At 64.5% G+C, this 110944-nt stretch carries 109 protein-coding genes, 1 tRNA gene and 1 pseudogene (1 of these 111 cut by a window edge); 45 read left to right on the forward strand and 66 right to left on the reverse strand.

Annotated elements, in window-relative coordinates:
• Positions 1-207, forward strand: the 3' end of a protein-coding gene (locus RB2654_RS22225) for a DUF5681 domain-containing protein (protein ID WP_008328456.1). Its footprint begins 498 nt before the window's first position; 207 of the gene's 705 nt are visible here — the last part of the coding sequence; its start codon lies beyond the left edge, outside the window; it ends in the stop codon at positions 205-207.
• Positions 208-225: 18 nt separating this feature from the next.
• On the opposite strand, the gene RB2654_RS02960 is transcribed toward RB2654_RS22225, so the two are convergent.
• The gene (locus tag RB2654_RS02960; RefSeq protein ID WP_008328458.1) at positions 226-531 is read right to left on the reverse strand and encodes a hypothetical protein; all 306 of its coding nucleotides are present in this window, start codon (positions 529-531) and stop codon (positions 226-228) included.
• A gap of 615 nt (positions 532-1146) precedes the next feature.
• On the opposite strand from RB2654_RS02960, the gene RB2654_RS22230 reads away from it, so the two are divergent.
• Positions 1147-1782 carry a hypothetical protein gene (locus RB2654_RS22230; RefSeq protein ID WP_154653303.1) on the forward strand — a complete coding sequence of 212 codons (636 nt, stop codon included), beginning with the start codon at positions 1147-1149 and terminating at the stop codon, positions 1780-1782.
• Positions 1783-2548: 766 nt separating this feature from the next.
• On the forward strand, positions 2549-3019 hold the full coding sequence (locus RB2654_RS22235) for a helix-turn-helix transcriptional regulator (RefSeq protein ID WP_161600677.1): 471 nt from the start codon (positions 2549-2551) through the stop codon (positions 3017-3019).
• A 19-nt stretch (positions 3020-3038) separates the two neighbouring features.
• Here RB2654_RS22235 and RB2654_RS02975 read toward each other — a convergent pair whose 3' ends face one another.
• Positions 3039-3635 (reverse strand): response regulator transcription factor, encoded by a 597-nt coding sequence (locus RB2654_RS02975; RefSeq protein ID WP_008328467.1) that lies wholly within the window; start codon positions 3633-3635, stop codon positions 3039-3041.
• A gap of 4 nt (positions 3636-3639) precedes the next feature.
• Complete coding sequence (locus tag RB2654_RS23820; RefSeq protein ID WP_217515939.1) at positions 3640-3954, reverse strand: hypothetical protein; 315 nt, start codon at positions 3952-3954, stop codon at positions 3640-3642.
• Positions 3955-4365: 411 nt separating this feature from the next.
• On the opposite strand from RB2654_RS23820, the gene RB2654_RS23290 reads away from it, so the two are divergent.
• From RB2654_RS23290 to RB2654_RS02990, 3 genes are all read left to right on the forward strand, one after another.
• Positions 4366-5154 (forward strand): hypothetical protein, encoded by a 789-nt coding sequence (locus RB2654_RS23290; protein WP_148912541.1) that lies wholly within the window; start codon positions 4366-4368, stop codon positions 5152-5154.
• Positions 5155-5459: 305 nt separating this feature from the next.
• Positions 5460-6266 carry a hypothetical protein gene (locus tag RB2654_RS02985; RefSeq protein ID WP_148912542.1) on the forward strand — a complete coding sequence of 269 codons (807 nt, stop codon included), beginning with the start codon at positions 5460-5462 and terminating at the stop codon, positions 6264-6266.
• Positions 6267-6486: 220 nt separating this feature from the next.
• Positions 6487-7518: a hypothetical protein gene (locus RB2654_RS02990; RefSeq protein ID WP_008328471.1), complete on the forward strand. Its 1032-nt coding sequence runs from the start codon at positions 6487-6489 to the stop codon at positions 7516-7518.
• 84 nt (positions 7519-7602) lie between these two features.
• On the opposite strand, the gene RB2654_RS02995 is transcribed toward RB2654_RS02990, so the two are convergent.
• The 6 genes from RB2654_RS02995 to RB2654_RS03020 form a co-directional block, all read right to left on the reverse strand.
• Positions 7603-9282: a recombinase family protein gene (locus RB2654_RS02995; protein WP_008328472.1), complete on the reverse strand. Its 1680-nt coding sequence runs from the start codon at positions 9280-9282 to the stop codon at positions 7603-7605.
• Entirely contained in the window at positions 9279-9689 is a 411-nt protein-coding gene (locus RB2654_RS03000) for a DUF2924 domain-containing protein (protein WP_008328474.1), read from the reverse strand. The genes RB2654_RS02995 and RB2654_RS03000 overlap by 4 nt, the downstream gene beginning before the upstream one ends.
• Positions 9686-9919, reverse strand: coding sequence for a DUF3489 domain-containing protein (locus tag RB2654_RS03005; RefSeq protein ID WP_008328475.1), 234 nt, complete (start codon positions 9917-9919; stop codon positions 9686-9688). Before RB2654_RS03005 ends, RB2654_RS03000 begins: the two co-directional genes overlap by 4 nt.
• 347 nt (positions 9920-10266) lie before the next feature.
• A complete protein-coding gene (locus RB2654_RS03010; protein WP_008328476.1) occupies positions 10267-11445 on the reverse strand; it encodes a hypothetical protein in 1179 nt (392 codons plus the stop codon).
• A complete protein-coding gene (locus tag RB2654_RS03015) occupies positions 11417-12664 on the reverse strand; it encodes an AAA family ATPase (protein ID WP_008328477.1) in 1248 nt (415 codons plus the stop codon). Before RB2654_RS03015 ends, RB2654_RS03010 begins: the two co-directional genes overlap by 29 nt.
• Positions 12661-12876, reverse strand: coding sequence for a hypothetical protein (locus RB2654_RS03020; RefSeq protein ID WP_008328478.1), 216 nt, complete (start codon positions 12874-12876; stop codon positions 12661-12663). The genes RB2654_RS03015 and RB2654_RS03020 overlap by 4 nt, the downstream gene beginning before the upstream one ends.
• Before the next feature lie 92 nt (positions 12877-12968).
• Between RB2654_RS03020 and RB2654_RS03025 the strand changes: the two genes are divergently transcribed.
• Positions 12969-13349 carry a GIY-YIG nuclease family protein gene (locus RB2654_RS03025; RefSeq protein WP_254655612.1) on the forward strand — a complete coding sequence of 127 codons (381 nt, stop codon included), beginning with the start codon at positions 12969-12971 and terminating at the stop codon, positions 13347-13349.
• An 841-nt stretch (positions 13350-14190) separates the two neighbouring features.
• Here RB2654_RS03025 and RB2654_RS23665 read toward each other — a convergent pair.
• The 4 genes from RB2654_RS23665 to RB2654_RS03045 all read right to left on the reverse strand — a co-directional run bounded on the left by RB2654_RS23665 (position 14191) and on the right by RB2654_RS03045 (position 17348).
• The gene (locus tag RB2654_RS23665) at positions 14191-14514 is read right to left on the reverse strand and encodes a phospholipase D-like domain-containing protein (protein ID WP_008328481.1); all 324 of its coding nucleotides are present in this window, start codon (positions 14512-14514) and stop codon (positions 14191-14193) included.
• A 35-nt stretch (positions 14515-14549) separates the two neighbouring features.
• Positions 14550-15323 (reverse strand): SDR family NAD(P)-dependent oxidoreductase, encoded by a 774-nt coding sequence (locus RB2654_RS03035; RefSeq protein WP_008328482.1) that lies wholly within the window; start codon positions 15321-15323, stop codon positions 14550-14552.
• A 56-nt stretch (positions 15324-15379) separates the two neighbouring features.
• On the reverse strand, positions 15380-16366 hold the full coding sequence (locus RB2654_RS03040) for a TRAP transporter substrate-binding protein (protein WP_008328483.1): 987 nt from the start codon (positions 16364-16366) through the stop codon (positions 15380-15382).
• Between the two features lie 139 nt (positions 16367-16505).
• Positions 16506-17348, reverse strand: coding sequence for a beta-keto acid cleavage family enzyme (locus RB2654_RS03045; protein WP_040884325.1), 843 nt, complete (start codon positions 17346-17348; stop codon positions 16506-16508).
• 107 nt (positions 17349-17455) lie between these two features.
• On the opposite strand from RB2654_RS03045, the gene RB2654_RS03050 reads away from it, so the two are divergent.
• Positions 17456-18424 (forward strand): helix-turn-helix domain-containing protein, encoded by a 969-nt coding sequence (locus RB2654_RS03050; RefSeq protein ID WP_008328485.1) that lies wholly within the window; start codon positions 17456-17458, stop codon positions 18422-18424.
• 19 nt (positions 18425-18443) lie between these two features.
• Here RB2654_RS03050 and RB2654_RS03055 read toward each other — a convergent pair whose 3' ends face one another.
• The 13 genes from RB2654_RS03055 to RB2654_RS22240 all read right to left on the reverse strand — a co-directional run bounded on the left by RB2654_RS03055 (position 18444) and on the right by RB2654_RS22240 (position 31121).
• Positions 18444-19241, reverse strand: coding sequence for an FAD binding domain-containing protein (locus RB2654_RS03055; RefSeq protein WP_008328486.1), 798 nt, complete (start codon positions 19239-19241; stop codon positions 18444-18446).
• Positions 19241-19738, reverse strand: a complete 498-nt coding sequence (locus tag RB2654_RS03060; protein WP_008328487.1) for a (2Fe-2S)-binding protein — start codon at positions 19736-19738, stop codon at positions 19241-19243. Before RB2654_RS03060 ends, RB2654_RS03055 begins: the two co-directional genes overlap by 1 nt.
• Positions 19738-20196 carry an SRPBCC family protein gene (locus tag RB2654_RS03065; RefSeq protein ID WP_008328488.1) on the reverse strand — a complete coding sequence of 153 codons (459 nt, stop codon included), beginning with the start codon at positions 20194-20196 and terminating at the stop codon, positions 19738-19740. Before RB2654_RS03065 ends, RB2654_RS03060 begins: the two co-directional genes overlap by 1 nt.
• Complete coding sequence (locus RB2654_RS03070; protein WP_008328489.1) at positions 20193-22529, reverse strand: xanthine dehydrogenase family protein molybdopterin-binding subunit; 2337 nt, start codon at positions 22527-22529, stop codon at positions 20193-20195. Before RB2654_RS03070 ends, RB2654_RS03065 begins: the two co-directional genes overlap by 4 nt.
• Before the next feature lie 23 nt (positions 22530-22552).
• Positions 22553-24472 carry a TRAP transporter large permease gene (locus RB2654_RS03075; RefSeq protein WP_008328490.1) on the reverse strand — a complete coding sequence of 640 codons (1920 nt, stop codon included), beginning with the start codon at positions 24470-24472 and terminating at the stop codon, positions 22553-22555.
• 103 nt (positions 24473-24575) lie between these two features.
• Positions 24576-25343, reverse strand: coding sequence for an alpha/beta fold hydrolase (locus RB2654_RS03080; RefSeq protein WP_008328491.1), 768 nt, complete (start codon positions 25341-25343; stop codon positions 24576-24578).
• A 7-nt stretch (positions 25344-25350) separates the two neighbouring features.
• Positions 25351-26475 (reverse strand): FAD-dependent oxidoreductase, encoded by a 1125-nt coding sequence (locus tag RB2654_RS03085; RefSeq protein WP_008328492.1) that lies wholly within the window; start codon positions 26473-26475, stop codon positions 25351-25353.
• On the reverse strand, positions 26475-27299 hold the full coding sequence (locus tag RB2654_RS03090) for a DODA-type extradiol aromatic ring-opening family dioxygenase (protein WP_008328493.1): 825 nt from the start codon (positions 27297-27299) through the stop codon (positions 26475-26477). The genes RB2654_RS03085 and RB2654_RS03090 overlap by 1 nt, the downstream gene beginning before the upstream one ends.
• A complete protein-coding gene (locus tag RB2654_RS03095) occupies positions 27292-27600 on the reverse strand; it encodes a hypothetical protein (RefSeq protein WP_008328494.1) in 309 nt (102 codons plus the stop codon). The genes RB2654_RS03090 and RB2654_RS03095 overlap by 8 nt, the downstream gene beginning before the upstream one ends.
• Positions 27601-27625: 25 nt before the next feature.
• Positions 27626-28765 (reverse strand): alpha/beta hydrolase family protein, encoded by a 1140-nt coding sequence (locus RB2654_RS03100; protein WP_008328495.1) that lies wholly within the window; start codon positions 28763-28765, stop codon positions 27626-27628.
• A gap of 152 nt (positions 28766-28917) precedes the next feature.
• On the reverse strand, positions 28918-29235 hold the full coding sequence (locus RB2654_RS03105) for a 2Fe-2S iron-sulfur cluster-binding protein (RefSeq protein WP_008328496.1): 318 nt from the start codon (positions 29233-29235) through the stop codon (positions 28918-28920).
• On the reverse strand, positions 29232-30515 hold the full coding sequence (locus RB2654_RS03110; protein WP_008328503.1) for a cytochrome P450: 1284 nt from the start codon (positions 30513-30515) through the stop codon (positions 29232-29234). The genes RB2654_RS03105 and RB2654_RS03110 overlap by 4 nt, the downstream gene beginning before the upstream one ends.
• A 78-nt stretch (positions 30516-30593) precedes the next feature.
• Positions 30594-31121, reverse strand: a complete 528-nt coding sequence (locus RB2654_RS22240) for a helix-turn-helix transcriptional regulator (RefSeq protein ID WP_008328504.1) — start codon at positions 31119-31121, stop codon at positions 30594-30596.
• A gap of 98 nt (positions 31122-31219) precedes the next feature.
• Between RB2654_RS22240 and RB2654_RS03120 the strand changes: the two genes are divergently transcribed.
• The 8 genes from RB2654_RS03120 (at position 31220) to RB2654_RS03155 (ending at position 38088) form a co-directional block, all read left to right on the forward strand.
• The gene (locus RB2654_RS03120) at positions 31220-31801 is read left to right on the forward strand and encodes an IclR family transcriptional regulator domain-containing protein (RefSeq protein ID WP_008328505.1); all 582 of its coding nucleotides are present in this window, start codon (positions 31220-31222) and stop codon (positions 31799-31801) included.
• A 22-nt stretch (positions 31802-31823) separates the two neighbouring features.
• Positions 31824-32840 carry an amidohydrolase family protein gene (locus RB2654_RS03125; RefSeq protein WP_008328506.1) on the forward strand — a complete coding sequence of 339 codons (1017 nt, stop codon included), beginning with the start codon at positions 31824-31826 and terminating at the stop codon, positions 32838-32840.
• Between the two features lie 8 nt (positions 32841-32848).
• Positions 32849-34288 (forward strand): aldehyde dehydrogenase family protein, encoded by a 1440-nt coding sequence (locus tag RB2654_RS03130; protein WP_008328507.1) that lies wholly within the window; start codon positions 32849-32851, stop codon positions 34286-34288.
• Complete coding sequence (locus RB2654_RS03135) at positions 34285-35853, forward strand: FAD-dependent monooxygenase (protein ID WP_008328508.1); 1569 nt, start codon at positions 34285-34287, stop codon at positions 35851-35853. The genes RB2654_RS03130 and RB2654_RS03135 overlap by 4 nt, the downstream gene beginning before the upstream one ends.
• 243 nt (positions 35854-36096) lie before the next feature.
• On the forward strand, positions 36097-36549 hold the full coding sequence (locus tag RB2654_RS03140; RefSeq protein ID WP_008328509.1) for a MarR family winged helix-turn-helix transcriptional regulator: 453 nt from the start codon (positions 36097-36099) through the stop codon (positions 36547-36549).
• Between the two features lie 132 nt (positions 36550-36681).
• On the forward strand, positions 36682-37359 hold the full coding sequence (locus RB2654_RS22245; RefSeq protein ID WP_148912544.1) for a hypothetical protein: 678 nt from the start codon (positions 36682-36684) through the stop codon (positions 37357-37359).
• Between the two features lie 54 nt (positions 37360-37413).
• Positions 37414-37490: transfer RNA gene (locus tag RB2654_RS03150), tRNA-Arg, on the forward strand.
• 148 nt (positions 37491-37638) lie between these two features.
• The gene (locus RB2654_RS03155; protein WP_008328511.1) at positions 37639-38088 is read left to right on the forward strand and encodes a GFA family protein; all 450 of its coding nucleotides are present in this window, start codon (positions 37639-37641) and stop codon (positions 38086-38088) included.
• Here the strand turns inward: RB2654_RS03155 and RB2654_RS22250 are convergent.
• From RB2654_RS22250 to RB2654_RS03175, 4 genes and pseudogenes are all read right to left on the reverse strand, one after another.
• Positions 38072-39283, reverse strand: coding sequence for a glycosyltransferase family 4 protein (locus RB2654_RS22250; protein ID WP_008328513.1), 1212 nt, complete (start codon positions 39281-39283; stop codon positions 38072-38074). The genes RB2654_RS03155 and RB2654_RS22250 overlap by 17 nt on opposite strands.
• Positions 39284-39350: 67 nt before the next feature.
• Positions 39351-40232, reverse strand: a complete 882-nt coding sequence (locus RB2654_RS03165; protein WP_008328514.1) for a transglutaminase family protein — start codon at positions 40230-40232, stop codon at positions 39351-39353.
• A 4-nt stretch (positions 40233-40236) separates the two neighbouring features.
• Positions 40237-42653 (reverse strand): annotated as a pseudogene (locus RB2654_RS03170) (circularly permuted type 2 ATP-grasp protein).
• Between the two features lie 27 nt (positions 42654-42680).
• Complete coding sequence (locus tag RB2654_RS03175) at positions 42681-46037, reverse strand: transglutaminase family protein (RefSeq protein WP_008328517.1); 3357 nt, start codon at positions 46035-46037, stop codon at positions 42681-42683.
• Positions 46038-46219: 182 nt separating this feature from the next.
• Here RB2654_RS03175 and RB2654_RS03180 point away from each other — a divergent pair, with 182 nt between their 5' ends.
• Complete coding sequence (locus tag RB2654_RS03180) at positions 46220-46960, forward strand: sulfite exporter TauE/SafE family protein (RefSeq protein WP_008328518.1); 741 nt, start codon at positions 46220-46222, stop codon at positions 46958-46960.
• A 50-nt stretch (positions 46961-47010) separates the two neighbouring features.
• Here RB2654_RS03180 and RB2654_RS03185 read toward each other — a convergent pair whose 3' ends face one another.
• Positions 47011-47751, reverse strand: coding sequence for a glutamine amidotransferase (locus RB2654_RS03185; protein WP_008328519.1), 741 nt, complete (start codon positions 47749-47751; stop codon positions 47011-47013).
• Between the two features lie 115 nt (positions 47752-47866).
• Positions 47867-48412 (reverse strand): peptidoglycan L,D-endopeptidase MepK, encoded by a 546-nt coding sequence (gene mepK / locus RB2654_RS03190; protein ID WP_407943655.1) that lies wholly within the window; start codon positions 48410-48412, stop codon positions 47867-47869.
• Positions 48413-48757: 345 nt separating this feature from the next.
• Here mepK and RB2654_RS03195 point away from each other — a divergent pair, with 345 nt between their 5' ends.
• From RB2654_RS03195 to RB2654_RS03205, 3 genes are all read left to right on the forward strand, one after another.
• Positions 48758-50377: a L,D-transpeptidase family protein gene (locus RB2654_RS03195; protein WP_008328523.1), complete on the forward strand. Its 1620-nt coding sequence runs from the start codon at positions 48758-48760 to the stop codon at positions 50375-50377.
• A gap of 131 nt (positions 50378-50508) precedes the next feature.
• The gene (locus tag RB2654_RS03200) at positions 50509-50775 is read left to right on the forward strand and encodes an acyl carrier protein (RefSeq protein ID WP_040885417.1); all 267 of its coding nucleotides are present in this window, start codon (positions 50509-50511) and stop codon (positions 50773-50775) included.
• Between the two features lie 8 nt (positions 50776-50783).
• A complete protein-coding gene (locus tag RB2654_RS03205; protein ID WP_008328527.1) occupies positions 50784-51992 on the forward strand; it encodes a beta-ketoacyl-[acyl-carrier-protein] synthase family protein in 1209 nt (402 codons plus the stop codon).
• Positions 51993-52064: 72 nt separating this feature from the next.
• Here the strand turns inward: RB2654_RS03205 and RB2654_RS03210 are convergent, their stop codons facing one another.
• The gene (locus RB2654_RS03210; protein ID WP_008328529.1) at positions 52065-52781 is read right to left on the reverse strand and encodes an invasion associated locus B family protein; all 717 of its coding nucleotides are present in this window, start codon (positions 52779-52781) and stop codon (positions 52065-52067) included.
• Between the two features lie 528 nt (positions 52782-53309).
• On the opposite strand from RB2654_RS03210, the gene RB2654_RS03220 reads away from it, so the two are divergent.
• Positions 53310-54887, forward strand: a complete 1578-nt coding sequence (locus RB2654_RS03220) for a helicase HerA-like domain-containing protein (RefSeq protein WP_008328531.1) — start codon at positions 53310-53312, stop codon at positions 54885-54887.
• On the opposite strand, the gene RB2654_RS03225 is transcribed toward RB2654_RS03220, so the two are convergent.
• From RB2654_RS03225 to RB2654_RS03235, 3 genes are all read right to left on the reverse strand, one after another.
• The gene (locus RB2654_RS03225) at positions 54874-55500 is read right to left on the reverse strand and encodes a M23 family metallopeptidase (RefSeq protein ID WP_008328532.1); all 627 of its coding nucleotides are present in this window, start codon (positions 55498-55500) and stop codon (positions 54874-54876) included. The two genes, RB2654_RS03220 and RB2654_RS03225, sit on opposite strands and share 14 nt — an antisense overlap.
• Positions 55501-55590: 90 nt before the next feature.
• Entirely contained in the window at positions 55591-56361 is a 771-nt protein-coding gene (locus RB2654_RS03230; RefSeq protein ID WP_008328533.1) for a hypothetical protein, read from the reverse strand.
• A 61-nt stretch (positions 56362-56422) separates the two neighbouring features.
• Entirely contained in the window at positions 56423-57748 is a 1326-nt protein-coding gene (locus RB2654_RS03235; protein ID WP_008328534.1) for an HlyC/CorC family transporter, read from the reverse strand.
• A gap of 80 nt (positions 57749-57828) precedes the next feature.
• On the opposite strand from RB2654_RS03235, the gene RB2654_RS03240 reads away from it, so the two are divergent.
• The 3 genes from RB2654_RS03240 (at position 57829) to RB2654_RS03250 (ending at position 61486) form a co-directional block, all read left to right on the forward strand.
• Positions 57829-58644 (forward strand): metallophosphoesterase family protein, encoded by an 816-nt coding sequence (locus RB2654_RS03240; protein WP_040884334.1) that lies wholly within the window; start codon positions 57829-57831, stop codon positions 58642-58644.
• 116 nt (positions 58645-58760) lie between these two features.
• Positions 58761-59528 carry an SDR family NAD(P)-dependent oxidoreductase gene (locus tag RB2654_RS03245; RefSeq protein ID WP_008328537.1) on the forward strand — a complete coding sequence of 256 codons (768 nt, stop codon included), beginning with the start codon at positions 58761-58763 and terminating at the stop codon, positions 59526-59528.
• A gap of 176 nt (positions 59529-59704) precedes the next feature.
• The gene (locus tag RB2654_RS03250) at positions 59705-61486 is read left to right on the forward strand and encodes an SLC13 family permease (protein WP_008328538.1); all 1782 of its coding nucleotides are present in this window, start codon (positions 59705-59707) and stop codon (positions 61484-61486) included.
• 4 nt (positions 61487-61490) lie between these two features.
• On the opposite strand, the gene RB2654_RS03255 is transcribed toward RB2654_RS03250, so the two are convergent.
• From RB2654_RS03255 to RB2654_RS03265, 3 genes are read right to left on the reverse strand one after another with little or no spacing between them, the layout of a single operon-like run.
• Positions 61491-62069: a retropepsin-like aspartic protease family protein gene (locus RB2654_RS03255; protein WP_008328540.1), complete on the reverse strand. Its 579-nt coding sequence runs from the start codon at positions 62067-62069 to the stop codon at positions 61491-61493.
• A 45-nt stretch (positions 62070-62114) separates the two neighbouring features.
• Positions 62115-62741, reverse strand: a complete 627-nt coding sequence (locus tag RB2654_RS03260) for a MarC family protein (RefSeq protein WP_008328542.1) — start codon at positions 62739-62741, stop codon at positions 62115-62117.
• Positions 62742-62757: 16 nt separating this feature from the next.
• A complete protein-coding gene (locus RB2654_RS03265) occupies positions 62758-64599 on the reverse strand; it encodes an ABC-F family ATP-binding cassette domain-containing protein (protein ID WP_008328544.1) in 1842 nt (613 codons plus the stop codon).
• Positions 64600-64804: 205 nt separating this feature from the next.
• Between RB2654_RS03265 and ndk the strand changes: the two genes are divergently transcribed.
• Both ndk and RB2654_RS03275 read left to right on the forward strand, forming a co-directional pair.
• Entirely contained in the window at positions 64805-65227 is a 423-nt protein-coding gene (gene ndk, locus RB2654_RS03270; RefSeq protein ID WP_008328547.1) for a nucleoside-diphosphate kinase, read from the forward strand.
• A 133-nt stretch (positions 65228-65360) separates the two neighbouring features.
• A complete protein-coding gene (locus RB2654_RS03275) occupies positions 65361-65612 on the forward strand; it encodes a hypothetical protein (protein ID WP_008328550.1) in 252 nt (83 codons plus the stop codon).
• A gap of 3 nt (positions 65613-65615) precedes the next feature.
• Here the strand turns inward: RB2654_RS03275 and RB2654_RS03280 are convergent, their stop codons facing one another.
• Genes RB2654_RS03280 through RB2654_RS23295 form a run of 3 tightly spaced genes read right to left on the reverse strand, consistent with a single transcriptional unit; the run spans position 65616 to position 67021 of the window.
• On the reverse strand, positions 65616-66503 hold the full coding sequence (locus tag RB2654_RS03280) for a CE1 family esterase (RefSeq protein WP_008328556.1): 888 nt from the start codon (positions 66501-66503) through the stop codon (positions 65616-65618).
• Entirely contained in the window at positions 66500-66826 is a 327-nt protein-coding gene (locus RB2654_RS03285) for a TfoX/Sxy family DNA transformation protein (RefSeq protein WP_008328557.1), read from the reverse strand. The genes RB2654_RS03280 and RB2654_RS03285 overlap by 4 nt, the downstream gene beginning before the upstream one ends.
• 54 nt (positions 66827-66880) lie before the next feature.
• Positions 66881-67021, reverse strand: coding sequence for a hypothetical protein (locus RB2654_RS23295; protein WP_008328563.1), 141 nt, complete (start codon positions 67019-67021; stop codon positions 66881-66883).
• Between the two features lie 311 nt (positions 67022-67332).
• Here RB2654_RS23295 and RB2654_RS03290 point away from each other — a divergent pair, with 311 nt between their 5' ends.
• Entirely contained in the window at positions 67333-68202 is an 870-nt protein-coding gene (locus RB2654_RS03290; RefSeq protein ID WP_008328565.1) for an MBL fold metallo-hydrolase, read from the forward strand.
• A gap of 73 nt (positions 68203-68275) precedes the next feature.
• Here the strand turns inward: RB2654_RS03290 and rplI are convergent, their stop codons facing one another.
• Genes rplI through rpsF form a run of 3 tightly spaced genes read right to left on the reverse strand, consistent with a single transcriptional unit; the run spans position 68276 to position 69533 of the window.
• Positions 68276-68908 (reverse strand): 50S ribosomal protein L9, encoded by a 633-nt coding sequence (gene rplI, locus RB2654_RS03295; RefSeq protein WP_008328566.1) that lies wholly within the window; start codon positions 68906-68908, stop codon positions 68276-68278.
• Positions 68909-68920: 12 nt separating this feature from the next.
• Positions 68921-69148, reverse strand: a complete 228-nt coding sequence (gene rpsR, locus RB2654_RS03300; protein WP_008328567.1) for a 30S ribosomal protein S18 — start codon at positions 69146-69148, stop codon at positions 68921-68923.
• Positions 69149-69167: 19 nt separating this feature from the next.
• The gene (rpsF, locus tag RB2654_RS03305) at positions 69168-69533 is read right to left on the reverse strand and encodes a 30S ribosomal protein S6 (RefSeq protein ID WP_008328568.1); all 366 of its coding nucleotides are present in this window, start codon (positions 69531-69533) and stop codon (positions 69168-69170) included.
• A gap of 309 nt (positions 69534-69842) precedes the next feature.
• Here rpsF and RB2654_RS03310 point away from each other — a divergent pair, with 309 nt between their 5' ends.
• Complete coding sequence (locus tag RB2654_RS03310; RefSeq protein WP_008328569.1) at positions 69843-70439, forward strand: hypothetical protein; 597 nt, start codon at positions 69843-69845, stop codon at positions 70437-70439.
• Here RB2654_RS03310 and RB2654_RS22755 read toward each other — a convergent pair.
• Entirely contained in the window at positions 70399-72396 is a 1998-nt protein-coding gene (locus RB2654_RS22755) for an acyltransferase family protein (RefSeq protein WP_008328570.1), read from the reverse strand. The two genes, RB2654_RS03310 and RB2654_RS22755, sit on opposite strands and share 41 nt — an antisense overlap.
• A 170-nt stretch (positions 72397-72566) precedes the next feature.
• Between RB2654_RS22755 and fabD the strand changes: the two genes are divergently transcribed.
• The 5 genes from fabD to mltG all read left to right on the forward strand — a co-directional run bounded on the left by fabD (position 72567) and on the right by mltG (position 77316).
• A complete protein-coding gene (gene fabD, locus RB2654_RS03320) occupies positions 72567-73508 on the forward strand; it encodes an ACP S-malonyltransferase (protein WP_040884337.1) in 942 nt (313 codons plus the stop codon).
• Between the two features lie 27 nt (positions 73509-73535).
• A complete protein-coding gene (gene fabG, locus RB2654_RS03325; protein WP_008328572.1) occupies positions 73536-74273 on the forward strand; it encodes a 3-oxoacyl-[acyl-carrier-protein] reductase in 738 nt (245 codons plus the stop codon).
• Between the two features lie 218 nt (positions 74274-74491).
• The gene (locus RB2654_RS03330) at positions 74492-74725 is read left to right on the forward strand and encodes an acyl carrier protein (RefSeq protein WP_008328573.1); all 234 of its coding nucleotides are present in this window, start codon (positions 74492-74494) and stop codon (positions 74723-74725) included.
• Between the two features lie 171 nt (positions 74726-74896).
• Entirely contained in the window at positions 74897-76165 is a 1269-nt protein-coding gene (gene fabF, locus RB2654_RS03335; protein WP_008328580.1) for a beta-ketoacyl-ACP synthase II, read from the forward strand.
• The gene (mltG, locus tag RB2654_RS03340) at positions 76165-77316 is read left to right on the forward strand and encodes an endolytic transglycosylase MltG (protein WP_008328582.1); all 1152 of its coding nucleotides are present in this window, start codon (positions 76165-76167) and stop codon (positions 77314-77316) included. Before fabF ends, mltG begins: the two co-directional genes overlap by 1 nt.
• A gap of 80 nt (positions 77317-77396) precedes the next feature.
• On the opposite strand, the gene RB2654_RS03345 is transcribed toward mltG, so the two are convergent.
• The 3 genes from RB2654_RS03345 to eno form a co-directional block, all read right to left on the reverse strand.
• Positions 77397-77819, reverse strand: a complete 423-nt coding sequence (locus RB2654_RS03345) for a cupin domain-containing protein (RefSeq protein ID WP_008328584.1) — start codon at positions 77817-77819, stop codon at positions 77397-77399.
• A complete protein-coding gene (locus tag RB2654_RS22255) occupies positions 77816-78094 on the reverse strand; it encodes a DUF4180 domain-containing protein (RefSeq protein ID WP_008328586.1) in 279 nt (92 codons plus the stop codon). Before RB2654_RS22255 ends, RB2654_RS03345 begins: the two co-directional genes overlap by 4 nt.
• An 86-nt stretch (positions 78095-78180) precedes the next feature.
• On the reverse strand, positions 78181-79455 hold the full coding sequence (gene eno / locus RB2654_RS03355) for a phosphopyruvate hydratase (protein ID WP_008328588.1): 1275 nt from the start codon (positions 79453-79455) through the stop codon (positions 78181-78183).
• A gap of 154 nt (positions 79456-79609) precedes the next feature.
• On the opposite strand from eno, the gene RB2654_RS03360 reads away from it, so the two are divergent.
• A complete protein-coding gene (locus tag RB2654_RS03360) occupies positions 79610-80905 on the forward strand; it encodes a flavin-dependent oxidoreductase (protein ID WP_040884339.1) in 1296 nt (431 codons plus the stop codon).
• Here RB2654_RS03360 and RB2654_RS03365 read toward each other — a convergent pair whose 3' ends face one another.
• Positions 80906-81808 carry a DMT family transporter gene (locus RB2654_RS03365; protein ID WP_008328592.1) on the reverse strand — a complete coding sequence of 301 codons (903 nt, stop codon included), beginning with the start codon at positions 81806-81808 and terminating at the stop codon, positions 80906-80908.
• Positions 81809-81929: 121 nt separating this feature from the next.
• Here RB2654_RS03365 and RB2654_RS03370 point away from each other — a divergent pair, with 121 nt between their 5' ends.
• Positions 81930-82382, forward strand: coding sequence for a GNAT family N-acetyltransferase (locus tag RB2654_RS03370; protein WP_008328594.1), 453 nt, complete (start codon positions 81930-81932; stop codon positions 82380-82382).
• Here RB2654_RS03370 and RB2654_RS03375 read toward each other — a convergent pair.
• The 3 genes from RB2654_RS03375 to RB2654_RS03385 are packed head-to-tail and all read right to left on the reverse strand — an operon-like array spanning position 82361 to position 85012.
• Positions 82361-82915 (reverse strand): DUF1697 domain-containing protein, encoded by a 555-nt coding sequence (locus RB2654_RS03375; RefSeq protein WP_008328595.1) that lies wholly within the window; start codon positions 82913-82915, stop codon positions 82361-82363. The two genes, RB2654_RS03370 and RB2654_RS03375, sit on opposite strands and share 22 nt — an antisense overlap.
• The gene (locus RB2654_RS03380) at positions 82912-83742 is read right to left on the reverse strand and encodes a PhzF family phenazine biosynthesis protein (RefSeq protein WP_008328598.1); all 831 of its coding nucleotides are present in this window, start codon (positions 83740-83742) and stop codon (positions 82912-82914) included. Before RB2654_RS03380 ends, RB2654_RS03375 begins: the two co-directional genes overlap by 4 nt.
• 4 nt (positions 83743-83746) lie before the next feature.
• Positions 83747-85012 (reverse strand): cation:proton antiporter, encoded by a 1266-nt coding sequence (locus RB2654_RS03385; protein WP_008328599.1) that lies wholly within the window; start codon positions 85010-85012, stop codon positions 83747-83749.
• A gap of 115 nt (positions 85013-85127) precedes the next feature.
• On the opposite strand from RB2654_RS03385, the gene RB2654_RS03390 reads away from it, so the two are divergent.
• Positions 85128-86060 (forward strand): DMT family transporter, encoded by a 933-nt coding sequence (locus RB2654_RS03390; protein WP_008328602.1) that lies wholly within the window; start codon positions 85128-85130, stop codon positions 86058-86060.
• On the opposite strand, the gene RB2654_RS03395 is transcribed toward RB2654_RS03390, so the two are convergent.
• Positions 85993-86721: an endonuclease/exonuclease/phosphatase family protein gene (locus RB2654_RS03395; RefSeq protein WP_008328610.1), complete on the reverse strand. Its 729-nt coding sequence runs from the start codon at positions 86719-86721 to the stop codon at positions 85993-85995. The two genes, RB2654_RS03390 and RB2654_RS03395, sit on opposite strands and share 68 nt — an antisense overlap.
• 70 nt (positions 86722-86791) lie before the next feature.
• Here RB2654_RS03395 and RB2654_RS03400 point away from each other — a divergent pair, with 70 nt between their 5' ends.
• Complete coding sequence (locus RB2654_RS03400; protein WP_193363870.1) at positions 86792-87514, forward strand: DUF2238 domain-containing protein; 723 nt, start codon at positions 86792-86794, stop codon at positions 87512-87514.
• On the opposite strand, the gene RB2654_RS03405 is transcribed toward RB2654_RS03400, so the two are convergent.
• The 5 genes from RB2654_RS03405 to tyrS all read right to left on the reverse strand — a co-directional run bounded on the left by RB2654_RS03405 (position 87511) and on the right by tyrS (position 93281).
• Entirely contained in the window at positions 87511-88929 is a 1419-nt protein-coding gene (locus tag RB2654_RS03405; protein ID WP_040884342.1) for a protein adenylyltransferase SelO family protein, read from the reverse strand. The genes RB2654_RS03400 and RB2654_RS03405 overlap by 4 nt on opposite strands.
• A gap of 12 nt (positions 88930-88941) precedes the next feature.
• Complete coding sequence (locus tag RB2654_RS03410; protein ID WP_008328633.1) at positions 88942-89886, reverse strand: nucleoside hydrolase; 945 nt, start codon at positions 89884-89886, stop codon at positions 88942-88944.
• Between the two features lie 3 nt (positions 89887-89889).
• Complete coding sequence (xth, locus tag RB2654_RS03415) at positions 89890-90693, reverse strand: exodeoxyribonuclease III (protein ID WP_008328635.1); 804 nt, start codon at positions 90691-90693, stop codon at positions 89890-89892.
• A 72-nt stretch (positions 90694-90765) separates the two neighbouring features.
• On the reverse strand, positions 90766-91884 hold the full coding sequence (locus tag RB2654_RS03420) for a BaiN/RdsA family NAD(P)/FAD-dependent oxidoreductase (protein WP_050772019.1): 1119 nt from the start codon (positions 91882-91884) through the stop codon (positions 90766-90768).
• 146 nt (positions 91885-92030) lie between these two features.
• Positions 92031-93281, reverse strand: coding sequence for a tyrosine--tRNA ligase (gene tyrS / locus RB2654_RS03425; RefSeq protein ID WP_040884344.1), 1251 nt, complete (start codon positions 93279-93281; stop codon positions 92031-92033).
• Positions 93282-93345: 64 nt separating this feature from the next.
• Between tyrS and RB2654_RS03430 the strand changes: the two genes are divergently transcribed.
• A complete protein-coding gene (locus tag RB2654_RS03430) occupies positions 93346-94473 on the forward strand; it encodes an anhydro-N-acetylmuramic acid kinase (RefSeq protein WP_040884346.1) in 1128 nt (375 codons plus the stop codon).
• Between the two features lie 69 nt (positions 94474-94542).
• On the opposite strand, the gene rsmA is transcribed toward RB2654_RS03430, so the two are convergent.
• The 3 genes from rsmA to RB2654_RS03445 are packed head-to-tail and all read right to left on the reverse strand — an operon-like array spanning position 94543 to position 97633.
• On the reverse strand, positions 94543-95385 hold the full coding sequence (gene rsmA, locus RB2654_RS03435; protein ID WP_008328639.1) for a 16S rRNA (adenine(1518)-N(6)/adenine(1519)-N(6))-dimethyltransferase RsmA: 843 nt from the start codon (positions 95383-95385) through the stop codon (positions 94543-94545).
• Entirely contained in the window at positions 95382-96341 is a 960-nt protein-coding gene (pdxA, locus tag RB2654_RS03440; RefSeq protein WP_008328640.1) for a 4-hydroxythreonine-4-phosphate dehydrogenase PdxA, read from the reverse strand. Before pdxA ends, rsmA begins: the two co-directional genes overlap by 4 nt.
• Before the next feature lie 47 nt (positions 96342-96388).
• The gene (locus RB2654_RS03445; protein ID WP_008328641.1) at positions 96389-97633 is read right to left on the reverse strand and encodes a peptidylprolyl isomerase; all 1245 of its coding nucleotides are present in this window, start codon (positions 97631-97633) and stop codon (positions 96389-96391) included.
• 311 nt (positions 97634-97944) lie between these two features.
• Between RB2654_RS03445 and RB2654_RS03450 the strand changes: the two genes are divergently transcribed.
• Entirely contained in the window at positions 97945-99420 is a 1476-nt protein-coding gene (locus tag RB2654_RS03450) for a leucyl aminopeptidase (protein WP_008328642.1), read from the forward strand.
• 1 nt (position 99421) lies between these two features.
• On the forward strand, positions 99422-99871 hold the full coding sequence (locus tag RB2654_RS03455) for a DNA polymerase III subunit chi (RefSeq protein ID WP_008328643.1): 450 nt from the start codon (positions 99422-99424) through the stop codon (positions 99869-99871).
• Positions 99872-100099: 228 nt separating this feature from the next.
• On the opposite strand, the gene RB2654_RS03460 is transcribed toward RB2654_RS03455, so the two are convergent.
• The 4 genes from RB2654_RS03460 to RB2654_RS03475 form a co-directional block, all read right to left on the reverse strand.
• A complete protein-coding gene (locus RB2654_RS03460; RefSeq protein ID WP_008328644.1) occupies positions 100100-101278 on the reverse strand; it encodes an ammonium transporter in 1179 nt (392 codons plus the stop codon).
• 162 nt (positions 101279-101440) lie between these two features.
• Positions 101441-101911 carry a CinA family protein gene (locus RB2654_RS03465; RefSeq protein WP_008328645.1) on the reverse strand — a complete coding sequence of 157 codons (471 nt, stop codon included), beginning with the start codon at positions 101909-101911 and terminating at the stop codon, positions 101441-101443.
• 2 nt (positions 101912-101913) lie between these two features.
• Entirely contained in the window at positions 101914-102405 is a 492-nt protein-coding gene (locus RB2654_RS03470) for a phosphatidylglycerophosphatase A family protein (RefSeq protein ID WP_008328646.1), read from the reverse strand.
• Positions 102402-103532 (reverse strand): bifunctional 2-C-methyl-D-erythritol 4-phosphate cytidylyltransferase/2-C-methyl-D-erythritol 2,4-cyclodiphosphate synthase, encoded by a 1131-nt coding sequence (locus RB2654_RS03475; protein ID WP_008328647.1) that lies wholly within the window; start codon positions 103530-103532, stop codon positions 102402-102404. The genes RB2654_RS03470 and RB2654_RS03475 overlap by 4 nt, the downstream gene beginning before the upstream one ends.
• A 167-nt stretch (positions 103533-103699) precedes the next feature.
• On the opposite strand from RB2654_RS03475, the gene dusB reads away from it, so the two are divergent.
• From dusB to ntrX, 5 genes are all read left to right on the forward strand, one after another.
• Positions 103700-104683 (forward strand): tRNA dihydrouridine synthase DusB, encoded by a 984-nt coding sequence (gene dusB, locus RB2654_RS03480; RefSeq protein WP_008328656.1) that lies wholly within the window; start codon positions 103700-103702, stop codon positions 104681-104683.
• Positions 104680-105747: a two-component system sensor histidine kinase NtrB gene (locus RB2654_RS03485; RefSeq protein WP_008328657.1), complete on the forward strand. Its 1068-nt coding sequence runs from the start codon at positions 104680-104682 to the stop codon at positions 105745-105747. The genes dusB and RB2654_RS03485 overlap by 4 nt, the downstream gene beginning before the upstream one ends.
• Before the next feature lie 6 nt (positions 105748-105753).
• Complete coding sequence (locus RB2654_RS03490) at positions 105754-107115, forward strand: response regulator (RefSeq protein WP_008328659.1); 1362 nt, start codon at positions 105754-105756, stop codon at positions 107113-107115.
• 108 nt (positions 107116-107223) lie between these two features.
• Positions 107224-109479 carry a sensor histidine kinase NtrY-like gene (locus RB2654_RS03495; RefSeq protein WP_040884349.1) on the forward strand — a complete coding sequence of 752 codons (2256 nt, stop codon included), beginning with the start codon at positions 107224-107226 and terminating at the stop codon, positions 109477-109479.
• A 16-nt stretch (positions 109480-109495) separates the two neighbouring features.
• Positions 109496-110932 carry a nitrogen assimilation response regulator NtrX gene (gene ntrX, locus RB2654_RS03500; RefSeq protein ID WP_008328662.1) on the forward strand — a complete coding sequence of 479 codons (1437 nt, stop codon included), beginning with the start codon at positions 109496-109498 and terminating at the stop codon, positions 110930-110932.
• Positions 110933-110944: the final 12 nt, after the last annotated feature.

Raw genomic sequence — 110944 nt, forward strand, 5'->3', positions numbered from 1 at the left:
CGCGCCTGGATCGACGGGCCCGCCACAAAGGAACAGGTGGCGCAACTGGAGGTCTTGTGGGCGCGACGTGAGGAGTGGCTGCGCGAGGTAGAGTGTCTGGAGCGGTTGCTTGAAGCCGAGAGTGACGAAGCCGTGCGAGCTGCCATCGAGAAGGACCTCAGACGAACGCAGAAGACTCTTGCGATCATGGATCGGTTGCTGGGCTGAGACGCGCGCGCAATCGCATCAGACCCCAAGGGCGCGTTCCTGCGCCTGCCAGTCGAGCGGGAGCGGCAGGCGCACCAGTTTGGTGAGGGTACAGTCCGGGGGCTGTGTGCCGTCGAGAATGGCGGCCTGAATCTTCGGAGAGAGGAAGGCGAGCTTTGAGCGCGTGCGCAGGAAGGCCTCCGAACATCCCTCGGCCCGAGCGACCTCCGCGAGGGACGTGCCAGCAGCAAGCGCGCGCGTCCATCGGTGGGCGCGGATCAACATGGTCTGCAAATGCCGATCTGGGTCCGATTGCGCCTCGCCCACCACGATCTTCGTCTCCAACCCGCGCCGTCGGATCTGAAGTGGCGCGAAAAGAGTTGCGAGGTGATGCCGGTCCCATCCCGTACCACCTCTTCAAACTTTCGAGCCATACCTCGGGCTCTCACCCCAATGGCCGATGAACAGAAGTGCCGTGCGCGGCATCCTTCGTTCAGCATCAAAGGGATGCGGTAGCAACCAAACACTGGATCCGACGTGGCAATAGTCAGGGCAACTGCTCGGTAGACGACCGAGGGGCCTGGACTTGACCGGGCTGTTTCGGGGTGGCGGCGATGTTTGCGGGGATAGCGCTATGGAGCTGGCGACCTTTCGTCTGTTCGGCAGTCACACATCATGGGTCCGGTTTGATTTCGGAAGGAACGGAATATGCGGATCGAAACGAAAACGGCCCTGAGCAGGCTCAATGCGAGCTCTTTGCCCTTCGTGGGCATGGTGGCGACCTGCCTTGTCCTGACGTCGGGAGGTGCAAACGCGGAAGGCGGCTTGGGTGGCTTGGTCGGACACATAGGCAATACACTTGGCGACAATGCTGTCGGTAACACCGTCGGGTCCGTCGGTAGCGCAGTAACGGGGGTTGGCAACGTTCTCGACGGCGGCACGTCGGACGGAAGCGGCGGTTTGGGCAACGGCCTCGGCGACGCGATCGGCGGTGGACTGGGCGCGGTCACAGGTGGCGCTGTCAATACCGTGGGCGCCGTCCTCAGCGGCTCAACCTCGGGAAACGGAGGCTCCAACGGCGGGTCGAACGGAGGCTCCAACGGCGGGTCGAACGGAGGCTCGAACGGCGGGTCGAACGGAGGCTCCAACGGCGGGTCGAACGGAGGCTCGAACGGCGGGTCGAACGGAGGCTCCAACGGCGGGTCGAACGGAGGCTCGAACGGCGGGTCGAACGAAGGCTCGAACGGCGGGACGGGCGGCTTCACCAACAACGGCACGACCGGCACGAATTCAGGTGCGGTCCTCGGGGCGAATGCCCGGAACGGGACCGGAAACTTCGGCTCAAATTGCCAGCCCATGGGGGAAGGAACCTTCAACAGTTTCGCGGCCGTGGATGCTTCCCGGACTCGAATTGGCCAAATTCAGGGTGTTGTTCTACAAGGTGACACCATTGTCAGTGCTCGGTTCGTGACCGACCGTGGCGTGTTCGGAGTATCGCGCTGTATCACGATTTCTGGCGGGTCCATCACCCCTGTCGGTAGCAGCGTGGTCTTGCCAGTGTCGCGCACTCAGTTGTCTCAGAAACTCGGCGGCTAACCCGGTTAAGATGCCGCACTGGCCACTCGGACAACAAGCGATGGCGCGCCTAAGTGGGCGCGCCGTTTTCCGTTCTAAGGTTTCGGCTAAAATGAAGGGCCTGCTCGTTCCCGAAAGCTCAACTCGATGAAAGTTGTAGTGCTTTGGTTGGAAGGGTTTCAGCCGCCATACGAATGGCCCTGAATGGCACGAGTCGCCGATTGATTAGTTACGGCCCGCACTGTCTGCTGAACGCGTGACGACCGGTTCGATCAGGGCAAAAGGAGCGGGCGAGACGTCGGCGCATCCCTCCGCGCCGAAAAGGGCTGAACGGAATGGTCAAAGCCAGCGAAAGCGGCATATGCTACCACTCAACCCGGGCCATTCCTGACGGGCAACGTAGTTCCGATCCCGAGCCCTAAGGCTTGACCAATCAGGTGGGCCGGTCGTCACTCCTTCCTCCCGCAACTTCATGATCTTTCGGATAATGCGAAGGATTGGTCGAACGTGCCAAGGCCCTGAAATTAAACGTTTTCCACTTTGACTGCTTCCAATCGGTCAGGAATCCATGACCATCAGCGGGGTTTACAAGCTTTCTTGGATACGGTTTTTCTAAACCTCAATCAAGAATAGAAGAATTGCTAGGCCCCTCCAGAAGGGCGTCAATTATCGAGTTTTTCGTTGCCCAAGAAAGCCATACTGCGTGAATTTGTCGAGGAGCCAGGCCATGCGATCGACCCGTGATCAAGATAGAAGTCTTCGCGTTCGGTTCGTGGGAATCTCTGCGTTGACGCTACTTTTCGAAGTGGTTTCCGTCGTCTGGATTTACCGAAACGGAGGCTTCCTGACACCCGGTCAGGCCGCAACCGTAATGCTCGTTGGGTCCACCGCGACCACCTTATTGATCTATTTGCTCGTGCTTTCCCCCGAAGGAATCGATCGTCGCATCTCGGCCCCGGATATGCAGCGGGTTGCGCGCCCGGTCGATCAAGAGGAGGAGAAGGGCCAGATACTTTCAGATCTGCAAGAGGATTGGGGACTGTCAAACGCGGAAACCGAAGTGACCTTGTTCGCAGTTAAAGGGTTCTCCAACAAAGAAATTTCCGAGCTTCGCGGGTCGAGCATCGCAACGGTTAAAAAGCAGCTTAGTAGCGTCTACCGTAAATCGGGGATGGAGAACCGGTTTCAGCTTATTGCCTATGTGAACGATGAAGCGATAACTGCTGGCTTGTCCGCTTCCCGCTCGGCCGGCGAATAGGACGCCTAGTTTCGAAGGTTCAGACCTGTTCGGCGGAGTCGGGCTCCGTCGTAGGTGTGAGCGCTTCGATAAGATCTTCGACCGCCCATGTTGCCAGTTGCTGTCGGCTGTTCACTCCGGATTTTCGGAAGATAGCTGAAACCTGGGATTTCACCGTGGATTCCGTGGTGCCACGCAGAGATGCGATCTCCAGATTCGAAAATCCTTTGACGACGTAGAGCGCGATATCCTTCTCGGTCGGCGTAAGCTCCCATTCGTCGAATTGGCTCAATAGATGCTCGTGGAACTCGCCAGCGGCTGCATTCATTCGGCGCTCAGCCTCCATCATCCGTTTATGGCCTTCGCGAAACAGCAGCATGCCGCTGATGACACCGAGGAGCATGCCGAGAGCGGCGAGCAGTTCGATCGTTTCGAGCACTGACCATGGCAGGAAATAGAGCGGGATACCCAAAAGGTCCGACAGGGTCTTGCCCAGGAACAGGACAGTGCAGAACACCTGAAAGATAACGATGGATTGAAGCGCGGCGACATGGTTTCTCCACGCCGACTTGGAACCGGACTTCGGCTTGGGAGCTGCCTTGACCTCTGCGGGCGCTGCGATCCGCCTGTATTCCATAAATTCATTCCCCGAATATGACGTCTCTCAAGACCATTCCAGTCGCCTGCGAAATGACGATCTCACGCCTGATCTGCCCCTTGGTCGCCTGCACCATGATCCGATTGAGAAAGGTCCGGTCGACCCGCGTGATGCGGTAACCATCCGCGTCGAGCATGTTGATTGTCTGGATATAGGCGTTCCTCTGGTCGCGCTGTGCGGTCGACCAAGTTGTGTTGCCCGATTGTGCCTGCAGCGCAGACGGAGTCGAACATGCCATCAGACATGCAACAGCTAGGGCCCACGCCCACTTGCGTCTTGTCGGCTTCACTTTCACCACTCAACCCTCAAATGGGACACGGCCCCCACGGATTGAGGGGCGGATGGTCGCCATGTGTTTAGTCACCCTATCAGGGTCGGTCGTACGACCCGGATACTCCTTTGGGTCCATAAGCGGCCTTTTCCGACCGAAGTCCGATGTGCCTTCAGGGAACAACGCCCGAAGCTTGAACTGCCACCCGAGAAGGGTGTGGTAGCAAACAGCGATGGAACACTGGGTGGGGGCGCCTGGAACCGTCCGCGAAAAAAACGAGCGGTCAATTCCGCCGGCACAGGCATGAAAGAGATTTGTATTGGATCATAAGTTCAAGGTGCGGAGAATGGTTTTTCCCAATGTCCGCAGCTCGCGGACACCGTCGATTGCCAGCCGGACCCCAACAGCCGTCGCTACCTTCGAGAAGGGATCCCTAAAATGACGAAACATAATAACTCGAACGAAAGACACCGGGGTGTCGGCTTGGGCAAGCGACTTGCGCTGACCACCATTTTGACGATGAGTCCGGTCTTGGTATGGGCCGAGGGTGGTTTGGGCGGACTTGTCGGTGATGTCGGCAGTGCCCTTGGCGACAATGTCGTCGGCAATACCGTAGGAGCCGTCGGCAGCGCGGTCACGGGTGTTGGCGATGTCCTGGATGGCGGTTCGACCGATGGCGGGCTCGGAAATGACATTGGCGCTGCCCTAGGAGGCAATGCGGTTGGCAACGTCGTCGGCGGGACCGTAAGCGGCGTTGGGACTGCACTTAGCGGCTCAGATGGATCGAATGGCGGATCTAATGGCGGCACGAATGGCGGTTCGAATGGTGGCAGCAATGGTGGATCAAATGGCGGATCGACCGGGGGCAGCAATGGTGGCGACAGCACCGGCGGTTCGAAGTCGGGCGGTGTGGCCAATTCCGGGCCCGGCGGTGTCCCGCTGAGAGATCCGGAAACCGGCCGGCTTTATGCGACCACCTGTCAACCGATGGGCATGACCACATTCAACAGCTTTGCCGCGGTCGACAGCTCGCGCACACCGGTGGGACAGATCCAAGGCGTCGAACTGCAAGGTGACCGGATCGTCAAAGCCCGCTTCTTGACGAATAGTGCGATTTTCGGCGCCCGTCGCTGCATCACGATCTCGAGCGGCGAGATCGCAGCGCGGGGCAGCAGCATCGTCCTCCCGATATCGCAGGCCCAGCTGTTTGCGCAAATCGGCGGCTGACATTGGTATCCATCGCCGGGCAACCGCCTTGCCCGGCCCCACCTGGGAGCGCAGTCATTGGACTGCGCTCCACTTTTTTGACAGGGGTACGGCCGATATACTCTCCCGATGAAAATATAGTACTTAGGATGGATAGGTCTTTGGCCGACCAGCATAGTCCGTAGCGCTTCGGTTCTACACGCGGCGTATCCAACCCAATGCTGATTGTTTCGCTAACGTGAACAGCGAAGATGCGTTCAGGTGATGGCTGGATTGGTGGACCCCAATTCGGCCCGGGGGCCTCGAAACGCGATGTTCCCCAATCAATGAACGGCAAGGCTGCGCCGCATCCGAACCCCAGCACGCCTCAGGGCTCGGGCGATAGGTCGGAACAGCCAAAAGACATCGCCCCCCGGCGCCCCCGCGCCGAGACCTTCGGGCGGAGTTCGCTGCCAGCCATCACTCAGACGCTGCCGGGCACCATGCTCTGCGGAACGAGGCACAAGGAAGGGCCAAGAAGGATGAAGGATTTCAACGTTTCCCACTTCGAAGAACGTGGTCGCAGTCCCATTGCGCCAACTACCGACGTTCCGGGCGGCTGGATCGCCACGCTGTTGCGAGCGATCACAACCACATCGGCTGATGACGTCAATGGTGTGCGTCATGCTGGGGTCCCATCGCATTTCGTCGAAGAACGCTGGGGCAAGCATCTCTCGCTTCACACGATCGAACGGCTTGAGAAGTCAGACGTCGTCGCCTGTGGCGCGTTCGACGACACTGAGCGCAGCCACATCGCCGATATCGGTGCCTATGGCCGCACGTTCCGCACGTTCGACACGCAACGTGACGTGGCGGCATACCTGAACCGGTCTTTTGCCTCCCGCCAACTCGTCATTTTTCAGGTCCGAGACTTGATGGGGGCGATCGACCGACTTGAGGAATTCCGGTGCCGGTTTCCTCAGGCTGCGGTTGTGCTCATCTGCCCCGAACTGGCGCGCAACGATTTCACCGGCGAAAGGCGCACGATCTGTGACGCCTCGCTGCGCAGAGCCGATGGACGTGCGTGCATCGCGATGGCCGTCACTGTGGCGCTCCAGAACCACAGCGAATACCTTGCGCGGGGCATTTATTGAATGCGTGGCCAGCCTTGCGCATGCGCCCTCTCTTCCGCGTGCCGGGCTAATAGGGGGGGCTGCCTTAACTGGCGGCTCCCCTAGCCTGAAAGACCTATCGTGGCCGGCGTATTGTGTGCAAAATGATATCTTGACCGGGACCCTTCGTTTGAGACATCACCTCCGCCTTTTGAAGGCGCGGGTGTGCATCTGCCTCTCGGCCATTGCCACCGCAACAACCATGCCGGTGCCGCTTACGGCGGGGGAAATGGTACTCTCGCAGTTCGTGTTTCGGGATATTGATCGTGATGGTGTTTACGAGTTGGGCGAGCCGCCGATCTCTGGCGTGCCCGTTCGTCTGACGCGGCCTGGCGCTGAGCCGGTGATCGTCGAGACAAATCTCGCTGGTTTCGCAAATTTCCTCATGTCCCCGGGTAGGGGCCATATTTCCGGCCCCGGCGAAATCAGCATAGAGGTGCTGTTGCCCACCGAATTGATGTATCCGGTTGACCCGATCCCATACTCGACGCAAATCCTAGCGCTACCAGCCGCCCCAGGCGGACTAGTAGCAGAGGAAACACCGCCCTTCGTCGGGCTGGCCCCACGCCTTGGTCTGTCGATTGCAGCCGATGCGAATGACGAGGTGACTTGCACTTCTCAAGAGGGCATCGAATGGCAGGCCATCGAGGCCAGTGATGGTCGACACTGCCCCGTTTCGCCTGGGAGGTGGACGGTCCGCTGGCGTAACCGGGCAGAAATCAAAAAAGTGCAAGTCGAGGTCGACCATTGGCCCCTACGAGTGCCAAAGCCCATCGAAGATGCTATCCCCTCTGGGGAGCCCCTCACGATCATCGATTTCGACGACCTGATTACGTCAAACACGCTCGTCGAAGTGCCGACTGGTGTCGCTGACATGCACTGGCAAAACTTCGTTGCGACTCACCGGATGTATTACGAGGGCGCAGGATACATCAACGGCACCACATCGGGAGAATTTGCCGCCTACACGTCGTCGGGACATACGGCCCGCATGTGGTCCGACAGTCCGTTTGATCTTGTGTCGGTAAACCTGACGATCGCCTGGCCTGCAGGTCTTGACGCACAAATCGTCGTCGAGGCATTTCGCAATGGCGTGCTCGTAAGTGAAGACCGCTTTCGTGGGTCACACATCTCACCGAAACGTTTCGCTCCCAATTGGTCGGGTATTACAGAACTCCGTATATGGCATGAAAGCTACTGGCAGGTCGTGATCGATGATCTAACCTTAAAGTAATCCGCCGGCCGCACGGGCATGGAAGCATTGCTCTGAGTCACGGCAGCTTCCTTTCTCGCGGCAATAGCGTCAGTACGCCGCGCATCAGACCCCAAGGGCGCGTTCCTGCGCCTGCCAGTCGAGCGGGAGCGGCAGGCGCACCAGTTTGGTGAGGGTACAGTCCGGGGGCTGTGTGCCGTCGAGAATGGCGGCCTGAATCTTCGGAGAGAGGAAGGCGAGCTTTGAGCGCGTGCGCAGGAAGGCCTCCGAGCATCCTTCGGCCCGCGCGATCTCCGCGAGGGACGTGCCAGCGGCAAGCGCGCGCGTCCATCGGTGTGCGCGGATCAACATGGCCTGCAAATGCCGATCTGGGTCCGATTGCGCCTCGCCCACCACGATCTTCGTCTCAACACCGCGGCGTCGGATCTGAAGCGGCGCGGACAGAGTACCCAACGCCGGATCGAGATCATCGGTGGGAATGCCCAGCCTCGCTGACAGCGCCGTGAGGTCGAGGGTGATCCGGATCTCGCTACGCGTCAGATAGCCGTGGTCGACCAGGGCCGCCGCAACCTGACCACGGGTGCCTTCGAGACCCTGCTGCAAGCTGGCGATGGCTCTCCCGATCTCGTCGGCCATGGCGGAATCAGGCCGGGCAAGCAGCCGATGCTCCCTGCGTGCCCGTTCCAGGTGCGCGATCAGCAGGGCCAGGACGCGCGCCTCGAGCGCGGTGGCCGGCAGGCGCCAGCCGGTCGGGTCCGCGCCCCCCGAGACCAGGCGGTTGGAGACATAGTAGCGCAGACGACGACCGGCCTTGGTCGTGTGGGTCGGCGTAAGCCGGTCGCCGGTCTCGTCGCGCAGCTTGCCCGTGAGCCAGGCCGGCGACGGGGACGTGGTCTCATTGGTGTCCGAATGACCGCCTCGCGTGCGGGAGCGGCCGGAGCGTGTCTGCAATAGGGTTTGAACGCGCTCCCAGAGCGCGTCGTCGATGAGGGCGTCGTGCTGTCCGGGCCAGACCTTGTCCTTGTGCCGGATCCGGCCGCAGTAAAGCGGATTGCGCAAGATGTGATAGATCTGCCCGCGCGAAAGCGGCTTGCCGCCTGTGACCACGTCTTTGGTGCTCTTGCGTTCCTTGGACCGAAGACCTTCACGCCTCGCGGCGTCTTCGACCCGGCGCAGGCAACCGTGGTCGGAATAGAGTTCAAAGAGACGGCGGACCGTTCGGGATTCCTCGGGATTGACCTTGAGTACGCGCGTGGCACCGTCAGGAGGTCGATCATACCCAAGAGGCACGTTGCCCCCCATCCAGAGCCCCTTCTTCTTCGAGGCAGCGATCTTGTCGCGGATGCGCTCGGCTGTGACCTCGCGTTCGAACTGGGCAAAGGACAGGAGCACGTTGAGGGTCAGCCTTCCCATCGACGACGATGTGTTGAAGGCCTGCGTCACGGACACGAAGGAGCAGCCTGCGGCCTCGAGCCGGTCGACCAACTTCGCGAAATCCGCCAGCGAACGTGTCAGGCGGTCGATCTTGTAGACGACGACCATATCGACCCGGCCGGCGTCGATCTCGTCCAAGAGCCGCTGCAGGGCAGGGCGCTCGAGTGTGCCCCCGGAGATCCCGCCGTCGTCGTAACGGGCAGGCAGCCTCTTCCATCCCTCGTGGCGCTGGCTGGCGATATAGGCCGCGCAGGCCTCGTGCTGGGCATCGAGCGAGTTGAAGTCCTGATCTAGCCCCTCGTCCGAGGACTTCCGGGTGTAGATGGCACAGCGGATCGTAGTCCTGGTCATGACCGGCCTTTCCCCGTGAGGCCGAAGAACCTCGGCCCGGACCAGTGTGCCCCGGTGATCTCCCGCGCGATGACCGAGAGCGACCGCCAGGTTTTGCCGTTCCAGACAAAGCCCTCCTCGGTTACATCGACCACATGGGTGACGCCGTTCCATTCCCGCAAGAGCCGCCCACCGGGTTTGAGGCCGGGCGTGGTTGCCTTGCGCTTGGCCTCTCCCGAACGTGCGTTCAACCTGACCAGTACATGTTTTGGCAGGCCACCCATCTGTCGCGCCTGAACTTCGAAGGCGAGAAAACGGCGGAGGAAGTTCTGGCTCATCCCCTTGGGGACAGGGGATTGGAAAACCTCCGACCAGACCGCGACAAGCGCGGCCCGGTCCATGGTCTCCAGTTCCTCTACGCGGATCATTCGGTTGCCGCGGGCGACGCCGTGATCCGGTAGCGCGCCGCGCCCCCCTTGCCGTCGCTCGGGGTGGAGCGTTCAACGGTGTGGCCCGCCTTGCGAAAGCCGCTCAGCGCCGCCCGCGCTGAATGCGCCTGCCACCCGGTCGCCTTGCAGATCGCGTCCAGCGTCGTCCCGTCCGCCCGCTCCAGCATCGCGCGGACCTTGGCCTTCTTCGTTTGTTTGGGTTTGCTCATTGTCTTCTCCTCTGGTTGCCGGGCCGGTCCAATGCCGCCCCCGGTACCGAGGCGCGCCCGGGAAGCGGCCGGGCGTGGGGGCAGTGACGCTCTGTTCGCGTGGGTAGTCCAGTGGGAAACGGGTGTTTAAGGAAGTGATAGGTGGGCGGAGCGCGGTCATTCGTTGCGGGTGCGAACAGGCGGAGAACGGAGCTCGAAAGCCGACATTTCAGCGGCCCCTTCTTGAGGCACGATCCGAGTTTGATCATGTTCGGCGAGATCCGTGATCAGTGGAGATCGGAAACTTCAATACTCGCCTTTTCGAGAGCGAACCAACGTGTTTTTCAGCAAAGGACTGGGCCGAAACCCTAATTCCAGGGAATCCGCGTTTTCCCACACTTGCAGGAAATTGCTTTTTCGCCGGGCACTTCAATCTTCGCGGAAATGTAGCGTTCGCATTCTGGGCAGGTGAATAGTGAAACCAGCTTCTCGATGTCCTCCAGGAGCACATCAATATCCTCACCCACAATATTGTCTGTGTTGTCATGCGATACAAGATTAGCCACGAGCGCGGACCCCGCCATATCAGAAAACACAGCATGCTTTTTGAGATCGGGCGACTTGTTACCGAGTGTGGACCGAAGCTGGTTGATCAACTCGTCGGCCATGCGCTTTTCATTCCAATCGTTGAAACGAAAGGCAACCTTCACCTCCAGTGAGGCGCAGATTTCCTTGAGCACCATTTCGAGAAGCTTGCGAAGATCGTTGGTGACGTCATCCTTGCCCTTCTTCTGTGCAATGATCTCTTTGAGGCTGGCGGGGGAGGCGTCCAACACAATGCCGTTGGGACCGTCCGCACGGACTTCGTGAAACTTCCAGCCGTGCTGGGCCATCTCCTTCTTGATGATCTCGAACCAGACGCTCTCATGCGACAGAATGATGATCTGCCAGTCGGAAAACTCATCCCGCAGCAGGCGCAACAACCGTCGGCGATGGGAGGTATCGAAGCTGGTGACGATGTCATCAAGCACCAAAAACTTCGCTTGTTTGTTGAAGATCCGGGCATTGGCGAGGAAGAGCACCACGCCCAGAGAATTCAGATGGCTTTCGCTCAGATACTTCCGCGGTGGCTGAACCTCCTGGCCGTGGAAGGCATACTGAAACTCAACCCCTTCCTCACCCACCATCGTCAGGCGGACATTGTCGACGCTCTCTTCGGGATGGAGCTTAGCATAGAACTTCCCGACATCGGCACTGATCGTATCAAGAACCGATTGAAGGGCAGCGTTCTGGACGGCGACGAAGCGCTCGAAGATCGCATCCAGCGTCAGTATCTGCGCTTCATAGGCATCTATGACGCGCTGTGCGCGTTCATAATCCCGGACCTGGCCCTCTAACGTCCTGATATACGATAGCGCGATCGCAACTTTTTGTTCCTGCTCGCTAAGCCCGAGTTTGCCTGCCTCTTCTTCAGCTTTGGCAGCGCCGGTTTCGCAGCAATGCCGGAGACGAATAATGTCATCGTCGAAGCCATCGGGGGGCGTCATAGACCGTGAGACTGTCGAAGGCAGCCGTGATGCCTTGATGCGCCGCCCACAAGAGCTTCCGCGCGGTCGTGGTTGCGACCATCAGATCATCGAAGCCTGTGAGGTCGGTGTAGGTCTCGCCGATGGTCTTGGCCTGCATCCCAATAGCAAGAATGGCCTTGAGCACTTCATCTTTCTGGGCCTTGGCGGTGTCGAGACGCTGCTGAATTGCGCTCATGGCTTCAATGCGTTTTGCGACTTCGCCCTGCAAGGTGCCAAGTTCGTATTCGCTCAAGCAAAAAGGACAGGCGTCATCGACATAGTCGTTGGACTCAATGACGGCGTGCCCTTTGCCAAGAAATTCACTCAGCCGGAGCTGGTTTACGCTCTCGCGCTCCTTGGCGAGCGCATTGTAGCTGGCGACGAAGGCTTCGGCGTCCGAGACGAAGGTGCTGATCTCGGTCGCCAGAGCTGTGCATGCTTTGGCGAGCTGATCGAGACGCTGCGCCTTCTTGATCTTTTCTTCACTGTTGCCGAGGGCGTTCAGCGCTTTCACGGCCCCTGCAAAGGTGACCTCGTCCGTGATTTCAGTGCCGAGTTTGAATGGTGCGGCGATGGTTTGAGAAATGGCCAGGAATGCTTGTCGATCCGGCACGATCTGGCCCACGTCACGGACCATGTCGCCCGCGAGTGTCTCGGCGTTCGTCTTTGCCCCGGTATAGGCTGGTTCGCGCTTGAGCGCATTCAGCGTGCCCTGGATGGCATCCCGGAATTTGTTGATCTCTTCATAACCGATGATATCCGCGATGGCCTTGCGTTTTGCGCCTTTTTGCTGATCGAGAAAGGCGACAATGTCGGCGTGGCGCAGAATAATGCGGTCGTGCTGAAGCCCTTCGACAAGGGCGCGTGTGTTGTCGTTGGCGAGGTCTGTATTTGTCTTCAGAGCGGAGGAGAGGCGCTTTTCGCCTGTAAGATTATCTCCGATGAATTCCACCGCGACCGTGCTGTCATCTTCTTCTGCGATCAGGACGTGGCGCAAGGCCTCCTGCTTGCAGTCTTCCCGCCAGAGATGGCCGACACGGTCGGTCAGGAACCACTCGAGCGCGTCGGTGATGGTACTCTTTCCGGCGGCGTTCTCGCCGAAGATGGCAAGGCTTCTGCTCTTGTTCGTAAAATCGACCGGTAGCGCGAAGCGCGCACCACGAAACCCCGAGACGGAGAGCTTGCGCAGCTTGGTCATGATCCGCCTTCGCCTTGCATGTCGCCGTCTTTGAGTGCCGCATTGCGGGCCTCGTCGAGCTTTCGCAGGAGGTTGGTACGGGTGAGCTTGTCATCGCCGCGAAGACCGACAATGACGGCGACGGTCGCGAGGTCAAGGCTCTCATCTTGCGCTTGTTCGCTCATGAAGGTGTCCAGCACCTCGCTGGCGGACTGTATTTTCTCGATGGCCATCGGTCGACCGCTCCGCTAAACTTTTGTATATGAATATTATTTTTACAAGAACGTACAATTTGCGGGAGCAGGAGGTCAAGTTTGTTCAGGGAGTGGCAGGAATCTATTTCATCTTCCTGGCAGACCTGCGCATTGCTTACCCGTTTCAATCCTCGGGCCTGATCTATATCGGGATGAGCGAGTCAAAGCAGAATAGTATTGCGATGCGCCTGCGTGGGCACCTGACGGGCCAGTCGGGCAATTTGGGGATTGCCAACTATGCAAAATCTCACAAAGTGAAATTCACGACCTACTCAACCGAAGTCTTGCGCAACTACGGAAACGACAATCTGTTTGACGTCGAGAGTTTCTTCTTGAGCGACTTCCTCGAAAAACACGGCGCCTTCCCTATCTGTAACGGCCAAGCCGGCCATCAGCTTTCATTGCCTGAAAAGAAGCTCTCGGCTCGTGTTGAATGGAGCTTCTTCTGGTGACCAACACTGCCTGTTCATGACGCTCTAAGATCGGGCGCTGACAACGATCATCCGCCGAGACATTGCTTCGACGCAACATGTTGACCGCAGCCGAAAGTCGGCTTTGGGCCGCCCCTTCCTTTCCGAGGGGGACCGGTGCTTGTGCCACGCCTGTCACTCACTGCCCCGCAACACCTGCTCGGACTCCGTTGCCGTCGCCCGAAGGACTGCTCTAGAGAGAAACACCAGCCTGTGGACAGTTTAACTAGAGTCGGTCCACATGTCGTGCCAAGCTTTTCCATAGCGCGACAGCGGCAGCCGACTGAACGGAGCTGGGAACCAAATCAAGTTCAGTCACGCGTCGTATGAAGCGATAGACAGATGAGGCAATCCCTTGCCGTTGGTGTGCTGGGGCGACATCCGCATTGTCGGGAATTACCCTGTCTGGAAGACAGTCAAAGCTAAACCACCCACAACATTCGTATTGCTTGTCATTAGGCCAAACGAACACCCAAATCGTTTCGTGATCCTTTCCATGAGCAGTCGAACTGGGAGCGATCAACTCATTCATGGGCTGGTAGATCCCAGCTTCGAAGCCCGGCCCGACGACGAACAGCAATCCAGAATACCCATCAGGAAGACCTTCCAGATCAATTATGGCCGCCTGGTTATTATTCAAGTTGAACCCCATGAGGCTACCGATCGACCTCCAGGTCAGACTTGCGCATTCTGAACCCCGCCGGTTTGTCACCCATCCCTATCATGATGGCCAAGATTTCGCTGCTGAAGTGTTCGAGCGGCGGCTTTCTTGAGTGCCGCCATGCGGCGAGCATGGGCGCCGACTGTTAGCTCTGGACCGAAGTTACTCCGCGCGCCGCGTGAGGCCGTTTCGAATGGTTTGTATTTCACCTTCAAGGTGTTTTCCGCGGTAAACAAACGAGGTTTCGTGCCGGGCGTATTGTCCTTTCCGGTCCGCGCTCATCCGTTCGATGGAGGCATCCGGCGTCCTTTCGGACATGACCGGGCAGCCAATCTGTTGCAGAAGCGGCGTACGGTCCGCAACCGGTGTCGGCGTTCCGGTACCGAGTGTGGTGACGACGAAGTCCTGCGCGTGGGCTGCGACGCCCGCAGTCATCGTGAGCGTCAGAGCCGCCGTCGTCAGCGTGGTTTTATGTGTCTTTTTCAACAGTTGTCCTCCCAGACTTTTCGTTGTTAACGATCTCAGGAACCCATCCCGCCATCGACCATATGGCAGCTACAGGTGGTCCCGCTTGCAGTTGGCCCAGACAGGAACACGACCGCGTCGGCCACTTCCTCGGGCGTCACATGACGACCCAGAGGGATCTTCTCGCGGTCGAACATCTCGCCCGCGTCGCGTCCCAGCATGTCGGACATTGAGCGCTCGGCGGCGCGCATGAATTCGTTGTCGACTGGGCCAGGGCAGACAGCGTTCACGGTGATCCCGCGATGGGAAAGCTCTTTGCCCACGCCGCGCACCATGCCGACGAGCGCATGTTTGGCTGACACATAGGCGATGTTGCCCGGCACGCCCGACACGCCCACGACGCTTGACGTGATGACGATCCGCCCGGCATCGGGCAGATGCGGCACGGCGTTGCGGAGCGCCAGAAAAGTGCCGCGCACATGGACGCGCTGGATCAGGTCGAAAGTGTCGATAGGATAGTCCTGCACGGGCAGGAGCGGGCCATCGTTGCCGGCGTTGCTAAAAAGGATGTCGATTCCGCCAAAGGCCGCGACCGTCTGTGCCACATAGCGCGCGGCATCGGCTTCGTCGGCCACGTCGGCCTCGACCGTGATGGTGCGGGCGCGCTGGTCGTCAGGCAGGGCGGCGACGGCGGCGGCGAGCGCCGGGCCGTTGCGGTCGACCAGCGCCACGCGAGCGCCGCCGTTCAAATACCGCTGGACGGTGGCCAAGCCGATACTGCCCGCCGCGCCGGTAACCAGCGCGACCTTGTCTGTGAAAATGTCTGTCATGGATGGAAGCCCGGAAAAGAAAGGCGGCGCAGGACTACCCTGCGCCGCCGATCGGATTACATGTCGGCGGAAGCGGCTTCGTGGAACTTGTCGAGGATGTCCTCACCGCCGTCGACGCTTTCGACCCAAGCGTCGATGATCGGCTGAAGCGCGGTTTCCCACTCGGCCATTTGCGCCTCGTCCGGGGTGGTGATCGTGGCGCCCGCATCGGTCATCAGCTTGCGACCGTAGCCAGCCGCGCCATCCCAGAACGCGCCCATCTGACGGTCGAACTCAGCCCCGCTATTGTTCTCAATCGCGGCTTTTGCTTCGTCCGGCAGGCCGTCGAAGACGTCTTGGTTCATGAACATGAAAGCCGCGTTGCCGCCCAGCGGCACTTCGAGCGCGTTGCCAGTGACCTCTTGCAGGCGGAAGGGGGCAACAGCCGAATAGCTTTCGATTGCCCCATCAATGGTGCCGCGCGACAGTCCCTGATACCAGTCGGTGATCGACAGAGACACAGGCACGCCGTCCACTGCGCCCGCGATGGACTGACGGGTCGGGTTTATGCCCGAGATTTTTTGGCCAGCCGCATCGGCCAGTGATGCGGTCGGCTTGGAGCTCAGCAGATAGCCGTTCGGGAAGGTGAAGAGGTTCAGAACCTTAACGTCCTGATATTCCGACGCGATGGTGCCGTCTTCGAGCAGCTTGTTCATTGCAACGGTGCCGTTTTCCGAGGTGTCAAAGCCGAAGGGCAGCGCGACCACTTCGGTCTTGGGGAACTTGCCGGGGTAGTATCCCTGAATGTCCCAGCCTATCTGAACGACGCCTTGGGTCACGCGGTCGAGCACCTGACCATGGGCCGCCAGCGTTCCGCCAGTAACAAGCTCAACTTCCAGTGTGCCGTTCGAGTCCTCGGTCACCTTCTGCGCCCAGCCTTCCAGCACGGCGGCGTGCAGCGGGGTCGGTGCGGGGGCGGGCGACGCAAAGGTCAGCTTGGTCTGCGCAAAGGCGCTGGATGCACCCACGATAAGGGCAGCGGCACAGATCACGGTATATTTCATGGTATCCTCCCTGATGGTCCCTCGCCGGGCAACTGGCCCGACGACACCGCCGACGACCGGCGGCTCTCCGCGACCAGTATGTGGGATGGGCAGAGATCGTCTTGCCCATCCGTGCATAGGCTCTTGCCTAATCGGGCGCTCAGAGCAGTGCAGTCACCTTGTTGGTCCCCAAGATCGCACGAGCGCCGTCACCGTCCGCCAACTGTCGCCCGCGATCACGCGCCAGCGCGGCGACCATGGCCACGCGCTGGTTATTGTCGCGCGCCGGCTTGCCGCTGGCATCGACGATGGCGTTCTCGAAGCCCACGCGCACATGGCCGCCGTGGTCGATGGTTTGGGCAAGGCAGGCCATTTCGCCCGTTCCGAAGGCGCAGGTCATCCAGATTGCCTCGTCGGTGAGCTTCTCGGCCTTGAGCGCCGCATGCAGCGCTTTGTAATCCGCGAGATCCGAATTTTGGGTGGCGGCATAACGCCCGGCCACCACGATCACGCGGGGCGTATCGCGCAGATGCAGGGCGCGTTCCCGGTAGAGATCCGCGAAAAGCGCAATCTCGTCAGGGTCATAGAGAATGAACTGGATCGCCGTCCCGCGCGCCGCTGCGCCTGCGAGGAACCGATCCGCCACGTCGCGGCCGTCGCGCATCATCTCTTTGATCGAAAACGACACGCAGGCCGGGTTTAGCGCCTCGACGCTCGCGATCTGCTCAGACAGATCAAAGACCCCTGCCGCCTCGGTCGTCGTCTGCACGGCCATGCCGGGGGCGGCGGCCTCGACCGCTGCAATCGCCGCTCGGTAACGGTCGGGGTCGAGCGAATGCTTGTCCGCATTGTCGCGCACATGCAGGTGAATGGCCCCCGCGCCAGCGGCGTGACATGCGCGCGCAGTATCGGCCAGATCGGCGGGTGAAATTGGCAGTGCGGGGTGATCGGCTTTCGTCCGCCGCGCGCCATTAGGCGCGACCATGATGCAAAGGTCAGTCATCGTGTTTCCTGTTGTGATGTGGTCCCTGCGCGATTCACTGGACGCAGGTTTTCTTGTGCCCTAAACTCACCAAACCCGGTGGAGAGGACCGGGTTGAGGGAGGATACATGAACGATATGAGCACGCCGGTTGTGCGGGCATCGGGCGCATCTTTCGAACGCCAGATGAACGGTCTTCTGCGCACGCGCTTTGACCTTCGGTCCGATGGCGCGCGCAGCTATGACGGCGAAATTCGCAAGTCGTACGTCTCGCCTCATGTGCGTCTTGCAGACATCAGTTTCACACCGCATTCCACCCGGTTGAAAGCGGGCAAATCGTCGCGGCTGGGTCGGTCGTTCCTTGTGTCGCATCAGATCGAAGGCCACGCTTGTGTGCGTCAGGGCGGGCGCGAAGCCGTCATCAGGCCGAACCAGATTTTCTTTATCGACACGACGCAGCCGTTCGAGATCGAAACCGACGACATCCGCACTCGGTCGATCTATCTCGACTCGCATTTCTGGCAGGAAATCTTTCCGGAGCGTGAACTCTACACCGCTACCGCGCTCGATTGCGACCGGGGCATGGGATACACCTGCAAGACCATGATCGACGAGATGTTCGGCATGGAATGGGATATTCAGGACCGCGCCATGCAGCGGCTTGCCGGATGCTTGGCCAACCTGCTCGCCGTGTCGATGGTCACGAGCAATCCGTTGGAGCGCACGGGGCTGGGGTCGAACGAACAGACGCTCCAGCGCATTCATGAAGCGATCCTGCGCAATCTCGCCGATCCCGATCTCGACTGTGCTCGGATTGCCGAAGAGGTGGGGCTGTCGGTGCGTCAGGTCCATGCGGTCTTTAGCGGCACCGGGTCCACGCTCATGCGTCACATCTGGAAACGCCGCCTGTCGCGGATCGCGTCCGATCTGGCGAATGCGAACCTGTCGCACAAGCCTGTGTCGACCATCGCGTTCGAGTGGGGGTTCAACGAAGCCGCGCATTTCTCGCGTCAGTTCAAGGCCGAGTTCGGGATGCCCCCGGCGAAATACCGGGAACATCATGTGTCGAACGGTGGCCGGGTCGGTTCGCTGAACTGAACCTGACCCGACCTCGCGCTTACCCAATCTGGGCAAGCGCATCCTCGGCCAGCCATTTGATCATCGCTTGCCGGAACGGTGCCGGAAACACCGCGTCGTCGACCACGTCGAGGGCCGAGAAATCGACCGCCGCGATAGCTTGGGACGCGGACTTGTCGGCCAGCGCGGTCTCGAGCTCTGGGATGCGGAACACGCCGTCCGCCCCCGATCCTGTCACTGCCACCCGCCAGCCCTGGCCAAATCGCGCGACGCAGACGCCGCCCACGGCATAGCCCGACGCGGGATGCGCGTGTTTGGCATAGGCGGCGGCTTCGGGCTTCGGAAACACCATTGCCACGAGGATTTCGTCCTCTTCGAGTTCCGTTTCAAACAGCCCGGTGAAGTAGTCGTCCGCCGAAATCTCGCGCCGGTCGGTGACGAGCGTCGCGCCCAGCACCAGAACCGCCGCCGTGAAATCCGCCGCCGGGTCGTTGTTGGCGATGCTGCCGCCGATGGTGCCGCGATTGCGCACATGACGATCCGCGATGATGCTTGCGATTTTGCCCAGCATCGGGATCGCACTTGCAACCACCTCCGAGCGTTCGATGTCCACGAGCCGGGTAAAGGCCCCCACGCGCAGGCTGTCGCCCTGGTCGGTGATCCCGGTCAACTCGGCCACGCGGCTCAGATCGACGAGAACCTCTGGCGCTGCCAGATGCGCCTTCATCGACGGGACCAGCGTCATGCCGCCCGACAAAAACATCGCGTCGCCCGCATCGCGGAAGTTGGCGACCGCATCGGCTAGCGTGGTGGGCTGCTTGATCTCAACCCTATGCATCAGACCGTCTCCTTCTCTTCGGTGACCTGAACACCCATCGCGCGGGCGCCTTCGAGCACCGAGGCGACGATGTTCTGATACCCCGTGCAGCGGCACAGATTGCCCTTCAAAGCCTTCCGAACCTGCGACGCGGATAGCCCGTCTGGGCTCCTCTCGACGATGTCGATGGCCGTGACCACCAGACCCGGCGTGCAGAACCCGCATTGCAGGCCGTGGCATTTCGAGAACGCCTCTTGCATCGGGTGCAGGTCGCCGGTCGACACGCCCTCGATCGTCGTGATCTCGGTGCCTTCGGGCAGGGTGGCTGTCAGAACGGTGCAGGACTTCACCGTGTCACCGTCGAGCTTCACCACACAGGCCCCGCATTGAGACGTGTCGCAGCCCACATGTGTGCCGGTCAGGTTCATCTGATCGCGGATAAGATCGACAAGCAGCGTGCGGCCTTCGACCGTGACCCGCCGCTGTTTTCCGTTAATGCGAAGCGTGATCTCGGACATCACGATGCCTCCCTTTGCTGTTCGCCCGACATGATTTCGTTCAGTCGGGTAAAGAAATGATCGGCGAGCTTGCGCGACGTCGACGCGATGAGCCGGCTGCCCAATTGAGCAAGCTTGCCGCCGATGGACACCTCGGCCTCATAGGCCACTTCGGTGCCGCCAGGCGCGTCCAACAGCACGACCCGCGCCTCGCCCTTGGCAAAGCCCGCGACGCCGCCGTTGCCTTCGCCCGCGAGGACGAGCAGGTCGGGTGCGGTTGCCTCTTTGATCGTGACGGTGCCGGAAAACTTGGCCTTCACGGGGCCGACCTTGAGTTGGACGGTTGCCTCATAGCCGTCGTCGGTCGGCTCCAGCGCCGTGCAGCCAGGGATCGCGTCGCGCAGAACTTCTGCGTCGTTCAGAACCTGCCAGACCTCGTCTCGCGGACGGTCAACGGTGAAAGTGCCTTCGAGCTTCATTGTGCCGCCTCCGCATCGCGCAGGGCAGACCACAGCTTGGCCTGCGTCACCGGCATGTCGATATGCGCGACGCCCAGCGGACGGACGGCATCGAGCACGGCGTTGACGATGGCGACGGGGGCGCCGATGGCCCCGGATTCGCCGATCCCTTTCACCCCCAGCGGGTTCGTGGTGCAGGTCACCTCACTGAGTTCCGAGGCGATGTCGGGCATATGTTCGGCCCGTGGTAGGCAATAATCCATAAGGCTCCCCGAGGTCAGCTGGCCATCCTCGTCGAACACCATCTCTTCCATCAGAGCTTGACCCATGCCCTGCGCGATGCCGCCGTGGATCTGACCCTCGCAGATCGTCGAATTGAGGATCCTCCCCACATCGTCGAGCGCAGCAAGCCGGTCGACGGTTAACGCACCCGTGCGCGGGTCGACCTCGACCTCGCAGACCATGGTGCCGTTAGGGTAGTTCGGCGCAGCCCCCGGTTTGCCTGCCGACGTGCCCTCGCCGGTCAGACCAAGGCCGAGCGCATTCGCGGGACCGGCGGGGATGTAATACATCTTGGCCACTTCGGTGAGCGCGATCGCCTTGTTGCTGTCGCGTACCTTGAACATTCCATCGGCAAAGTCGAGGCTGTCCTTGTCCGCCTCCAAAAGGATCGCGGCCATCAGTTTCGCCCGTTCGATCAGCGCATCCTTGGCCCGTAAGAGCGCGGTGCCTCCAAGCATGGACGACCGCGCCGCAAAGGTGCCGCGCCCGATCAGAACCTTGTCGGTGTCGCCCTGAACATAGCGGATGTTTTCGACCGGCACCGACAGCCAGTCGGCGACCATCTCGGAAAACACCGTCGCGTGGCCTTGGCCGTGGCTATGGGTGCCTGCGACGATGGTGACGGTGCCATCGGGTTCGAACTTGATCTCCATGCGTTCGTTCATCACGCCCGCAACTTCGACATAGGAAATCAGCGACCGACCGCGCACGCGACCTTTGGCGCGGCTCTCCTCGGCCCGTGCGTCATATCCCGACCAGTCCGACACGCGCGCGGCGGCGTCGATCATGTCGGCAAAGGCGCCGCTGTCATAGGTCATACCGGTCGCAGTGGTATAGGGCATCGCATCCGGGGCGATTGCGTTGATCTTGCGGATCTCGGCCTGATCCATGCCCAGTTCGGCGGCCAGCTCGTCCATCATCCGTTCGGCGAGGTATGTCGCCTCTGGCCGTCCCGCGCCCCGATAGACGCTCATCGGGGGCAGGTTGGTGAACACCGCGTGGTTGGTCAGATCGACTGCGCCTACGTCGTAGATGTTGGGGATCAGCTGCATGGCAAAGAACAGGGGCGGCGTGGCGGTGCCCCAGAAGTAGGCGCCAAGGTTTGTCCAGGCTTCGGCGCGAATGGCGGTGAGTTTGCCCGCCTTGGTCGCGGCGATCTCGACCTCGATCTCCTGACCGCGGCCTTGGGTGTCGGTGAGCATGCATTCCGACCGGGTGCCGAGCCATTTGACCGGGCGACCAACGTGTTTCGACGCCCAAAGGACCAGCGCGTCCTCGGGGTGCATGTGCGCCTTGAGCCCAAAGCCACCGCCCACGTCGGGCGACACCACTCGCAGACGGCTTTCTGCGATCTTCAGCACATTGCGCGCGATGTTGGAGCGGACACCGTGCGGGTCCTGCGACGAGGTGTAGAGCGTATAGCGGTCGTCCGCCTCGTCATAATTACCCACCGATACGCGCGGTTCGAGCGAGAAGGGCGCGATGCGTGGCGATAAGAGGCGGCGCTTGATCGTCACCTCAGCATCGGCAAAGGCGGCTTCGGTCGCGGCCTTGTCCCCCATCGGGATCGAGACCGAGATATTGCCGTTTTCGTTGTCGTCCCACAGCTTCGGCGCGTCGGCTTCGGTCGCGGCACGGGCATCGGTGACGACGGGCAGGGGGGCATAGTCCACCATGATCGTCTCCGCAGCGACACGGGCGTCGTCGGCGGTTTCCGCGATCACGATGGCGATGCGTTCGCCCACGCAACGCACCCGGTCATCGACAAGGATTTTGCGCTGGGTGGCGTAGCCCTCGGGCCCGCCCCAGAGCGACGGCATGAAGAAGGGTGGGACGGTGCCCAGCCCATCCGCGGCGCAGTCGGCCCCGGTCAAGACGGCGATGACACCGGGCATGGTCTCGGCTTCGGAGGTATCGACTGACAGGATGCGCGCATGGGCATGGGTCGACAGGACCTGACCCATGTAGCACTGGCGCGCCAGCGTTATATCGGCGACGTAGCGCCCCTTGCCTGTCAGGAACCTGCGGTCTTCGAGCCGGCCTTTGAACGGCTTTTCAGGCGTATCTTTCATGATTGCTCCTTTCAAATGGCCGCTCACATATGGCTCGGAAGCCACAGCGCGAGGGCGGGGAAGAGGATGAGGGCACCGACCTTGATCAGGTCGACGAGAACGAAGGGCGCGACACCACGATAGATCGTCGTGATGTGCACGTTTTTGGCGATGGACGAGAGCATGAAGATGTTCATGCCGAAGGGTGGCGTGATCATCCCCATCTCGACGCAGATCACCGTGACCACTCCCCACCAGATTGGGTCGAAGCCCATCTGGGTGACGAGGGGGAGGAAGATCGGCACAGTGATGACCATCATCGCATAGCTGTCCATGACCATCCCGAGTATCAGGTAAACGACGACCAGTAGCGCGATCACGCCATAGGGTCCGATCTCCATCCCCACGATCCAGCCCGACAGCATAGCGGGCACTTGGGTAAAGGCGATGAGGAACGAGAACGTCACCGCGCCAAAGATCAGCGTGTAGATGAGCGCGATGGTCGTGGTGGTTTCGGCCATCACGTTCCAAAGCTGCCCGCCGCCCAGACGCCCCCGGAACAGGGCAAAGAGGAACGCGCCGACCGCGCCGACCGACGCGGCTTCGGCATCCGTGACGATCCCGGTGTAAATGCCGCCGATCACGGCACCGAAGAGGACAAAGGCCCCGATGCAGCCCTTTGCGGCCGCAAGCAGCGCCTTGCCGTCGATGGGCGACCCTTCGGGGGCCAGACCCGGACGCAGGGTGAGCAGCACCTTGATCGCAACGAGGTAAAGCGCGATGGCCAGTGCGGCGGGGATCATCGCGGCCACGAAAAGCTGCCCGATCGATTGCTCGGACAGGAGCGCAAAGAGGATGAGCGCTGTCGAGGGGGGCACGAGGCTCCCCAAGGTGCCGCCTGCCGCGACGCTGCCGGTGGCAAGCGCTTGGTCATAGTTGCGGCTCTGCATCTCCGGCAGCGCGACCTTGCCAAAGGTGGCGGCGGTGGCCAACGACGACCCCGTCAGCGCGCCAAATCCCGCGCAGCCCGCAATGGTCGCGTGGGCCAGCGCCCCGCGCATCGGGCGCATCAGCTCGTTGGCGAAACGGTAGATGTCGGCGGACAGCCCGGCGACCGAGGCAAAGCTGCCCATGAGCAGAAACAGCGGCAGCACCGCCAGCGTTTCGCTGGTAAAGAACTTGCCTGCCTCGCTGCCCACCACAGTGCCGGCGGGACCGACCGCCAGCAGGATCGCGGTGCCGAGAAAGCCCACGATCCCCATGGATGCGGCCAGCGGCACGCCCATGACCATAAGCGCCCACATCATCGCAAAGAACACGAGTGCCGCGACCCCGGCTTGCAGCGACCGGAACCAATCGTAGCCAGGCAATAGATCGAGCGCATCGAAATAGACCAGACAGGCAACGGCGAGGATCAGGATCGACGGCACGAATTCGACGGGCCGCCAAAGCCCGCGATCCGTGCGCATGATCTCGACGCCTGCGTCCACGGCGTGGACGATCTGGATCGGTATACAAATCAGAACCAGAGTGGCCATCGCGTAGTAGAAGGGCGCGATCTGCCAGCCCAGAATGATCGACGCTTGGTCGCGGCTGTCGTAGGTGGTGGCGAGTTGAAAGACTTCGATCCCCACGAGCATCAGAAACAGCGTGAGCAGCACCGTGCCCATGAGCGAAAGCGCCCGCGCCGCATGTCCGGGCAGACGCGCAGTGACGAGGTCGAGGCTGATATGGACCGCACGCGCGGCACCCGACGGCAGGCAGGCCGCGATGGCCACGCCCAAGGCGAGGATCAGGATTTCGTTGAGACCCCGGATCGTCGTTGAGAACAGCGATCGCAGCCCAACGTCGAAAAGGGTGAGGAAGGCGATGAGCACGATCGTCACCACGCCAACGGCGGCAAGGTAACGCGTGCCCTGTTCGGCGTTTAGCGCGATGCGCCGCACCTTTGTCGTATCAGTCATGACCGTTGCCACTGTTTGCTCCCCCCATGGCCACGTGTTTCCGTTTTGTCTTGTCCACGACCATCCTCCTCCCGTGATGGTGCCCGCCCCTTTCGGGGCAGGGTCAGGTCAGTTCCTTGAGTATGGCCGATGAGGCGTCAGGATAATGCAGAAGCGGCAGATGCGCGGCACCTTCAATGGCGCGCAGGCTGGCCCCCTGTATGGCGTCGGCCAAAGCCTCGGATGCGGTGTGCGGGGCGGCTTTGTCCTCGGACCCAAAAGCGACGATGGTCGGCGCGGTGATCTTGGCCGCTGCGTCCCGGCAATCGACGACGGCGAGCGCGTCGCAGGCGGCGGCGTAGCCTTCGTCGGTGGCTCGGGAGAGGATACGGGCCAGCCCTTTGCCTTCCGGCGTCATCCGGTCAGCTTCGGTCATCCAGATGCCCAGCACGCCGCCAGCGATCGACGTGAGCCCATCGGCGCGGATCTTGGCCGCGCGGTCGCGCCACATCTGCGGATCGAGGCTTTTGACATAGCTGTTGAAGATGGCGAGCCCTTTCACTCGCGCCCCGGCCTCGGCCGCGACAAGCTGCGCGACGACGCCGCCCAGTGAGCAGCCCGAGAGAGTGAAGTCTCCCACGCCCATCTGGTCGAGCATCTCCAGAATGTCGGAGGCAAGCGCCTCGCAGGTCAGCGGTGTCTGGCTCTCCTCGCTCGCGCCATGGCCGCGAAACTCCGGGCAGATGACCCGATGCGTGGCGCTGAAGGCGGCGACCTGCGCGTCCCAAAGCGCGGCTTCGGTGCCCAGCGAATGCAGGAGCACCAGAACCGGGGCTTTGGGATCGCCCGCGACAGTCGCATGCAGGTTGTGGTCGTTAACGGTCAGAAACATCGCGTCCTCAGTACGGCTGGTTCAGTTCTGCGAGCGCCTCTTCCACGACCTTGATCTGGTCGATGGGGGAGGAGCCTGCCTTTTCCAGACGCCCAAGCGTCAGAGATTTATCGACGACGAACGCACAACGGTCGAAGCGTCGCTTCATAAAGGCATCAAGCGCGTCGTCGAGCGTCGCAGCGGCGCCGGCACATTCGCCCAGAACCACGCCGTCCTCCATCGCCATCCCGGCCCCCGACGCAAGCTGCGGCGTGGTGGCGTGGGCGGCGTCCCCGATCAGGACCACGCCATCACGATACCACGGCGCAGGGCAAACCACGGTCTCAAGCGGACGCGCGACGATGTTGCTGTCAGCCGTCAGGCCCTCGCGCACGTCGGCCACGATGCCGCCGTAGCTCTCCATCAGTTTGGCCAATCGGGTCGACAGTTCGTCTTCTGGGATCCACTCGACGGTTTCGACGGGCTCCAGAAGGAACATATACATCTCGTCAGGCGACACCGGGTTCATGCCGATCTTCATTGGGCCACCTAGGAAATAGGTGCGTCGGTCGATGCCCGGATGGCGAGGGGCCATCAGACGCCAGCATACCTGACCCACGTATTTCGGCCCTTCAACTTCGGGAAAAAGCGTCTTGCGGGTTTCCGAGAAGATGCCGTCGGCGGCCACCACGAGGTCATAACTCGCTTCGGTCCCGTCCGAAAAGCTGACCACTTTCGGGCTGCCCTCGGACATGGAGGTGACGGTCAACCCAAGCGATGCCTCGATCCCCTCGTCGCGGATACGCTGGGCAAGCAGGCGGTGCAGGGTAGGGCGCATGATGCCGCCCGCGCCTGGGATGCCTTCGCCACCCGAGGTGCGGCCCTCGATATCTGCGAGCACGTTGCCCTCGGCATCGCAGGCGCGGATATCGTCCGAGGTCCAGCCCGCCTTGAGCACATCGTCAAGGATGCCCAGACGCTTCATCACTCTGAGCGTCGGCCCGGTGATGGTGATACCGGCCCCCGACACGCCCCATTTGGCGTCCCGGTCGATGAGCCGGACGTTTACGCCCGCTTCATGCAGTGACAAAGCCGCCGACATGCCCGCTATCCCGCCGCCGATGATCAGCGCGGTTTCGAATGCGGCTACCATCAGGATACCTTGAACCGGCCGATGCCGATCCCTGTATACCAGTCGTTGACCGCCTTGTAGTAGGTCCGCTCATACGTCGCGCCATTGGCCGCACCCATCGCCGCCATCCACATGCGGATTTCTTCGCAACCGTTTCCTGCCGTATGGACGAAATCGGTGGCGTATTGGATCGTCGCGTCAACGTCGCCGCTCTCCATATGTGCAAGGAACGTCTGGTCGAACTCTTCATTCACCATGCCCATCCGCGGCGTTGCGATGTCGTGGCTGATCCCGCCGGTGGCAAGGATCGCAACGCGGTCCACGCCGTCATAATTAGCAATTGCCTGACCCAGAAACTTGCCGAGGTTATAGCTCCGCCGCATCGTCGGCATTGGCGGCTGCACGCAGTTGATGAGGACCGGCACGATAGGAAGGTCCGGGTCTACGCCCGCCAGTTCGAGCGGAGTAAGCGAACCGTGATCGAGCACCATCTCCATCGAGAAAGACGGATCGAATTCGGCCTCCAGCGCATTTTTCAGCAAATAAGAGCCGAACGCCTGATCGCCAGCAAAGGTGCGGCGCGTGGCGTGCAGCCAATGTTCGATTGGGCTTTCATAGCTTTCGGCACAACCGATGCAGTAGGCCGGGAAGTTGTCGAGAAAGAAGTTGTGCAGGTGGTCGTTCGACAGAACGATCAACGCGTCCGGCTTTCCGGCCATGAAATCGTCGCCCATCGCCTTGTATGCGGCGAAAATCTCGTCCTTCAGGGCAGCGGGGATGCTGTCGGGAAAGTTGAGCATGACGGGCGTATGCGACGCCGTGTAGATCCCAGTGATCTCAGCCATCGTTATAGTCCTCGTGATCTAGAAGGCTGCGCAGGGCGGCAAGGCTCTCGGCCTCTGGGATTTTCACCCCGATGCAATGAGCGCGCAGCAGGTAGGGGTTCACACCCGACAGATACATGCCTGCGACGTCATTCGACTTGATAGCGGTGGCAAGCTCTTCGGGCAGACCGAACCGCGCAAGATAAGCGTCGGCATCGGCGTTATAGGCTTCGAGGTGATCGGGCTTGTGGTGCAGTTCATAAAGCACCTTGTCCATCAGATAGGCCCGGGTGCTTGGCATCATTTCTTGCCAGTTGGCCATAGGTTCCTCCCTTTGGGAAAGCGGGTCAGGCGAGACGGGCTTTCAGCCAGTCGATGATCGCGTCGACGGTGCCGGGGCCAAAGCCCATGTGACCGCGGCCGGGGAACAGGCGCACCGATTTCGGGTCGCCATGTTCGGTGAGAAGCTCGATATCCGTGATCGGGCATTGCGTGTCGTTCTTGCCGTTGATCAGCAGAAGCGGCGCGCAGGGCTGATCGAGAAGGCCCTGTTCCAAGAGCGACAGAACCTTGAAGCCTTGGATGTATTCCTCATCGTTCGTGGCGCCGAGCATGCGCGATCGAGTTTCGACCAGTTCCATGAGATAGCTGTCGGGATGGCGCGATTTTTCGATCCAGTCGGGCTGGAACATGTAATGCACGCCGCCGCCCCAATTAACCGCAGCCCGGAACCGTTCGGGCATGAGGTGAGCGAGCTTCGTGGCCCAGTGACCGCCGAAAGAGCGCCCGACGATGGCGATGCGCCTTGCGTCGAACTTGCCGCAGCTTTCGACCCAGTCGAACACCGGCATGAACTGCCGCTCGCCGTCCGGGCCTGCCTTGATCGGCGATTGCCCAGTGCCGACGTTGTCGAGCGCGACCGTGGCGAAACCGCGTGCGGCGAGGCCTTCGGTCAGTATGGTCATTTCCTCTTTCCAAGCGTCGACACCGCCCCACATGACGATGACGGGTGGGTTGTCGATGCCCTCGGGCATGCGGACGTAAAAGGTAATCTCTTCGCCTTCGCCCTCGCGTCCGTCGAAGGGCACGGTCACGACCTCGATCGCGGGCTGGGCGTATTTGCCGAACGACTGATAGGCCGCGACTTCTTTCTCGTAGCTCGCCAGCTTGTCGGGATGGTTGGGGCAGGGGAAGCGGCCAAGGAAGTAATAGCCGTAGGCCTGATACCAGTTGTCCCGCGCGCTGTCGGTGTCGCCAGCGGCCTCGGCGGCGTTGGCTTTCTCGGCATAGGCGTCGCCCTGACCGGCCCAGGCGGCGGCCCAGGATTCCCCGTCGAGCCCTTGCAGGCCCTCGATCACAACCCGCGTCTGGTCGACATCGGTCAGCGCAAAGGGATGAACCCGCGCATCGAGTTTCCCAAGCATCCATTCTTTCGCGTTTTCGAGCGATCTCGGGCCGGACATTTCCGCCATATCGGACTCCTCCATTTTTCGGGTGACTTTGCCAAACCGGGCGCGGTTCTGTCTGGCATCTGTGCGCGACGGGACTTGTCCGCGAGTGCGCCGATTGGCCGGGAACGCAGTCACCGACAACCGGCGCCGCCCTGTGGGTCAATGCGCCCCGGAGCTGGGCGAAGGCGTCAGGCCCACGGCGGGACGTGCACGATGAGACCGTCATGCGCGGGGGTCAGCGCGATCTGACAGGACAGGCGCGAGGTCGCTGTCGGCTCGGTGTCGGAAAATTCGAGCATCGCCGCCTCGTCGTCACCGGGCGGTCCGACCAGGGCATAGCGGTCGTCCGTAAGCTTGCAATGACAGGTGCCGCAGGCCATCGACCCGCTGCATTCCCCGATGATGCCGGGCACGCCCGCGCCCGTCGCGATCTCCATCACGCTTGCGCCGGGCTGGGCCTGCGCCTCGATCCTGTTCCCGTCGGCGGTCAGAAACGCGATTTTCATGCCGCCTCCGATCCGCCAAAGGGCAGCACGTCGAGCGTCAGAGGGCCACGGAAAGTCACGGTCGGCACCCAGTCCGGATGAAAACCGGGGGCCAGTTCCATGTCGGGAAAGGCCGCGAGGATCTCTTCCATGATGATCGTCATTTCGAGCCTGGCGAGCGGCGCGCCCAGACAGAAGTGCCGGCCTTTGCCAAAGGCCACATGGTCGCGCACATTGGCCCGCCCCACGTCAAACGCGCGCGAATTGTCAAAGACCTCGGGATCGTTGTTTGCACCGGCGAGCGAGATGAGCACATTCGCGCCCTCGGGAATGTCGACGCCGCCGATGGTCACGGCCCGCGTCGTGCGCCGCCGCCAGTTCACGACCGAAGACGAATGTCGCAGGCCCTCTTCGACCGCGTTGGGGATCAGCGTGGGGTCGGCCTTGAGCCGTTCCCATTGGTCCCGTTCGGACAGAAGAGCATGGATCAGGTTGCCGGTCGCATTGGTCGTGGTCTCATGCCCCGCGACCATCACGCCAAAGACCAGCCCGACCACGTCGGTGATCGTCAGAACGGCATCGTCACCGCCCCGCAGGTCAAGCAGCATCGAGGCATAGTCATCGCGCGGATTGTCCTGCCGGTCTGCCACCAGACGCTGACAATATTTCCAGTAATCAAGTAGCTGGCGACCGGCCTCGGCCAGTTCTTCGCCTTCGAGCGCGCCAAATGTCATGCCCAGACGATGGTCCGCCCATACCTTGATCTGTTTGGGCGAAATGTCTTCGACCCCCAGAAGCAGGGCCAGCACTTTGGCGGGGACCTCATAGGTCAGCGCGGCCACCACATCGACGCGCTTTGCCGTGCCGATCGCCGCAATATGGTCGCGCACGATGGCACGGATGCTTTCGGCATAGGTCGCATAGCGTTTGGCGTTCAGGAAGCGCTGCGCCTTGGGCCGCAGACGGCTGTGGATGTCGGCGTCCGAATTCACCAGCGTTGGCTCGAACGAAAACCCGCCATCGCGCAAGGCCGCCACGAAATCGGGCGGAAACGGACGCACCGGGGCCAGCGTAATCGCCGCCGAAAAGCTGTCATGATCGGCCAGCACGGCGAGCACATCTTCGCGCCGCGTCACGACCCAGTAGCGGATCGCCTCGCTGAAAAACACCGGCTCTTCGGCCTGAGCCTTGGCGATGAAGTCGTAGAAGCCGTCATGCTCCAGCGGGCGATAGGCTTGGCCCAGCGCCGACGCTGGGCAGCCGCCTTGGGCCTCGGTCCAAGTGGATGTCAAAGTGGTCATGTGGTCCTCCCTTATGAAGCCCGCCCCGTCTGGTCCCATGCTCTGGGGGCGGGTCAGGCTGCTTCCTCGAAGGTCACGCTATGGGCCGGTGCGCGGAAAATCTTGTGGATGCTGGCAGCGGGCTTGTCTTTGCGCGCGGTATTCGCGAGGTGACATACCAAAGCGAAGCCGGAACGCCGTGCTCAGATGGGCCGGGTCGCGAAACCCGCGGGCCTCGGCGATATTCGAAATCTGGCGCGGGGTGCCCGTTGCCGCGCTATCGTCGGCAAGGTCGCGCGCCACCGCAGCGAGCCGTTCGTTCATCAGCCAACGCATCGGCGTCTGACCCGTGTGCGCGAAGAGGGCGTTGAGGTTGCGCGCGCTTATCCCTGCGGCTTGCGCGAGGTCGTTCAACCGCAGATCGGGGTCGTCCAGCCGGTCCCGTGCCATAGCCATGGCGGCCGCGAGCCGCGCATCCGGTGCTTCGGGCGGCGTGACCAAAGGCATCGCATAGTTCAGAAACTGGCACAGGCAATCGACCAGCCGATTCGTCCAATCGGCCCCGATCTCGGCCGCATCGAACAGATCGCGGGTGATGTTTCCGGCAACCTTGCCCGCATGGTCCACCGCCCGGAGAACGCCCGCGCCGTAGCGTTCGAAAGGTGGGAGATGCGGGCTTTCTGAGCCAGAACGGGCCGCATGGGTTGACGCTCGGCCCTCGTGTCGTGGAACTCGACTACCTCATGCGCAAGTCCGACGCGCTCCTGCTCGAAGGGGGTGCGGTGCTCAAGGAGCTTGCGGCACGGCATCCCTCGACCGCGCTTCTGGTGCGCTGGTATGGGAACAAGCTTCTGTGCGTCGCGTCGGAGGTCTCGACCCCGCAGCCCAAATCGAGCTACCCGCGCGGGCGGCCCATGCCGCTGGCCCGTGGCGCGATCAGCCGCGCCATCCTAGCGCATCTGCCACGCCGTCAGATGCTGGCGAAGATCAACGAGAACTTCGCGGACCTGCGCGAGCTTGGGTTGGGCGACACCGTGGACGAGATTGCCGAGACCCTGCGCCACATGCGCAAGGGCGGCGCCCTCGTCGCGCGCGGCGAGGTTACCGACGGGGTGGTGGGGATCGCCGCGCCCGTGTTCGACGCAAGCCGCGCACCCATCGCGGTGCTCTGCCTGACCATCGACCGCGACACATTGGACGACGCCAAGGTGAAAGACCTGTCCGACACGATCTGGGCGGCCAGCACGCGCCTGAGCGACGCCCTGACACACATGCGTTCCGAGGACATGGTCCTCGGGGAACTTTGACCTTCGAGAAACGAGGCAGCCCATGAAAAAGATCGACATCTTCAACCACATCTGGCCGAAGCCCTTTCACGAGGCGCTGATCGCCCATGTGGGCGAGACGACGGACATCACCCGCCGGTCCGAGGCCGTGCCGATGATGACCGACCTCGACCGCCGGTTCGAGGTGATGGATATGTTCGGGGACGACTACTGCCAGATCCTGTCGCTCGCCTCGCCGCCGTTCGAGAAATACGCCGATCCCGAGAAGTCGCTGGAACTGGGCAAGATCGCGTCGGACAGCATGGCGGAGCTGTGCCAGAAATATCCCGACCGCTTCCCCGGCTTCATCGGGTCCGCCGTCATGAACAACCCGGACGCGGTGGTGGACGAGGCGCGGCGCAACATCGAAGAGCTCGGCGCCGTCGGGATGCAGATTTTCACCAACGTCGGGGGCAAACCGCTCGACCTGCCGGAATTCGAGCCGTTCTTCGAATACATGGCGCAAAGCGGCAAGGCGGTCTGGCTGCATCCGGCGCGGGGTGCGAATTTCCCCGACTACCTGACCGAGAAACAGTCGGAATACGAAATCTGGTGGACCTTCGGGTGGCCCTACGAAACCTCCGCCGCCATGGCGCGGATGGTGTTCTCGGGGCTTTTCGACCGGAACCCGGGCCTCAACATCGTGACACACCACGCGGGCGGCATGGTGCCGTTCTTCGAGGGTCGTGTCGGACCGGGCTGGGACCAGATGGGCGCTCGCACCACCGACCGCGATCTGGCCGCCGTCCGCAAGGCGCTGAAGAAGCCGCATCTTGAGTATTTCAAGGATTTTTACGCCGACACGGCCACCTTCGGCTCGGCCACGGCCATCAAGCACGCCATCGAGTTCTTCGGCGAGGATCACGTCATGTTCGCCTCCGACGCGCCCTTCGATCCCGAGGCGGGGCCGATGTATATCCGCGAGACGATCCGCATTCTGGACGAACTCGACATCTCCGACGAGACACGTCGCAAGGTCTATCAGGACAACGCGGCGAAATTGCTCGGCCTGACGCTCTGAGGTCCGCCATGACGTATCCGACCGCACGGCATTTCATCGGCGGCACATGGGTGTCTGACGGGGCGATGGGCGAAAGCGTGAACCCGGCCGACGACACGGTGCTCGGCCAGTATCATGCGGGGTCCGCCGCCCTCGTCGAACAGGCCGCGCAAACGGCGCGCGAGACGTTTTTCGCGACCGACTGGGCGCACGCGCCACGCCAACGCGCGCAGGCGCTGTTCGAATTCGCCGACCGGATGGAGGCCGCGCGGGACGAGATCGTCGACCTGATCGTCGCCGAGAACGGCAAGCTCCGCTCCGAGGCGATGGGCGAAACCATGGGGTCGATTTCCGAGGTGCGCTATTACGGCGGACTGGCGCGCAACCTCAGGGGAACGATGCAGGAAATCAGCCCCGGCCAGATGTCGCTCTTTCACCGCGAGGCGGCGGGTGTGGCGGGGATCATCGTGCCGTGGAATGCGCCCGTCACGCTTCTGGTGCGCTCGCTCGGCCCGGCGCTCGCGGCCGGCTGCACCTGCCTTATCAAACCCGCGCACCAGACACCGCTGGTTCATGCCCGCGTCATGCAATGCCTTGCCGACTGCCCGTCGCTTCCGCCGGGCGTCGTGAACTCGATCAACGAAAGCGGGATCGAGGTGGGGCAGGCCATCGTGTCCTCGCCGCTGGTGGACACGATCTCGTTCACCGGGTCATCGGCCACGGGCAAAGCGATCATGGCCGCGGCGGCGCCGACGCTGAAGCGTGTCGGGCTGGAGCTTGGCGGCAAGGCGCCCGCCGTGATCTTCCCCGATGCCGATCTGGACAAGGCCGTGGCTGAACTCACCCATGGGGCGCTGACCATGGCCGGTCAGATCTGCGTCGCGGCGGCCCGGTTCCTCGTGCATGAAAGCATCGCGAAGGACTTCGAGGACAGGATCAAGGCAAGCTTCGCCGCCGTCCACGTCGGACCGGGCAACGACCCGGCAAGCGAGATGGGCAGCTTGATCGACCGCGCGAACCTCGACCGGCTCAGGACGATCATCGAACGGGCGGGCGACGAGGGCGAGATGGTGCTGCGCGGCGAGGCGCTGAATGCCGGGGCCTTCCTGACTCCGACGCTGTTTCGGATCGACGACGTGGCATCGCCGCTTGTGCAGGAGGAACTCTTCGGTCCGATCGTCTCGCTCGAGACCTTCACGGACGAGAGCGAGGCGGTGTCGAAGGCGAACGCGACTTGCTACGGGCTTGCCGCCAGCGTCTTTACCACCGACCTGTCGCGCGCCATGCGCATGAGCCGCGCGATCCGGGCGGGGACCGTCTGGCTCAACAGCCACATGCGCCTTGCCGCCGAGGCCGAAACGGGCGGCTTCGGCCAGTCCGGTCTGGGGCGGCTGCACGGGCCGGAAGGGCTGCATGACTTCATGGAAACGAAACATATCTACCTCGAACAGGGAATGATCGGCGGATGAAGGCACGAACGGATTACGACGTCGTTATCTCGGGCGGGGGGCCGGTCGGCATGGGGCTCGCCATCGAGTTGGGGCAGCGCGGCATTCCGGTGCTCGTGATCGAACGCTACCCCGAACCGCAGCCCATTCCCAAGGGCCAGAACCTGACTCAGCGCACCACCGAAACGCTGCATTTCTGGGGCTGTGAAAAGGAACTTCGCGCGGCCCGGTCGATCCCCGACGAGGTCGGCATCGGGGGGCTTACGCTCTACGAACACCTCCTCAGCGACTATCATTACGACTGGCTGAACCGCTCCAGCGTGAACGAGTATTATTTCACGACCAACGAACGGCTTCCTCAGTATGAGACGGAAAAGGTGCTGCGGGCGCGGGCCGAACAGATCCCGTCAATCGACATCCGCTACGGCTGGACGGTCGAAAGCGTGACGGATCACGGCGATCACGTTTCGGCCACGGCGACCCGCCGCGACGGGGCCGAGCGCGATACGGTCACGGCGCAATATGTCGTCGGGTGCGACGGAAGCCGCTCCGTGGTGCGCGCGACGGGCGGTATCCCGCAGACCCAGTCGGACCATGACAAGCTGATGGTGCTTCTGGTGTTCCGGTCGATGGAGTTGAACGACCTGTTGAAACGCTATCCGGGCAAGGCGTTCTTCAATGTCCTGCACCCGGACCTCAAGGGCTACTGGCGCTTTTTCGGCCGCGTCGACGTGGGGAGCTTCTTTTTCCACGCGCCGGTCCCGGCGGGCACGACCGAGACAGACGATTTCGAGGCCCTGCTTCATGAGGTGGTCGGGCGTCCCTTCGCGCTCGACATCGACTACGTGGGCTTCTGGGATCTGCGCGTTTCCATCGCGTCGCATTACCGGGCGGGGCGGGTGTTCGTCGCGGGCGACGCGGCCCACAGCCATCCGCCCTACGGCGGATACGGCATCAACACGGGGTTCGAGGATGCCCGAAACCTCGGCTGGAAGCTCGCGGCGCGGCTTCAGGGCTGGGGGGGCGAGGGGTTGCTCGACAGTTACGATGCCGAACGGCGGCCCGTGTTCGAATCGACGGCGCGTGACTTCATCGAGTTCTTCATCGAAGACGACCGGCAGTTCCTTGAAACCTACGACCCCCGCAAGGACCGGGACGCGTTCGAGACCGCGTGGAACAAGCGCAACGCCACCGCCGCAGAGGTCGCGAATTTCGAGCCGAACTACGAAGGGTCGCCGATCGTCGCGAGCGAAGGCGGTGCGCCGAGTGCGCGGGGCGATCACAGGTTCGAGGCCCGCGCCGGGCACCATCTCGCACCGCAGATCCTGTCGGACGGCGCGAACGTCTTCGACCGCCTCGGGGCCGGATACACACTGCTGAATTTCGCGCCTTCCGGAACGGTGGATGAGGTCGTCGCGGCGGCGTCCAGAGAAGGTATTCCTTTGACGGTGGTCGAGGACGGCGCGCCGACAGACTACGGCGCGTCCCTGATCCTCGTGCGCCCGGATCACTACGTGGCATGGAGCGGCGACGATCCGTCCGAGGGCGCGGATGCGCTGTTGAAGGCGGCGGCGTCGGCGTCGTGAGGTCTGGTGCGTCAGTGCGCTGGTCGGGCAGCGAAGACGTTCAGTCGGCGCTGTGACCGCGTGGCGCGATCTCTGCGGAGCACTGTGAAAACGGTCCTGCCTCGCCGAACGCCTTTCGCGTGTTCGTCCGCGACACAGGCGACGCTTCGCAGATGCGGTGATCCATACCCGTTTTTCACGTGCACGGCGCGCTTGTCGGCTTAGTATCCTTGGTTCAGGGCCTCCAAGACGGGTGAATGTTCAGTGAACGACGACGACGCCTTCGATCAGGCCGGTTTGCGAGACGCGGAATGGCCGTTTTTCTGGATCACCCAGACGGCGCATCGCTACACGCAGGTGATGGAGGCGCGGCTCAAGACGATCGGCGTCGATCCGACCTATTGGCGCGTGATGATGGCCCTTGGTGAGGGCAAGGGGCTCTCGGTCTCCGAGATTTCCGCGCAATGCATCCTGAAACCCAACACAGCGACCAAGATCGTGCACCGGATGCTGGCAGAGGGGCTGGTCGAGACCGGCGACCGCGCTGGCGACGCGCGCGTAACCGAGGTGATGCTGACCGGAAAGGGGGATGCACTCGCGGCCAAGGCGCGCGTCGTGGCGGATGAAGTCTATGTGCAGGCCTTCGCGGGGCTGTCGCAGGACGAACGGCTCGTGCTGGACATGCTGCTGGAGCGGGTGTTCAACCGACTGGGCTAGGGCGGTGCCTGTGGCTTGCCCTGCGGGCGGTGCCCCGTACGGCGCGCTCGCATTGGGGCGGGCGGAGGGTCGACCGAGGAGACCCGGCCGCCGTTGTGTGACGGGCGGCCGAGTGCGATAGCGGTGGGCGACATGATTATCTGCCACGACAGACGTCTTATCTTCCTCAAAGGCCGCAAGGTCGGCGGGACCGCGCTCGAAATCGCGTTGTCGACCGTCTGCGGGCCGCGCGACGTCATAACTCCGCTCACGCCCGAGGATGAGGCCCTGCGCCGCGACGTGGGCGGGCGGGGGCCGTGTCACCACGACCGGGCGCGCTGGCCCGGCACGCTCTGGCCCCGGCGGGTCGCATTTCGCAATCATTCCACCGCCGCCCAGGTCCGCGCGCAGGTGCCGGAGGCGACCTGGACCGGATACCGAAAGATCGCGATCACACGTGATCCGTTCGACGTGGCGATTTCGCGCTACCATTGGCGGCGCTCGCGGGGGGCGCTCCCGGACGATATGGATTTCGGCGGGTTCGTCGCGGCCCGACGGCATCGGCTGGACGCCAACAGCCGGATCGCCCCGCATCGCGGGCCGGACAAAGTGGACCTGCATTTGCGCTATTCCTGCCTGCTTCAGGATCTGCGCGACAACGACCTGTCCGACATCGCGGAGCTCGTCGCGCGCATCCGGCCCAAGGGCGGCCTCCGCCCACGCGAGGCCCGTGTCGCCGAGGTCTATCGCGCCCATCCCGAGGCGCTGGAGATGGTGGCCGAAGCCTGTGCCTCGGAAATCGCGGCCTTCGGATACCTGCGCCCTGCGTGAGACCGCAAATCCTGTTGCGAGCCCGCCAGCCTTGCCCTATACCGCGCGAACGACGCACCCGTAGCTCAGCTGGATAGAGCGCTGCCCTCCGAAGGCAGAGGCCATAGGTTCGAATCCTATCGGGTGCGCCACATTTATTTGCGCCACCGCTTCGCTACTTGAGCGCCTGTTTGGCGCGTTCGAAGGAAACCCTTCTCGGCGCGCCAACATCCTTCCTCTCCGACGTGACCTTTGACGCCGCGCGCGTTTGCGCCAGAGTGGTGCGTAAAGGAGGGCCGGATGATGAGTGAACTGCACGAAGGGGGCTGTGCCTGCGGCGCGGTGCGCTACCGGACCGTGGGGCAGCCGGTCAGGGCCGGTGTCTGTCATTGCCGATACTGCCAACTTCGCACCGGGTCCGCATTCGGCGTTTCGGTCTATTTCGCGCAGGACAACGTGACCGAACTGTCGGGGGCTTTGCGCGATTACACGTTCCACACGGAAAGCGGGCGCGCCTTCACCACGCGGTTCTGCACGACGTGCGGCACCAGCGTGTTCTGGCGGCTCGAGGTGTTTCCCGATCTGGTCGGGATCGCGGGGGGGACGTTCGATCCGCCGACGTTCTGGTTCGACGTGACGCGCGAGATTTTCACCCGGACCCGTGCGCCGTTCCTGAGGCACGACCTGCCGGACAGTTCGGAAACCTCGGCCAGCTACGTGCCAGGCGGCGCCGTCAGCGGCGGGACTTGATCGCCTCCTTCACCGCCTTGGGGATGAACCGCCGCCATGTGCGCGGAAAGTTCGGGTCGGGGGTGAAGGACGACCACGCCTTCGGTGACCACTCCGGCGCGGGCTCGGCCATCACCGCGCGAAACAGGTCGGCATAGGCCCGTGCGGTTCCGGCGCTGGAAAACCGTTCGCGGGCGGTGGCGGCGACGGCGGCGCTCATCGCGCGCAGGTGGTCGCGATCCTGATCGAGCCTGTGAATGCCTTGGGCGAGGGCTTTGGCGTCCTCCTGCGGGACGAGGAGGCCGGAGCGGTCGTGATCGACCATGAAATCGGTGATGCCCTCGATGTTGAAGCAGGCAGGCACCGCGCCCGCCATCATCGCCTCGATCAATGCGTTCGGCATGCCTTCGAATTTCGAAGTGAACAGGTAGATGTCCACGTCGCCCAACAGGTCGGGGATCTCGCCCGGACCGAGGGCGCCGAGAAATTCGACCCGGCCCGCCGCGATATGGGGCGCAAGCTCTGTGCGCAGACGGTCGCCGTGGCGGCCCTTGCCCGCGATCCTGAGGCGGTAGTCACAGCCGAGCGCGTCGAGTTCGGCCAGGATCGCGGGGATATGCAGCACGCCTTTCTGGCCGTGTTCAAGGCGCCCGACGAACCCCAGTTCCAACCGCGCACCCGTGCCGCGCACACGGGCGGCGGCCGCATCGAAGGGGGCCGGATCATGGCCGTTCGGGATGAGCACGAGCTTGTCCGGGTCCGCGCCATAGTCGGCGATCAGATCGTCGCGCAGACGGGGGCTGAGGGCCACGATCCGGGCGAGCCGTTCGGCCCGCGACATGGTGATCCGGTACCCGTGGTCGAACGCGTTGGCGCAGCGCGACATGACACGCACGCTTTGCGGCAGATGCGGGATGGCCGAAAGGATCGCGAAGGAGTTGATGCCGAGCGCGATGTCGATGCGTTCCTCGGCACACCAGTCGACGAAGGCGCGCGCTTGCCGTTTCGCGTTGGACACGTCGGGCACAAGCAGGTGGCAGCCGTCATCGGCATAGGCCGCTTCCCACAAGTCCGCATCCTCGCGCCCGACGCTGACGCAGCGCATGTCGATGCCATGTTTCAGAAGCTCGGGCCGGATGTTGCGGTAGAAGGTGAAGGTTCCGCCATCCTTCGGAACCGACCCGAAGGCGACGCGGATCGTGGGGCTGTCAGTCATTTGTCGGGAACGGTCCCTTGCGTGAGAATAGGTGGTCGGACCGATGCCCGCGGAATGCATGGGGAATTCACGCGACAACCGGGATGACGTCAACCGCCTGCGAACTGTCCTGACCGCCGGACCCGCGCAAAGCGCCGCGCACCGGGGCCACGTCGTCATAGTCGCGCCCGTGGGCCACGGTGACGTAGTCGGCGCCCGCGAATTGCGCGTTGGTGGGGTCGTATTCGACCCAGCCCAGTTCCACGCCCACCCAGGCCCGCACCCAGGCGTGCATGGCATCGGCCCCTTCGAGACGCGGCTCGCCCGGGGGCGGATCGGTGCGCAGGAAGCCCGAGACATAGCCCGCCGGAATGCCCAGCCCGCGCAGGCAGGAAATCATGATATGGGTGAAATCCTGACAGACCCCGTGCCGCTTGGCGAAGGCCTCGGCGGCGGGGGTCGCCACATCGGTCGCCGTCGCATCGAAGCGCATTTCGGAATAGAGCGCGCGCCCCACCGTTTCGACCGCCTGCAAGGTGGTCATGCCGGGCGTGACATGCGCCTGTGCGAAGGCGGTCATGTCGGGTTGCGGCCCGGCCCGGCACGAGGGCGCGGTGAAATGCTGCGGGGCGATGGGCGACAGCCCGCGTTGCATGTCGATCTCGGCCCCCAGCGCCTCGACCGTCGGCGAGAAGTCCAGAAACTTGGGGTCGGGGCGCCGGTCGAACCGGGCGGCGAGGTCGATGGTGATCGCCTCGACCGGCTCGTGCCAGACCACGCTCGTCAGGGTGTTGCCGAAGAAATCCACCCGCTCGCGCCGCTCGGCCGGCATCGGGTCGAGGGTGAGCAGGCGGGCGAGCACCTTCTGCGTCGCCGGAATGTCGTTGGGCAACAGACGCAGCACGAGCCGCGACTGGTCCGAGGGGGTTTCATAGCTGTAGGCGATGCGCAGTTTCACGTCATAAAGCATTGCGTCACCTCAGATAAGCCGCCGAGACCTGCTCGGAAATCGCGGCCAGATCGCCGCGCAGTTCACCGAAGACGGCAGGCGTGATCGCAATGGGGTCGGCCACTTCCAGCCGGGTCTTGAGCGGCAGGATCGCGCGCAGAAGCGGGCCGGGGCGGCCGTCGGGCATGATGTCGGGCAGGCCCTCGACCAGTCGCTTCATCTCGTTCACCTGAAACAGGACGGCGCGCGGGTTGTCGGCGTCGAGGGCGAGAAGGTCGACCACCGTGTCGCGGTTCGTGTTTATGCGGTAACGGCGCTGATGGGTCATCACGCTGTCGGCCACCTCGACCGCGATGTCGAAACAGCCCGCGGGCGCCTTGGAATCGGTGAACGTCGCAAGCATGGCAAGCAGCCCGTCGGCCCGTTCGATCGCGCGTCCAAGCGACAGGAACCGCCAGCCCGCGAACCGATACATATTCTCGTGCACCAGCCCCGCGAACCCGGTGATCTTGCGCAGAAGAACGCTCATCGCGCGGGCGGCATCGTCGCCCGGCGTCGCGGTCTCGCGCATCGCGCGCATGGTCTTGTCCAGATCCTTGAGCGCGAGCCAGCCGTCGGTCGAGAAGCGGTCGCGCACCTTCGACGCGCAGGTCTGCGCGGCGGCGAGCCGGTCGAGCAGCGCCGCAGGCATCGCTTCGGTCGGGTCGACGCCGAACGGGGCAAGGTAGGCCTGTATCGTCCTGAGGCGCGGATCGTCCGGCCCGTCGGTGGTCGCAAGGCGCAGGTGATAGGCGCGCACGAGCCGGATCAGGTCTTCGGCCCGCTCGAGGTAGCGTCCGAGCCAGTACAGGTTGTCGGCCCCGCGTGACGGCAGCGTGCCCGAGGTGATGCGCCGATAGGGCTGGTCGTCGGTCGGCGTCAGCGTGGGCTGCGGCACCGGGCCGTCGGATGCGATCCAGACATCGGCCACCGACCCGCCGCGCTGCATGGCAAGCGCGGTGGCGTCGCCTTCGGGGCCGATCCGGGCATAGCCGCCTTCATGAAGCTCCAGCCCTTGTCCGTGCGGGCGGCAAAGACGCGCACGGTCATCGGGCAGGGGCGCAGGCGGCCGGTTTCGCCGTCCCCGACCCAGGCCGGCGTGGTGGACAGGTTCACCGCCTGTTGCCCGACGAGAGAGGCGCCCTCGGTCGCCAGCAAAGTGTCCAGCGGTCCGCGCGCCGCGTCGCGCACGTCGCCGCCGACGATGGCGTTGGCGCCCCAGTCGAAGGGCAGGTCCACCGACAGGGCCGGACCGATGACGAGGTTTTGCGCGTTCGACCGCACGTATTCCCGCTCGCTCGGGCTGCCGCACCACCATGTCGCGATGTTGGGCATCGCCAGAGGTTCGCCGTTCAGAAGCCTGTTGATCTTGGGCAGGAACGCCATCAGCGCGCGGGTTTCCAGCACGCCCGATCCCAGCGCATTGGCGAGGGCGAGGTTTCCGGTCGCCACCGCCTCCATCAGCCCCGGCGTTCCGATCTGGCTGTCGGGTTCGAACTCCAGCGGATCGGCGAACTGCGCGTCGATCCGGCGCCAGAGCACGCCAAGCGGCTGCGGCCCCTCGATCGTGCGCACCATCGCTTCGCCGTTCTTGACGATCAGGTCTTCGCCTTCGAGCAGCATGAGGCCCAGATATCGGGCGATATAGGTGTGCTCGAAATAGGCGTCGTTGGCGGGGCCGGGGGTAAGGATGCCCGCGCGACGCGGCAGCCCCTCGCGCCGGTTGGCGAGCGTGTCCAGCGCATGTCTGAAATCCCCGAAGAAGCCTGCGAGCCGGTGAATGCGGTCGCCCGAGAAGCTTTCGGGAAAAATGCGGCTGGTGGCCATCCGGTTTTCCAGCGCGAACCCGGCCCCCGACGGGGCCTGCGTCCGGTCGCCCAGGACGAACCACGACCCGTCCGGGGAGCGCCCGATCTCGAACGCGAGGAAGTGGAGGTAATGCCCGCCCGCCGGTTCGACTCCGACCATCGGCCTGAGCCATGCCGGATTGTTCGCGACTAGATCGACCGGCAGATGCCCGTCCGCCACCAGCTTGCCCGGCCCATACAAGTCGGCCATCACCGCTTCGAGCAGATCGGCGCGCTGCGACAGGGCAGTGCAGATGCCGTTCCATTCGGTCTCGTGCAGGATCACGGGCACATGGCTGAGGGGCCATTCGCGTTCCGACAGCGGCTGGTTGGAATACTGGCGGAAATAGACCCCGGCATCGCGCAGATACTGGTTGCCGCGCTCGAACCGCCCGGCGACCTGCGCGGGCGTCAGACGTGAAAACGCATCCACGAAGGGTTGCCAGACCGGGCGCATCTCGCCTGTCGTGCCGAACAATTCGTCCGACACGCCCGACTGCGGCGCGTAGCCTTCGAGATAGGGCGGGGTCACGCGGACCCCCGCTTGCTGTTCCATTGCGTCTCCGAGCGCGTCGCGATTGACTTAGACCAGCCCGACGGGGCGGCGCAGGTCAAGGGTCATCGGAAACTCCGGATGGGTGGGTTCGGGTTCCGGTCGATAGGCCTTGGTCGAATGACCATGCGCCTCGAACCGCGCCAGTCGCCGCGCCTCGGCCTCGTTCCCGTTGACCGGGAAGGTGTCGTAATTGCGCCCGCCGGGGTGTGCGACATGATAGGTGCAGCCCGCCAGCGCATGGCCTGTCCAGTCGTCGTAGATGTCGAAGGTCAGCGGCGCGTTGACGGGCAGAGTGGGATGCAGGGCTTCTGCAGGTTGCCAGGCTTTGAACCGGACCGCACCCACCGACACGCCCGACGTGCCGGACCGGGCGAGGGGAACGGGGCGGCGGTTGCACATCACGCGGTAGCGGTCCTGATGGAGCGTCGTGAGCTTGACCTGAAGCCGCTCAACCGAACTGTCCGTGTAGCGCACCGTGCCGCCGATCGCGCCGGTTTCACCCAGCACGTGCCACGGCTCCAGCGCCTGCCGGATTTCGAGGTTGATGCCCTCGGCGTCGACCTGACCGCAGAACGGGAACCGGAACTCGGCCTGTGCTTCGAACCAGACCGGGTCGAGGTCGAAGCCGTGCTGGCGCAGATCGGCGAGCAGGTCGAGGAAATCCTCCCACAGGAAATGCGGCATCATGAAGCGATCGTGCAGCACCGTGCCCCAGCGCACGGGCTTGCCCTCGACCGGCGCATCCCAGCAGCGGGCGATGATGGCGCGCAGCAGCAGTTGCTGGGCCAGCGACATGCGCGGATGCGGCGGCATCTCGAAGCCCCGGAACTCGACCAGCCCCAGACGGCCCGTGGGACCGTCGGGTGAGAACAGCTTATCGATGCAGATTTCGGCCCGGTGGGTGTTGCCGGTCACGTCCGTCAGCATGTTGCGCAGCAGTCGATCCACCAGCCACGGCGGCGGGACGCTGCCGTTTGCGGGCGGATTGATCTGGGACAACGCGATTTCCAGCTCGTAAAGCGTGTCGTGGCGCGCCTCGTCGATGCGCGGGGCCTGAGACGTCGGGCCGATGAAGAGGCCGGAGAAGAGGTAGGACAGCGACGGATGGCGCTGCCACGTCAGGATCAGCGACTTGAGCAGGTCGGGGCGGCGCAGGAACGGGCTGTCATTCAGCGTGCCGCCGCCCACGACGACGTGATTGCCGCCGCCGGTTCCGGTGTGGCGCCCGTCGATCATGAACTTGTCGGCGCCGAGACGGCATTGCCGCGCTTCTTCATAAATCGCCTCGGTGGTCGCCACGCAATCGTCCCAGCTATGGGCCGGGTGAATGTTCACTTCGATCACGCCGGGGTCCGGGGCCACGCGGATCACGTTCAGGCGTGGATCGTGCGGGGGCGAGTAGCCTTCGATATGGACCGGGATGCCAAGCGCGCGGGCGCTTTCCTCGGCGGCGGCGACAAGCTCGAGGTAGTCGTCCACGCTTTCGGTCGGCGGCATGAAGACGCAAAGCCGCCCGTCGCGCGGCTCGACCGACAGCGCGGTGCGCACCACGCCGCCAACGGTGTCGAGCACCTGTTCCACGATCTCCTGTGCCGGCTCCGCGCCCTGCGCCTCACTCACCGGCTGGGCGCGCGACCTGTCGGTCTCGGGCGCGCGCTTTTCCAGCTCCTCGTGATAGTCGGGCAGGTCGCCGACCTCGATCGAAGGATCGGTGACGTAGTGATAGGGATACTGCGCGGGCGGCACATGCGGCAGCGCCCCCAGCGGCAGACGGAAACCGGCGGGGCTGTCGCCGGGAATGAGGAACAGCTTGCCGCGCCGGGTCTTCCACACTTCCGACAGCCAGCGCGCGCCGGTCGCCTTGGTCTGCCAACGCTGGATGGGGAGGACGTAGCCCACCGGCTGATCCAACCCCCGCTCGAACACGCGGGCGAACCGGCTGCGCTCCTCGGGGTCTTTCAATTTGCTGTCCTCGGGCGTCACGTTCGGGGGCAGCTTGCCCTCCTTCAGCATCCACTCGGCCGGGTCTTCATAGACCGCATGGGTGAACTTGCCGTCGAGCCCCAGCCGCGCGGCGATCCCATCGAGCAGTTTCTCGGCCTCCGGTGCCCCCGCGCCGGTGTCGTCGCCCTCATGCGCGATGAGGCTTTCGTCACGCCAGACGGGTTTGCCGTCGCGCCGCCAGTAGAGCGAGAAGGTCCAGCGCGGCAGGCTTTCGCCCGGATACCACTTTCCTTGCCCGTAGTGCAGGAACCCGCCCGGTGCGAAACGGTCGCGCAGGCGGCGGATGAGTTGATCGGCGAGGGCGCGTTTCTGCGGGCCGACGGCGGCGGTGTTCCACTCGTCGCTCTCGAAATCGTCGATGGAGACGAAGGTCGGCTCGCCCCCCATCGTCAGGCGCACGTCGTTTTTCTCGAGGCTCGCGTCGACCTGCTGGCCGAGTTTGTTCAGCCGCTCCCACGCCTCGTCGGAAAAGGGTTTGGTGATGCGGGGATGTTCCGACACGCGCTTTACCTGCATGTCGAAGGCGAAATCGACCTGCGGTGTGCCTGCCGAGGAATAGCCGCCCGCGATGGGGGCGGCGTTCACGTAATGCGGCGTGGCGGCCAGCGGGATATGGCTTTCGCCCGTCAGAAGCCCCGATGTGGGGTCCAGCCCGATCCAGCCCGCACCGGGGATGAACACCTCGCACCAGGCGTGAAGATCGGTGAAATCGTGGTCGGTCCCCGACGGGCCGTCGAGCGATTTCAGGTCCGGCTCCAACTGGATCAGGTAGCCCGACACGAACCGCGCGGCGAAACCCAGATGGCGCAGCACCTGCACCAGAAGCCAGCTTGAATCGCGGCAGGAGCCGGAGCCGATCCGAAGCGTCTCGTCCGGCGTCTGCACCCCCGGTTCCATCCGAATGGTGTATTCGACATGCTTCGAGATCGCGGCATTCAGCCCGACGAGGAAATCCACCGTCCGCTTTTCGCCCAAGTCCAGCGAGCCGATGAACTTGGCAAGCCCCGGCCCCTCGGGTTCCGGGGTGCGGTAGATCGCCAGATCGGGGGTCAGCTCGGCCGGATAGTCGAAGGGCCATTCCTCGGCATATTCTTCGACGAAGAAATCGAACGGGTTGTAGACCGACATATCGGCGACCAGATCGACCTCGATCTTGAACTCGGTCACCGGCTCGGGAAACACGAAACGCGCCAGCCAGTTGCCATACGGGTCTTGCTGGTGGTTCACGAAATGGCCGCCGGGCGAGACCTTGAGCGAATGCGAGATGACGCGGGTGCGTGAATGCGGCGCGGGCCTGAGCCGGATGATCTGCGGCCCCAACGTGACGGGCCGGTCATACTTGTAATGGGTCAGGTGATAGATGCTCGCATGGATCGCCATTTGGGGCCTTCCGTTTGTCTGTCTCCCCCACGTTATTGGGATGGGCCGGGGTGTAACACCCTCATTTCACGCGAAACCTGACAAACGCGGGTCGCTGCCCAAAAATCAGGCGTTCGTGACGTTCCGCAGGTTTCCTCGCCCGTCCCGCGTGGTATGGGACCGCAAAACAACACGGGACGCTCATGGACATTCAAGCCGTCATCCTCGTCTGTCTCGCCTTCGCCGCCGGGGGAATCGTCAAAGGGGCGACCGGGGCGGGTGCGCCGCTGTTCGCGGTCCCGCTCATGGCGATGCAGCGCGACATTCAGTTCGCGGTGGCGGTGTTCGTGCTGGCCAACATCGTGCCGAACCTCTGGCAATTCCTGCAATACCGGCGCGCGCTCGAGGCGCCGCGCTTCGCGGTGTTCTTCGCGGCGGCGGGCGGGGTCGGCGTCGGGTTGGGAACCGTCGCCTTAGCGGGATGGGAGCCCGACCTACTGGTGTTCGGCGTCGGGCTGGTGCTTGCGGCCTATGTGGTTTTCCGGCTGCTCAATCCGCGCTGGCGACTGACCATGGCGGCCGGATGGCGCGCCGCGGTGCCTGCGGGACTGGTGGCCGGGGTCTTGCAGGGGGCGACGGGCCTGTCCGCGCCCGTTTCGATCACCTTCCTCAACGCGCTCGACCTGAAACGCGAGACCTTCATCGCGACGATTTCGCTGTTCTTCGTGACGCTTGGGGTGGTCCAGTTGCCGGCCCAATTCGCATTGGGCGTGACGAACCCGCACCTCGTGCTGTTGAGCGCGCTGGCCCTGATCCCGCTCATGCTGGGGATGCCGGTGGGGGCATGGCTCGGGCGCAGGCTGCCGCAGGTGATGTTCCAGCGCGCGGTCCTCGTCATCCTCGCGGTGCTTGCCGTGCGGCTGATCTACAGCGGGATTGCGTGAGCTTCAGGTTTTAAGTGCGAAACACGGGGTAAAGCGTTGATAATAAGCCCTTACCGGCGATAGCGGGTCGCGAAGTTTCGCAGGACCAGCGCCGGGGCTTCGACCGTTTCCGCATGACCCTTCGCGATCAGACTTTCGGCCTCGTCGGGCGCGAAATAGCCGCGGTGCTTGTAGATGTTGATCCGGGTTTCCAGCCCGTGTCCGTCAAGCTCGGGGTGGAACTGCGTGGCATAGACGTTCGCGCCGAGCCGGATCATCTGAAAAGGGCACGGCGCGGATTGGGCGAGGTGGACGACCCCATCGGGCAGATGTTGCAGAGCTTCTTTGTGCCCGACGAAAGCCTTGAAGCTGGCGGGCATTCCGGCGAGCAAAGGGTCGGCCTTGCCCGCATCGGTCAGGGTGCAGGTCGTGGCGCCCACAGGCTCGCCGTAGCGGGCCTTGGACACCGAGCCGGGTTCGAGGTGGTGGCCCAGAATGCCGATCCCGTAGCAGCAGCCGAGGAACGGCAGGTCGCGTTCTGTGATTTCGGGCATGAGCGACAGGATCGACGCCTCGATCCGCGCCTCGACCGGGTCTTTCGTCTCCGGCGCATCCGAAACGCAGCCCGGACCGCCGCCGACGATCACGCCGGAATAGGCGGTCAGGTCCAGATCGTCCGGCAAATCCTCTTGATCCAGACGGATGCGGTGCACCTCGCCCTCGTCCAGACCGCCCTTGGCGAGTATCGCTGCGAATTCATCGTCCGCGGCGTCGGTTTCGGGGCGAAGCTGAAGGATCAGAAACGGTTTCATGGGGCCGGACTTAGCCGCGCGGGGCCGGGCCGTCTATCGCGCATTCGGTCGCGTGCGGGCAAAAAGAAACCCCGGCGCGCGGGCCGGGGTGGTTCCTTGTCGCACTCGGGCGCAATCAGCTGCCCCAGGAGCGGACCTGACCGCAATCCATGTGCACGAAATTCGAGCCGGAGTATTTGCCGACGCCGCCGGCGCGGCAGGCCTGAGCGGCCTTGAAGATCTGGTTCACCGAGCGGGAGTTCAGGCGAAGGTCGGCGGCCTGACCCTTGAGGTGAAGCGAATTCTTCGCCACGCCGCGCGAGCGGGACCGAAGCATCGCATTGGTTTCCGGCGAACGGTAGCCCGAAAGCAGCATGTAGGGTTCGGTGGAATCGAGCAGCGCGTGCGCGGCTGCGGTGATGTCCAGCGTCCGCGTGTCGATCGCAATCTGCTTGTCGACCCGCGCGTCGCGCATGAAGTAATTGATCTCGGCGAGCGCCTCTTTGATGTACTCGCCCTCGATCCAGTAGATCGTGTTGATGCTTTCGCCGGTTCGGCCCGCGTACATCGCGATCCGCCGCACGTCACCCGCGCCACGAAGGAACCCTGCTGCATTTGAAAAGGTCGGTGCTGCTGCTACTGCGGTTGCCGCGAAGGCACCCAGCAGAGCACGGCGGCTCATGCCATTGGAGCTCGACATCGTCATTGTCCCAAACGTCCCAGTTTCTTGCCTACCCACTCCGTTCAGCGGGATATTTCGCCATTAGTCCCCAGGCGATGAGGGGAATATGACACAACTCGATTCGTGGGAAAAGCCCAGTTTGTTGCCCTTCGGAACGAATCAAGGGGTTTGGGCAAAATCTCGCTGAAAAGCCCAAACATTGCCTTAAAGCGTGGTGAAACTGTCGCACCCCTTGGGCGACGGCCCGAAACGCCCGGACCTGTCGGCTTTGTGATTTCCCCCGGATGGACCCTGTGGCAAGACTTGGGAGTTAGGGAAGAAACGCCATTTGACGAACCGGGGACCATGAAGACGACAAAGCTCAACCGCCTATTCCGCCCGATCCTGCTCTCTATCGCACTTGCCGTGCCTGCCACCGCGGTCGCCACCTTGCCCGCGACGGCGCAGATCAAGATTTCCACCTTCGCACAGGCGATCGCCGAAGCGGCCTCGGACGACGAGGATATCGCGGGCTTTTATCGTGAGAATGGCTATCAGCCGATCTGGACCTCGGGCTCGGACGAGCATCAGGCGCGGATCATGGCGCTGTTTCAGGCGATCCAGCATGCCGACGACCACGGGCTGCCGGAGCGTGCCTTCGACACCGCCGCACTGGAAAACGCGATGCGGGCCATCGACAGCCCCCGCGATCTGGGCCGCGTCGAAGTCGATCTTTCCAAGCTCTTCCTGACCTATGCGAAATACATCCAGACCGGCATTCTGACGCCCGCGGCCGTCGACGACGGGATCAAGCGCGAAGTGCCGCTCAAGGATCGCACCGAGTTGCTCAAGGCGTTCTCGCAGGCGCAGCCCGCGCCGTTCCTGCGCACGCTGCCCCCGAAATCCGAGGAATACGCCCGCCTGATGCGTGAAAAGCTGCGGCTGGAGCGTGTCCGGGCCGAGGGGGGCTGGGGTCCGACGGTTCAGGCCGGCTCGCTGCGCCCCGGCGATCAGGGGCAGGCGGTGATCCAGTTGCGCAACCGTCTGGTCACTATGGGCTACATGGATCGCTCGGCAACGCAGACATACGACGAGAATATCCAGCGGGCGGTGCAGCGGTTCCAGACCAACCACGGGCTGACCGCCGATGGGGTCGCCGGTGGCGACACGGTCAAGGCGATCAACACGCCGGTCGAGGATCGGCTGGAGCGCATCATCGTCGCGATGGAACGCGAACGCTGGATGAATATCGAACGCGGCGACCGCTACGTCTGGGTGAACCTCACCACCTTCACCGCCCGCGTCGTCGACGGTGGCAAGGTGACGTTCGAAACCCGGTCGGTCGTCGGCCAGAACCTGTCGACCCACCGCACGCCCGAATTCTCGGACATGATGGAGCACATGGTCATCAACCCGTCGTGGTATGTGCCGCGCTCGATCATCGTGAACGAATATCTGCCCGCCCTGCGCGCCAACAGCGGTGCGGCCGGTCACCTGCTCATCACCGATGCGCGGGGGAGGACGGTCAGCCGGGCGACGGACTTTTCGCAATATTCGGCCCGCAACTTCCCGTTCGACATGCGTCAGCCGCCGGGACCGGGCAATGCACTGGGCTACGTGAAGTTCATGTTCCCGAACCAATACAACATCTACCTGCACGACACTCCGTCCAAGAGCCTGTTCGGGCGTGAAGTGCGGACCTTCAGTCATGGTTGCGTGCGTCTCCAGCAACCGTTCGACTTCGCGTACACCATGCTCGCGCCGCAGGAGGCCGACCCCGAAGGGTTCTTCCAGTCGATCCTGCGCACGGGGCAGGAAACCAAGGTCGAGCTGGACGAGCCGGTTCCGGTGCACCTCGTCTACCGCACGGCCTTCACCGATACGCGTGGCGAGATGAACTATCGCAACGACATGTATGGCCGCGACGCCCGCATCTGGGCCGCGCTTCAGGCCGCCGGCGTCGATCTGCGTATGCTCGACAGCTGACCGGGGCCGAGATCCTGAAAACCGGCGTGGGCCTTGCCTGCGCCGGTTTTTTCTTGCGCCGTCATCCCGGCGTTGCATTTCGGTGGCAGGGGACCGGGAAATGAGACAGGATGGAGGCGACCATGAAAGACATGACCGACGATATCGCAGGACAGGTGATCGACATTCTCGCCCGCCAGGCGGTGCGCGATCCTGCCGACATCGACCCTGACGCCGCGCTCGAAACCCTCGGGATCGACAGCATGGGGCTGGTCGAGATCATCTTCGCCATCGAAGAAACCTTCGACGTGTCGGTGCCGTTCAACGCCAATGCGCCCGAGGCGGGGGGCTACGATCTGACCACCGTGAACGGGGTGATCGACGCGGTGCGCGCACTGGTCGGGGCGCGGGGCGCCTGAGCCACCTCATGCGGCGGGTCGTCATCACCGGGGCCGGGACGATCAACCCGCTCGGCGCAAGCGTTTCCGAGACCTTCGAGGCGATGAAAGCCGGCCGATGCGCCATCGGCCCGCTCGACATTCGTGACGCGGACCGGCTGACAGCCCCGATCGGGGCGCAGGTCGCGGGCTTCGACCCGGCGGCGCATCTGGACCGTCAGACGATCTCGCTCACCGATCGGTTCAGCCAGTTCGCGCTCGTCGCGGCGGAGGAGGCGATGGGGCAGGCGGGGCTTGCCGCCGATCCCGACCTCGCGCCCCGGTTCGGTGCGGTCCTCGGCAATTCCGGCGGCGGGATGGAAACGCAGGACGACGGCTTCCGTGCGGTCTATGAGGCGGGCAAGGCGCGGGTTCACCCGTTCACCGTGCCCAGGCTCATGGGCAATGCGCCAAGCGCCCATCTGACGCTGCGCCACGGCCTCAGGGGGCCGTCCTTCACCGTCTCGTCCGCCTGCGCGTCGTCCAATCACGCGATGGGGCAGGCGGCGAGCCTGATCACCAGCGGGCAGGCCGACGTGATGCTGACGGGCGGGACCGAGGCGATGCTGACCTTCGGCGGGCTGAAGGCGTGGGAGGGGCTGCGCGTCATGTCGGCAACCGGATGCCGCCCGTTCTGCGCCAGCCGCGACGGCATGGTGCAGGGCGAAGGCGCGGCGATTTTCGTGTTCGAGGCCGAGGAGCACGCACGCGCCCGTGGCGCGACCATCCTCGCCCATGTCGCGGGCCACGCCATGACCTCGGATGCGCGCGACATCGTTCTGCCGGACGCAGCCGGGGCGGCGGCGGCGATAACGGGGGCTCTCCGGGCCGCGGACCTGACGCCGGGCGACATCGGCTACATCAACGCCCACGGCACGGCCACGGCGGCCAATGACCGGACCGAGGCGGCGGCGATCCGCGCCGCGTTCGGGCCGGAGGCCGACCGGGTCGCGGTGTCCTCCACCAAATCCATGCACGGGCACCTGATCGGCGGGGCCGGCGCGGTCGAGCTGATCGCCTGCCTGCTGGCGCTTGGCGAAGGCGTCATCGCACCCACCGTCGGATGGCGCGAGGCGGATGCGGATATCGCGCTGAACCTCGTCACCGGACAGGCGCGAACGGCACGGGTCGAAGCGGTTCTGTCCAACGCCTTCGCCTTCGGGGGCATGAACGCCGTACTCGCGCTGACCGCACCTTGAAAACCGGCTCCTGAAACGAAAACCGCCGCACCCGGTGGGCGCGGCGGTTCGATCGTTCGATGTCAGCCAAGCTTACTGCGCGGCTTCCGCTGCGGGTGCGGCGGCCTCGGGGGCTGCCGGCTGCTCGAGCGAGTCATAGGCGGCGGTGAAGCCCTTGAGCGACAGCGGCAGTTCGACCTTCTGGTCGGGGGCCGCGACCGGCACCACCGTCAGGGTCGCCGAGCCGCCCGCTTTGAACGCCGCCACTTCGGCCGAGGTGTAGCCGATCTGGGCGACACAGCCGTTCGGATCGCAGAAGCGGAACGGGTAGCGCTTGGGCGCGGCGCTGTCGACGCCGATGGTCATCTGCTGGGTCAGTAGAACGCCGAGCGGCACGATAATCATCGAACCGGCTGCGGCCTCGTTGCCTTCCGGCAGCTTGCCGATGGAGACTTTGCCGACCGGCGCGCCTTCGGGCTCTTCACGCAGGAACTGGGTGATCTGGCAGGGCGCGGGGCCGTCGTTGCCCGGAATGCGCAGGCATTCGCGCTGCCAGTCGTCGAACACTTCGTCGACATAGGTTTCGACCTGCGGCGCTTCCGTCGTTTCGCCCATGTCGAGGTCCGGGTTGCCGGTCGCTTCGTCAGCGGCGGCCGGGGCCTCTTCGGTTGCGGGGGCGTCGGTGGCAGGCGCTTCGGCGGCAGGCGCTTCGGCGGCCGGTGCGTCGCCTTCGTTGGTGTCTTGCGCATAGGCCGCACCGCCCAGCGCGATCAGCGCGGCAAGGCCAAGAGGTTTCAGGATCGTTGCCATTGTGGTTTCCCTGTTTCCGTCCGGAGTTGTCGAAGGACCCACTAACATGAGCCTTGGATGAGGTCAGCCCCCGATTTGGTCCGCGCAGATTTCCGCCCATGCGGGCCGGGGGCGTCGGGTGTCCGGACAAGGGGTCGCCACGATAGAAAAAGGGCCCGCAAACTGCGAACCCTTTCTCGTTTTTTTGTTCTCCCTGCCGGACTGGCCGACTTATGGGCAGGACGCTACGATGAAAGATGAGACCCGTCAACAGCCCATTCGCGATCTGTGATGGAACCCGTAACGGATCGTGAAGACGTGCCGCAGACGCATGAAAACAAGGGACTTCGCCTCTGGTGATCCCCTCTTCACCGCGATGCGCGGGACCGGGCGCAAAAAGACCGCGCCCCAAGGGGCGCGGCAGTCTGACAGGGAGGAAGTCATCCGGACCCAAATGGACATGCGCCCGGATGCGGATCACTCTGGCAGGAAAGGGTTAAAAATGTATTGTCACCTGAGAACGTTGCAGGACTAAGGGGTATTCGGGGCATGGTTGGCGGACTGGACGGGGCGATTTTCGTGGGTGGCGGCGGCGAGGAATACGCCACCAAGCAGGGGTTGCTCCTGAAATACGCGAACCGGCACGGTCTGGTCGCGGGCGCGACCGGGACCGGCAAGACCGTCACGCTCCAGATCCTGTCCGAAGGGTTCTCCAAGGCCGGGGTTCCCGTCTTCGTCTCGGACGTGAAAGGCGATCTCTCCGGTCTCGCCGCGACCATGAGCGCCGACCACAAGCTGCATGAGCCATTCCAGAAACGCGCAGGCATCATCGGCTTCGAGGATTACGCCTACGAGGCGTTCCCGGTCACCTTCTGGGACATCTACGGCGAACAGGGCCACCCGATCCGCACGACGGTGAGCGAGATGGGGCCGCTGTTGCTCTCGCGTCTCCTCGAGCTCACGGACGTGCAGGAAGGGGTGCTCAACATCGCCTTCCGGGTCGCCGACGAACAGGGCATGCCGCTTCTCGACCTCGAAGACCTTCAGGCGCTTCTGGTCTGGGTCGGCCAGAACGCCGAAGACCTGTCGCTGCGCTATGGCAACGTCGCCACGGCCTCGGTCGGGGCGATCCAGCGGGCGCTTCTGGTGCTCGAAAACCAGGGCGGTAAACGGCTGTTCGGGGAACCGGCGCTGGAATTGTCCGACATGATGCGGACCGAGCCGAACGGGCAGGGGCGCATCTCGATCCTTGCCGCCGACAAGCTGATGGCGTCGCCCAAGCTTTACGCCACCTTCCTGCTCTGGCTGTTGTCGGAACTGTTCGAGGAACTGCCCGAGGTGGGCGACCCCGACAAACCCAAGCTGGTGTTCTTCTTCGACGAAGCGCACCTTCTGTTCGATGACGCCCCCAAGGCGCTGGTCGACAAGGTCGAACAGGTTGCGCGGCTCATCCGGTCAAAGGGTGTGGGCGTCTATTTCGTCACGCAAAACCCGGCGGACGTGCCAGAGGACGTGCTGGGTCAATTGGGCAACCGTATCCAGCACGCCTTGCGCGCCTTTACGGCCAAGGACCGCAAGGATCTGCGGCAGGCGGCGGAAACCTATCGCGACAACCCCCGCTTTTCGACCGAGGACGCGATCCGCGAGGTCGGCGTGGGCGAGGCGGTGACATCCTTCCTCGAAGCCAAGGGCGCGCCGGGGGTGGTGGAGCGCACGCTGATCCGCCCGCCGTCCTCGTATCTGGGCTCGATCGACCCGGCCCTGCGCAAGTCGGTGATCGATACTTCGCCCATCGCGGGCAAATACGAAGCCCTGATCGACCGGGAATCCGCGGCGGAAATCCTCGCCGCCCGCGCCGAAGCGGCGGCGAAAGAGGCCGAAGCGGCGGAAGCCGCCGTTGCCGAACCCGAGGACGCAGCAGGCCCGCGCGAATTCAACAACGCCCGCCGCTATGACGGGGGCCGCAGCCCAAGCCGGACCACCCGCAAGACCACGAAGAAAGACGACCGCTCGTTCGGCAGTCAGGTCGGCGAAGAGGTGACCAAGGTCATCATCAAGGAGCTCAAGGGCACCACGGGCCGCCGGATCGTGCGCGGCATCTTCGGAACCATCTTCAAGGCGCGGTGAGCCCCGGCGACGAGCTTCCCCGGCAGACGACCGGATAGGTGATCTTGTCGGCAGGCGCGCTCTGACCCCGGTAGCAGGTGACACGGCCCGGTCCGTCGACCCAGTTTCCGTTCGGGTCCTCCTGCACCATGCCCTGCCACCAGTTGTTGCCGGATCTGACCCGCGCGCCCGGTTCGACCTCGCGGTGATACTCGAAATGCAGGTGGGGATAGGACGACAGAAGCCCGGTCTCCCCGAGCGTGCCGATGGGGGCGCCCCGCGCGACGCGCTGCCCGACCTCGGCCTGACGCGCGGCAAGGTGGAAATACAGCGTCTGGACGCGCCGCCCGGTCGAGTCCTTCCCGTGGTCAATGACGATCCGGTTGCCGTATGCCGGTTCATACAGGCTGATCGTCACGACACCCGGCGCGGCGGCGATCACCGGCGTTCCCGTCGCGTCGGCCACGTCGATGCCCATATGGCCGGGTTGGCCGGTGGGGGTCAGGGGAATGAACTGCTGCGCGATGGCCGGGGCCGTCGCGGGCATCGTCACGGGGATCGCGGCGACATGGGGCGGATAGGGCACCGCCGTTCCCGGGCCGCGCGCAAGACACCCCGTCAGCACCGCGGACATCGCCACGAAACTCAAAACACGCCGCATCCGCATCCCTGCCCAAATAGATCCGCTGCGATCTTAGCGGCACGTGGCGCCGGACCGGAAGTCTCAGCTATGCTTTCGCTCGTGACGGGCGAGTTTCTTCTCGGCACCCGCCAAGGCGTCGCGCATCGCGTCCGACAGGTTGGTGGTGCCAAGCCGCTTGGGGGTCAGCACGCCCGAATGGGCCGCGCAGAGCCGCTCGGCCCCGTTCCAGCGCGTGACGATCCCGGCGCCCCAGTCGCGAAAGGCGCTGGCCGCCCCGGCACGTTTTTCCAGCGCCATCGACAGGGTCGGATGCACGCCCAGCTTGCCGGATTTGCCTTCGGAGCGGGGCGGGCGATAGTTGAACGTGTCGTCCACATGGATCGTGCCGCTCGCCGGATGATAGGCGAGGACCGAGCCGCAATGGATTTTCTCGTTCGCCGGGATCAGTTCGACCCCGTCGGGCGTCGTGAACTCGAGATCGGGGGCGAACGTCGCCCAGAGCGCCGGGTCGTTCGCCGTGAGGTTGCCCCATTTCAGCTTGGGAAACAGGCGCACATGGCGCGGCGTTCCGTAATGCGTGGCATCGGGGAAGTCGCGTTGCATCGCCTCGCTGTGAAGCGTGTGGAACGGATGCAGATTCACCACCGCGACCACGTTCTCACGGCCCCCGGTGATGGTGTCGACCTCGGCAAGCAGGTCGGGCGACAGGGTGTAGCTGTCCAGCATGACGAACCGACCGTCCGACAGGCGCACGAGCGAGGCCTGCGTGCCGATTTCGATCAGCCCGCCCAGCTTGAAGCTGCCCCGGATGTTCCAGAACCCGTTTCCGCAGTCGATGATCCGTTCGCGCATGACCCCTCCGTTTTGCGAACCCTATGAACCGGGCGGTTCGCCGGAAAGACCGGACCTTGCGTCAGGCGCCGAGTTTGCGGATTTTCAGGCGCGCGATCCGGTTGTCGACGCGCTTGGTCACCTCGAACCGGAACCCGTGGAAGGAAAACACCTGACCCTCGTTCGGGATCGTCTGCGCCTCGTGAATGACGAGGCCCGCGATGGTGTTGGCCTCTTCATCCGGCAGCGCCCAGTCGTTCGCGCGGTTGAGGTCGCGGATCGTCATGCCGCCATCCACCGAATAGCTGCCATCGGACAACAGCCGGTTGTCGCCGGCGTCGTTGGTGTCGAATTCGTCGGTGATCTCGCCCACGATCTCTTCGAGAATGTCCTCGAGCGTGATGAGGCCCTGAAGCGCGCCATATTCGTCCACGACGAGGGCGAAGTGGGTCTGACGCTTCAGGAACTCGCGCATCTGGTCGTCGAGCGTCGTTGTCTCGGGGATGAAATAGGGCTTCATCGCCACGCTGAGGATGTCGAAGGTTTCGAACGCCTCGGTCCGGCCCGTCTCGCCCGCGGCCTGACCTGCGGCATACATGGCGCGGCTCAGGTCTTTGGCGTGGATCACGCCCACGATGTTCTCCTGCTCCTCGCTGTAGATCGGCAGGCGGGTGTGGGGCGACGACAACGCCTGTTCGAGGATTTCGGTCGGCGATTTCGAGGCGTCGATCATCTCGATCTGGCTGCGGTGAAGCATGATCTCCTCCACCGTCCGGTCGCCCAGATCGAGCGCGCCCAAAAGGCGGTCGCGGTCCTCTTTCTCAACCGCGCCTTCGTGGTGGCCCAGCGTGATCGCACCCGCGATCTCCTCGCGCACGGCAAGGATCTGGCTGTCGGGGTCGGTCTGAACGCCGAAGGCGCGCAGGATCAGCCGGACCAGGCCCCGCACGATGCTCACGATCGGGGCGAGGACGAAGATGACGATACGGATCGGGGCCGACACCCAGCCCGCCGCGCTTTCCGGGCGGGTGATGGCATAGGTCTTCGGCAGCACCTCGGCGAAGATCAGGACCAGCAGCGTCATGATGATCGTCGCATAAGCCACGCCGCTGTCGCCGAAGAGCCGGGTGAACAGCGCGGTCGCCAGCGCCGAGGCGAGGATGTTGACGAAGTTGTTGCCCAGAAGGACGGACCCGATCAGGCGTTCGTTGTCTTCGGTGATGACCAGCGCCCGCTCGGCCTTCTTGTCGCCCTTGTCGGCCTTGGCGCGCAGTTTCCCGCGCGAGGCGGCGGTCAGTGCCGTCTCGGACCCGGAAAAGAACCCGGACAGGATCAGGAGGAGGAGGATGGCGCCGACACTCGTCCAAAAGGCGGTGTCGAGCAGCGTGCCGGTGTCGGCTGGGGTCATTGTGATTGCGTCTCTTTGGAATGATCGTGTTATGGTTCTCCGAAGCGCCCGTTTCAAGTGGGCGTGTCTGGGAGGACACCATGAAAATCACCGATCTGGGCCGCCTCGAAGGCCCGGTGGTGCTGTGGGGCGGGGCGCTTGGCAACCTGTCCGCGCTTCTGGCGCTGCGCGACGTCACGCGGGACGAGGGGATCGCGGGCGCGAACATCCTGTTCACCGGCGATCTCGCGGGCTACTGCGCCGAGGGCGAGGTCTGTGCGGACATGGTGCGCCGGCTGGGCTGGCGCGGCATCGCGGGCAACATCGAAAAGCAACTGGCGGACGGGGGCGCCGATTGCGGCTGCGGGTTCGCGGCCGGGTCGGTCTGCGACACGCTGTCGGTCAAATGGTGGGCGCATACCAACGCGACGCTGTCGACCGCGAGCCGCTATTGGTTCGCGGGTCTCCCCGATTTGGCGGTTTTCGAACATGCCGACCGCCGCTATGCCGTGATCCACGGCGGTGTCACCGACGTCTCGCGCTTCCTGTGGCCCGTGTCGCGCCAGCCGGAGTTCGCCGAGGAAATCGGTGCGATCGAAGCCGAGGTCGGGCCGGTGGACGGTGTGGTGGCGGGCCATTGCGGTTTCGGGTTCCAGCGCGTCGTGGCGGGGCGTCGCTGGATCAACGCGGGCGTCATCGGGATGCCGCCCAACAACGGGGTGCCGGGCGGGCAATACGTGCGGCTCGACCCGAAGGGAGCCCATATCCGGCGGCTGTCCTACGACCCCGCGCCCTCGGTCGCAGCCATGCGGCGGGCCGGTCTGACGCAAGGTTACGACGATGCCCTCACCACGGGCCGGTGGCCGTCGGAAGAGATCCTGCCGGGCGAGATGCGGCGAAAGGTGATGGCGAAATAGGCGCCCGCCCGCGAACGTTACGTCACCCGGCGCGGCGCGCCCCGCCTCGTATACCGATCACGTTGCGCAGGTGTGCAGCGGCTGCTACCCACCAAGCAACCAAGTTGGAGGACAGCATGCAGATTTCCAAAGAGACCCCCGTCGTCGTCACCGGAGGCGCCTCGGGCCTCGGTGCCGCCGTGATCCGTGCCATGGCCGAAGCGGGCGCGCCCGTCGGCATCTTCGATCTGAACGAAGAGGCGGGCACGAAACTCGCCGAAGAACTGGGCGGGGCCTTCGCCAAGGTCGACGTGTCGGATGCCGACTGCGTCGCCGCCGGGTTCGAAACCGTCCGCGCCAAGAACGGTCAGGAGCGGATCATGGTGAACTGCGCCGGGATCGGCACCATCGGCAAGGCGGTCAGCAAAGGGGTCGTCCACGACCCGAACGCATTCGCCAAGACCCTGATGGTCAACACCGCAGGCACGTTCTATTGCGCGTCGCAATCCGCGCTCGGCATGATGCAGGCCGAACCGCTGACCGAAGACGGCGAGCGTGGCGTGATCGTCAACACCGCGTCGGTCGCGGCCTTCGACGGCCAGATCGGTCAGGTGGCCTATTCCGCGTCCAAAGGGGCGGTCGCGGGCCTGACCCTGCCGCTAGCGCGCGAACTGTCCCGCGACGGCATCCGCGTCTGCACCATCGCGCCGGGCCTGTTTCTGACCCCGATGATGGAAGGCCTGCCGGAAGAGGCGCAGAAAAGCCTCGGCACGCAGGTTCCGTTCCCGTCGCGCCTTGGCAAACCGTCTGAATATGCCGCCATGGCCCGCCACATCGTCGAGAACTCGATGCTGAACGGCGAAGTGATCCGTCTGGACGGCGCGATCCGGATGGCCCCGAAATAAGCCGGTTCAGGCGGGTCTCCGCCCGCTTTCGACGCTGATACCAGCCGGCCCGCGTGCATCCGTCACGCGGGCCGATTTCATTCTTGCATCGGGCAGGAAAAATAACTCCAGTGCCCATGAACACGGGCGCGCGTCCATGCGTTTCCCCCGGACGTTCGGATTGGATCAGGGCAATCATGACCTCATTCCTCGGAGTCGACCCGGCCATCGTCGCCTTGGGCCTTCTGCTCCTCCTCTTCATCGCGTTCACGATCGAGAAATACCCGCCCGAGGTCACGGCGGCGGGGGGTGCCGCGCTGTTCATCGTGTTGGGGCTGACCCCGACCGACGAGGTGATGAGCGTGTTTTCCAGCTCCGCCCCCATCACCATCGCCGCGATGTTCGTCGTGTCGGGCGCGCTGGTGCGCACCGGCGTTCTGGACAGCCTTGCCGGGCTGGTGATCGGGCGGGCGCAGACGCGGCCCGTGCTCGCGGTCCTGATCTTCGTCTTCGCCACAATCGTCGCCTCGGCCTTCATGAACAACACCCCGGTGGTTCTGGTCCTGATCCCGGTCGTGATCCGGCTGGCGGCGAGCCTGAACCTCGCCTCGACCCGGCTGCTGATCCCGCTGTCCTATGCCGCGATCCTCGGCGGCACCTGCACCCTCATCGGCACCTCCACCAACATCCTTGTCGACGGGGTGGCCCGCGACGCGGGGCTGGAGCCGTTCTCGATCTTCGAAATCGCGCCCGTCGGCATCGTCGTGGCCGTGGTCGGCGGTCTGTCCATGCTGATCCTCGGGCGTTTCCTGCTGCCCGACCGGGCATCCGACCTGCCGGAGGATAGCGAAGAAACGGCGTTCCTGTCGGAAATCACCATCCGCGCCGACTATCCCCAGATCGGCGAGGCTCTGGGCAAGGTCGCGGATTTTCAGCGGGCCGGCATCCGGATCACCGGGGTCCGGCGCGGGCCGCAGATCGAACGGCGCGACCTGCCGGACATCGTCCTGCAAAAGGGCGACGCGGTCATCCTGTTCGCTCCGACCTCGGAGCTTCTGACACTGGCCCAGCAATCCGGTCTGCGCGTCGGTCTGCGCCGGTCCATCGAACTGGACGCAAGCGCCAAGGTCCGCGTGGCCGAGGCCATCGTGACACCTTCGCGCCGGTCCTCCGGGGTGCGGATCGCCGACCTCGCGCTCGGGCGCCGGGCCGGGATGCGCGTGCTGGGCGCCTATCGCCCGAACCACATTGCCGGTGCCGATCTGTCGAGCGTGCGCCTGCGCCCCGCCGACAAGCTGCTGCTCGAGGGCACTGCGGAGGGTTTCGAAGAACTCACCCGCTCCGGCGACGTGATCTCGGTCACGGAACCCGGCGGGCGCGCCTTCCGCCGCCGTCAGGCCCCAATCGCGGTGCTGACGCTGGTGGGGATCGTGGGCCTCGCCGCCTTCGACATTCTGCCTATCGGCATCCTCGCACTGCTGGGCGTCGCGCTGATCCTCGTCTTGCGCTGCATCGACAACGACGAGGCGTGGTCCTCCATCGACGCCTCGATCCTCGTCCTGATCTTTTCCATGCTCATCATCGGCCTCGGATTGGAGGCGACCGGCGCGGTCGAACGGATCGTTCAGATGCTGGTCCCGTGGCTCGACGGGCTATCCCCGTTCATGGCACTGCTTGCGGTCTACGTGGTCGGGTCGATCCTGACCGAGGTGGTGACGAACAACGCGGTGGCGGTGATCTTCACCCCCATCGCCGTCGGGCTCGCGACCCAGATGGGCGTCGACCCGCGCCCCTTCGTCGTCGCCGTCATGTTCTCGGCCAGCGCGAGCTTCGCGACCCCCATCGGCTACCAGACCAACACGCTGGTCTACGGTGCGGGCAACTACAAGTTCGCGGATTTCCTGAAGATGGGCGTGCCGATGAACCTGATCGTCGGGGTGACGGCGGTGGTGGCGATCAGCCTGTTCTTCCCGCTCTGACGGTTCACCGCGTGAGGATCAGCATGTCGTCCGCGATCTCGATCCGGTCGAAGCGGCGCAGATAGGTCATGCCCAGAAGCGACATATCCATCGCCCCCTCGTTCACGTAAACGCGCACGTCGCGTTCCGTGATATCGCCCAGCACCATCTCGTCGACCGTGGTCGGCGCGGTGCGCACCTCGCCGTTCGCGGTCATGGCGGTGCCGATGAAGGGCAGGTCGTCGGGGTTCAGCCCGACCCGGCGCGCGTCGTCCATGCTGAGAACCACTTGACTGGCCCCGGTGTCGACGACGAAATTCACCGGCGTTCCGTCGACCTCCAGCGTCAGATAGAAATGCCCGTCGGGGCGGCGCGGTACCTCCACCACACCCTGCGAGACGACCGACTGGCGCGGCATCACATCCCGGCTGATGTCGTTCCACAGCCCATAGGCGCCGATCGCGCCCACGAAGATGAGCGCCCAGATCGCTAGCTGTTGCAGGCTTTTGCCGAGATTGGCCTTGTTCATCATGAAGAACGACCCGATCACGGCGGCGCCGAGCAGGACGAGGTAGGTGAGACGACCGATTTCGTAGCTATCCATGCCGTATCACATAGGCACGCGGCAGGGCGGTTTCCATGCGGCGGATCAGCCGAACAGCCCGGTCTGCGCCAGCCCGTCGATCATGAACTGGATCGCCAGCGCCGCCAGCAACATGCCGAGCAGGCGGGTCACCACGTTGATCCCGGTGTCCTTGAGGTATCGCCCCAGCGCCCCCGCGGCGAGGAAGAAGGCGAAGACGCAGACCAGCACGGCGACCATGACACCGACGATGGCCAGCTTGCCCACCACCTCGTCCGCCCCGCCCATGAGCAGGATCATGGTCGCCATCGCGCCGGGCCCCGAGATCAGGGGCATGGCCAGCGGGAACACGCTGGGATCGTCGGCGGGGTCCAGCACGCTCGCCTCGGACTGGCTCTCGCGCCGCTGCTTGCGCCGCTCGAACAGCATGTCGAGCGCGGTCAGGAACAACAGCGCGCCGCCCGCGATGCGAAAGGCCGCCATCGAGATACCGAAAAGGTCGAGCACCGCCTGACCCGCCAGCCCGAAGATCATCAGGATCACGGCGGCGACCAGAACCGCGCGCACCGCCACCACCCGGCGATGCGGGGCCGTCATATCTTTGGTCAGCGCCAGAAACACCGGCGCCAGCCCGATCGGGTCGATAATCACGAACAGCGTGACGAAGGCGGGCAGGAGCGCGTCGAAACTCATGGGGTCACCCTGCGCGTCAGGCCTGCGCCCTGTCGAGCTTTTCCTGCGCCTGCATCCAAAGCGCCTCGGCCCGGTCGAGCCCGTCCATCACTTCGGCATATTTCTTCTGCCAGACTTCCATCTCGCCGACCTTGGACTTGTCATAAAGGTCGGGGTTGGCCAGCTTCTTGGCCAGCTTCTCGCGCATATCCTCGAGCTTTTCGACCCGCGCCTCGCATTTGCGCACCTCGGAGCGCAGCGCGAGCACCTCGTCACGGCTGGCCTTTCTGGGCTTTGGCTTCTCCTCGGCCGGCTTCTCCGGCTTGTCCGAGGTGAGCAGCAGTTTGCGGTAGGCTTCGAGGTCTTCCTCGAACGGCGTGACGCGCCCGCCCTTCACCAGCCAGAGCCGGTCGGCAACCAGCGACAAAAGGTGCATGTCGTGGCTCACCAACACGACCGCGCCGGTGTATTCCGTCAGCGCCTCGACCAGCGCCTCGCGGCTTTTGATGTCGAGGTGGTTGGTCGGCTCGTCGAGGATCAGAAGATGCGGCGCGTCGATGGTGGCGATCAGCAGCGTAAGCCGTGCCTTCTGCCCCCCCGACAGCCGCGCCACGACCGTTTCCGCCTGCTCGGCGCCCAGCCCGAAGCCCGACAGCCGCGCGCGCAGGCGGGCCGGGGTTTCGTCCGGGCGCAGCCGCCGCAGGTGATCGATGGGTGTTTCGTCCGGGTAAAGCTCGTCCATCTGGTGCTGGGCGAAATAGCCGATACGCAGCTTGGAGGCCGTGGTGACACGCCCGCCCATCGACGCCAGCCGGCCCGAGATCAGCTTGGACAGCGTCGACTTGCCTTCGCCGTTCTTGCCCAGAAGCGCGATCCGGTCGTCCTGATCGATGCGCAGGTCCAGCTTCGACAGTACCGCCTTGCCGTCATAGCCCACCGATCCGCTCTCGATCGCCACGATGGGCGGCGACAACTCCTCCGGCTCCGGGAAGGTGAACTTGCGCAACGCCGCTTCCTGCGGCGTCACCGTGAACTTCAGCTTCTCGATCATCTTCAGACGGCTTTGCGCCTGCTTGGCCTTGGTCGCCTTCGCGCGGAACCGATCCACGAAGCTTTGCAGGTGATCGCGCCGCGCCGCGTTCTTGCGGTTCTCGGCCTCGGCCACGGCCAGACGCGCCGCGCGCGTTTCGGCGAAGGTGTCGTAGCCGCCCTTGTAAAGCGTGATCTTCTTGGCCTCGAGATGCAGGATCGACCCGACCGCGCGGTTCAAAAGCCCCCGGTCGTGGCTGATGACCAGCACCGTGTGCGGATACTTGGCAAGGTAGCTTTCAAGCCAAAGCGCCCCTTCGAGGTCCAGATAGTTGGTCGGCTCGTCCAGAAGCAGCAGATCGGGCTCGGCAAAAAGCACGGCGGCCAGCGCCACGCGCATCCGCCAGCCGCCCGAGAAATCCGAACAGGGCCGGGCGTGGTCGGGATCATCGAACCCCAGACCCTTCAGGATCGAGGCCGCGCGCCCCTCGGCGCTCCAGGCGTCGATGTCGGTGAGCCGCGCCTGAATCTCGGCGATCCGCGCCGCATCCTCGGTCTCTTCCGCCAGAAGCGCGGCACGTTCGGTATCGGCGGCCAGCACGGTATCGAGCAATGACACGTCGCTCGCGGGCGCTTCCTGCGCGACCCCTCCGATCTTGGCCCCACGGGGCACGGAAATCGTTCCGGTTTCCAAGGTCAGCTCGCCCCGGATCAGCCGAAAGAGCGTGGTCTTGCCGGTCCCGTTGCGCCCCACCAGCCCCACTTTGTGCCCTTCGGGGATCACGGCGGAGGCGTGGTCGATCAGCGGACGGCCCTCGACCGAGTAAGAGATATCGTCGATCCTCAACATGCCCGCCTACTGCCCGAACCCCAAAGGCGCGTCAATTCCGTCTTTCCGGTCCTGAAATATCCCGGGGGGATTTGGGGGGCTGGCCCCCCAACCTGATCGGCGTGCAGAAGCGCGTCGAAACCCCTTTCCCCCAAAACCGCCCCATGCTATCCGCCGCGCGACGATTGCAACCGGGCTTTGCCCGCGACACGAAAGAGGGACCGACATGGCCATTCAACGCACGTTTAGCATCATCAAACCGGACGCCACCAAGCGCAACCTGACCGGCGCGATCAACGCCAAACTCGAAGGCGCGGGCCTGCGCATCGTGGCGCAGAAGCGCATCAAGCTGTCGAAAGAGCAGGCCGGTGTGTTCTACGCCGTCCACAAAGAGCGCCCGTTCTACGACGAGCTGTGCGAATTCATGTCGTCCGAACCGATCGTGGTTCAGGTTCTCGAAGGCGAGAATGCGATCCTGAAGAACCGCGAAGTCATGGGCGCCACCAACCCGGAAGAGGCCGCCGAAGGCACCATCCGCAAGGAATTCGCCCTGTCGATCGGTGAAAACTCGGTCCACGGTTCCGACGGTGAAGACACCGCCGCCGAAGAGATCGCGTATTTCTTCTCGGGTCTCGAACTGGTCGGCTGATCCGCCCGTCCCATGACACTTTGAAAGGCCGCGTTAACCGACGCGGCCTTTTCTTTTGGGCGGCTCGCCAGGTGTTAACCCCAAATTAACCGGTCCGCTCCCACGCTGAATGCGTATCCGGGAGTCATGTACCATGCCTGAAGTCGATGCCATTTCCGTCGCCCACGCTGACCTTGTAAGCGCCCTCGCGCAGCGGTTCGATGTGCGCGAGGTCACCGACGAATTCGATGAGCCGATGGTGATCCTCGCGACCGCGCTGCCGATGGGTCAGACGCTCGTGCATCTGGAAGACATCGGGATGGAGGCGGCGGGCAGCGCGCTTGTCCCGCGCGGCGGCGACAGGGGGGCGGTCTATGCGCTTTACGCGCAGGGGATGACGCCCTGACCCTTACCGGATCGACGAGAAGAACGACCAGACGAAGGCGGTGCCTTCGACCTCTTCCGTGCCCCGGCCAAGCACCGCGACGGGCAGGTCCGGCCCACCGCCCGGCCATTTGTGGCCCAGCCCCTCGATCGACAGGGTCCAGATCGGCACGCTGCATCCGGCGAGGCGCGTGAAATTGGCCTTGGTGTCGTCGTCGCGCCGGTCGTAGCTTTTGAGTTCGCCCGGCCCGGTGCAGCCCGCCTTGCCCGCGAACATATCGATCGTGTCCTGCTGGCTGATGAGCGACAGAACCGTGTCGCCCTGCATCGGCAGGTCGCCACCCTCGGCGGGAATGACCGGGTCGTTGGTGCCGTGGATCGACAGAAGCGGCACCGCAGGGGTGCGCGCGCAATCGTCGAGCAGCGCCTTGGGCAGCGGCATCGAAACCGTCGCGATCCCCCGGATACCGCCGCGCTGACAGGCATAGGCAAAGCTCATCTGGGCACCCAGCGAAAAGCCGACCATGAAGATGCGGTCGCGGTCGATCCGGTATTGCTGCGCGGTCAGCCCGATCACCTGATCGAGATAGGCGATATCGTCGCGGCGGGGGCTGGGTTCGAAGGTGCCCGTGCCCTGACCGATGTCCCAGACCCGGTTCACCGCATTGGGGAACACGGCCACGAAGTTGTGCTTCTTGGCGAATTCCCCCCACTTGCCACGCGTGGTTTCGATCATCCGGTTGTCGGTCTGGAACACGCCGTGAAGCACGAGGACCAGCGGCATCTCGCCCTGCGGCTCGTCCGGCGCGAAGACCTGAAACCGGCGCGGAAAGCCCTCCATCTCGAAGCGCACCTCGCTTGCGGCAAGCGAGCCGGGCAGGAGAAGAAGGATCAGCAGGAAAAGTCGGATCATCGTGGGGCCCTCACTCCGATTTCGTCGAGCATCGCTTCGATGCCGGTCAGATTGCGCGACGCACTGGCCTTGAGCGCGTCGAAGCGCAGCTTCAACGCGTCTTTCTCGGCGCCCTTGCAGTCGTTCCAGGGACGGCCCTGCAACCCCATGACAAGGGCGTAATATCCGATGAAATGCGCAGGTTCACCCGCCGCCAGCCATTGCGCATAGGCGGCGTCCGCCCCCAGCGCACGCAACGCTTCCGCCGAGCCGATGCCGGCTCGTTCAAACCCCTCGGCCGTCGCCGGACCGAGATTCGGAATGGAGGTTACGGGCGTCGCCATCCGCCGATCCTGCGAGGGCAGGGGCGGCGGGTCAATCCGCTACGTGTGCGAGTCTCAGATCGCGGCCCAGTCGGTGATGACCGGCTTGGGTTTGGGCGCTTCGGCTTCGGCCTTGCGCTCGGTCTGTTTCGCTTTGGTATCACGGCTCGCGGCGGGTTCGCGCTGCTCGATGCGCGGATCCTTGTAGGTTGCCATCTGCCTCTTCCTTTGTGTTGGCTTGCGCACGTCCAACGTGCGAGCCGGTGGGTTGATCCACCCTGACACCCCTCTTTTTCGGGGGTTGTCCGATGACGCTGCGCGCGCAATCGGGTCAGAGCGTGGCGGAAATACGGCGAGATCGTGGCGCTCGGCAAGATGCTTAATGCACTGTGAACGCGGGATTTTGCGCATGAGCGGAAGGGCGCTCAGGGGGCGCTGGAAATCCGCCGTCCGACCCGAAAAACAAATTCATGGAACAGAATGCGTTCGCTTGTGTTGTCCCGGTGAGCAACGACACAGGAGGCAGCATGAAACGCCCGATCGTCAAAAGCTTCTACGACGAAACCACCGGAAGCTGGCAATACGTTTTTCACGACCCGGTCACCCTGAAAGGTGCGGTCGTCGACCCGGTTCTGGATTTCGACCGCCGCGCTGGTGCCGTGACGCATGGGAACGCCGACCGGATTCTGGAGTACATCGCGGAGACGGGGATCGAGGTCGTCTGGATTCTCGACACCCATCCCCATGCCGACCACTTCTCGGCCGCGCAATATCTGAAACAAAAGCTCGGTGCGCCGACGGCCATCGGGGAGAAGGTGACCGGCGTTCAGGCGCTTTGGCGCGACTACTATCACCTGCCGGATCAGCCGGTGGACGGTTCGGCCTGGGACCGGCTGTTCGCCGATGGCGAGACGTTCATGGTCGGGGATCTGGAGGTTTCGGTGATGTTCACGCCGGGGCATACGCTGGCGACGATCACCTATGTCGTAGGCGATGCGGCTTTCGTGAACGACACCTTCATGATGCCGGACGCGGGCACCAGCCGCGCCGATTTTCCCGGCGGCAATTCAGCCGACCTTTACGCGAGCCTCAAGCGCATTCTGGCACTACCCGACGAGACGCGCCTGTTCGTGGGGCATGACTACGGACCGGATGGGCGCGAGCCGGCCTGTTGCGCGACGGTGGCCGAGCACAAGGCCCGCAACAAGCATCTGAGCGGCGATGTGTCGGAGGCCGACTACCGCACCACCCGCGACGCACGGGATGCGACCCTGCCGTTGCCCGACCTGATGCTCTACGCGCTTCAGGTCAACATCCGGGGCGGGCGGCTGCCGGAACCGGAGGCGGATGGGCGGTCGTATCTCAAGGTGCCGGTGGACCTGTTCGAGCCGCGTTGACGCGATGAGGTCCGGGCACGAAAAAGGGCCGCGCGACACGCCGCACGGCCCTTTCCGGAGATTGGACTGACGATTACTCGTCGTCCGATTCTTCTGCCGGGGCTTCGTCGGCGACACCGGCGGCTTCCGCCAGCTCTTCGTCGTCCGAAGCGGCGGCACCCAGATCGTCGAACAGCTCGGCGATCTCGAAATCGGCGGCGGCTTCTTCTTCCGCGGCCAGTTCCTGGATCGACTTGCCCGAAGCCTGAATCTCGGCTTCTTCCGGCGAACGGGCCACGTTCAGCGTGATCGTGACCATGACTTCGGGGTGCAGGTGGATTTCCACCTCGTGCAGACCCAGCGTCTTGATCGGTTCGCGGATCAGGACCTGCTTGCGGTCGACCGTGAAGCCCTCTTCGGTGGCAACGTCGGCGGCGTCACGGGTGGTGACGGAGCCGTAAAGGTTGCCGCCGTCCGAGGCGGAGCGAATCACGATGAACTGCTTGCCGTCGAGGTTCGACGCCAGCGATTCAGCTTCTTTCTTCGTTTCCAGATTGCGTGCTTCCAGCTGCGCTTTCTGGGTTTCGAAGTGTTCGATGTTGGCTTTCGACGCGGTCAGCGCCTTGCCCTGCGGCAGAAGGTAGTTGCGCGCAAAGCCGGGCTTTACGTCGACCACTTCGCCCATCTGGCCAAGCTTGGCCACACGTTCGAGAAGGATGACTTCCATTGGACCTCTCCCTTACTTCACGGCGTAGGGAAGCAGGGCGAGGAACCGGGCGCGCTTGATGGCACGGGCGAGTTCACGCTGCTTCTTTGCCGAAACGGCGGTGATGCGGCTGGGCACGATCTTGCCACGCTCAGAGATGTAGCGTTGCAGGAGTTTCGTGTCCTTGTAGTCGATTTTCGGTGCGTTATCGCCAGAGAACGGGCACACCTTGCGACGGCGGAAAAACGGTTTCGCGGCCATGGTTTAGCTCCTTCCCGGCTTAGCGGTCACGACGCTCGCGGCGGTCGCCACGATCGCCACGTTCGTCTTTTTTCATCTGAACCGACGGGCCTTCTTCGTGGGCGTCGACCTTGATGGTCAGAACGCGCATCACGTCGTCATGCAGGCGCATCAGGCGTTCCATTTCCTGAACGGCGGTCGACGGCGCGTCCGTTTTCAGGAAGGCATAGTGGCCCTTGCGGTTCTTGTTGATCTTGTAGGCCATCGTCTTGACGCCCCAGTATTCCGAGTCGACGACTTTGCCACCGTTGTCGGAAAGGACGGTCGAGAAGTGCTCGACAAGGCCTTCGGCTTGCGCGTTGGACAGGTCCTGACGCGCAATCATCACATGCTCGTAAAGCGGCATGGGGTCTCCAGTTTTTTCAGGCGCGCTTCAAAGAACGGATCACCCTTCCGCATCCGTTCACGAGAGGCCACGCGGTTCACTCAGTCACGGAAGGAAGCGCCTACCTACACGGATCATGTCCGATTGCAAGAAAAACCGACCTGAGCGATGGGGCGGTCCGCCGCCGCGCAAAGGTATGGTTAACCTACCGCTGACCCTTATTAACAAGGGAATATGCCGCCAAAACACCCGGCACATGCCGCATTCCCGCCCCAGTTGATTAAGAAGTTTCTACTAACGGAACTGCAAATCGGGACGCGGGTAACGAACATGAACGCAATCGTTGGCCTCTCTCTGCCGGACGCAGAGATCGAAAACGAAATGTGGAAAGACGTGCGTGGGGCCAACGACGGCCTCACCACGATGACGCCCTGGGGCTACGTGATCGGCACGGGCAACACCGACGGCAGCCTGATGCTGCGGCAATCGCTGGCGCGGTTCTTCGGGATCGTCCTGTTCATGTCGGGCCTGACGCTCGGCCTGTTGCCGGACGGCGCGGCCGGGTCGGGGCTGATCGCCATGAAACTTGGCGGCATGGTGATCTTCATGCTGGTGGGCGCCGTGCTTTTCCGGGCCGGGCGGGAACGTCCGGGCATCGAAATGCACGTCGATCTCAAGCACAAGGTGATCCGTCTGGGCAACCGCAGCCTGACCGGCGACTTCCAGCTTTCCGACCTTCTGCGCTTCGACGAGGTGCAGTCGGTCTTCATGCTGCGCGGGACCGACAAGACCTCGCCCTCGCGCCTTTACTTGCGGCTGGGCGAGAACATCGCCATCGAGATCGCCAAGGGCAAACGGAACGCGCTGGAACGCGTGCGGCAGCGGCTTACCTATGATCTGACCTACGGCTCCACGCGTCAGCGGTAAGCGCCAGTGCCTCGGGGATCAGCGTGACGCGATCCCCGAAATACGCTTCGCCCTCGTCGCTGAAATGGTCGCCGTCCGACCAGAACAGCCGGTCGCAATCCCCGAAATCCCGGCTGAAATCGAAGCCGATCATCTCGTTCTGCGAGACATAGACCAGCCCGGCCGCGGTTGCGCGCCGGGCGAGTTCCGTATCGAGCCGCTCGAACACCCCGATCAACCCGTCGCGGATCGGGATCGGCTGACCGCAATCCCCACGCATGATGGTCTCCGGCGGCAGGTGCGGTTCGATCCGCGGCCCGAAGACGACGACGGGAACCTGCGCGTTCAACTCCGCCAGATAGCCGATCATGGCGTCGATCGCGCCCGCGTCGAATGGAAAGTCCGGCACGGTGTCGTAGACCGAGACACGCTGGAACATCTCGCGCGATCCGGGGTCGCCCGCCATGTCGCGCAGCAGGTAGAACCCGGCCTGCTCGAAGATCACGACGCGGATCAGGTCGGGGTTTCCGGCGACGAGGTCGACCACGTCCTGATAGCTGCACGAGTTCCCCGCCGCTGCCGGGCGGCATCCGGCACTGTTGATCCCCAGTATGAACGGCACGTGCTGCCTGCGGGCCAGCAGGCGGAACAGGTCGATGGAATGGCTGTCGCCCAGCACCATGACCCCCGGTCCGTGCGCCTTGGCGCAGTCCTGCGCCATCGTGCGTGCGGCGTCGTTCAGGCGCTTGAACCCCCTGATACAGGGCGCATCCGGCGCGGGATCGGATGTGTTGGCATGTGAGGCGATGGCGCGTTCCACCGTGGCGCCCGAGGTCAGGTAGGCGGGATGGAGATGGCCGAGAAGCGCCTTGTAGCCGCGACTGACCTGCCCGTATCCGCCGACGGCGAGCAGCGCCAGCGCCGCAACCCCGACCACCGAGAACAACACGCCGCGACGCCCCAAGACCGGCGCCGAACGGTTCCTGAACGGTCCCTCGACGAAGCGCCATGACAGATAGGCGAGACCCAGCGACGCGGCGCTGAGACCCAGCATGAGCGCCGGGGAGGGGGCCGAAATCATCGGAATGCGGGCGAAGGCGAACAGCGGCTGGTGCCACAGGTAGGCGCTGTATGAGATCAGCCCGACCCAGACGAAGGGCCTGAACGACAGAACGCGCGCGGTCAGGGTTCCGCTCTGAGCGAAGACGAGGATCAGGGCGGTCCCCAGAACCGGGGCCAGCGCATAGACCGAGGGAAACGGCGTGTGATCGTCGAACACGAAGATCGAGCCGAGGATGAGGGCGAGCCCCGCGAGCGCCGGCGCGTCATGCCCCGTCCGGGGGCCGGCACGCATGTAAAAGGCGCACAGCGAGCCGACGAACAGCTCCCACGCGCGGAAGGGCAACAGGTAAAAGGCCGCTTCGGGATGCCGGGTCACCGCCCATTGGCAGGCGATCAGGCTGGCCACCGCCACCGCGCCGATCACCCAGACGGTCGCGCCGCGCCCGATGCGCCACAGGAGTGCTAAAAGCAGCGGGAAGACGATGTAGTATTGCTCTTCGACCGCAAGACTCCAGGTGTGGAGCAGGGGTTTGAGTTCGGCGGTGGGGGCGAAATAATCGGCCTCGACCCAGAACAGGATGTTGGAGGTGAATGTGACGGTCGCGATGATGCTCTGCGCGAAGTCCAGAGCCTGACGCGGCATCATCACGGCGAAGGCCACCGGGATCGACACGGCGATCACGAAGAACAGGGCGGGCAGGATACGGCGCGCGCGCCGTTCGTAGAAATCGAGGATGGCATAGGTGCCCCGGTCCAGATCGTCGGCCAGAATGCCGGTGATGAGGAACCCGCTGATGACGAAGAACACGTCGACCCCGACATAACCGCCGCCGAACAGGCCGAAACCGGCATGAAACAGGATGACCGGCAGAACGGCGAACGCGCGCAATCCGTCGATCTCGCTACGGTATTTCATGGCAAATGCACTCAGACGACAATCAAGCGGGTTCTGAGGACCATTTGCTCGCCCCCTTGTCAATCTGCCTGCGCCCAAAGTCGCCGCGAATGTCGCCGGGCGACTGCGACGGTTGCGATTGGCGGGGCCAACGGCTATCGGAAAGGCGGCATGATAAATCGGGAGGGGACATGACCCGCGCATTCGTTTTTCCGGGACAAGGGGCACAGACCATCGGCATGGGGCGTGACCTTGCCGAGGCTTATCCCGCAGCCCGCGCCGTGTTCGACGAGGTCGACGAGGCGCTGGGGATCAAGCTGTCCAACATCATCTGGAACGGCGAGCAGGACGAGCTGACGCTCACCCAGAACGCCCAGCCCGCGCTCATGGCCACGTCGCTGGCCGCGATGCGCGCGCTCGAGGCCGAGGGCGTGACGATGGACGCCGCCGGGTTCGTGGCGGGCCACTCGCTCGGGGAATATTCCGCGCTCGCGGCTGCGGGGGCGCTGACGGTATCGGATACCGCGCGCCTGCTGCGCACGCGGGGCGAGGCGATGCAAAAGGCGGTCCCGGTCGGTGTCGGCGCGATGGCCGCGCTTCTGGGTCTGGATTTCGAAGCGGCCAAGGCCGTCGCCGAAGAGGCCGCGCAGGGCGAGGTCTGTCAGGCCGCGAACGACAACGACCCGGCGCAGGTGGTCGTGTCGGGCCACAAGGCCGCCGTCGAACGCGCCGTCGAGATCGCGAAAGAAAAGGGCGCGCGCCGGGCGGTGATGCTGCCCGTGTCCGCCCCGTTCCACTGCGCCCTGATGCAGCCCGCCGCCGACGTGATGGCCGAGGCGCTTGCGGGCGTCACCATCAACGCGCCCGCCGTGCCGGTCGTGGCCAACGTGCGCGCCGAAGCGGTGAGCGACCCGGATACGATCCGCGCGCTTTTGATCGAACAGGTCACCGGCTCGGTCCGCTGGCGTGAAAGCGTGGCATGGATGGCCGCGAACGGCGTGACCGAAACGTGGGAAATCGGCGCGGGCAAGGCGCTGACCGGCATGATCCGGCGGATCGACAAGAGCCTGAACACCCTCACCATCGGCGCACCGGACGAGGTGAAGGTCGCCGCAGAACAGGCCGCCGGTTGAGCGGCGCACATAAACAGAGGACGAGATATGTTTGATCTGACAGGAAAAACCGCGCTGGTGACCGGCGCGTCGGGCGGCATCGGCGGCGCCATCGCCACGGCCCTGCATGGTGCGGGCGCGACCGTCACGCTTTCGGGCACCCGCGAGGGACCGCTGAACGACCTCGCGGCCACGCTGGGGGACCGCGTGCATGTGATGACCTGCAACCTGTCGGACCCCGAGGCGGTCGATGCGCTGCCGAAACAGGCGGCCGAGGTCATGGGCGGGCTCGACATCCTCGTGAACAACGCCGGGATCACCAAGGACCAGATCTTCATGCGTATGTCGGACGAGGACTGGCAGAACGTCATCGACGTGAACCTGACCGCGACCATGCGTCTGTGCCGTTCCGTGATGCGTCCGATGATGAAGGCGCGTTGGGGCCGGATCATCAACATCTCGTCCATCGTTGGTGCGACCGGCAATCCGGGGCAGGTGAACTATGCCGCGTCCAAGGCCGGTATGGTCGGCATGACCAAGTCGATCGCCTATGAGGTGGCCAGCCGCGGGATCACCGCGAACTGCGTGGCGCCGGGCTTCATCGCCACGGCGATGACCGAGAAACTGACCGACGATCAGAAAGAAAAGATCAACGCCCAGATCCCGGCCGCGCGCATGGGCACGCCCGAGGAAATCGCCGCTGCGGTGCTCTATCTGGCCTCGCCCGAGGCGGGCTATGTCACCGGCGCGACCCTGCATGTGAACGGCGGTATGGCGATGCTCTGAGAGCGTCTTTGTCCGGTTGGTAAACGATACCTTGACGGCGCGTGCGGCGCGCGGGACAAATCGTTTGCCCCCGACCGGCTTTATGTTAAAGGGGGCGCAGTTTCGACCCCGGGATAAATGGGACTCCGGGGTGCGCCTCGCACCGACGGGGACAGTTCAAGCAGCTCCGCAAGGGGCAAACGAAAGGGCCAGTGGCCTGAAAACTGTGAGGATATGATATGAGCGACGTCGCAGATCGCGTGAAGAAAATTGTTGTCGAGCACCTCGGCGTTGAAGAGGACAAGGTCACTGAATCGGCCTCGTTCATCGACGATCTCGGCGCCGACTCGCTCGACACCGTCGAGCTGGTCATGGCCTTCGAAGAAGAGTTCGGGATCGAGATCCCCGACGACGCCGCCGAGTCGATCCAGACCTTCGGTGATGCGGTCAAGTTCATCTCCGAAGCGGCCTGAGCCACCGGAGAGTGTTAAGCGGACGGCGCCTTCGGGCGCCGTTTTGCATTTTGGGGAGGAGATCGCGAAGTCCCGCCGTCACCGGACGAAAGGGGCGTTTCGCGCTTGCCACATGGGGGTTTGAGAGGCTATCCAGCCCCCGGCAAAGACAAACGAAAAAGGGCTGTCTACATGGACAAGCGTCGCGTCGTCGTAACCGGTCTGGGCATGGTTTCGCCCTTGGCTTGCGGGGTTGAGGAAACCTGGAAGCGTATTCTGGCAGGCAAATCGGGCGCTGCCCCGATCACCCGGTTCGACGCCTCCCGCGTCGTCACGAACTATGCCTGCGAAATTCCCTATGGCGACGGCTCCGACGGCACTTTCGACCCTGACGCTTGGATGGAAGCCCGCGACCGGCGCAAGGTCGACGATTTCATTCTCTATGGCATGACCGCCGCGACCCAGGCGGTCGAAGACGCGGGCATCGGAGAGCTCGACGAAGAAGAGGCGCTGCGCACCGGCGTCATGATCGGTTCCGGCATCGGCGGGCTGAACTCGATCGCCGAAACGGCGGTGATGATACAGGAAAAGGGTCCGCGCCGTGTGTCGCCGTTCTTCATCCCCGGCGCTCTCATCAACCTCATCTCGGGTCAGGTCTCGATCAAATACGGCTTCAAGGGGCCGAACCACGCGGTCGTCACCGCCTGTTCGACCGGCGCACATGCGATTGGCGACGCCGCGCGGCTCATCATGCTGGGCGATGCCGATACGATGGTCGCGGGCGGTGCGGAAGCGGCGATTTCCGAGATCGGGATCGCGGGCTTCAACGCCTGCAAGGCCCTGTCGACGAAACGTGCGGACAACCCCGAAACCGCCTCGCGCCCCTATGACACGGACCGCGACGGTTTCGTCATGGGCGAGGGGTCGGGCGTCGTCGTGCTCGAAGAATACGAACATGCCAAGGCGCGCGGCGCCAAGATCTATGGCGAGATCCTCGGATATGGCCTGTCGGGCGATGCCTATCACATCACCGCGCCGTCCGAAGACGGCGACGGGGGCTTCCGCGCCATGACCGCCGCGCTGAAATCGGCGGGTCTCACGCCGTCCGACGTGGATTACATCAACGCGCACGGCACCTCGACCATGGCCGACGTGATCGAACTGGCCGCCGTCGAGCGTCTGCTCGGGGATCATGCGGCCAAGGCCACCATGTCCTCGACCAAATCCTCCATCGGGCACCTTCTGGGCGCGGCGGGATCGGTCGAAGCGATCTTCTCGCTGCTCGCCCTGCGCGACCAGATCGCGCCGCCGACCATCAACCTCGACAATCCGGCCATCGAGCCGAAGCTGTCGCTGGCCGCGAACAAGGCCGAGGAACGCGAGATCGAGGTGGCCCTGTCCAATTCCTTCGGGTTCGGCGGGACCAATGCCTGTCTCATCATGGGTAAGGTGGCCGATTGATGTGGCGAAACATCGCCTCCAACGCGCTGTCCCTGTCCATCGTCGCCCTCATCGTCCTTGGCGGTGTGATCGGCTGGGGCAAGCGCGAATACGTGGCCGAGGGGCCGCTTGAAACCGCGATCTGTCTCAAGGTCGAGACGGGGTCGAACTTCACCCGCGTGTCCGAGGCGCTGGACGCGCAGGGCGCGATTTCCAGCCCTTCGATCTTTCGCATGGGCGCGGACTATTCCGGCAAGGCGACCGAGCTCAAGGCCGGTTCCTTCCTTGTCGAAGAACATGCCTCGATGGAAGAGATCGTCGATATCGTCACCCGCGGTGGCGCTTCGACCTGCGGGACTGAGGTCGTCTATCGCATCGGCGTGAACGCGGCCGAGTATCAGGTGCGCGAACTGGACCCGGCCACGCAAAGCTTCAACCTCGTCGCCGAATTCGACCCGGATGTGGAAGCGCCCGCCGATTACACCCGCGTGCGTGGGCAACCGGACACGCGCTACCGCGTCGCCATCGCCGAAGGCGCGACCTCGTGGCAGATCGTGGATGCGTTGAACAAGGTCGAATTCCTGTCGGGCGAGATCACAGAGGTGCCGCCCGAGGGGATGCTGGCCCCCGACAGCTATGAAATGCGGCCCGGCGACGACCGTGCCGACCTCATCGCCCGGATGCGGGCCTCGCAGGAAGAACGCCTCGCCGCCGCGTGGGAGGCCCGCGATCCCGACGTGCCCTACGAAAGCCCGGAAGAGGCGCTCGTCATGGCGTCGATCGTGGAAAAGGAAACCGGCGTGCCGGAAGAACGCGGTCAGGTGGCCAGCGTCTTTGTGAACCGCTTGGAACAGGGGATGCGCCTGCAAACCGACCCGACGGTGATCTATGGCATCACGCGGGGGCAAGGCGTGCTGGGCCGTGGGTTGCGTCAGTCGGAACTGCGGGCCGAGACGCCCTATAACACCTATGTCATCTCCGGCCTGCCGCCGACGCCCATCGCCAACCCCGGCATGGCCTCGATCGAGGCGGCGCTGAACCCGGACACGACCGACTATCTGTTCTTCGTGGCGGACGGCACGGGCGGCCATGCCTTTGCGCAGACGCTGGAAGAGCACAACCGCAACGTCGCGCGCTGGCGCGAGATCGAAGCGGAACGCGCGAACCAGTAACGGATGCCGTCTATCGGAGTGCGCCCCAAGGGGCGCGCGCGGGTTCTTCGGCGTTTGCTTCAGGTTCGCCCGTGCAAGGCTCAGGGGATCGTGAACCCGGGGGGTGCGAGGGTGAAGCCGTCGAACTCGAACCCGGGGCTGACGGTGCAGCCGACGAGGGTATAGTCGCCTGTCGTGTCGGCAGACTGCCAATGGTGCGGCGGCACGGTGATCTGGGGCGCCTCACCCAAGGCCAGCGCCGGGCCAAGCTTGTGCGGGACGGCCGGCCCCGCATCGGTCGAGGCGATGGACAGGATCAGCGGCGCGCCCGCGTAGAAGTGCCACGTCTCGGCGGCATCGACGCGGTGCCAATGGCTCGTCTCGCCCGCTTTCAGCAGGAAATAGATCGCCGTTCCGGGGCTTCTGCCGCCGCCCGTTCCGTCTGCGCGGAAGGTTTCGCGAAACCAGCCGCCTTCGGGATGGGGCTGGAGGTCGAGGGCGGCGATGATGTCGTCTGCGGTCATCGGATCGGCGTCTCCAGCGTCACGGGGCCGGTGCGCTGCGTCTCGACGAAGAAATCGTGAAGCGCGCGCGACCCGGCGGCCTCGCCGCTGAAATCCCCGGTCAGGTGCAGTGTCAGACCGTAATTCGTGAGTTTCTGGGTGAGTTCGCCCAGAAGCCCGGAGCGGAGATTCCAGAACTCCGGCGCGAAATCGGTCTTGTCGCGGACAAGGCGCGGCTCGCGGCCGTAGGCCGCGTTCCCGATCAGATCCATAAGGTCGGCATGTGTGCGTATCATGGGGCAACCCTTGTCGGATTGGACGGTGATCGCAACGAAAAAGGCCCGCCGGGTGGGCGGGCCTTGGCTCGTTCATGTGACGTGGATCACTTCAGGATCGAACGCCCCGCGTATTCCGCCGTTTCACCAAGGGCTTCCTCGATGCGGATCAGCTGGTTGTATTTCGCGAGCCGGTCGGACCGCGCCAGCGAGCCGGTCTTGATCTGACCGCAGTTGGTGGCCACGGCGAGGTCCGCGATGGTCGCATCCTCGGTCTCGCCCGAACGGTGGCTCATCACGTTGGTGTAGCGCGCGCGGTGGGCCATATCGACCGCCTTCAACGTCTCGGAGAGCGAGCCGATCTGGTTCACCTTGACCAGCATCGAGTTCGCGACGCCCTTCTTGATCCCGTCGGCCAGCCGCGCCGGGTTGGTCACGAACAGGTCGTCGCCCACAAGCTGCACCTTATCTCCGATCTTGTCGGTCAGCAGCTTCCAGCCGTCCCAGTCGTCTTCCGACATGCCGTCTTCGATCGAGATGATCGGGTAGGCGTCGCAGAGCGCTGCGAGGTAGTCGGCGTTTTCTTCCGAGGTCAGCGATTTGCCTTCGCCCACCATCTCGTACTTGCCGTTCTTGTAATATTCGGTCGAGGCGCAATCGAGGGCGAGGTAGATGTCCTCACCCGGCTTGTAGCCCGCCTTTTCGATGGATTTCAGGATGAAATCGAGGGCCTCGTTGGTCGAACCCAGCGCCGGGGCGAAGCCGCCTTCGTCGCCCAGACCCGTGGACAGGCCCGCCGCCGAAAGCTCTTTCTTCAGTGTGTGGAACACCTCAGACCCCATGCGCACGGCGTCGCGGATGTTGCCCGCGCTCACCGGCATAATCATGAATTCCTGAATGTCGATCGGGTTGTCGGCGTGCTCGCCGCCGTTGATGATGTTCATCATCGGCACCGGCAGCACCCGCGCCGACGAGCCGCCCACGTAGCGGTAAAGCGGCAGCATCGAGAAATCGGCGGCGGCCCTTGCGGCGGCCAGCGACACGCCGAGGATCGCGTTCGCGCCCAAGCGTGCCTTGTTCGGCGTGCCGTCAAGCTCGATCATCGCGCGGTCCAGCATCTCCTGCTCGGTCGCGTCCATGCCAGCCAGTTCTTCGGCGATCTCGCCGTTCACGGCGTTCACCGCCTCCAGCACGCCCTTGCCCATGTAGCGCGACTTGTCTCCGTCGCGCTTTTCCACGGCTTCGTGCGCGCCGGTGGATGCGCCCGAAGGCACGGCGGCGCGGCCCATGGTGCCGTCCTCGAGGATCACGTCCACCTCGACGGTCGGGTTGCCCCGGCTGTCGAGGATTTCGCGGGCGAAAATGTCGATGATGATGCTCATGAGGCTGTCCCCGTCTGAATGACTTGCTTGATGCGGGTTCTAACGGCCACGGAAGGCAAGGAAAAGGGCGGTTGCGCCAACGGTGCGGCGATTGAACCATTGTGGTTCGGGTTTCGCGTGCTATTCACACGGGGCTTTTTTCGGGGAGGGGACGATGGCACCACGGGTATTGATCGCAGGCGGCGGGATCGGCGGGCTGGCCACCGCACTGACGCTGAACCAGATCGGTGTGGATTGCGTGGTGTTCGAGGGCGTGCGCGAACTTCGCCCCCTTGGCGTCGGCATCAACCTGCAACCCAATGCGGTGCGCGAGCTTTACGATCTGGGGATCGGGGCCGAGGCGCTGGACGGTGTCGGTGTTCCGGCAAAGGAATGGGCGCTCGTGGGTCTGAACGGCAACGACATCTATTCCGAAGAACGCGGCACACTGGCGGGCTACAACTGGCCGCAATACGCCGTGCATCGAGGGCAGTTCCACATGCTGCTGGCCGACACGTTCACCGCGCGGGCCGGGGCCGATGCGCTGCGCCTCGGCGCCCGTGTGACGGGGTATCGCAACAATGACGACGGGACCGTGACGGCCTTCGTCGAGACCGAGGGCGGCACGCAGGAGGAAACCGGAACGCTCCTGATCGGGGCCGACGGCATCCACTCGGCGATCCGCGCCCAGATGCACCCGGATCAGCCGCCGATCAATTGGGGCGGCGCGATCATGTGGCGCGGCACGACGCTGGCAGAGCCGATCCGCACGGGGTCGTCCTTCGTCGGCCTCGGCACGCACAAGCACCGCATGGTGATCTATCCGATCAGCCATCCGGACCCCGAGACGGGGCTGGCGCTCATCAACTGGATCGCCGAGATGACGGTCGATCCGGCGTCCGGCTGGGAAAAGTCGGGTTGGTTTCGACCCGTCGAGATCGACGCGTTCGCCCACCATTTCGACGGGTTCAAATACGATTGGCTGGACGTGCCCGATCTGCTCGCCAAGGCCGATGTGGCCTATGAGAACCCGATGATCGACCGCGATCCGATCGACTGCTGGATCGACGGGAACGTGGCGCTCATGGGGGATGCGGCCCATGCCATGTATCCCACCGGGTCGAACGGTGCGTCGCAGGCGGTGATCGACGCGCGGGTTCTGGGGGCCATGATCGTTGCGCACGGGCCGACGCCTGCCGCGCTCGCCGCCTATGACGCGCAGATGGCCGGTCCTATCGGCGAAGTGGTGCTGCGCAACCGGGGCGCGGGGCCTTTCGGTCTGCTCAACATGGTCGACGAACGCTGCGGCGGCGAATTCGACGACATCGACGACGTGATTCCCGAAGCCGAACGGCGCGACTTCATGGCGCGCTATCAGGCGGCCGCCGGGTTTGCCCGCGATGCGCTGAACGCCGCGCCGCCGACGATCCAGCCGGGGGCCAGGGCGGCGGACCTCACGCCCGCCGAATAATCAAGTCGGGCGCACGGGCGAGGCGACGGGTTTCGCGCGGCGCGCCGCGCGGCTGACGCGCGCCTCGCGTAGGAGCGTATAGACACCGGCCCCCACGATCAGGGCGGCGCCCAGAAGCGTCAGCGCGTCCGGCACCTCGGCGAAGAACACCAGCGCGAAGATCATCGCATAGACCAGACGGGTATAGCGGAACGGGGTGACGGCGGGCACGTCGCCCGTCTGCATGGCGCGCGTCAGCAGGTAGTAGCCGGCCATACCAAGCGCCGTGGCGGCGATCAGAATGCCCGCATCGCCGACTGAGGGCAGAACGGGCGGGTCCACGACCAAAAGCAGCGCGCCCGAAATCGTCCCCATCAGGAACCCCCAGCTCGACGTCTGAAGCGTATGGATGCCCGGCGGCGTGATCCGCGTGGCCACGTCGCGCACCGCCAGCCCGATGGCCGCGCCCAGCCCCAAGAGCGCCGAGGGTTGGAAGGCGTCGAAGCCGGGGCGCAGGATGACCACGACACCGATCAGCCCCACACCGATCGCGAGCCAACGCCGCCAGCCCACGGTCATGCCGAGAAACAGGATCGCGCCGATGTTCACGAACAGCGGATTGGCCTGAAGCAGCGCCGACAAAAGGCCGAGCGGCACCTGCGTCAGGCCGATGACAAAACAGGCGGTGCCCACAAGCTCGCCCAGATTGCGGATGACGATGACCGGATGGAAGAACTGGCGGGTAAAGGCCGAATGCCCGCGCATCTGAGCCATCAGTGCAAAGACGATCGCCCCCACGCCACCCACGGCGATCAGCACGACCCCCATCGGCACGCAGTCGAGAACCATCTTGATCAGCACGTCTTCCGAGGCGAAAAGCCCCATGGCGAGCGTCATGAACAATGCGCCGCGGATGTTGTCCATGGGAGCCTCCCGGGGTGAAATGGTCCGGCCTCCTTATCGTGCGCTTGCGGCGGCGGAAAGGGGTCGCGTGGATACAGGTTTCGCGCGGCGCGGTTGGCGACAGTGAAAGAGCGGGGGCCGCATGGCAGACTTCCAGTTCCGGCCCATGGCGGCGTCCGACCACCCCGCCGTGGCCGCACTCTGGCGGGAAAGCGCCGCGCTCATGGGGCTGGGCGAGGCGTTTCTGCCGCCGGTCCCGGACCTCGAAGGGCGGCTGGCGGCGGACTTCGGGGAAGGGTGGTCGGTGACGCTCGCGTTCGAGGCGGGCACGCTCGCGGGGTTTCTCGCGGTCCATCCCGGCGACCGTGTGCTGGGGCAGATCTTCCTCGCGCCCGCCTTTATCGGGCAGGGGCTGGGGTCTGCCTTCTTTCGGATGGCCAAGGACCGGATGCCGGATGGCTTCACGCTCTACACCCCGGCCGCCAACAGGCGCGCGCGGGCGTTTTATGAGCGGGGCGGGATGCAGGTGACCCACACCAAAGCGCACCCGGAGTTCGGGCACGAGATCGTCTACTACGCCTGGCCCGGCGTCTGACGGGCTTCGACCATCCGGGCGAGTTTGGTCACGGTGTTGAGGTTGCGCGCGGTCGCGGGCACGCCCAGCGCCTTTTCCACCCGTTCGGCCAGTTTCGACCGTCCGATCCCGTCCGGCGCGTCGAGGAAGAACCAACGCCCCTTGAGCGCGAAGCGTTCGGTCGCGGTGGCGTGGTCTTCGAGCCGGGCGAGGTCCGGCGCGTCGGGGGCGTCCGTGCAGAACCAGATGTTCGCGAACTTCGGGTGATCGAACCCCTCGGCAAAAGGATAGGCGTCCCGCGCGTCGATGATGTCTTGCCCCGGCAGGACGAGCGTACGGGGCGCGTGGTCGTGCAGGGCCTCGACCCGCTCGGTCAGGGCGGTGGCGAAGGCGTCGGGGTCGATGTCGCCCTCGAACACCGCATTGCCGGACTGGATGTAGGTTTCGGGGGCTTCGGCCCCCAGCGCCGCCATATGCGTCTTGAGGTCGGCCATCGGCAGCTTGCCGGTGCCGCCCACGTTGATCCCGCGCAGAAGCAGCACCCAGACGCTCATATGACCAGCTTTCCCTCCATGACCCGGATCGCGCGCCCGCTGACGGTGACGCGGCCCGGTTCGGCCTCGACCCCGATCACGGACGGGCGCCCCATATCCTCGCCCTGATGGATCGTCAGGCTCACGGGACCGCCCGCTTCGCGGCACAGAAGCGCGCCGAGCGCGGCGGCCGCCGATCCGGTGGCCGGGTCTTCGGGCACGTTGTCGAGCGGGGCGAACATCCGCATGTGAACCCGCCCGTCCACCCGCGTATAGGCGCATTGCGCGAAATCCAGCCCCGACGGATACCGCGTCGCCCCTTCGCGAAAGGCGCTCGTGTCGGGGACGAGGTCGGACAGCGCGGCGCGATCCACCAGTTCGGTGAAGGTGAACGGCAGGCCGACGCCCGCCATGACCGGTTCGCCGAGGATCGTTGCCTCGGGCGTGCCGAGCGCGCGGGCGACCAGCGCCTTGTCCGGGGTCGCCACATGCTCCAGCGGCACGCGGTTCTGAAACGAGGCGTGGCCGTCTTCGACGTGCACCGCCATCGGCCCGACGCCCAGTTCCAGCACGAAGTCGGGGCCAAGCCCGGCCTCGCCCAACATGACGACGGTCCCGATCACCGGATGCCCCGCAAAGGGCACTTCGGACATCGGAGTGAAGATGCGGACCTTGGCCACGCCTTCGCCTTCGGGCGGGTAAAGAAACACGGTTTCCGAGAAATTGAACTCCCGCGCGATGCGCTGAAGCCGCTCTTCGGGCAGCTCCGCCGCGTTCGGAATGATCGCCAGCGGATTGCCCCCGAACGGGCGGTCGGTGAAGACGTCGTAGACGAGATAGTCGGTCATGCGATCACACCAGTTCCGGTTCGCGGCCCAGCTTGGTCGCGACCTTCTTGATCGACAACCCCTGCACGATGATCGAGAACACGACGACGATATAGGTCGCGGCGAGGATCGTGGGCTTCCATTCGCTGTCGGGCAGTGACAGGGCGAGAGCGACCGAGATGCCGCCCTTCAATCCGCCCCACGTCATGATCGGGATCACACCGGGCGAGAAATCGCGAAACGGTTTCAGGATCACGACCGGGATCGCCACGGCGGCGAGCCGCGCGACCAGCGCCAGCACGATGGCCAGCAGCCCCGCGATCACCGTGTCGCCGTTGAACGGCACGATGAACACCTCGAACCCGATGAGCAGGAACAGGACCGCGTTCAGGATCTCGTCGATCAGCCGCCAGAAGGCATCGACATATTTGCGCGTCTCCTCGCTCATCCCGTGTTTCGCGCCCACGTCGCCGATGAGAAGCCCGGCGGTCACCGCCATGATCGGCCCCGACACATGGAGCGCCACGGCCAGTTCATAGCCACCGAAGGCAAGGCCCAGCGTGATGAGCACTTCAAGCGAATAGTCGTCGATCAGCCGCATGAGCCGGAAGGTGAGCCATCCGAGCGCGAGACCCAGAAGCACACCGCCGCCCGCCTCAACGAAAAAGAGCTTGGCCGCATCTGCGAGGCCGCCCGTCGCATGGCTATCCGCGCCATGGCCCGCGACCACGGGAAAGGCGAGGCCGACGAGGACGAGGTAGACGACATAACCGACGCCGTCATTGAACAGCGATTCGCCCGCGATCTTGGTCTCCAGCGACTTGCGCAGGCTCGCGTCGCGCAGCACGCCCAGCACAGCCACCGGATCGGTTGGCGAAATCAGCGCGCCGAAGACCAGCGCGATCAGGAACGGCATACCTGTTATGTAGGAAAACCCGGTGCCCACGATCAGGGTGGACAGCCCCACGCCCATGGTGGCCATGAGGAACACGACCCGCCACTGCTCCCGCAGGTCCGAGATCTTCACGTGCAACGCGCCCGCGAACAGCAAAAGCCCCAGCATCCCTTCGAGCAGCGTGTCCGAGAAATCGACGGATCTGACCACTTCCGTGACCGTTTCCGCGAAAACCGTCTGCGGCGTAATCAGTTCGATCAGCAGGATTATCATCGACGATACCAGCGACACGATCAGGATGCCGATGGCCGAAGGCAGCTTTAAAAACAGGTAGTTGATGGCCCCGAACGCACCGGCGAGCACGATCAGGAGCGAGGCGATCTGAAGGAAATTCATGACTGTCCCACTGCGCGGTTTTGGCCGACGGTAACACGCACCCCCTTGCGCGCCTAGCACACAAACGCCGCGTCATCGGTTGACTTCCGAACATGTTAAGCGTCCTGTCGCGGCCATGGAGGAGAAATCAAATCTCACGCTTCTGGGCGCCGGAATGCTGATCTGCGTTTCGCTCGTGCTGGGCTTCAACCACGTCATCGTCAAGCTGGTGAACGAGGGGTTGCAGCCTGTGTTCGCGGCGGGTCTTCGATCGATCGGGGCGACGATCCTCGTCTGGATGTGGATCAGGTTTCGCGGACAGAAGCTCGACTTCAAGCGCGGGACGATCCTGCCGGGCATCGCCATCGGTCTGTGTTTCACCGTCGAATTCCTCGGCCTCTTCCTTGCGCTAGATCTGACCACGGTCACGCGAACCTCGGTGATTTTCTACTCCATGCCGATCTGGCTGACGCTCGCCGCGCATTTCCTGTTGCCGGGGGAGCGGCTGACGATCCCCAAAGCGGTCGGCCTTGCGCTGGCCTTCGGCGGGGTGGCCTGGGCGATCGCGGATCAGGGCGGCGGCGGCACGGCGTCGCTCAAGGGTGACCTGCTGGCCCTGCTCGGCGCGTTCGGCTGGACGGCGCTGGCGCTCGTCGCGCGCACCACGCGCGTGCGCGAGGTGTCGTCCGAGATGCAGATGTTCTGGCAGGTGCTCGTCTCCGGCCCCGTTCTGCTGATCGCGGCCAGCTTCTTCGGCCCGGCGATCCGCGACATTCAGCCGTGGCACTGGGCGGGACTGGCGTTTCAGATCTTCTTCGTCGCGACCGCGTCGTTCCTTGCGTGGTTCTGGCTTCTCAACCGCTACAAGGCGTCGAACATCGCCTCCTTCGCCTTTCTGTCGCCTGTGATCGGGGTCACGCTGGGGTGGCTGATCCTTGGCGAACGGGTCACATGGGCGCTGCTCGCGCAACTTGGCCTCGTCGTGCTCGGGATCATCCTCATCAACCGCGTGCGGCGTTCGCCCCTGCCGCCGACGGGAGCGTCGATGCCGCCGCGTCGGTCGTCCTGACCTCGGCCCAGACCGGCAGGTGATCGGACGCGATGCGCGCCAGTTCGGTGGCGTGAACGCCGCTGCCCGTCAGTTCCAGATCGTGCGAAAAGGCGAAGCGGTCCAGATGCGCGACCGGGCGCATCGTGGGATAGGATGCGCCGGGGGCGTGAAGGTGAAAGCCGCGCGACAGTTCCTCCATCCCGTTTCGCAGGGACCATTCGTTGAAGTCGCCCATGACCACGGTAGCGAGCGCCTGGTCGCCCAGAACCCGGTGCAGTTCGCGCAACTGCTGGTGGCGATAGCGGCGCATGAGGGCCAGATGCGCACCGGTCACGCGAAACCGCCCCTCGATCTCGACCGCGACCGCGCCGCGCGGCTCCAGCGAGGGCAGGTCGAAACGCTCGACCCCGGTCACCGCCAGCCCGCGCCGCACGAGCACGGCATTGCCGTGCCAGCCGAGCGAGACGTCGTTGGTGGCGAGCGGGGCGGGGATCAGGTCGGTATGGTCCTCGATCATCCTGCGGGGCAGGGCGGTGGGCCGCTGACCCAAGCGCCGGTCGGCCTCCTGCAACACCACGACATCCGCGGCGAGGCTGTTGATGACCTCGATCACCCGGCCCGGATCACGGCGCCGGTCCCGGCCCACGGCCTTGCGGATATTGTAGCTTGCAAGTTTCATGTCTCATCCGATCATATGGGATTTCAACGCGCCAATTGAACGGATGTTGCCCTGCGACTAAATGATCCGGATGCTACGCGGTCACTCCTTCATCACATACACCGTCTGGGCGATCCTCATCGTGGCCAGTGTCGCCGCATTCGTGCTGGGCGACCTGATGATCGGTGCGGTGGGTCTGGCGACGCTTGCGCTGTCCTTCGCGCCCGCCTTCATGGCCGAACGCTGGCACCTCAAGATCCCGGTCTACTTCTATTCGGGCATCGTGCTGTTTCTGTTCGGCACCGTGTTTCTTGGCGAAGCCTTCAATTTTTACGAGCGATTCTGGTGGTGGGATCTGTTCCTGCACGGCACTTCCGCCATGGGGTTCGGGATCGTGGGCGTCGTCCTGACGCTTCTGATGTTCGAGGGCGATCAATACGCGGCCCCGCCCTATGCGGTCGCGGGCATCTCGTTTTCCTTTGCCGTCACCATCGGCGCGGTGTGGGAGATTTTCGAGTTCGGCATGGATCAGCTGTTCGGCATGAACATGCAGAAATCCGGCCTCGTCGATACCATGACGGACCTGATGGTCGACTGTTTCGGCGCGGGGCTGGCGGCGATGTCCGGCTACGCCTTCCTCAAGTTTCGCTCGCGCTACGGGCTTTCGGCCATCATATCCGAGTTCATTCTGCGCAATCGCCGGTTCTTCCGGCGCGCAGCGCGCGAGATCGAGACCGACGGCAAAGCCGAAACGCATCTCGACCGGCTTGAGACTCACTCGCGCACCATGGGCGTGGGCCGCAGCGACGACTAGGTGCCGCAGAAGGTGCGCATGACCCGCTCTTCGGGTCTGGGCGGCTTTGCGAAGTCCGCCGTTTCCGGTCCGTCGTCGAAGGGGCGCGCGAGAACGTCGTTCAGTTTGTGAAACGGCGCGAAATCGCCCGCCACACCGGCCTGAATAGCCTCTTCGATCCGGTGATTGCGCGGGATCACGGCGGGGTTCGCGGCCCGCATCACCGCGCCACCGTCCGACCCTTGCCGCTCCAGCCGCGCGCGCCAGTCAGGGGCCCAGCTGTCCCACGCGCCCGCATCGGTCAGGTGGGACGAGGCGTCGCCGGTCGACAAGGCGCGGAAGGTATTGGTGAAATCGGCCTGCGACGCGGCCATGCGCGACAGCAGCCCCTGAATGAGCGCGCCATCGCCCGGCTCTTCGGTGGTCAGGCCGATCTTGGCGCGGAAACGCCGCGCCCATGCCGCGCCGAAGAGATCGGGAAAGGCGTGCAGCCGATCTTCGGCCAGTTCGATGGCCTTGTCGTCATCCTCATCGATCAGCGGCAGGAGCGCCGAGGCCAGTTGCGCGAGGTTCCAGACCGCCATGTTCGGCTGGTTCTGAAACGCGTAACGGCCCATCTGGTCGATGGACGAGAACACCGTGTTCGGGTGGTAGGCATCCATGAAGGCGCAGGGACCATAGTCGATCGTCTCGCCCGAGATCGCCATGTTGTCCGTGTTCATGACGCCGTGGATAAAGCCCACCGACATCCACGCCGCGATCAGTTCCGCCTGCCGCTCCACCACGGCGGAGAGGAGGTCGAGCGGCCCTTGGGCATCGGGATAATGCCGGGCGATGGCATGGGCGGTCAGGTCGCGCAGCGCATCGGTCTGGCCGCGCGAGGCGAAGACCTGAAACGTGCCGACCCGCAGATGGCTCGCCGCCACGCGCGTCAGGACCGCGCCGGGCAGCACCCGCTCGCGGATCACGTCCTCGCCCGTGGTGACGGCAGCCAGCGCACGTGTCGTCGGGATGCGGAGCGCGTGCATGGCTTCGGACACGACATATTCGCGCATCACCGGGCCAAGCCACGCACGCCCGTCGCCACCGCGTGAAAACGGCGTGCGGCCCGAACCCTTAAGCTGGATGTCGCGACGATTGCCTTTGGTATCAATGACTTCGCCAAGAAGGATCGCGCGCCCGTCGCCCAGTTGCGGCACGAAGTTGCCGAACTGGTGGCCGGCATAAAGCTGCGCCAGCGGCTCGGCCCCCTCCGGCACCTCGTTGCCCGCCAGAACCTCGGCCGTCAGCGCATCCGGGTCGATCCCCAACTCGACGGCGAGGTCACTGTTGAGCGCGACGATGCGGGGCGTCGCCACGGGAACGGGGGCCTGCCGGGCGAAGAAGCCCTCGGGCAGGCGCGCGTAAGAATTGTCGAAACTGATACTCATACCCAAAAGGTAGGGTCGTCAGGGCAGGCGGGCAAGACGTTCGGTCAGCAACGAAAAGAACCCGTCGGCGTCGATATCGCCCATGAAGGTCGCGTTCTCGTCTCGGTTCGTCACGCGCCACCAGTCCGCAACGGTCATCCCGAGCGTGAGGTCGGACGTCGTCTCGACCTCGACATTGATGAAGCGGCCCGTGAACAGATCGGGCGCCAGCAGATAGGCGATGACGGTGGGATCGTGGAGCGGCGCGCCTTCGGAGCCGTATTTCTCCTTGTCGAAGCGTTCGAAGAATTCGGTCATCTCGGCGGTGAAGGTGCCCGTGCGGGTGCCCAAAGCGCGGAACGCATCGTTGCGGGGTTTCGTCACCAGCGCCTTGTGGGTCAAATCAAGCGGCATGATCGTGACGGGTGCGCCGGATTTAAACACGATTTCAGCGGCTTCCGGGTCGACATAGATGTTGAATTCAGCCGCGGGCGTGATGTTGCCCACCTCGAAATAGGCCCCGCCCATGCTGACGACCTCGGCCACGCGCGGCACGATGTCGGGCGCACGGTGGAAAGCGGTGGCGACATTGGTGAGCGGCCCCAGCGTGGTGAGTGTCACGGTTCCCGGCGGCTCGTCGCGCAGGGTGTCGATGATGAAATCCACCGCGTGTCGGGATTGCAGCGGCATGGTCGGCTCGAACAACTCCGGCCCGTCCAGCCCGGTGCGCCCGTGGACATGCTCGGCGGTCACGAGCTTGCGCTTCATCGGGGCGTCGCACCCGGCGAAGACCCGCACATCGGGACGCCCCGCAACCTCGCACACGATGCGTGCGTTCTTCTGGGTCAGGCCCAGCGGCACGTTTCCGGCGACGGCGGTGATCCCCAAGACCTCCAGCTCCGGCGAGGCGAGCGCCAGAAGAATGGCCACCGCATCGTCCTGACCCGGATCGGTGTCGATGATGATTTTGCGTGGTTGCGTCATGGGTTACGCGGCAAGCTCGACCCAGATCGGCACATGGTCCGACGGCTTGTCGCGCCCGCGCACCTCCTTGTCGATCTGGCAATCCTCAAGCAGGTCCGCGCATTGCGGCGAGAGCAGGAAGTGGTCGATCCGGATGCCATCGTTGCGTTGCCACGCGCCGCGTTGAAAATCCCAGAAGGTGAACTGTTCGGCGGCCTGATTGCGCGCCCGGAACGCCTCGGTCAGCCCGAGGTTCTGAAGCCGCCAGAACGCGCCCCGGCTTTCGGGCTGAAACAGCGCGTCGTCCCGCCAGTTTTCCGGGTGCAGCGCGTCGATGCCTTGCGGGATCACGTTGTAATCGCCGGCCATGAGGAAGGGTTGCTCGAGCGCGAGAAGTTCTTTCGCGCGCTTTTCCAACCGTTCCATCCAGCGAAGCTTGTAGGCGAATTTCTCGTCGCCCACGGGATTGCCGTTGGGCAGGTAAAGCCCGCAGATCCGCACCGCGTTCCGGTCGCCCAACACCGTCGCCTCGATATAACGCGCCTGTTCGTCATCCTCGCCGTCACGCCCGGTGCCTTCCGCCCCCGGCAGGCCGCGCGTCACGTCTTCAAGCGGGCGTTTCGACAGGATCGCGACCCCGTTGAACGACTTTTGTCCATGGGTTTCGACGTTGTATCCCATGTCCTCGAAGTGCTCGCGGGGGAAGTTCTCGTCCACCGACTTGATCTCCTGAAAAATCACCACGTCCGGCTGGGCTTCGGTCAGCCAGTCGGTGACGGCGGGCAGGCGGGCCTTGATTCCGTTGATGTTGTAACTGGCGATCTTCATGGCGCACCCCCTTGGTTGGCGAAAACCTAGCGGTGCGGGCGCCGGGGCGAAAGCGGGAAATCGGCAGGAGGTTCAGCCCCGCGCCGCAATCGCCCGCCCCGCCGCCACGCCCGAGGCCCAGGCCCATTGGAAGTTATAGCCGCCCAGCCAGCCGGTCACATCCACCGCTTCGCCGATCACGTACAGGCCGGGCAGGTGAGCGGATTCCATGGTCTGCGAAGACAGGCCCGCGGTCGACACGCCGCCCGCCGTCACCTCGGCTGTCCGGTAGCCTTCGGACCCTGTGGGTGTGAGCGTCCAGTGGGCGAGAGCCGCGCAGATCTCGGCGAGCCGCGCGTCGGACTGGTCGGCGAGGTTGCCGGAAAGGCCCAGATCGGGCGCGAGGAACTCCACCAGCCGGGCGGGCAGGTGGCGCGACAGCTCGGTGGTCAGCGCATGGCGCCCCTGTGTCTGCCGCTGGGCCTTGAGCGTGTCCAGCAAGCCAGGCGGGCAGATGTCCAGCGTGATCGCCTCGCCCTCGCGCCAATAGCTGCTCAGTTGCAGCACGGCGGGACCGGACAGACCACGGTGGGTGAAAAGCAGCGCCTCGGCAAAGGCGATCCGCTCGTTGAAGGCGCGGCACGGCGTCGCCACACCCGAAATCGGCGCGAAATGGTCACCGAAGGTGAGCGGCACCAGCGCCGGGCGCGGCGTGACGATGTCATGCCCGAATTGCCGCGCAAGGTCATAGGCCAGCCCCGTCGCCCCCATCTTGGGGATCGACTTGCCACCCGTGGCGAGCACGAGGTTCTCAGCCGTGAAGGCGCCCGCGTCCGTCTCTACCGTGAACCGCCCGTCGGCATGGCTCACCGAGGTGATCGCGACCTCCAACCGCAATTCCGCGCCCGCCGCCCGCATCTCGGCCAGCAACATTTCCACGATCTGCGTGGATTTCCCGTCGCAAAAAAGCTGTCCCAGCGTCTTTTCATGCCACGCGATGCCATGGCGCGAGACGAGTTCGATGTAATCCCACTGGGTGTAGCGCGCCAAGGCCGACTTATGGAAATGCTTGTTTTCGGACAGGAAATTTGCGGGCGTCACGTCGAGATTGGTGAAATTGCAGCGCCCGCCACCGGAAATCCGGATCTTCTCGCCCGGCTTCTTCGCGTGATCCAGCACCAGCGTATCCGGCCCGGCATGCGCCGCGCACATCAGGCCCGCGGCGCCCGCGCCAAGAATGATCGTGCGATACCGTTCCACCCGACCGTCCTCGATCCTCTTCTCTGTTTCCAAAAACCTCGGGGGTCCGGGGGCAGAGCCCCCGGCGGGTCGTCGCGGGCGTCAGCACGCGGCGAAACTCACCCCAAAGTCACCAGCGCATGACGCTTCTTGCCTGCCGACAGCTTGATCGGCGCGTCCAGATCGGCGGCGGTAATCATCAGCCCCGCGTCGGTCACATCCGCGTCGTTCAACTTGGCGCCTTTATCCGCGATCAGCCGCTTGGCCTCCTTGCCGGTCTTGGCGAGGCCCGACCGCGTGATGAGCTGCGTGATAGAGATTCCGTCCCCGATCTCATCTGCGGTGAGCGTGAGTGTCGGCAGGTCGTCGCCCGCGCCACCTTTCTCGAACACCTCGCGCGCCGTGGCTTCCGCTGCCGCAGCCGCCTCGGCCCCGTGGCAAAGCGTGGTCACCTCGTTCGCGAGCACGATCTTGGCCTCGTTGATCCGGTTGCCGGGCAGGGCGGCAAGCCGCTCGCACTCCTCGACGGACAACTCCGTATAAAGCTTCAGGAACCGCCCCACGTCCGCGTCGGTCGTGTTGCGCCAGAACTGCCAGAACTCATAAGGCGACAGCATATCGGCGTTCAGCCACATGGCCCCGCCCTGCGACTTGCCCATCTTCTTGCCGTCCGAGGTGGTCAGAAGCGGCGAGGTCAGGCCATAGATCTCGTGGTCCAGCACCCGGCGCGTCAGGTCGATCCCGTTCACGATGTTACCCCACTGGTCCGACCCGCCCATCTGGAGCGTGCAGCCATAGCGGCGGTTGAGCTCGAGAAAGTCGTAGGCTTGCAGGATCATGTAGTTGAATTCGAGAAACGACAGGCTCTGCTCCCGGTCGAGCCGCGACTTCACGCTCTCGAAACTCAGCATCCGGTTCACCGAGAAATGCCGCCCGATGTCGCGCAGAAATTCGAGGTAGTTCAGACCGTCGAGCCATTCCGCGTTATTGAGCATAAGCGCATCGGACTCCCCGTCACCATAGGACAGGTACTTCGCGAACACCTGCTTCATCCCGTCGATATTCGCGTCGATCTGCTCCGGTCCCAGCAGGGGCCGCTCGTCCGACCGGAACGAAGGATCGCCCACCTTGGTCGTCCCGCCGCCCATCAGCGTGATCGGCTTGTGCCCGGTCTTTTGCAGCCAGCGCAGCATCATGATGTTCAAAAGATGCCCGACGTGCAGCGATTTCGCCGTCGCGTCGTAGCCGATATAGGCCGTCACCACGCCGTTCGTCAGGGCCTCGTCCAGCGCCTGATAATCGGTGCAGTCGGCAAGGTAGCCGCGCTCGATCATCACGCGCATGAAGTCTGATTTCGGGTGGTAGGTCATCGGTTTTCTGTCCATTGTCTGCGGGTGCTGCCTCTATATCGGGGGCATGGGCGGAGGAAAAGCCATGATGGAGGCGCGCGCGATCTGGGCGCTCGGGGCGATGTCGGGCACCTCGCTCGACGGGGTCGATGCGGCGATGGTCCTGACCGATGGCGAAACGATCTCCGCGTTCGGCCCGGCGCGCTATTCCGCCTATTCCGAGAACGAGTCCGGCGTGCTGCGCGCGGCTCTGGGCCGCTGGCCGGGCGAGCCGGGGGTGGCCGAGGCCGCCGAGGTGATCCACGCGGCCCATATCGCTGCGCTTGCGGGGTTCGACGGTGCACAGATCGTGGGCTTCCACGGCCAGACGCTGGCCCATGATCCGCGCGGGCGGGGGCAGACGCATCAGGTGGGCGACGGTGACCGGCTGGCACAGGCGCTCGGTCTGCCGGTGGCGTGGGATTTCCGAACGGCGGATGTGACGCTTGGGGGCGAGGGGGCGCCGCTCGCCCCGTTCTACCATTTCGCGCTGGCCAAGTGGATCGAAGCGACGACGCCGGTCGCGTTCCTGAACCTAGGCGGGGTCGGAAACATCACATGGGTCGATCCGGCCTTCGACAAGCCCGAGGACGAAGGCGCGCTTCTGGCCTTCGACACCGGCCCCGCGAACGCCCCGATCAACGACCTGATGTGGGCGCGCCGGCGCGTGGCGTTCGACGCGGACGGGGCGCTGGCCGCTTCCGGCACGGCGGACCACGGGATCGTCGACGCTTTCCTCGACCGCCCGTATTTCTACCGGGTTCCCCCCAAGTCGCTCGACCGTGACGCGTTCACGACCCTCGCCTCTGCCGTTGCGGACCTTGCCGATGCCGATGCCGCCGCGACCCTGACCGCCTGCGCCGCTGCGGCCGTGGCACGCGGGCTTGAGCATTGCCCGACCCCGCCCGACCGCCTGCTTCTCTGCGGTGGCGGGCGCAAGAACGCAAAGCTCGTCTCCGAAATCGCCGCCCGCTCCGGTATTCCCGCAATCTCGGTCGAAGAGGTCGGCCTCGACGGCGATATGCTCGAAGCGCAGGCTTTCGCCTATCTCGCCGTGCGCGTGGCCCGGGGCCTCGCCACGTCCTGCCCGTCCACGACCGGCGTCGCGGCCAACGTCGGTGGTGGCCGCCTCTCCGCACCGAACGACCCGGACGCTGCCTCTTCTCTGTTTTAAAAACCTCGGGGGGGTGCGGGGGGCAGCGCCCCCGCTCGGATCGGATTTCGCTTCAGCGAAATTCGAAATTCACGCGGCGTCCAACGCCCGCGCCAGAGCGCAGAAATGCTCGAGGTCGATTTCCTCGGCCCGCGCGGTCGGCTTGATGTCCACGCTTTCCAGCAAGGCTTCGATCCCCGGCGCAAGGCCTTTCAAGGACGCCCTCAGCATCTTGCGGCGTTGCTGAAACGCGGTTGCCGTGACCCGCTGTAGCGTCGCCGCGTTCGCCGGATAGCGCGGCTCGGGCAGGGCCGTCAGATGGACCACCGCCGAACGGATCTTGGGCGGCGGGGTGAAGGCTTCGGGTGGCAGTTCCATGACGATGCGCGCGTCGGTGCGCCACTGCGACAGGATCGCCAGCCGTCCGTAGGCTTTCGATTTCGGTTTCGCCACGATCCGCTCCGCCACCTCTTTCTGGAACATCAGCGTCAGTGACGACCACGCGGGCGGCCATGTGGGCGGCGTGAGCCAGCGGGTCAAAAGCTCGGTCCCCACGTTGTAGGGCAGGTTCGCGACGATGCGGATCGGGGGTGTCAGATGCGCCAGCGGGTCGATCTCCAGCGCGTCGGCGTTCAGCACCTCGAGCCGACCGGGATAGGCTTCCGAGATTTCGGCCAGCGCCGACATGGCGCGGGCGTCCTTCTCGACCGCGAGCACCCGGCGCGCCCCTTCGGCCAGCAGGCCACGGGTCAGACCGCCGGGGCCGGGGCCGACCTCCAGCACGTCGCAGGCGCTCAGGTCGCCCGCCTGCCGCGCGATCTTGGCGGTGAGGTTCAGGTCGAGAAGAAAGTTCTGGCCCAGCGACTTCTTCGCCACAAGCCCATGGGTCGCGATGACCTCGCGCAGGGGCGGCAAGCCGTCGATGGCGCTCATACCGCCATCTCCCGCGCCATGCGCAGCGCGGCGATGAGCGATGTCGGGTCGGCGCGGCCCAACCCCGCGATGTCGAAGGCAGTGCCGTGGTCGGGCGAGGTGCGCACGAAGGGCAAGCCCAGCGTCACGTTCACGCCGCCCGCGAAGTCGATGGTCTTGATCGGGACCAGCGCCTGATCGTGATACATGCAGATCGCCACGTCATAGCCCTTGCGCGCGCCCGCGTGGAACATGGTGTCGGCGGGCAGGGGACCGGCCAGCGCCAGCCCTTCGGCGCGCAGATCGCCCAACACGGGGATGATCGTCTCGATCTCTTCCCGCCCGATCGCGCCGCCTTCGCCCGCATGGGGATTGAGCCCCGCGACCGCGATGCGCGGATTGCCGTAGCCCTGCGATTGCAGCGCCGCATGGGTGATGCGGATCACGCGGGTAAGGTGATCTCGGGTCAGCGCGGCGGGCACATCGGCCAGCGGAATGTGGATCGTCGCGGGCACGACGCGCAGGTCGGGACAGGCGAGCATCATCACCACGTCGTCGACGCCTGCAAGGTGGGCGAGGTATTCGGTATGGCCGGGAAAGGAAAACCCTGCGCCGTCCTTCAACGCCTTCTTGTGGATCGGCGCGGTGGTCAGCGCGGCGGCTTCGCCCTGCATGACCAGCGCCACCCCGTCGCGGATCGCAGCGATCACATGCGCGGCATGGGCGGCCTGCGCCTCACCCGGACGGCGCGGGGGACCGAAGTCGCGGGTCAGCACCGGAACGCCGCGATGCACCGCGCGGTGCGCCTCGGACGGGTGCGAGATCGTCTCGACCGGGCCGTCGATATGGCGCGCGTCCCCGATCACGAAGAAGGGGAGTTCGGCGCCCAGACGCTCCCACGCCTTCGCGATGATTTCGGGACCGATCCCGGCAGGCTCGCCGATGGAAAGGGCAATGGGCAGATCAGCGCGGGACATGGGTCACCTCGCGTGTGAACGGCAGAGCGGGGCGGTCGTGGCCGCGATCAGCGCAGATATTCGATATGCGCATTGGCGCGCAGGTCGGCGAGCAGGTCGTTGGCATAGGCCCCGATCCGCTGGTTGCGCAGGGCATCGGCGATCTGGGCGCGGCTCACGCTGTCGGGCACGTCGTTGCGACGGTTGCACAGCATCAGGAACACCAGCGTTCCGTTGCCAGCCGTCAGGCGGGTCGAAACTTCGCCGGGGTCGAGGTTGGCCAGTTCCGCGCGGTAGCGGGCGGGCACGGCGCCGGTGGGTAGCTCTTCGCGCACGAGTTGATCGGCGGGCAGGCCGCGCGCGATCGGATAAAGGTCGTCGCAGATCTGCACCTCGGCGCGGATGCGGTTCGCCTCTTCCTGACCGCCGGGCACGAAAAAGGCGGCGTATTCCAGAAGCTCGCCGACCTTGGTCGAGCGGATGGTTTCGCGGTCGCGCACGAAATAGACGGCGACGCCCACGTCCGGGATGATGACCGGGCGACTTGCGCGGCCTTCGCGGGTCGCACGCACCGCGCTTTGTGCCTGCGGCGGCAGCGCCTGCACATCGACCCAGTCGCGTTCGCCCGCGTTCAGGCGCGAAGGGACGACCGAAAAGCGTTTGGCGGCATCGGCGAATTCTTCGGCGGTGGTGATCTTGGACAGCCGGTCGGCGCGTGCGCGCGAGGCCTTGAGGCTGAGATCGGAGGAGGCCGGTAGCACGATTTCCGTCAGCAGGAACTTTTCGCCCGGCTGCGGCTCGGCCTCGGCATAAGCGCGGTCGATCTCGCTCTCGGTGATCGAGACCTGCGGCAGGAACTTGGCGCGCGCCACTTCGCGCCAGACGATCCCGGCGGTGACGAAATCGCGGAACGTCTCGAACGCGATCCCGGCCTGCGCGAGGAAGGCCCCGAACTGTTCGACGTCGAGATTGCCGCGCGCGGCGAACTCGGCCATGCCGTTCTGGACGGCCTCGGGATCGGCGGTGATCCCCATCCTTTCGGCTTCGGCCAGTTGGATGCGTTCGTTGATAAGCTGGTCGAGCGCGAGCTGCGTGATGTCGCCCGGCGCGTTTAGGATCCGCAGAAAGGCCATGCGTTGATTGCGCTCATAGACCGTCACGGCGGAATCGTTGACCTTGGCGACCGGGACGAACTGACCCTGTGCCGTTGCGGGCGATCCGGCCATCATCATGCCGAGGGCCGCCGAGGCACAGAGCGTGAGAATGCGTCCCGCCCAGCCGTTTCGCCGCGTCGATGCCGTGAATGTCTTCATACCGCCCAACCTTGTCGTGTCTTCGTCACGGGCCGGGGGTGTTGTCTCACCCCCCGGTTCACGCGCCACAATAGTCGGACTTGCCGCGCGGTGCGAGTGCAAATCTCGCCCCGAACCCGCGTTTTGGCTGCGAATTGCCGCCTGCATGCGGCGAGATGCGGTGGTCCGGGCGCGATCCTCCACCATATCTGGCGCGGGCGATTCCCCGTCAGGCGGACGTGGCGGACTGGTTGCACCGCCCCCGGCTTGGTGCTTACGTGGACAGAACGCGCGGCCAAGGCCCGCACCCCTACACCCCGACAGGAGACCCCATGACCGACGTCATCACCCCCGCATTTCAACCGCTCGACATCGAAACGCTCGCCGCCGCCGAGGGCCGTGTCGTCGTGCTCGCCCCGGACGAGGGGAGTATGGACAAGGGCGCGCGCCGGGTGAACCGCCTGACTAAGGGCGCGCTGGAGCGGCTTTTGGGTTCTGACGGGTTCGACAAGCTGAAGGCGGGCGAGGCGATGTCGCTGGCCTGGCCCGTGGGGATGGCCGCCGAGGCGGTCGACGTGGTGAAGATCGAAAAGCGCCTGACGCCCGAGCTTGCGCGCAAGGTCGGGGCCACGATCGGGGCCAAACTGAACGGCAAGAGCGTCACGGTGATCGCAGGGTCGCACCGCAACCTCGATCAATTGGCGCTTGGCGCGATGCTGCGGGCCTATGCCTTCGTCGCGCACAAGACCGGCGAGGCGGGCGAGGTCAAGGACAGCGCGCTGACCCTTCTGACCACACAGCCCGACCAGTGGACGCCGACCGTGGCCGGGATCAAGGCACTGGCCGATGGCGTCTTCCTGACCCGTGATCTGGTGAACGAGCCCTCCAACGTGCTGACCACGACCGAATTCGCCAAACGGGCCGAGGGGCTGAAGGAGCTGGGTGTCGAGGTCGAGGTTCTGGAAGAGGACGATCTCGAAAAACTCGGAATGCGCGCGCTTCTGGCCGTCGGGCAGGGGTCGGAAAGCCCGTCGAAGGTCGTCGTGATGCAATGGAAGGGCGGCAAGGACGGCGACGCGCCGGTGGCCCTGATCGGCAAAGGCGTCTGCTTCGATTCCGGCGGCATCTCGATCAAGCCCGCTGGCGGCATGGAAGACATGACGATGGACATGGGCGGCGCTGGCACCGTGACCGGCGTGATGAAGGCGCTCGCAGGTCGCAAGGCGGCGGCGAATGTCGTGGGGCTCATTGGTCTGGTCGAGAACATGCCGGACGGCAAGGCGCAGCGTCCGGGCGATATCGTGACGACCATGAAGGGCGATACGGTCGAGGTCATCAACACCGACGCCGAGGGGCGGATGGTGCTGTGCGACGTGCTCTGGTACGCGCAGGAACGGTTCAGCCCCGTGGCGATGGTGGACCTCGCCACGCTTACCGGGGCCTGCGTGATCGCACTCGGCCACGAAAATGCGGGTGTGTTTTCCAACGACGACGACTTCTGCCGGGATTTTCTGAAGGCGGCCGAGACGGAGGAGGAGGGCGCATGGCGTCTGCCGCTGTCGCCCGCCTATGACAAGGCGCTTGAAAGCGCCAAGGCCGATTTCAAGCATGTCGGTGGCCGCCCGGCCGGCGCGACGACGGCCGCGCAGTTCCTGCAACGCTTCGTGAAGGACGGCGTGCCGTGGATTCACCTCGACATCGCGGGCGTCGCGGATGTGAAATCGCCCACGGCACTGGCGCCGAAAGGCGCGACGGGGTGGGGCGTGCGCGCGCTGAACCGTCTGATCGCGGACAATTACGAGGGCTGAGGTGGGCGAGGCCTATTTCTACCACATGACCCGGACCCCGCTGGAAGACACGCTTCCGGTCCTGCTTGGCCGCGCGCGCGAGCAGGGCTGGCGGGTGGTGGTGCGCGGGCGCAGCGAAGCGCGGCTCAGGTGGCTCGACGAAAAGTTGTGGATGGGCGACGGGTTTCTGCCGCACGGCATTTCAGGTGGGCCGCATGACGACGATCAGCCGATCCTGCTGACGACCGGCACGGCGACGGCGGACTGCGTCGTGTCGATGGACGGGGCCGAGGTCGCGCCGGACGAGGTGGGCGAGGCGGCGCGCGTCATGATCCTGTTCGACGGAAACGACGATGGGGCGGTCGAACGCGCGCGCGAGCAATGGCGGACGATGACCGGCGCCAAGGTGGTCGCGAAATACTGGTCGCAGGAAACCGGGCGCTGGCAGTTGAAGGCGGAAAGCGGCGGATAAGGATCGTGTGGGCGGGGGCCGGGGTGTTCGTGCGGCCAAGATACCAGAATACTAGGATTCTAGTATCCTAGTGGGAATACTATCCCGAATTTTTAGATACTCGCGCTCCACTCACCCCCTCAAAGGTTAATTTCCACAATCTGGCCCATCCCTCCGAGCCACCTTCCAAAACGCAATACGCCGCCGGCACATTGCCGGCGGCATTCGCATTTCTGTGCCTTGATCCGACTACGACACGGTGTCGTAGGCCCGCTCTCCATGCACCGTGATGTCGAGCCCGTTGGTCTCGGTCTCTTCGTCCACGCGCAGATGGGTGACGACGGCCACCAGCTTGATCAGCACGAAGGTCACGACGATGGTGAACACGCCAACGATGGCGAGCGAGCCCAGTTGCGCGGCCCAGGTTCCGGCACCGAAGACCGCGATCATGATCGTGCCGAAGATCCCGCCGACGCCATGCACCGCGAACACGTCGAGCGTGTCGTCGATCTTGAGCGTGTTGCGGATCAGGTTCACGGCCTCCTGACACAGGATGCCAGCGACACCGCCGATGATGAGCGCCTCGACCGGGCCGATGAAACCCGAGGCGGGCGTGACCGAGGCGAGGCCCGCGATGGTTCCCGTCACGATCCCGACGAGCGAGGCGCGGCCGAACTTGATCTTCTCCCACAGCGCCCAAGTGAGCGAGGCGGCGGCGGCCGACAGATGCGTGGCCGTCAGCGCCATCGCGGCGCCCCCGTCGGCGGCCAATTGCGACCCGCCGTTGAAGCCGAACCAGCCGACCCAGAGCATCGAGGCGCCGATCATCACGAAGCCGGGCGAATGCGGCGGCTTCTTCTGGTCGCGACGCGGGCCGAGAAAGACCGAGATCATGATCGCGGCGAGGCCGGCGGTTTCGTGCACCACGATGCCGCCCGCGAAATCGCGCACGCCGGTGTCACCGAAGATCCCGCCGTCCGACAGGAACCCGCCGCCCCAGATCCAATGCGCGACGGGCGCGTAGCACAGAAGCATCCAGAGACCGGAAAAGGCGAGGACGAAGCCGAAGCCGATCCGCTCCACATAGGCCCCGACGATCAGCGCGGGGGTGATGATCGCGAAGGTCATCTGGAAGGCGAAGAACAGCACTTCGGGGATCGTGCCCGACAGGGTGTCGGCGTCGATGCCGGTGAGAAAGGCTTTGCCGAGCCCGCCCCAGATCGCGTTGCCGTCGCCGAAGGCGATGGAATAGCCCGCCACCAGCCACAACACGCTCATCAGCGCGGCGATGGCATAGACATGCATGAAGACCGAGAGCACGTTCCTTGCCCGTACCAGCCCCCCGTAAAACAGCGCCAGCCCCGGCAGCGTCATGAAAAGCACCAGCGCGGTCGCTACGATGATCCAGGCGGTATCTGCCCCGTTCATTGTCCCCTCCTCTTGAATTGGTGGGCGGGGTGTTGCGGGCGTGGGAGGTAAGGGCAAGCCTCATTCCTGTGCGGCGTGATTAATTTGCGCGCAGTTCTCGCAATGCGCATGAAATACGCGCATGAGTCGAAAAGATGACGCCAAAATAGGCGGAAGTGAATCTCAGGCGGCGGTGGCGCGTGCGGCGAGAAGCGCGAGCGCGTGGCGCATGGCCGCGTCGCGCACCGCACCGCGCCCGAGGGCGCCGAATTCGACCGTTTCGGCCTCGGTCGGCCCATGTCCGGCGATGGCGAAACAGACCCGGCCTTCGGGCTTGTGCTCGGATCCGCCGGGCCCCGCGATACCCGTGATCGACACGGCGAGGCTTGCATCGGACCGCGCCAAAGCCCCCTCGGCCATTTCGCGCGCGATCTCTTCCGAAACCGCGCCGTGCGCGTCGAGCGTCTCCGGGCGGATGCCCAGCATCTCGATCTTGGCGCCGTTGGAATAGGTGATGAAGCCGCGCTCGAACACGTCCGACGATCCGGCGATGTCGGTGAGCGCGGCGCCGACCATGCCGCCGGTGCAGCTCTCGGCTGTGGCGATGGTGACGCCTTTGGACCGGCACAGGGTGAGAAGCTCGGCAGGCTCCATCGTCAGACCAGAATGATGAGATGCGACAGCGCGGCGAGGATCAGGACACCGATCCCGGCGAACACGCCCGCGATCACGTCGTCGAGCATGACACCCAGCGGGTCGCCGCGCCGGTCGGCCCAGCCGACGAGCCACGGTTTCCAGATGTCGAACAGCCGAAACAGCAGGAAGCCCGCGACCCAGCCGGGCCAGAGTTTCAGCACATCGACTCCGACCCCCATCGCGCCGATGGACACGGGCAGGATGGCGAGCGCCTGACCGACCACTTCGTCGATGACGATCTCGGACGGGTCTTCGATACCGAGCTCGGCGGTCATCTGCTGCGTGGCCCAGAGGCCGGCGGCGAACAGGACGACAGCGCCGATAGCGATGGCGAGCGGACCACCCAGCTGGTGCAGCGCCCAGATCAGGGGCAGGGCGAAGAGCGATCCCCAGGTGCCGGAGGCGGGCTTGAGGTAGCCGGTGAACAGAAAGGTGGCGATCACGCGGCTCATGCGCGCACCAGCGTCGCGACGGCCTGCGCCGCGATTCCCTCTTCCCGGCCCGTGAAGCCCAGACGTTCCGAGGTGGTCGCCTTGACGCTCACCCGGTCCACGTCCAGCCCCATGATCCGGGCCAGTTCCGCGCGCATGGCGCCCGCGTGCGGGCCGATCTTGGGGCGCTCGCAGATAAGCGTCACGTCGCAGTTCGAGATCGCGAAGCCTTTCGAGCCGGCCAATTCGACCGCATGGCGCAGGAAAATGTCGCTGGCGGCGCCCTTCCACTGGGGATCGGAGGGCGGGAAGTGCTGGCCGATGTCGCCCTCGGCCAAGGCGCCGTAGATCGCGTCGGTCAGGGCATGCATCCCCACATCCGCGTCGGAATGGCCCTTGAGCGCCCGGTCATGCGGGACCGTGACGCCGCAGAGCGTGACGGCATCGCCGTCTTCGAAGGCATGCACGTCGAAACCGGTTCCGGTGCGTATGTCCACGCGACCTCCCAAAAGCTGTTCGGCGCGGGCGAAATCGTCCGGGCCGGTGATTTTCAGGTTGGACTCGTCGCCCGCCACGATGGTCACGTCAAGTCCGGCAGACCGGGCCACCGCGACGTCATCCATCGCGTCGCCGTCATGGGCGCGGTGGGCGTCGAGGTAGGCGGCGAAGCGAAAGCCCTGCGGCGTCTGGGCGCGGAAAAGCCCGGTCCGGTCGCGGGTGCCGGTGACGTGGCCGTCCTCGCCCGTCCAGAGCGCATCGGTCACGGCAAGCGCGGGCGCGGCCCCGCCCGTCGTTTCCAGCGCGTCGATCACCCGGTCGATAAGGGCGTGGGTCGCAAGGGGGCGGGCCACGTCGTGAATGAGCACGCCGTCAGGGGGATCACCCGCCAGCGCCTCGAGCCCCGCCGCGACGCTGGCGTGGCGGGAGGCGCCGCCCGTTGCGACGAGAACGTCGGTAAAGCCCGCCGCCTGACCCATGTCGTCCGGGTGCAGCACCATGACGATCCGCCCGATGCGGGGGTGAGTCCGAAAGGCATCGACCGTCCAGTCCGCCACGCGCCGCCCGGCGAGGCTGCGCCACTGTTTCGGCACGTCCCCGCCCGCGCGCGTTCCGCGTCCGGCGGCGACGATGATTGCGGCGATTTCCATGGTGTTCGTTTACGCTTTGCCCGATTGGAGGACAATGGCACAGGTTCCCGCAGGGCAAATTGCACAAATAACAGGCATATGCGGAATAATTCCCAAGCTGAACGCCACTAATTTGCGCTCTTTTGGTTGTCGTCCTATATCGAGTGCAAACGCACAAGGATTAAGCAGTGGCGATCTGCCTGTCCGAAAACCTGACCCTAGACCCACCCGTCTTTCTGGCCCCGATGGCCGGGATCACGGATTTGCCGTTTCGCGACCTCGTGTCGTCCTTCGGTGCGGGCCTTGTGGTGTCCGAGATGGTGGCGAGCCAGGAGATGGTTCAGGCCAAGCCGGGCACCCGCGAACGGGCCGAGCTGGGCATCGAGGTCGCCAATACGGCCGTCCAGCTTGCCGGCCGCGATCCCTATTGGATCGGCGAGGCGGCGCGGATGGTGGAAGCGAACGGGGCACGGATGATCGACATCAACATGGGATGCCCGGCGAAAAAGGTGGTCGGCGGCCTGTCGGGGTCGGCGCTTCTGCGCGACCTGCCGCTGGCGCTCCGCCTGATCGAGGCGGTCGTCGAGGCGGTCGAGGTGCCCGTGACGCTCAAAACCCGGCTCGGCTGGGACGACGATCTGATGAACGCGCCGACGCTCGCCGCGCAGGCCGAGGCGGCGGGGATTCGGATGATTACCATCCACGGGCGCACCCGCTGCCAGTTCTACAAGGGGCGGGCCGACTGGGGCGCGATCCGGGCGGTGAAGGACGCGGTGGACATCCCGGTGATCGCGAACGGCGACATCTGTTCCACGCCGGACGCGCGATCCGCCCTGAATGCTTCGGGGGCCGATGGCGTGATGGTCGGGCGCGGGACCGGCGGGCGGCCCTGGCTGATCGCCGAAATCGCCTCCGAGCTTTTCGACGCACCCGCACCGGACGTGCCCGAGGGTGCGGCACTCATCGACATGGTGCAGGGCCATTACGAGGCCTCGCTCAGGTTCTATGGCGACGCGCTCGGCAAACGGGTCATCCGCAAGCACCTTGGCTGGTACATGGACGAGGCGGGAACACCGCCCGATCTGCGCCGTCGCGTGTTGTCCGAGCCGGAGCCCGCGCGCGTCCTCGACCTGATCCCGACAGCCCTGAACGCCGCGAAGGAAGCTGCATGACCGACGACGAAATCCTTTGGAACTCGCTCCCGGTGCCGGGGCTCATCATCGACGGAAACGACGAGATCGTGGATGCGAATTCAGCGGCGGAGGCGTTTCTGAACAGCTCGTCCAAGAGCCTCGCGGGCAAGGCCGTGCTGGATCAGCTCGCCATCGCGACCAACATGGAAGGGGCCTTCGCGCGGGTCAGGCGCGATCAGGGGGCGATGTTCATCAATTCGGTGGACGTGGGCACCGGCACCACCGCGCCGGTCGAATGCAACATCCAGATCGCGCCGATGATGCACACGAAAGACCAGCTTCTGATGCTGATGGAGCCGCGCAAACTTGCCGACCGGATGGGCAAGGCGCACGGGGTGAAATCGGCCGCCCGTTCCGCCATCGGCATGGCCGAGATGCTGGCGCATGAGATCAAGAACCCGCTCGCCGGGATCACCGGGGCGGCGCAGCTTCTGTCGATGAACCTGTCGGCGGACGATCTTGAGCTCACCGATTTGATCGTGGCCGAAAGCCGCCGCATCGTGGCGCTTCTGGAGCAGGTCGAACAGTTCGGAAACCTGCGTCCGCCGGAAAAGCGCGAGGTGAACGTGCACGACCTTCTGGACCGGGCGCAGAAGTCGGCGGAGGTCGGATTCGCGGCGAAAATGTCGATCCACGAAGATTACGACCCGTCGCTGCCGCCGACCTATGTGGACCCGGACCAGTTGATGCAGGTGTTCCTGAACCTGTTGAAGAACGCCGCGCAAGTCGCGGGCGACGAAGGCGGAACGATCAAGATCCGCACGTTCTATGACCACTCGCTGCGGCTCAGGCGGACCGACGGCACCGGCAACCGCCTGCCGCTTCAGGTCGAGATCATCGACAACGGGCCGGGCATTCCGCCCGAGATTGTCGATCAGATCTTCGAGCCTTTCGTATCGGGGCGCGAAAACGGCACCGGACTGGGCCTCGCGCTCGTCTCGAAAATCATTTCGGACCACGACGGATGGGTGTCCGTCGATTCGGTCCCCGGCAAGACGGTGTTTCGGATTTCGCTACCCGTCGCACCCAAGGACAAGGAGTAATCCACGATGGACGGGACGGTACTGGTTGCGGACGACGACCGCACGATCCGCACGGTTTTGACGCAGGCCCTGACGCGGGCGGGCTGCCGGGTGCACGCCACCTCGTCGCTGGTCACGCTGAAACGCTGGGTCGAAGAGGGGCGCGGCGATCTGGTGATCTCGGACGTGATGATGCCGGACGGAAACGGGCTGGAGGCGCTGCCGGAGATCGCGCAGATGCGGCCCGATCTGCCCGTGATCGTGATTTCGGCGCAGAACACGATCATGACCGCCATTCAGGCGGCCGAGGCCGAGGCGTTCGATTATCTGCCCAAGCCCTTCGACCTGCCGGACCTGATGAAACGCGCCTCGCGTGCGCTGGAGCAGAAACGGCGCGCGCCCTCGCCACGGGCCGAGGCGAAGGAGGGGGGCGACGACCTGCCGCTGGTGGGCCGCACGCCCGCGATGCAATCGCTCTACCGGCTGGTCGCGCGGGTGATGAACACGGAACTTCCGGTGCTCATCACGGGTGAAAGCGGAACGGGCAAGAGCCTGATCGCGCGGGCGATCCACGACTTTTCCGATCGGCGCAACCTGCCGTTCGTGGTTGTGACGCCCGACGATCTGACGCCCATCGACGGGCCGGCGCGGGTGCTGTCGAAGGCCGGCCAAGGCACGATCCTGTTCGATGAGATCGGCGATCTCGATTCGGATGCGCAGGCCCGGATCACCCGGATGCTCGACAGCCTCACCGACCCGAGTCCGCGGATCATCGCCACCTCGCAGGGCGACTTGTCGGGGCGGATCAAGGAGGGCGGGTTCCGGCAGGATCTGTATTACCGTCTGGGCGGTGTCACCATCCCGGTTCCGGCGCTGCGCGAGCGGCTCGAGGATATTCCGTCGCTTGCCGAACACTTCCTCGCGCGGGCCGAGCGTGACGGCATGACACCGCGCGCTCTGTCCAAAGACGCGACCGAGGTTCTGCGCGCCTATCCGTGGCCGGGCAATGTGCGCCAGCTTGAAAATACCGTGCAACGCCTGATGGTTACGGGGTCGGAGGCCGAGATCAGCCGGGCCGAGGTCGAGGCGACGCTGGGCGCGCCGTCGGGCGGGCCGGTGCCCGCCGCGGACGAGGGCGAGAAGTTGTCGACGAGCGTGGCGCGCCACCTCAAACGCTACTTCGATCTGCACGGGGGCACGCTGCCGCCGCCGGGGCTTTACCAACGCATCCTCAAGGAAATCGAGGTGCCGCTGATCGAGATCGCGCTGGACGCCACGGGCGGCAATCAGGCGAAATGCGCCGACCTTCTCGGCATCAACCGCAATACGCTGCGCAAGAAGATCACCGAGTTGGAAATCGAGGTGACACGGCGGCGCAAGTTGATGTAAAACTGCCACAGCAGGGCCGTCGGTGGTGTCGTTTCGGGCACAGGCGGGCTGAGCGACGGGCGTGACGCGATACGAGCAGGCCCGGACCGACCTCGGAGCAGTTGAGTGATGGCGGCGCGCGGCGCAAAGCGACAATGGACACTGGAACGGCTGGCGCGGCTCAGGCGCTGGCGCCGGATGCAGTCGGTCATCACCGTCGGCATCGTCGTTCTGGGCCCGATCCTCGCGCTCGCGACCTACCTGATTCTCGGGCCGCTCGATCAGGGCGTGGCGAGCAACACGCTGCGCTTCGTTCTGCTCGGCGATTTCATCTACATCCTCGCCGTCGCGGCGCTGGTTCTGTCCGGGGTCACCCGGATGATCGCGGCGCGCCGGGCGAAGTCGGCGGGGTCGCGGCTCCACTTGCGGCTGACCGGGGTGTTCGCGATCATCGCGCTGATTCCGACCGTGCTGGTCGCGGTCTTCGCCGTTCTCACCGTGAACGTGGGTCTGGAAGGCTGGTTCTCCGACCGGGTGAGTCGGGTGGTGGGCAACAGCCTCGAAGCCGCGCAGGCCTATGAGGAGGAGCACCGTCAGGGGCTCGTGCAGGACGCCAATGCGCTCGCCGCCTATCTGAACCTGTCGAAAGAGGCGAACCGCTTTCTGACTGACGCGCAGCTTCGACAGGCGTTGCAGCAGGCGCAGAACCAGATCCAGCGCGGGCTGCGCGAAGCCTTCGTGATCGACAGCAGCGGCGACATTCGCGTGCGCGGCGACCGATCCTATCTGTTCGACTACGAGGAACCCGACCCCGAGGATATCGCGCGCGCGTCCGAGGGCGAGGTCGTGGTGATCGAGGATTGGGACATCAACGAATTCCGGGCGCTGGTTCAATTGAACAGCTTCCCCGATCATTTCCTTTACGTCTCGCGCAGCGTGGATGGCGAAGTTCTGAGCCTGCTGGACGAAACGCAGGAAACCGTCCTGTTCTATCAACAGCTTGAGAACCAGCGGGGCCGCGTCCTGTTCGAGTTCGGCCTGATCTACCTTGGTTTCGCGGCGATCCTGATCCTTGCCGCGACCTGGCTGGGCATGTGGTTCGCCGAACGCCTGTCGCGGCCGGTCGGGCGACTCGCAGGGGCCGCGCAACGGGTGGGCGAGGGCGATCTCGACGTTCAGGTGATCGAAGAGGACGGCGATGACGAAATCGCCACTTTGGGCCGTCAGTTCAACGCGATGACCCGGCAACTCAAGGGCCAGCGCGACACGCTGATCGCCAGCGCCGACCAGATCGAAACGCGGCGGCGTCTGTTCGACAGCGTGCTGTCGTCCGTCACGGCGGGCGTCGTGGGGCTGGACCCCGAGGGCAAGGTGACGTTCCTCAACCGCGCCGCGGCCAAACTGCTCGACCTCGCCGGGCCCGATCCATCGAATGTGCCGTTGTCGCTTCTGGTGCCGGAATTCGGACCGCTCTTCGACCGTCTGCGCAGCGAGGCGCGCAGTCAGGTGCAGGAGGAGCTGGGGCTGACGCGCATGGGCAAGGCCGAACGCCTGCTGGTGCGTATCGCGCGGCGCTATTCCGACGAGGGCGCGCTCGAGGGCTACGTGATCGCGTTCGACGACGTGACCGACCTTGTTTCCGCCCAACGCGTCGCGGCCTGGGGCGACGTGGCGCGCCGGATCGCGCATGAGATCAAGAACCCGCTCACGCCCATCGCGCTGTCCGCCGAACGCATCAACCGCAAGTTCGGGCGGACGATGGAGGACGAGGATGCCGAGAAGCTCGAAGAGCTGACCGGGACCATCGTGCGGCAGACCGACATTCTGCGCCGGATCGTCGACGAGTTCTCGAAATTCGCGCGGATGCCGGAGCCCGAGAAGCGGCCCACCGATCTGGCGAAACTGTTGCGTGAGGCGGTGGTGTTGCAGGAAGCCGGGCAGGAGGGGGTCACGTTCGACGTGGACATCCCGCGCGGCGAACTGCCCGCCGAACTGGACGAGACGATGATCGGACAGGCGCTGACCAACCTTATCAAGAACGCGGGCGAAGCGATTGAGACGCTTCAGGAAAAAGGCGCGCCGGACGGGCATGTGCCCGAAATCCGCATCGCGCTGACCACCGACGAGATCGACGCGCGAATCACCATTGCCGACAACGGTGTCGGCCTTCCGGTCGACCGCGCCCGACTGTTCGAACCCTACGTGACGACCCGCGATAAGGGCACCGGCCTTGGCCTGCCCATCGTGAAGAAGATTATCGAAGAACACGGCGGCACACTCGCCCTGACCGATGCACCGGATTTCGGCTCGGGTCAGATCGGTGCGATGGCCGTCATTACGCTGCCACTTCCGGCTGCCGCGGGGGCCTCCCGCGCTGCCGAATGACCGAATTGAGGGACCTATGACCGACATCCTGATCGTCGACGATGAACGCGATATCCGTGAGTTGATTTCGGATATCCTTGAGGACGAAGGATATACGACGCGCAAGGCGGGCACGTCGGACGAGGCGATGGCGGCGGTGACCAGCCAGCCGCCCGCGCTGATGATCCTCGACATCTGGCTGAAAGACAGCGCGATGGACGGGATCGACATCCTCAAGGCCGTCAAGCGCGACTATCCCGAGGTGCCGGTCGTCATCATCTCGGGCCACGGCAATATCGAGATCGCGGTGGCGGCGATCAAGCAGGGCGCTTACGACTTCATCGAAAAGCCGTTCAACATCGACCAGTTGATGGTGGTGATCGCGCGGGCGATGGAAACCTCGCGCCTGCGTCGTGAGAACGTGGAACTGAAGCGCAAGGGAACCGGGCCGGTCGACATGATCGGGGCGTCTGCCGCGTTCAAATCCCTGAAATCCAATCTGGAAAAGGTCATGCGCTCGAACGGGCGCGTTCTGCTCACCGGGCCTGCGGGATCGGGCAAGGAACTGGCCGCGCGCACGATCCACGCAGGGTCCGATCGCTCGGGCGCGCCCTTCGTCATCGTGAACTCCGCCGCGGTTGAGCCAGACCACATGGAAGAGGTTTTGTTCGGAAGGGAAAGCCCCGAGCGGGGCATCGAAGAGGGGCTGCTGGAGCAGGCCAACGGTGGCGTGATCTATTTCGACGAGGTGGCCGACATGCCCCCCGGCACGCAATCCAAGATCCTGCGCGTGCTGGTCGAGCAGAGCTTCACCCGTGTCGGCGGGTCTGACAAGATACAGGTAGACGTGCGCGTGATTTCGTCCACCACCCGCAATCTTCAGGCCGAGATCGAAGCCAAGCGGTTCCGCGAGGAACTGTATCACCGGCTGAACGTGGTGCCGATCCACGTTCCGCCGCTGGCCGACCGGCGCGAAGATATCCCGGTGCTGGCCGAGCATTTCATCAAGGTGTTCAACGCCACCCAGGGTCTGCCGCTGCGCGATCTGACGGATGAAAGCGTGGCCGTGCTTCAGTCGATGCCGTGGCCGGGGAACGTGCGCCAGTTGAAGAACGTGGTCGAACGGGTGCTGATCCTCGGCGACGGCACCGGCCCGATCGACGCGGGCGAACTGCCCGGCAGCGAAGGGGGCGACATGGGCGTCGCGCCGGGGGGCGGGATCATTCTGCCCACCGCGCTTGCGACCCTGCCGCTCCGCGAGGCGCGCGAGGCCTTCGAGCGGGAGTATCTGATGACCCAGATCAACCGCTTCGGCGGCAACATTTCCCGCACCGCGAATTTCGTCGGGATGGAACGGTCGGCGCTGCACCGCAAGCTCAAGAGCCTTGGGATCGTGACCGGCACCAAGTCGGGTGCGCGGGTGGCTTACGTGGCCGAGGGCGAGGATGGCGAGGATCAGGCCGAGGCCTCCTGATTGACCCTTGGC

The sequence above is a fragment of the Maritimibacter alkaliphilus HTCC2654 genome (genome assembly GCF_000152805.1).
In the GTDB taxonomy this organism is placed as follows: Bacteria; Pseudomonadota; Alphaproteobacteria; order Rhodobacterales; family Rhodobacteraceae; genus Maritimibacter; species Maritimibacter alkaliphilus.

Excerpts from the sequence above, each read along its gene's own strand:
- RB2654_RS02975 (WP_008328467.1), bottom strand. The coding sequence starts at position 3,635 with ATGGAATACAGGCGGATCGCAGCGCCCGCAGAGGTCAAGGCAGCTCCC.
- RB2654_RS23290 (WP_148912541.1), top strand. The coding sequence starts at position 4,366 with ATGACGAAACATAATAACTCGAACGAAAGACACCGGGGTGTCGGCTTG.
- RB2654_RS02985 (WP_148912542.1), top strand. The coding sequence starts at position 5,460 with ATGAACGGCAAGGCTGCGCCGCATCCGAACCCCAGCACGCCTCAGGGC.
- RB2654_RS02990 (WP_008328471.1), top strand. The coding sequence starts at position 6,487 with ATGCCGGTGCCGCTTACGGCGGGGGAAATGGTACTCTCGCAGTTCGTG.
- RB2654_RS02995 (WP_008328472.1), bottom strand. The coding sequence starts at position 9,282 with ATGACCAGGACTACGATCCGCTGTGCCATCTACACCCGGAAGTCCTCG.
- RB2654_RS03000 (WP_008328474.1), bottom strand. The coding sequence starts at position 9,689 with ATGATCCGCGTAGAGGAACTGGAGACCATGGACCGGGCCGCGCTTGTC.
- RB2654_RS03005 (WP_008328475.1), bottom strand. The coding sequence starts at position 9,919 with ATGAGCAAACCCAAACAAACGAAGAAGGCCAAGGTCCGCGCGATGCTG.
- RB2654_RS03010 (WP_008328476.1), bottom strand. The coding sequence starts at position 11,445 with ATGACGCCCCCCGATGGCTTCGACGATGACATTATTCGTCTCCGGCAT.
- RB2654_RS03015 (WP_008328477.1), bottom strand. The coding sequence starts at position 12,664 with ATGACCAAGCTGCGCAAGCTCTCCGTCTCGGGGTTTCGTGGTGCGCGC.
- RB2654_RS03020 (WP_008328478.1), bottom strand. The coding sequence starts at position 12,876 with ATGGCCATCGAGAAAATACAGTCCGCCAGCGAGGTGCTGGACACCTTC.
- RB2654_RS03035 (WP_008328482.1), bottom strand. The coding sequence starts at position 15,323 with ATGACAGACATTTTCACAGACAAGGTCGCGCTGGTTACCGGCGCGGCG.
- RB2654_RS03040 (WP_008328483.1), bottom strand. The coding sequence starts at position 16,366 with ATGAAATATACCGTGATCTGTGCCGCTGCCCTTATCGTGGGTGCATCC.
- RB2654_RS03045 (WP_040884325.1), bottom strand. The coding sequence starts at position 17,348 with ATGACTGACCTTTGCATCATGGTCGCGCCTAATGGCGCGCGGCGGACG.
- RB2654_RS03050 (WP_008328485.1), top strand. The coding sequence starts at position 17,456 with ATGAACGATATGAGCACGCCGGTTGTGCGGGCATCGGGCGCATCTTTC.
- RB2654_RS03055 (WP_008328486.1), bottom strand. The coding sequence starts at position 19,241 with ATGCATAGGGTTGAGATCAAGCAGCCCACCACGCTAGCCGATGCGGTC.
- RB2654_RS03060 (WP_008328487.1), bottom strand. The coding sequence starts at position 19,738 with ATGTCCGAGATCACGCTTCGCATTAACGGAAAACAGCGGCGGGTCACG.
- RB2654_RS03065 (WP_008328488.1), bottom strand. The coding sequence starts at position 20,196 with ATGAAGCTCGAAGGCACTTTCACCGTTGACCGTCCGCGAGACGAGGTC.
- RB2654_RS03070 (WP_008328489.1), bottom strand. The coding sequence starts at position 22,529 with ATGAAAGATACGCCTGAAAAGCCGTTCAAAGGCCGGCTCGAAGACCGC.
- RB2654_RS03075 (WP_008328490.1), bottom strand. The coding sequence starts at position 24,472 with ATGACTGATACGACAAAGGTGCGGCGCATCGCGCTAAACGCCGAACAG.
- RB2654_RS03080 (WP_008328491.1), bottom strand. The coding sequence starts at position 25,343 with ATGTTTCTGACCGTTAACGACCACAACCTGCATGCGACTGTCGCGGGC.
- RB2654_RS03085 (WP_008328492.1), bottom strand. The coding sequence starts at position 26,475 with ATGGTAGCCGCATTCGAAACCGCGCTGATCATCGGCGGCGGGATAGCG.
- RB2654_RS03090 (WP_008328493.1), bottom strand. The coding sequence starts at position 27,299 with ATGGCTGAGATCACTGGGATCTACACGGCGTCGCATACGCCCGTCATG.
- RB2654_RS03095 (WP_008328494.1), bottom strand. The coding sequence starts at position 27,600 with ATGGCCAACTGGCAAGAAATGATGCCAAGCACCCGGGCCTATCTGATG.
- RB2654_RS03100 (WP_008328495.1), bottom strand. The coding sequence starts at position 28,765 with ATGGAGGAGTCCGATATGGCGGAAATGTCCGGCCCGAGATCGCTCGAA.
- RB2654_RS03105 (WP_008328496.1), bottom strand. The coding sequence starts at position 29,235 with ATGAAAATCGCGTTTCTGACCGCCGACGGGAACAGGATCGAGGCGCAG.
- RB2654_RS03110 (WP_008328503.1), bottom strand. The coding sequence starts at position 30,515 with ATGACCACTTTGACATCCACTTGGACCGAGGCCCAAGGCGGCTGCCCA.
- RB2654_RS03125 (WP_008328506.1), top strand. The coding sequence starts at position 31,824 with ATGAAAAAGATCGACATCTTCAACCACATCTGGCCGAAGCCCTTTCAC.
- RB2654_RS03130 (WP_008328507.1), top strand. The coding sequence starts at position 32,849 with ATGACGTATCCGACCGCACGGCATTTCATCGGCGGCACATGGGTGTCT.
- RB2654_RS03135 (WP_008328508.1), top strand. The coding sequence starts at position 34,285 with ATGAAGGCACGAACGGATTACGACGTCGTTATCTCGGGCGGGGGGCCG.
- RB2654_RS22245 (WP_148912544.1), top strand. The coding sequence starts at position 36,682 with ATGATTATCTGCCACGACAGACGTCTTATCTTCCTCAAAGGCCGCAAG.
- RB2654_RS03155 (WP_008328511.1), top strand. The coding sequence starts at position 37,639 with ATGATGAGTGAACTGCACGAAGGGGGCTGTGCCTGCGGCGCGGTGCGC.
- RB2654_RS22250 (WP_008328513.1), bottom strand. The coding sequence starts at position 39,283 with ATGACTGACAGCCCCACGATCCGCGTCGCCTTCGGGTCGGTTCCGAAG.
- RB2654_RS03165 (WP_008328514.1), bottom strand. The coding sequence starts at position 40,232 with ATGCTTTATGACGTGAAACTGCGCATCGCCTACAGCTATGAAACCCCC.
- RB2654_RS03175 (WP_008328517.1), bottom strand. The coding sequence starts at position 46,037 with ATGGCGATCCATGCGAGCATCTATCACCTGACCCATTACAAGTATGAC.
- RB2654_RS03180 (WP_008328518.1), top strand. The coding sequence starts at position 46,220 with ATGGACATTCAAGCCGTCATCCTCGTCTGTCTCGCCTTCGCCGCCGGG.
- RB2654_RS03185 (WP_008328519.1), bottom strand. The coding sequence starts at position 47,751 with ATGAAACCGTTTCTGATCCTTCAGCTTCGCCCCGAAACCGACGCCGCG.
- mepK (WP_407943655.1), bottom strand. The coding sequence starts at position 48,412 with ATGAGCCGCCGTGCTCTGCTGGGTGCCTTCGCGGCAACCGCAGTAGCA.
- RB2654_RS03195 (WP_008328523.1), top strand. The coding sequence starts at position 48,758 with ATGAAGACGACAAAGCTCAACCGCCTATTCCGCCCGATCCTGCTCTCT.
- RB2654_RS03200 (WP_040885417.1), top strand. The coding sequence starts at position 50,509 with ATGACCGACGATATCGCAGGACAGGTGATCGACATTCTCGCCCGCCAG.
- RB2654_RS03205 (WP_008328527.1), top strand. The coding sequence starts at position 50,784 with ATGCGGCGGGTCGTCATCACCGGGGCCGGGACGATCAACCCGCTCGGC.
- RB2654_RS03210 (WP_008328529.1), bottom strand. The coding sequence starts at position 52,781 with ATGGCAACGATCCTGAAACCTCTTGGCCTTGCCGCGCTGATCGCGCTG.
- RB2654_RS03220 (WP_008328531.1), top strand. The coding sequence starts at position 53,310 with ATGGTTGGCGGACTGGACGGGGCGATTTTCGTGGGTGGCGGCGGCGAG.
- RB2654_RS03225 (WP_008328532.1), bottom strand. The coding sequence starts at position 55,500 with ATGTCCGCGGTGCTGACGGGGTGTCTTGCGCGCGGCCCGGGAACGGCG.
- RB2654_RS03230 (WP_008328533.1), bottom strand. The coding sequence starts at position 56,361 with ATGCGCGAACGGATCATCGACTGCGGAAACGGGTTCTGGAACATCCGG.
- RB2654_RS03235 (WP_008328534.1), bottom strand. The coding sequence starts at position 57,748 with ATGACCCCAGCCGACACCGGCACGCTGCTCGACACCGCCTTTTGGACG.
- RB2654_RS03240 (WP_040884334.1), top strand. The coding sequence starts at position 57,829 with ATGAAAATCACCGATCTGGGCCGCCTCGAAGGCCCGGTGGTGCTGTGG.
- RB2654_RS03245 (WP_008328537.1), top strand. The coding sequence starts at position 58,761 with ATGCAGATTTCCAAAGAGACCCCCGTCGTCGTCACCGGAGGCGCCTCG.
- RB2654_RS03250 (WP_008328538.1), top strand. The coding sequence starts at position 59,705 with ATGACCTCATTCCTCGGAGTCGACCCGGCCATCGTCGCCTTGGGCCTT.
- RB2654_RS03255 (WP_008328540.1), bottom strand. The coding sequence starts at position 62,069 with ATGGATAGCTACGAAATCGGTCGTCTCACCTACCTCGTCCTGCTCGGC.
- RB2654_RS03260 (WP_008328542.1), bottom strand. The coding sequence starts at position 62,741 with ATGAGTTTCGACGCGCTCCTGCCCGCCTTCGTCACGCTGTTCGTGATT.
- RB2654_RS03265 (WP_008328544.1), bottom strand. The coding sequence starts at position 64,599 with ATGTTGAGGATCGACGATATCTCTTACTCGGTCGAGGGCCGTCCGCTG.
- ndk (WP_008328547.1), top strand. The coding sequence starts at position 64,805 with ATGGCCATTCAACGCACGTTTAGCATCATCAAACCGGACGCCACCAAG.
- RB2654_RS03275 (WP_008328550.1), top strand. The coding sequence starts at position 65,361 with ATGCCTGAAGTCGATGCCATTTCCGTCGCCCACGCTGACCTTGTAAGC.
- RB2654_RS03280 (WP_008328556.1), bottom strand. The coding sequence starts at position 66,503 with ATGATCCGACTTTTCCTGCTGATCCTTCTTCTCCTGCCCGGCTCGCTT.
- RB2654_RS03285 (WP_008328557.1), bottom strand. The coding sequence starts at position 66,826 with ATGGCGACGCCCGTAACCTCCATTCCGAATCTCGGTCCGGCGACGGCC.
- RB2654_RS23295 (WP_008328563.1), bottom strand. The coding sequence starts at position 67,021 with ATGGCAACCTACAAGGATCCGCGCATCGAGCAGCGCGAACCCGCCGCG.
- RB2654_RS03290 (WP_008328565.1), top strand. The coding sequence starts at position 67,333 with ATGAAACGCCCGATCGTCAAAAGCTTCTACGACGAAACCACCGGAAGC.
- rplI (WP_008328566.1), bottom strand. The coding sequence starts at position 68,908 with ATGGAAGTCATCCTTCTCGAACGTGTGGCCAAGCTTGGCCAGATGGGC.
- rpsR (WP_008328567.1), bottom strand. The coding sequence starts at position 69,148 with ATGGCCGCGAAACCGTTTTTCCGCCGTCGCAAGGTGTGCCCGTTCTCT.
- rpsF (WP_008328568.1), bottom strand. The coding sequence starts at position 69,533 with ATGCCGCTTTACGAGCATGTGATGATTGCGCGTCAGGACCTGTCCAAC.
- RB2654_RS03310 (WP_008328569.1), top strand. The coding sequence starts at position 69,843 with ATGAACGCAATCGTTGGCCTCTCTCTGCCGGACGCAGAGATCGAAAAC.
- RB2654_RS22755 (WP_008328570.1), bottom strand. The coding sequence starts at position 72,396 with ATGAAATACCGTAGCGAGATCGACGGATTGCGCGCGTTCGCCGTTCTG.
- fabD (WP_040884337.1), top strand. The coding sequence starts at position 72,567 with ATGACCCGCGCATTCGTTTTTCCGGGACAAGGGGCACAGACCATCGGC.
- fabG (WP_008328572.1), top strand. The coding sequence starts at position 73,536 with ATGTTTGATCTGACAGGAAAAACCGCGCTGGTGACCGGCGCGTCGGGC.
- RB2654_RS03330 (WP_008328573.1), top strand. The coding sequence starts at position 74,492 with ATGAGCGACGTCGCAGATCGCGTGAAGAAAATTGTTGTCGAGCACCTC.
- fabF (WP_008328580.1), top strand. The coding sequence starts at position 74,897 with ATGGACAAGCGTCGCGTCGTCGTAACCGGTCTGGGCATGGTTTCGCCC.
- mltG (WP_008328582.1), top strand. The coding sequence starts at position 76,165 with ATGTGGCGAAACATCGCCTCCAACGCGCTGTCCCTGTCCATCGTCGCC.
- RB2654_RS03345 (WP_008328584.1), bottom strand. The coding sequence starts at position 77,819 with ATGACCGCAGACGACATCATCGCCGCCCTCGACCTCCAGCCCCATCCC.
- RB2654_RS22255 (WP_008328586.1), bottom strand. The coding sequence starts at position 78,094 with ATGATACGCACACATGCCGACCTTATGGATCTGATCGGGAACGCGGCC.
- eno (WP_008328588.1), bottom strand. The coding sequence starts at position 79,455 with ATGAGCATCATCATCGACATTTTCGCCCGCGAAATCCTCGACAGCCGG.
- RB2654_RS03360 (WP_040884339.1), top strand. The coding sequence starts at position 79,610 with ATGGCACCACGGGTATTGATCGCAGGCGGCGGGATCGGCGGGCTGGCC.
- RB2654_RS03365 (WP_008328592.1), bottom strand. The coding sequence starts at position 81,808 with ATGGACAACATCCGCGGCGCATTGTTCATGACGCTCGCCATGGGGCTT.
- RB2654_RS03370 (WP_008328594.1), top strand. The coding sequence starts at position 81,930 with ATGGCAGACTTCCAGTTCCGGCCCATGGCGGCGTCCGACCACCCCGCC.
- RB2654_RS03375 (WP_008328595.1), bottom strand. The coding sequence starts at position 82,915 with ATGAGCGTCTGGGTGCTGCTTCTGCGCGGGATCAACGTGGGCGGCACC.
- RB2654_RS03380 (WP_008328598.1), bottom strand. The coding sequence starts at position 83,742 with ATGACCGACTATCTCGTCTACGACGTCTTCACCGACCGCCCGTTCGGG.
- RB2654_RS03385 (WP_008328599.1), bottom strand. The coding sequence starts at position 85,012 with ATGAATTTCCTTCAGATCGCCTCGCTCCTGATCGTGCTCGCCGGTGCG.
- RB2654_RS03390 (WP_008328602.1), top strand. The coding sequence starts at position 85,128 with ATGGAGGAGAAATCAAATCTCACGCTTCTGGGCGCCGGAATGCTGATC.
- RB2654_RS03395 (WP_008328610.1), bottom strand. The coding sequence starts at position 86,721 with ATGAAACTTGCAAGCTACAATATCCGCAAGGCCGTGGGCCGGGACCGG.
- RB2654_RS03400 (WP_193363870.1), top strand. The coding sequence starts at position 86,792 with ATGCTACGCGGTCACTCCTTCATCACATACACCGTCTGGGCGATCCTC.
- RB2654_RS03410 (WP_008328633.1), bottom strand. The coding sequence starts at position 89,886 with ATGACGCAACCACGCAAAATCATCATCGACACCGATCCGGGTCAGGAC.
- xth (WP_008328635.1), bottom strand. The coding sequence starts at position 90,693 with ATGAAGATCGCCAGTTACAACATCAACGGAATCAAGGCCCGCCTGCCC.
- RB2654_RS03420 (WP_050772019.1), bottom strand. The coding sequence starts at position 91,884 with ATGTGCGCGGCGCATGCCGGGCCGGATACGCTGGTGCTGGATCACGCG.
- tyrS (WP_040884344.1), bottom strand. The coding sequence starts at position 93,281 with ATGACCTACCACCCGAAATCAGACTTCATGCGCGTGATGATCGAGCGC.
- RB2654_RS03430 (WP_040884346.1), top strand. The coding sequence starts at position 93,346 with ATGATGGAGGCGCGCGCGATCTGGGCGCTCGGGGCGATGTCGGGCACC.
- rsmA (WP_008328639.1), bottom strand. The coding sequence starts at position 95,385 with ATGAGCGCCATCGACGGCTTGCCGCCCCTGCGCGAGGTCATCGCGACC.
- pdxA (WP_008328640.1), bottom strand. The coding sequence starts at position 96,341 with ATGTCCCGCGCTGATCTGCCCATTGCCCTTTCCATCGGCGAGCCTGCC.
- RB2654_RS03445 (WP_008328641.1), bottom strand. The coding sequence starts at position 97,633 with ATGAAGACATTCACGGCATCGACGCGGCGAAACGGCTGGGCGGGACGC.
- RB2654_RS03450 (WP_008328642.1), top strand. The coding sequence starts at position 97,945 with ATGACCGACGTCATCACCCCCGCATTTCAACCGCTCGACATCGAAACG.
- RB2654_RS03460 (WP_008328644.1), bottom strand. The coding sequence starts at position 101,278 with ATGAACGGGGCAGATACCGCCTGGATCATCGTAGCGACCGCGCTGGTG.
- RB2654_RS03465 (WP_008328645.1), bottom strand. The coding sequence starts at position 101,911 with ATGGAGCCTGCCGAGCTTCTCACCCTGTGCCGGTCCAAAGGCGTCACC.
- RB2654_RS03470 (WP_008328646.1), bottom strand. The coding sequence starts at position 102,405 with ATGAGCCGCGTGATCGCCACCTTTCTGTTCACCGGCTACCTCAAGCCC.
- RB2654_RS03475 (WP_008328647.1), bottom strand. The coding sequence starts at position 103,532 with ATGGAAATCGCCGCAATCATCGTCGCCGCCGGACGCGGAACGCGCGCG.
- RB2654_RS03485 (WP_008328657.1), top strand. The coding sequence starts at position 104,680 with ATGACCGACGACGAAATCCTTTGGAACTCGCTCCCGGTGCCGGGGCTC.
- RB2654_RS03490 (WP_008328659.1), top strand. The coding sequence starts at position 105,754 with ATGGACGGGACGGTACTGGTTGCGGACGACGACCGCACGATCCGCACG.
- RB2654_RS03495 (WP_040884349.1), top strand. The coding sequence starts at position 107,224 with ATGGCGGCGCGCGGCGCAAAGCGACAATGGACACTGGAACGGCTGGCG.
- ntrX (WP_008328662.1), top strand. The coding sequence starts at position 109,496 with ATGACCGACATCCTGATCGTCGACGATGAACGCGATATCCGTGAGTTG.